We start from the raw sequence: 115,343 nt of genomic DNA, 5'->3' as shown, positions 1-115,343 counted from the left end.
CGGAGTGCATTCACTCGTGTGGGAGGAAGCGCAGATCGCCGGCGGTGTGGATCCGGATTTCCATCGACGCGATCTTGCCGACGCCATCGAGGCGGGTGCGTATCCGTCCTGGGATCTGGGCGTGCAGGTGTTCCCTGATACCGAAGACGAAATGTTCGAAGGCATAGATCTATTGGATCCCACCAAGATCGTGCCCGAAGAACTCGCGCCGGTTCAGGTCATCGGAACGATGACACTCGACGCCAATCCGACGAACTTCTTCGCCGAGACCGAGCAGGTTGCATTCCATCCGGGCCACTTGGTTCCGGGTGTCGACATCACCAACGATCGTCTCCTGCAGGCACGTTTGTTCTCGTACCTCGACACCCAGATCACGCGACTCGGTGGCCCCAATTTCGATCAGATCCCGATCAACCGGCCTCACGCGCCTGTCAACGACATGCTTCGCGACGGCTTTCATCAGGACGGTGTACATACCGGAGTTGCGCCGTACCATCCCAATTCGTTGGACGGTGGGTGCCCGTTCTTGGCCTCGGCGGAGAGTGCGGCCTATATCGAGGTGCCCGAAGAAGTTTCAGGGCGAAAGGTGAGGCAGGCGCCGGCATCGTTCGACGATCACTTCTCGCAAGCTCGACTCTTCTATCGCAGTCTCTCCCCTGTCGAGCAGGAGCACGTCGCGCAGGCGTATACCTTCGAATTGGGTAAGTGCTACGAGGAGAACATCAAGACCCGGAATCTGGGCATCTTGGCGAATATCGACGCGGGTCTCGTGTCGATCGTCGCAGGGGGGCTTGGCCTTCCGGTTCCCGAACCGACCGAGCCGTTGAGTGATCCGGAGCTCAGCCCTGCACTGTCCCAGGTTGGTGCGGAATGGCCGGTAGACGGAAGGATCATCGCACTACTGGTCGATGAGAACTCCGATCTCGAAACGGTTGTCGCCGTTCGAGACAAGATCTTCGACGCCGGCATGGTGCCGCTGATCCTCGGACCGCACGGCGGAACCATCGGGGACGGTGACGACGCGGTGACGGTGCAGCGAACGTACCTCACAGCTCGTTCGATCGAATTCGATGCAATCCTGCTGAGCGGCGACGTTTCTCGGATCGGCGAGGGCAAGTTGGATCCACGGGTGGAGACTCTGCTGAACGAAATGTATCGTCACAGCAAGGCAATTGGTGGTTGGGGAGAGAGCATGAGTGCGCTGGCTGCGGCCGGTATCGACGAGTCTGCATTGGGAGTCGTCGTCGATGCAGACGCGGAAGGAGCGCTCGCCTCGCTGGCTCAGCTTCTGAAGACGCACCGCGTGTGGGGGCGTTTCGAGGTGCCGCCTACATCCTGAGTGCCGACGTACGTTCGAACCTGCGGTGTGGCCGAATTGCCAGTTCGGCCACACCGTCGGAGTGAAGACGAGTGAAGGGACGAAACAGTGGCTCGCAAGGACTCACAACCTCAACTCAAGGATCAAGAACTCTACGAAGAGCTACGCGAGAAGGGCGATTCCAAGGAGAAGGCGGCCCGAATCTCCAATGCGGCCGCCAATCGAGGGCGGTCGAATGTCGCCAAGTCCGGCGGACAATCCTCGCCGTACGAGGAGTGGACAGTCGACGAGCTGAAGAAACGTGCCAAGGAACTCGATCTGCACGGCTATTCGAAGCTGAACAAGGGTGAGCTGATCGAGCAACTCCGCACTCACTGAGCTGTGTTTTGCTCGAGTCGTATTCTGCTTGTGCAGAATACGACTCGAGCGGTCGGTTCAGTGCCCTTCTTGATCGAAGAGTTCCTGACCTTCCAGTCGTTTGACCCGTCGGTGTTCCATCAAGATGGCCAGTGTTCCGACGATGAAGGACACCACGCACACGACGCCGGCAATGACTGCCCAACCACGAAATCCGTAACCTGCTGCCACCAAGGTCAATCCGAGTGTTGCCAGACCCAGCCCGATCAGCAGGTATCCGGGATAGTTGCGACCGTCGCTGATTGCCTCCCCTACGTGCGATCGATTTGTGTGTTCGTCATCTACCGGTGAACTTTCGCTCGCGTTTGTCACGGCACACTCCATCCTGAGCTCATGAAGACTTGCGATTCTTCGCTCGTCGTCGGTCCACAGGGCAACTACCCGATCGGTGACTGGATGAAACGGTTGGAGTAGTGCCGAAAGGGGTAGAAGGTCGTACGCTCGAAGTATCGGAAGTGGATGAAAACCGGTGCGAGGAAGGCCTATGAACGCGAAGCCGACTCCCGACATATTCTCGGTAGGTACACCGACTCTCGGTGTCGAAGAGGAGTTCTTGCTCTGCGATCCGCAGACTGGACATCCCGCTCTGCGCAACTCCGAGGTTGCTGCCGCCGGGCGGGAACTCGGTATCTCGCTGCAACTCGAACTCACGCGCTGTCAGGTGGAGACGTCCACGTCGATCGGAAACCATATTCGTGATCTTCGTGATCAACTCTGTGAGTCGCGTGCCGTCACCGCCGACGCCGCTGCCCGTGTGGGTTGTCAACTCATCGCAGTCGGGACGCCGTTCTACGATCCGCCGGTAGACGAGATCACTCAAACGTCGCGATACCAGCGAATGGCCGGTCAATTCGGAGCGATCACCGAAGGTGTGATGTGTGGTTGCCACACTCATGTCGGTGTGGAAGATCGAGAACGATCGGTCCAGATCATCAACCATCTGCGCCCATGGTTACCGACCTTGTTGGCACTGACGGCGAACTCTCCGATCAGCGCCGGTCGCGATACCGGTTATGCGAGTTGGCGTTACGTTCTGTTCGGCCGATGGCCCAGTTCGGGTCCGCCGCCCTACTTCGAGTCCGTGGCGCACTACGAAGATGCTGTTGCAGCAATGCTGGAGACAGGGGTCATTCTCGATCCACACATGGTCTATTGGGATGTGCGCATGTCGGATCACCTTCCCACCGTGGAGATTCGGATCAGCGACGTGCCCGCCACCGTGGAGGAGACGATGACTCTGGCCACACTGGTGCAGGCACTCGTCGGTACCGCATCCGCCGCGATCACGAAAGGTGAAGCAGCGCCTGCTGTCGATCACGAGCTACTCCGCGCGGCTTGCTGGCGGGCGGCGCGTGACGGACTCGACGGGAGGTCGCTGGACGTGGAATCCGTGCGCTTGCTGACTGCACACCAGGCGGTTCGGCAATTGGTGGATCACGTCGAACCTGCGTTGACTGCATTCGGAGAATTCGAGCAGGTCACGGCCTCCTTGGACAAGGTGTTCAGCAACGGAAACGGGGCGATCGTGCAGCGCCGTCAACTCACGCGTCGGTCACGTGTAGCTGATGTGATCGACGAGTGCGCTCGACGCACTTTCGAAGGGTGCAGTTCGCAAGGGGGCAGTGAGCTGTAAGGCACGGTTGGAATGGGCATTCAAGAACTTTCAATGTCTTGTCGAAGTCACCGATCGGACTGCAGGAGGAGGAACATATGAATGGCGATCCACGACCCGAGCTTCCGTCGGACAAGGATCTCGACGATATGTGCAGGCAATTGGCTGCGGCAGTAGAGGAACACGGTCTGTCGGTGGCGACGGCGGAATCGTTGACTGCCGGGAACATCGCCGCACATCTGGGAAAGGCGCCGGACGCCGGATCGTGGTTTTGTGGTGGGATCGTCGCGTACACCCGCGAGGTGAAACATTCCGTACTTCATGTTCCGGACGGGCCAGTGGTCTGCGAAGAGGCAGCCAGGGTCATGGCGCACAGCACCGCCACACTGATGGGTGCGTCGCTGGCGCTGGCCGTCACCGGTGAAGCCGGTCCTGATACCCAGGAGAACGTTCGACCCGGAACTGTGTGGTTCGGAGTCGTCGACCATGGGACCGCCGAAACGGAGAAGCAGGTATTCTCGGGCGACCCCGAAGCTGTCCTCGGTGCAACTGTCGAGCACGCGATCCAACTACTTCTGCGTCACGCATCCGGTCGCCTCACACCGAGTTCGAGAGTTGTGAACTAGTCGAGTTTTCAACTCTTCGAACGGTTCTTCTTCTGACGACCTGTGTGTTTCGCAGGCGCCTGCGCGGTTGGAACCAGATGACCGTCGGCCGTGTATTTTTCGACTACGAGGTTCTTGCTGACTCCTCGGTTCGCATCCACTGCGCAAGTGATTGCTTCCTTGTCGGAATTGAAAGGTTCCTCGGTCGAAGAGCCGTCGGGCATCGTGATTTTGTACCGATCCATACATCGACTATTGCGGGTTGATCCGTCTCCGACAACCCGAGTTCACGGAAATATCGGTCTGGGAATCAGGCGGATCAGCGGGTCCAATACTCTTCGGGACGTTGACCCGGACGGAATCCGTAGTGCGCGAGCATCGCGGTCGCTTCCGGAAAATTGGCTGCCAGAGCTTCGGGCACATGTGCATCGCTGCCGAATGTCACCGCTTTACCTCCCTCTTCGCCCCACCATTGGGGTATCCAGGGCAACAGCCGACGGGTGTTCATCTCGAGGATCCGGTCGCTGTCGGCGATGGCGCGCATCGCATTTCGGAAGCCCTCTTCGAATCGACGGGGATCGAAAGGTCCGGCACTTTCGATCGGCCATGCACGAACCGCGTAGTCGATATGGGCGAACACCTCGAAGGTCCGAGAGCCAGCCACCATACGCGGGATCTCATCGAGGTATGCCCACATGACTTCGTCGGCGCTCCACTTTCGAAACAGAGTGTTCGGTTCACTCCGATCGTCGCCGACTTCGAGCGTGTGCAAGGAACCCAATACCCGGTCGATGACACCGAGATCAAGGAGGTGCGACGCCTGCGCTTCGTGCAGGTGCGGTTGTCCGAACTCGACGCCGGTGAGTATCCGCAATTCAGGAAAACGGTGTCGGCATCGTTCGATGCTGTCGAGATAGCCGTCGACGTCGAGGATCGGTGCGCGGACATAGCCGTCGGTGCTCAGCAGGTGATGTTGATGGGGCATCAGATCTGCGGCGGTTGTGCGCCACCGAGCATCGAAGTCGAGATGCTCGGTGAACACCAACGCCGGCAATCCGATTGCTTCGGCACGCGCGCAAGTCTGTTGCATTCGTCCGGATGCGTGCGACAGCGGTCCACCGGTGTCCCACGACCACTCGCTGTGAACATGACTGTCCGCGGGTAGTTGCATGTTCAGTTCGTACCAGCTCGGGAGATATCAGTTCAAACCTTTTTGGTCTGGCCGAGGAATCGAACTCCTCGCGGCAACGTGGGCAGGGAGTTGAGGCATACCCAGAAGGGCTTGTTGCTACCTTCGTGCGCCGTCGCACAGCACGCTCGTCGACATGTCTTGCTAGTTGACTCGAGAGGTTGTTCGCGAGTTTGTTGCAAGGGGAACAGTTATCGCAGTAAAAACCCTAGGGTTCGTCGGGACGGATCGCGCGTCGCATTTGGACTTCAGAGAGTGCAAACCGAGAAGGACGGAATCCTGTCGGTGGGGTCATCTAAGATGCAATCCAAATACCGATGCTCACGTCGGGAGACGGAATAGATTTGGGTGGCAGTCGGAATTAGGAATGCGTCGTTTGTTGGCGGTTGGTTAGTCATAGTGATTGTCCGTCAGTGCAGAACACCGGTTCCCGCATTGCGTCAGCCATTCGAACCGAATCCAAGCGAACTGCAATTCGGAGTTCCGGATGCCTTTCCGATAGAGCGAACAGCCTGCGAAAGGGCCAGGAATGGTTGATGCTGGAGTGGCGCTGCAACACGCAGTGGAACGAGCCGTCGCTAGTGGCAATCGTGAATTGGAAGAACTCGACGCCTTGATCAGCTCTCTGGTCAAACAGTTTGCACTGCCTGCCGGAGCACATTCCGCGGCCACATCGGGAGCAGGTCTCAGCCCTGAGCTTGCCGAAATCGCAGACGGGTTCGAGCGCAGCCTTCGCACTCACTTGGCTGACCAGCGCCGCATGTTATCGACGTTCAACATTGCATTTTTCGGCAGAACCGGAGCTGGAAAGAGCACGTTGCTCTCAGCGTTCGGTGGGCTCGATGGTGGCTATGTCTCGCCTGGTGAAAGCGATTGGACCACCGACGTCACAGAGATCGCATGGAATAGCTGCCGGTTATGGGATACGCCCGGGATAAATGGATGGGGGCGCACTCAGTCGAGGGTTGATCTCGAGGAAACCGCAAGGCGAGCCGTCGAGATTGCAGACGTGGTTCTCTTGTGCTTCGACAGCCAGAGCCAGCAAGATTCGGAGTTCACGAAAGTCTCTCAGTGGGTGCGTGCGTACGGAAAGCCAGCCGTGGCGGTATTGAACGTTCGCAACCTCCGCTGGCGACACCCCGCCAAGGTAGCGAGCCAATCTGCGCGCCAATCGCTGTCTCGCGCAGTTCGAGAGCATGTCGATTCGATCGCAACAGAGTTGGCCAAGATTGATCTTCCATTCGCCCCGATCGTTGCAGTTCAAAGCCGCCGGGCATTGTTCGGTCGCGCGAGTACTCCGTTCAAAGGCCCTGCGGGACGGAATTTTCTGTCGGATCGTGAGCAATTTGGCGTGGAATACCTCACCCACTGGTCGAACTTCGGGGTGCTGGAAGAACTACTCGCTGCGTCGATAGTCGAGGGTGGTGCCGAGCTACGGCAAACCTCGCTGCGTGAGGGCTGCCGTGGTGTGCTTGACCTGACGGCCGACAGGCTCGAGCGAATGATTGCGGGCATAGAACCAAGAGTTGCTGCCGCGGAGCGCCAGATCGACCAACTCCTGGACGTCTTGGGGTATATAGACGGCGATGAGCGAGCAAAGTATCTCGGCCGTGATGATGGTCTGGATCTCCTGTCCGCTTTGGAAGACACGCGTGGACAGACGTTCACAGCAACTCCCGAAGGCACGCTCGATCGACATATGAGCCACCTGATCAAATCGCACCTGTCGGGACTTCGTGAAGCTTCTATCGTGAAATCAGACGAACTGGCAGCCACTGTTTTCGAGAGTGGCAACTCAATCGACGACGAATTGTTCAGTAATACAGTTTTCGCGATGAACGATATCCAAGCGGCAGTTGTGACGGTTTGGAACTCGAAGGCAGCATTCCTGATGAGGGAACTGAAGCTGGCGAGCGTCGACGAGGCGCCCGACATCACCGAATCGTCGACCGATTCGGCGACCTTGGATGGGCATGCAGGCCGTATGAAGTCGAACCTGGCCAGGTCCATGAAGATCGCCGGGATGGCCGCCGGTGGTGCGGCGGGTGCCATCTTCGTTCCAGCCGTCGCGAACGTCTGGAATCCTGTTGGTTGGGCGGGCGCGGCCGTTGCAGTCGGGTTGGGTGGCGCATCCCAAGCCGGTCGCTACATCGGCGAACGGGTCGCCGCAAGCACTGAAAAGCAGGGCGCTTTGGCAAGATTCGATTTCGGGCGGCAATCCAGATCTGCAGTTCATCGGACTTACGACCGGATCGAGCAGGAACTGCGCGAGCATGGACGAGATGTGTCTTGGCAAGCGGCAGAGCCCGTTCTGTCAGAACTGATGGGCGAAGCACTTGCGTTGCGAAAGGATCGGAAGGACGCAGCTCATCTGGCAGCTCGCCTCCGTCAGGCATCGGAGTCGCTTCCGCTGGCGACAGATGCAAAATCGGTTTTGGAACGTGCTCAAGCACGCGTCCTGGCCGACCATTCGGCGCTGCGGCCGGGCGAGGGTGGGGCGTCCGGAGCAGATGCGAGGGGCTCCGTATCCGGACGTAAAATCTGGTTGGGTGAAGATTGGTTCGAGTCCGGATCCCTGGACAAGAATGCGGTTGAGACGGAACGACTTCCGGTCTTCGTAGAACGGGACAACGTGGATCTGTCGAACCTGAAGCAGGCACTTTTGAAAGCATGGGATCTACCCGCTGATTCGTCTGTCGCCGAACTGATCCGAGAGATCGAGGACGCGACCGTCCTTGATGCGCAGATGTCAGGTGCTTCGCACAGCCAGGTAGCAATCAAGCCAGCCATCGTCGTGCTGGGTGACTACAGTTCGGGGAAGTCCAGTCTGATCAAACGTTTGTTGGTGGAGATGAGCGGTCAGGTTCCTGCGAACCTCCGTGTGCGGGGTGGTGCGGCGACAAGCGCGGTTGAGCGTTACGACCTCGGACATATCCAGTTGCTCGATACGCCAGGGTTTCAGAGTGGCAATCGCGAACACGACGCCTTGGCGTTGAAATCTGCCGGCGAGGCTGCGCTTGTACTCGTCGTTTTGCACGTCAACTTGCTCATCGGCGACATGACCCTTCTCCGAGGGATTGTCGAAGGGACACACGAGACTGTTGCCAAAGGTACTCGAACGATCTACCTGATCAATCGATCTGATGAGTTGGGCGTCGATCCCACCGCCGCACCGGAGGACTTCCTTCTGTTGAAGGATCGCAAGAAGGCGGAACTCATTGCGGCGTTGGGTTCATGTGGGATCGAGGTGAACGCGAACCAGGTTCACGTTCTCTCCGGTGATCCGTTCGGAGAGATCGGCGCACGTACGGACGTCAGCCGTGAAGATTACGCGCAGCACCGCGATTGGGACGGTGTCGAACCCCTCGTGCGGATGCTCGACTCGTACTCGAGAAAATCGGGGAGTGCCGGTGTGAGCGGAGCACAGCTCGATACAGCAGTGAATATGCTGCTGCAGGGGCGCAATCGAATTGAGCAGAAGGTTGCGGAGTTGCGGGGTGAGGAGACGGCCCGAACCTCGCTGGAACAGTCAATTCGAAACTGCCAGCAGGATTCCGAGTTACTGGAGAAGTCGCTTCGGCAAGATGCGCAGCGAGTCGTCGAGCCCTATGCGAATAGGTACACGGCTTACGCGGTTGGACAGGATCGTGGGGGTGTCGAGGACATTCCCGCCGCCTTGAACGGGTTGTGGGCGAATAGCGACCTCGACTCGGATATCGATCAGTTCATGATCAAAGCTCATCAAGAAATCGAGACTTGGTTCCGTACGCACGCGTCGACAATCGGGCGTGAAATGGATGCGCTGGCCTTTACGACGGTGAGGCACCGTGCCGAGGATCCCGAATCAGAATTTGTTGGTGTGGATGCGGGGAACATAGCTGCGGGTGCGGCCAAGGGAGGCTCTGCATTCGTGAGAGCGATTGCGAATCGCGACACGGTCTACGCCATCGGCAAGGGCATCGGGGTGAAGTTCAAGCCTTGGGGAGCTGTGAAAGCCGCCGGCAGGGTCGCAAAGGTTGCCCCGATCCTGGCCGCAGCCGGAGTGGCTGCCGATGCACACGCGATGGTCAAGGGTGAACTCTCAACGAATGCTCGTGAGGAGCAAAGGCGTGAGGCGGCGGGGGTCATCGAGGAGGCCGCAGCGGATCTCGTGCATCAATTACTGAACGGCATAGATGAGAACGGGCCGACACCGGTCCTTCGTGTCTCCGCAGCCTCTTTGTCCGAATATGCGAAGTTGCTCGAGAGTCAGCGACTAGTCGCAGCCGATGAAGAACGCGCGCTGATGGATACGCTCTCGAAGGTCGAACGGTTACTGTCTCAGGTTGAAAATCTGCGCGAATGCGAACGGAGCGGTGAATGAACGACATCGATGTGCTGAAGGTCAACGAATGGCTGGCCAGCCTGCCCGGTGGTTCCCTCGCAGAGAACTATGCCGAACAATGGCAGCAATTCGACTCGATCGATGCGCCTGTGTTTACGATCTTCGGATCGTACGACACTGGCAAGAGCTCGCTTATCCGACGTCTGTTGGTGGATAGTGAAGTGAGGGTGCCGGATTGGCTGACGATCAGTGCCCGGCACGAGACATTCGACGTCAATGGTGTCGAGCTGACAGGCGTCGTTCTGCGGGACACGCCGGGTCTGGCAATTGGGGCGAAAGATGCTCGGGGCGTGATGAACACGCAACGTGCAACCGAGGCAATTGGTTTAACCGATATAGCAATCATCACCGTCACAACGCAATTGGCAACCGGTGAACATCAGGTGCTTCGTGAGATCGTCGGGAGCGGATGGACGTCCGATAGCCTTTGGTTCTCCATCTCCAGGTTCGATGAAGCGGGGATCGATCCGGATGATGATCTCGAGGGGTACAGGCAACTGGCGGCTCGAAAGGCAGTGGAACTATCCGAATCATTGGAGTTGTCGGCCGAGTACCCCATTTTCGTTGTCGCCCAAGATTTTGCTCAGATGGCAGGATCGGCGAGGGAAGTCGATGCCGAGGTTTGGGACGACTCACGTCCGTGGGACGGTATGGATGCTCTCTCCGCGGCGATCAAGAGAGTCGCGGCATCTGACTTTGTTGCGCTGAGAGCGTCGACTGAGCGACGGTACTGGCGCCAAACAGTCGCCAGAATTGTCGCTGAGTTGAGAACTCAGCTGGATGCTTGTGCCCCGCTTGCTGCTCAGGCCGACGCCACAGCAGGTCGTCGTCGTCAATCGCTTGTCGCACTCGAAAGTGTCGACTCCGCGGCCAGAGACGACCTACGCGGTGCGTTGGGGGAAGCTACCCGAAGGGTCGTAGAAAGTGGAGTACTGGACCAATCGGAAGTGGTTGCGATCCTGCGGCCCACTCTTGTCGATTGGTTCGGTAAGCACCAACGTGAATTGGATCGATTGCGTCAGGATGTAGGGAAATCGGCGGAGCGCCAGCGAAATCAGCCGTCTTGGGGAAAGCTTGAAGGGCTTGTGGCGAAGATCGCCGATAACAATGAACCCGCTGCTGCGGTCCAACTCACCGCATTTGCCCCCCACGTCAGCATGGTCGGAGCGTTGTTGATCAAGCGATTGCGCGACTTCGAGCGTGGCCCGAAGGGAGCATCTTCCGGAAAAGGCGCAAATCGGGGCTCGGCCAGTCGAAGCTCTGAGCAGAATGCGTGGTCGTTGAGCGACGGCGCCGACATTGCCGCCTTCCTGTTACCGATAGTTGTTCAAATCGCCGCTTGGGTTGACGAAGTTCGCATGAGTCGGGCAGTGGCTTCACAGGAGCAGAAGTCGCGGGACGAGCAGCGGGGTAAGTTGACTGCCGCGGTGAGCGCAATCGCGCTCGATTCGTGGAGTGAAGCTATTTCCGAAGTTCGGAACGAAATCGACGATGCCGGTGTGCATGCAGAACTATCTGAAGGACTTCATGATTCGATCGCGAAATTGCAGATCGCAATATCCGAGGGCGAGGGTTTGTTGTAGGCGAGTCCACCTCGAGACGAGCAGCTGGCGGGCACGGCAATCGTGGCGTGTAGACGCTCGGCCAGCGCTTTTGTCCGGTGAAATCGTCGTCGGCACGCTCTTTCGGGGCTTACCAAGAAGGGACTGCCGCACCACGTGCGAAAATGGTTGCCGCGAAACGTGTTCGACCATCGTTGCGGCAATCTCTTCGGTGGATTCTAGGTCGAGTTACATGTTGGGTAGGACCACTACAAAGAACCAACCGCTCAGGGCAAGACCGATGACGCCGGTGCAGAGGCCGACTATTGCATCCCATGGCAGCTGGCGGGCATTCGAGAGCAGATGCCCACCAGACTTCTTCGGGTGACGTCGGAGCGCGAAGATTCCCGTTGTAATCGCGCCGACTCCCAGCAGGATGCCGAAGCCGAAAGCCCAGAACAGGAGTACCGACAGCGCGCCGAGCATCTCCGACCGCTCACTCCAGCGTGCGATGCGCTGTGTTTCGGTGGGCGGAGGCCACTTGTGTGAAGGCGACAGAGCTGCTCCGAAACGACGGGTGTGGTGACGAATTGACTGGTCGCTGAGAAACATTGTCCACCACGCCTGGAGTTGAGTCGATGTGCCGCTGGTATGTACTCGTCTACCCCGTCTTCGTGGATATATGCCGCTGATTTCGAGGCTAGGTGCTTGCCGCTTCTTCCCAGGAGTTTCCGTTCCACACGATGGAGATGGGGTATTCGTTGTTGACCCCGTTTTCCCAGTAGTCGATGACGCCGTGGCGCTCCGATTCGAGTTCGATCCAGCCGATGCTGAATCCCCCTCGAAGTACGCGTTGAGCCCGGCGGTCGATCTTGTCCAGTGAACTGCAGAGTCCTCGCACGCGGGAGTCGATCCAGCCCGCAGAGGGATCAAGAACGGTGATCTCGACGATGCTCGCGTCGCTCAGCGGAATCTCGATGAGAAGCTCGCCGGAATCTCGTACCTCTCGGGTCGAAAGATTCTCGTAGGCGTGCAACAGCTCTCGCGGTTCGAACAACGAAGGGTTGCCGTCGGACCGTCGAGACCAACCGAAACGCTGCACGGACACATTGTCTCCCACGAATTGCAGGAATGTCATTCGATGTGAATGAGGCCGTCCAGGGCGTCCAGTACCCGGTCCAGTCCGAACTCCCACGCCGCCTCGGGGCTGTACGGGGAGTTCTTGGCCTCGCCGGCCGCCCCTCCGACTCGCTGCGCCAGCGGGAAGTCGTCGCCGAGATAAGCAGCCAGACGCTGGTTCCAGGACGACCACACCTCGGCCATGTCGGCTGCTCGAGGGTCAGGGCGCCGCGCTTGCGCCGAGGATCGTGCGAAGTCGGCGACAAATGTCAGGGCGGAGTCCCGGTCGATGTCGGTCAGTCCCGTGCCGTCGAAGGCGTGAAGTTCGTGGTCGTACTTCGCGATAGTTCCCGGACCCAACGCGGAGCGCTGATCGGAGATGTCCAGGAGCCACCAATGCTCCGTATAGAGGACAAGTTCTTCCTCGGCGACCCGACGCACACGTTGGCGCCAGGTCATGTTCCCGTACGGCAGGAGTGGGCTGTGTCCGTGTACGGCGTCGACCATGAGCACCAGCAGATCGTCGCGGGATCCGACGTGGGTGTACACCGCCATGCCCGAGATTCCGAGTTCGGCGGCCAATCGGCGGACCGTCACGGCGTCGAGGCCGTCGGTATTCGCGACGGAGATCGCGACGTCGACCGCCTGTGAGGTGGTGACCTTCGCTCGCGGGCCGCGGGTGCCACCCTTCGGCGCGAGGGGGTGATCGCGCCAGAGCAGGTCGATCAGTTCGCGTGCCATCAGTCGTCTCCAGAAATCGGGAATACCTCAACGGTGGTATACCTTATACGGTGCATACTGTATGCACTGCATAAGGTTTATCGATCATGGGAGGCCCACGATGAAAATCACCAGCACTGCTCTGTCCTTGAACGTCGCCGACACCGACGCATCGGCAGACTTCGCGAAAACCCATTTCGGTTTCACCGAGGCCATGGCCGATGACGGCTTCGTTTCCCTGAATCATCCGGATGCCGGGGTCAACGTGGTCTTCCTGCGCACCGGGCTCGGGACGTTCAAGCCCGACTTCGTCGCAGGTCCGGCCGGTCAAGGCTTGCTCATTGCATTCGTGGTCGACGATGTCGACGCCGAGTTCGCCCGCATCGCTGCTGAAGGTGCCTCCGTCGTCACCGAACCGGAGACGGAACCGTGGGGTGAGCGTTACTGCCAGTTCGTCGACGCCAACGGAATCGTGTGGCAACTCGTTCAGTGGGTGTGAAGAACCCGAGCGCTCGGCTCCGCGGCGCGCGGCACAGAACGTAACCAGAGGGCGCGTTCGACGGACTGGGCTTGGAAGCGCTGCGGTGAGATCCCGTGCGCAGTGCGAAACGCTCGGCTGAATGCGGGCAGGTGCGCGTAACCCAGGTTCCTCGACACCGTGCCGGGTGCAACCCCGAGTTGGAGTTGGGTGCGTGCCTGGGTCATCCGTGAAAGCGATCGCCACTGCGGATACGTGGTGCCGGTTTCGATACGGAACTCCCGGCGCAGCCTGGCTGCGTCAGTACCGAACTCTTGCGCCCACTCGTCCAGAGTGCGAGGGTCGGCCGGGCGGGCGGCGGTCGTCGCTGCCAGTCGTGTGGCAATCGAAGCGGCGGGCGAGGTGTTCGAAACCGGTTGTGCAAGAGGGCCGGTGGCGATGATGTCGAATGCCATGGCGCTGTCGTGGCCGCGCGGGCGCAAGGGCGTGTAGGCGGCGACGAAAGTGTGCAGCAATGCCAACTCGTCAGCGGGGGAGAACTGCACGGTCTCGAGGGCGTCGGCAGATACGGTCGACCCGTTCGAGGAACGGAAGCCGAGCGGCAGAAGCAGTGAACCAGTCGGAACCGTGACGGTATTGAGGACGCCTGCAGGAAGAATCATGGCCTCTCCGGTGCGCAGTTCCCAGCTGCGGTCCGCGACGTCCACCCGGGCTTGGCCTCGGTAGACCCACACGGCGACGTGGGCGCCGTTGACGCGCGGCCACGTCGCATTGGCCGGTATCGGCGGCGCTGTTTCCCCGGGCTGCCTGGTCTCTGCGAGCATGCGGACCAATGCTTGATCGTTGTCGGTGTCCACGCTGCGATCGGTTGGACCGGAGAGGGCCCGGCGGCGATAGTCGCTCGGGCTCTCTCCCATCTGGGACCGGAACGCACGCGTGAATCCGCTGCCCGTTTCGAAGCCGACTTCGTTTGCAATCCAACCGATCTCGCGGTCCTGCTTCAGGTACTCCAACGACGCGGCGATCCGAGCTCGAAGCCGCCAGCGCGTGAAGGTGAGGCCGGTTTCTTCCACGAAGTATCGCTGGAGCGTTCGAATGCTGATCCCGGCACGCTTCGCGAATTGTGCCTCGGTGTCGTCGGTGCCAGGTGTTCGCAACAGGGCGTGCGCGATCTCGAACGCTTCCCGTGATTGCGGCAATTGCGGCAGCGAGGTGGCCCCGTCGTCGGCCCGGGTAATCATTTCGAACAAGGACGACGGGTGTGCAGCGTCGCCGCGCAGATAGCCCAGGTTGTGAACGAACTCGTGGATCAGTCTGTCTTCCCATCCGGGCGGAACGCGCAGACGCGTCACGGTAGCCGGCCCGGCGCTGACGCCGTTCGAGGGCGGAAGCAGGATGGGAAACGCGACGGAATCCGAGTCCGTCTCCATCGAATATCGCACGCCCGCCGGGATCCACAACAACTCGCCCGCCGGCACCTCGTAGACGGTCGATCCGGTCCTGACGCGTCCACTACCTGCGAGAACCCAGAACAACAGCGGTGAGCGGCCGATGCTTGGCTCGGTGCGGCAGGCGCGGATCGGCCCCAAGTCGATTGCGTCCGACCTTCCCGATAGTGGTAACACGTTGGCGCTCCTGGACAACCCTTGCGACTTAAGTATGGCTAACTTTACCTCTGCCGACTGTGTTCGCAGCGGCGCACTCTCGTATCTTCAGAAAGCCACATACTCATGCGCAGATCTCTACGCCCGGCGGCGGCAGTACTCGCCGCGGTCGTCGCCCTCGCTCTTGCCGGCTGCTCGAATTCGTCAGGTAGTGACACCGGAACCGAGGGCACCCAGGGAACCTCCGGGGCCACCGAGGGCTGGCCGCGCACCGTCGATCACGGCGGCCGTAGTACCGAGATCACTGCAAAGCCGACTCGGATCGTGTCCACCTCGCCGTCGTTGACCGGCACGCTGCTTGCGATCGGAGCGCCGGTGGTCGCGAGTGCGGCGACAACGCCGTCGGGAATGACCGATGACCAGGGGTTTTTCTCCCAGTGGTCGGGCGTGGCGGCTGATCGTGGCGTCGCGGTGCTCTACCGAAATCTCGAGCTGGACCTCGACGCGATCGAGACCTTCGAGCCCGATCTGATCATCGGCTCCGCCAACGGCGGCGACTCGACACTCGATGCCTACTCACAGCTGAGCGACATCGCACCCACTGTTCTTCTCGACTACGGCGCCAGCTCCTGGGAGGAGCTCGCTGATCAGCTCGGGACTGTCACCGGACTCGAGAGCGAGGCCGCCAAAACCGTCGACGAATACGACAGCTGGGTCACCACCCAAGCCGCGAAGATCAAACTTCCCGAGCAGCCGGTGACGGCACTGGTCTACATGGGTGCCGACGGTGTCTGGACGTTCCGAGCCGACAGCCCGCAGGGCAATCTGCTGGCCTCGCTCGGCTTCACCTATGCCGAGCCCGCCGAGCAGTTTGTCGCTCCGGACAAGCGGGGTGCCTCCGGCGTCGCGATCGTCAGCTCCGAAAACATGTCTGCCGCACTAGACGGGGCGCAGACGCTGTTTGCCGTCTCGATGGGGCCCAAGGACGTGGAGAAGCAACTCGCGGCCGACCCGCTCCTTGCGAATCAACCTGCGGTCAAGGGTGATCGGGTATACGCGATGGGAACGGCAGCCTTCCGTCTCGACTACTTCAGTGCAAAGCAGACGGTCGAGTCGCTGGTGTCCACGTTCGGTGGATGACCGCGTGGGTGTTTCTGTGCAGTCCCGGACCGAAGCGCCACCGCGGTCCGGGACGGCCGCGCGTGCGGGGTTGTTGGTCCTCGTCTCCATCGTTGTAATCGTGCTGGCATCCGTCGGCGGACTCGTCATCGGCTCACGCAACATCCCCGTCTCCACTGTCCTCGATGCAGTTCTTTCCTACGACGCCGGTAACAACGAGCACCTGATTGTGATCGAATCACGTTTGCCTCGAACAATTCTCGGGCTTGTGGTCGGGGCCGCGCTCGGACTGGCCGGCGCGCTGATGCAGTCGATCACCCGCAACCCTCTGGCCGATCCGGGACTACTCGGTGTGAACGCCGGAGCATCAGCAGCAGTCGTGATTGCGATTGCCTATCTGGGGGTGACTTCGGTCGGCGGCTATCTGTGGTTCGCGCTTGCCGGCGCGGCCGTTGCCTCGGTAGGTGTGTACATGTTGGGGTCGGCGCATCGCAGCGCCGCGACCCCAGCGCGCATGGCGCTTGCCGGTGCCGCTGTTGCGACGGCGATCACGGCTCTCACCAGCATGGTTCTCATCAGTAACGAGGCCGCATTCAATCAATTCCGATTTTGGGCAGTGGGTTCGTTGCAAGGCCGCGGCGGAGACGTGATCGTCACTGTTCTGCCCTTCGTCATCGTCGGTATCATGTTGTCGTTGTTGCTGATTCGTCCACTCAACGCAATCGCGCTCGGCGAGGATGTCGCCAAAGGGCTCGGTGCCAGCACCGGACCCGCACGGGTCGGATCCGCTGTCGCAGTCATCCTGCTGGCAGGGGCCGCCACTGCGGCGGCTGGACCGCTCGGATTCGTGGGCCTGGCTGCGCCGCACATCGTGCGCGGTGTCGTCGGGCCGGATCTGCGATTTCTTCTGCCGTGCGTGCTCGTTGTCGCCCCGGCATTTCTGCTCTTGGCCGACGTTCTCGGTCGCGTTGCCACAGCGCCGGGAGATCTGCAGACGGGGATCGCCGTGGCGGTGCTCGGTGGCCCCTTGTTTGTTGCGCTCGTGCGCTCGCGGCGGGTGGCGTCGCTGTGAACGCGATTGCAGCACAGCCGGTTCCACCGCTGTTCCGCGGTTGGGTGGTTCGAATCGGGTCGTACTCGTGGCGGATAGTTCCGCGAGTGCTGTTCGTAGCCGTGGCAATCAGTGCGGCATTGGCGGCGCTCTCGTTTGCCACGCTGATGTATGGAACCCTGGATCTGTCCTTGGGTGAAGTATGGCGTGCCCTGCACGGCGAAGGCGCCCCAGCGGCGGTTCGGTCCGTCCAGAATCGCAGGCTGCCGCGGCTGATCACGGCGATCGGCGTGGGCGGAAGCCTCGGTGTGGCCGGCGCGGTTTTCCAGACGCTTTCGCGCAATGTTCTCGGCTCGCCGGACATCATCGGTTTCACCACCGGCGCTGCGACTGCAGCCGTGGTTCAGATCGTCTTCTTCGGAGGCGGGGTACTGCAGACCGCGGGCGCCGCTGTTCTCGGCGGCATGCTGACGGCGCTTCTGGTGTACGCGCTGGCACGCAAAGACGGCGTCAGCGGCGGTCTTCGACTTGTCCTGGTCGGTATCGGCGTGGGCGCGATGCTGAGCGCCGTGATGTCGTTCCTGGTGGTGCGTGCGGATATCGACGACGCCACCGTTGTGCAGCAGTGGACGGCCGGCTCGCTGACCGGGCGCGGTTGGCCACACGCGGTCAGTGTTGCGATCGCCGTCGGTGTTCTCGTTCCTGCTCTCGTCGTGGTGTCCCGGCGCGTCACCATGATGGAGATGGGCGACGACGCTGCGTCCTCGCTCGGGATCTCCGTGGAGCGATACCGATTTGCCGGCATTCTGCTTGCGGTCGCGCTCACCGGCGCGGCGACCGCGGCCACCGGCCCCATCGCATTTGTGGCGCTCGCCGCTCCCCAGATCGCACGACGGTTGGCACGGCGCAGCGGTGTTCTTGTCGCGACTTCCTTCCTGCTCGGCGCAGTTCTGCTGGCGGGCGCCGACTTGATCGCGCAAGCGGTCGAGGTCGGTCTCCGCACTCCGGTCGGTCTCGTCACCAGTCTGCTCGGTGGTGCCTATCTGATCTGGCTGCTCGCTCGTCAGGCCTGAAAAAACTCACTACGAAAGAGATTCATGACTACTGCCACCCCAACATCGCGGCTGCGTGCCGAGAAGATCGAACTACGGTACGCCGATCGAACCATCGTGGACGAGTTGAGTCTCGAGATCCCCGATGGAGGGTTCACCGTCGTCGTCGGACCGAACGGGTGTGGCAAGTCGACATTGTTGCGTGCGCTCGGCAGAATGCTCGCACCTCGATCGGGTCGTGTTGTGCTCGACGGTAACGATATTCGGTCCTATCGAACCAAAGAAGTCGCCCGGCGAATCGCCCTGTTGCCACAGTCCCCGCTCTCTCCTGGAGCGATCAGTGTCGCAGACCTCGTATCCCGCGGCCGATATCCGTATCAGAGCATGCTGCGCCAGTGGTCACCCGAAGACGAGCATGTTGTCTCCGAGGCCCTGAATGAAGTCGGAATGCGATATACAGCAGACCAATTGGTGGACGAGCTGAGTGGGGGACAACGTCAGCGGGTATGGATCGCCATGACGCTTGCGCAGCGCACCCCCGGTGTTGTTGCTCGACGAACCGACCACCTTTCTCGACATCGCACACCAGATCGAGGTTCTCGACCTCTGTTCCCAACTCCACCAGTCCGGTCGAACATTGGTCGCGGTCCTGCACGACCTGAACCTCGCGGCCAGATATGCCACGCACGTAGTTGCCATGCGGTCCGGAAAAATTGTCATGCAGGGCAGTGCCTCGGACGTCTTCACCCCTGAGTTACTGCGCGAAGTCTTCGACCTCGAGGCGCTGGTTCTCGAAGACCCGGAAACCGGACGGCCACTTGTTGTTCCGCGTGATCGAAGACCTGTCAGTCAGCTACCCGTCCACAACTGAACCACCGATCAGGAGATATCAATGACTACCGCATCTCGACCTGAAGAAACTGAAACGTCTGCGTCGGCAAAGGCGCCACGCGGAGAAGACCACGACCGCGGTCTCAACGACGTGGTTGCCGTCGTCGAACGCGTCGAACGGCCGACCGAGAGCATCTTGCGCATCGCCGTCCAGTTGACTTCGTCGGCGGACGACCCGAATTGGTTGCGGCCCAACGTCGCATTTCGCATCCAGCTCGGTCCGCAGTACGGCGACGTCTCTCGCGTCTACACGGTGCGCACCTGCAACGCGCCGAGCAGTTCGATGACCTTCGACGTAGTGCTGCACGGCCACACCAGCCCGATGATGAGGTGGGCCGCCGACCTGCGTGTGGGTGACACGTTCTCACTCACCGGTCCTCGCCCGCACTTCCTCGTTCCCGAGATCGCCGGGCGCCGCGTCGCACTGTTCGCCGACGACACCGCGATACCTGCCCTCTATTCGATTCTGCTTCAGTGGCCCGAGGGACTGACCGGCGTCGGCTGGGTCGCCACCGGTGACGCCGAGGCTTTCGCGGAACTACCCGTGATCCCCGGCCTCGAGCTGCACCATGTCGAAGATGGCCTCGCCGAGTACGCCGTCGAACTCGAAAACCCAGGAGACTACGCGGTGTGGGGTGCCGGGGAACGGGACGAGATGCGAGCCATTCGAGCGCATTTCCGCAAGACAGTCGGCCTGGCGAAGGACGATGTAGTTGTCTTCGGGTACTGGAAGCGAGGGGTCAGCACTACCGAGATAGATCAGAACCGACTTCGGAACTACACGAGCATCCTCGAAAACGGCGGCACGCTCGCAGACATCGACGATCTGGCAATCGGTATCTGATGCGACTGTTGGATTCGTCAGCCCACCGCGTGTTCTTCCGGCGCCAGGGAATTGCCCGGTGCGATGTTCGAGCAGTTGTTCGGCAACTGATTTCCGTTGAAACGGTCGTTGAGCCAGGTGATGGCGCCGGGGAGCCACAGCGCGCCACCCGGAACGTGACTGATGGTGTCGTACTGGTCGTACTGGATGGACAAACCTGCGTCGCAATAGCGAGTGGCGAGTGAGCGGACGTCCCCGGCAACCATGACTCCGTCGCCAGGGCCGACGCCCGGTCCACCTGGCTGGGTGCCCTCGAGGGCTCCGTTTGCGGCTTGAGCGATGAACATCGGGATGGTGGGTATCGGCGCGTTGCCCATGTTGATCTTGTTGGCCACGTCGACGTACTCGGGCACCGAGTTGGGGTTCGCATACTCTGGTTTGGCAAGGTCCTGCCAGGTCACCCCCGGGTACTGCAGGATGACGTTCCCGATCGAGGCATCCTCGATCCGAGGTAGGAGTTCGCGTCCGCGATCGCCGAGATACGGGTCGAAATCTATGTCGTAGGCACGGGCAAGTCCGACGACCGCCATCCCGACAACGCCTGCCCAACCGATGCTTCCGTTTGCGTACCGGAGGTTGTTTGCCGGGTTGACCAACAGACCACCCTGGGCGGCGCCGATCAGGTCCTCGTTGATGTCCGGGGCGTAGTCCGGCGCGAGGATGGACGCCCAGTTGGTGGCGATTGCTCCGCCCGAGTATCCCATCAGACCGATCTCGGCTGAGTCGGAAATACCTGTCTCGGATGTGTTGCGAGCGGCACGGAGGGAGTCGAGAGTCATCATTCCGTATTCGGGTCCTGCCGCGAAGTCCGCGTTCGGGCCCTCGGTGTCGGGAATGACGACGGTGTAGCCCAGCGCCAGTAGAGGACCGAACATGACGGCTTCGCCGGAAGCGAGAGTCCCGCCGAAGGCGACATTGCGCCCGCTGACGGTAAGGCTGCCGATCGGGGTGTCCCCCGCGATTGCTCGTGACGGTCCGTCTTCCGGGTTCAGCGAATCGTAGGCAGACTGGAACGAGACAACTTTGTCCGGCTGGGCATTGGGTGGTCGAAGAATCGATGTGACATTCGCAGACGGCCGGCCGAGAGCGTCGGTCGACCGGTACAACACCTGTACGGCTTGCAACGGGGTAGGAATGTTGACGACGTGATAGGGCAAGGTTCTCGTTTTGAGCACGGCCCCAGGCTGATACGACGACAGCGGTGCCGAACCGTCGTACTGATAGAAGGAATCCGCCGACGGTTGCGCGGCGACAGTAGGTGCTGTGATGCCTGTGAGTGCAATGGCTGTCAGCGCCACCGCTCCCTGAAAGAGAATCTTTGATGCCACGATCGACCCTTCGGTTTCGTATGTCTCTCGGCACTTGACGGGCTGGTGTGATGACGACCACACGCTATCTTACTTTTGAGTAATAAACGAGAGGCTTGCGCTGGTTGTTTGAATCATGCATGGACGCAATGTGATTGAGATCTTTGAAGTGGCCTTGATAATTCTGCTCAGGATGCCATGTGTACGATACGACTAGTAGCTGTCGCGACGAGCTGCTGCCTTGGGCTGTTCCGGGTCGTCCGATTCCGGGAAATGTTCTGTGCTGCACGGTCTTGAAGGACGAAGGAGTGGACATGGGTAAGCGCGCTCCCGATGACGGCGTGTTTCGAGACTCGGCCGGCGCCCAGGCTGGACTGCTCACTCCTCCGAGCGGTGCACGTAGCGAGGCGGCCCACGAGAAGGCCCTTCGGTCAGCGGAAGCGCTTCTGAAATCCGGGGGAATGAAGGCGGCGACCATCGATGCGATCTCCGAGCAATCGGGCGTCAGCAAAGTCACGCTGTATCGGCACTGGCCGTCGCGGCAGGCGATCGCCGCTGAAGCGTTCGGTGTGCTCATGGCCCGGCACTTGACGTTTCCGGAGACCAACAGTGCGCAAGACGATTTGAACGATTACCTCGAGGACATCGGAAGGTTCTACCGAGGTCCACTCGGGTCGATCTTTGCCGAACTTGTCGGCGCGTGTGCCAACGACCCGACGACGGCTGCATACTTCCGTACCTTCTTCCTCGACGAACGTCGTCGCGGCTTCGCCGAACTGATTCGACGATGTGTTGAGTCCGGATACTTCCGCGACGACATCGAGATCGAGGAAGCGATCGATCTCTTCTTCGGTCCCTTGATCTACCGGATGTTGGTGGGGCACGCGAGTATCGACGACAACACGGTGCGCTCGATCATCGATCATGCAGTTCGTGGACTCCGGAACGGTGTCTAAAGGGGATATTCGCTGAAATCCTTTGTGCTGGAGAGGGTACTGCCCTCTCCAGCGTTGCGCGATGTGTGTCAACTCGGCACTGTCAGCTGAGCATTTTCAGCACGTTCTGGTACTCACCGTTGATCTCGGCATGACGAAGTGGCTTGGCCGCTTCGACCACAATCTCTGTGGCGTTGTCGTCAGCTTTCAGTAGAGCAATGGTTTCTTCGATGTAATCATCAAGGGGTAGAGCCGATTCCGAGTTCTCCTGGTTCATCAGTGTGGTGCGGACGCCCGGTGGGATGAGTTCGATGCACTGGATCGAAGTATCGGCGAGTTGAACGCGCATGCTCTCGGTGAAGAGATGAACGGCAGCTTTCGTGGCGTTGTACGTGGGCGTGATGGGAAGTGGGACGAAGCCGACGGCGGATGACACAGTGACGATGGTGGCGGTCGGCTTCGTCAACAGATGCGGAATGAACTGGCCGACCAGTCGAATAGTCCCGAGTAGGTTCGTCGTGATCGTTCGTTCGGCGACGTCGAGGAAGTCCGGGTTCTTCAGGTCCTCCGGGTACATGATTCCCGACATCGTCACAAGGACGTTCAGATCGGGAAAGTCCTCCGTTACGGATTCATACGCCGTTCGAATGGATTTCGGGTCGTCCACATCGATGACGACCGTGCCGATGCCCGAGTACTTGTCCGAGATCTCTTGCAGCAGAGCGGATCGCCGCCCACCGATGATTACTTTGTTCCCCTCGTTCTGCAGGCCCACTGCAAGTGCGAGTCCGATACCGGAGGTTCCGCCGGCAATGAAGATGGTATTTCCCGAGATATTCAATGTGTGTTTCCTTGGTTTGTCGTGGGCGTCGACGTGGCGACAGTGATGGATTTGAGTTGGGTGTATTCGTTGAGCGTCTCGAGGCAGAACTCTCGCCCGAGACCGCTTTCCTTGAATCCGCCGAAGGGGACGCCGCCTCCCAGATTGAAGTACTGATTGATCCAGACGCAGCCCGCATCGAGACGGTCCGCGGTTTCCATGGCGTTCTTCAGGTTCGAGGTATAGATCCCAGCAGCGAGCCCGTATGGAGTGTCGTTCGCTTCTGTGATCACTTGCTCGTAATTGTTCCATTTGAGGACGCACAAAACAGGTCCGAAGATTTCGTCCTGCGCAATTCGCATCGAGTTCGTGACCTCCAGAATTGTCGGTTCGACGAAGTTTCCGGCTTCGAATCCCGGCACTACCGTTCGTTTGCCGCCGGTAAGTAGTTGTGCGCCTTCTTCGATTCCGGAATCGATCATCGAGATCACACGATCGGCATGTTCTTGGTGAATCAGGCCACTCAGTTCGGTGTCTTCACTCAGAGGTGGCCCGACTCGCAACGATCGGAATGCGGCGACGAGTTTTTCCACGAAGGCGTCGTAGATATCCTCGTGGATGAACAGACGTGTTCCGGCTAAGCAGGATTGACCGTTGCACATCAGGACGCCGGAGGTCGCGTCTGCGACTACCGCATCGACGTCGTCGATGTCAGGAAAGACGATGCTCGGACTCTTGCCGCCGAGTTCGAGAGTGGTCGAGATCAGTCGGGATGCTGCGGCGTGTGCCACCAGCCGGCCGACTTCGGTGCTCCCGGTGAAAGCGAGTTTGCTGACTTTCGGATGACCGATCAGGGCTGCGCCGGCCTCTTCGCCGAGGCCGGGTACAACATTGAGAACGCCTTTCGGGAACACTTCGGCGGCGATCCTCGCCAGTTCCATGACTGAAACACAGGCATTTTCATCAGGTTTGAGTACGACGGTGTTTCCGGCAGCGAGAGCGGGAGCAATCTTGAATGCCGTCATCACAACGGGATCGTTCCAGGGAATGATCTGTCCGCACACGCCCAAGGGTACCCGTTTCGCAACCAGATACCCTGAGGCCAATTCGCGGCCGAAACCGTGGTGCGCCAACGAAACTGACGCAAAGTATCGTAGGTGCGACACTGCGGCCCGATAGTCTTCTCGCATCTCCCTGATGTGTCGCCCGGTGTCCATGCACTCGAGTTGGGCAAGCTCTTCAGTTCGTTCCTCCACCAGTGCGGCAAACTGCAAGATTTGTGCGGACCGTTCTTCGGTCGTCAGGCCTGCCCACGCCGGAAATGCCCGTCCGGCGGCTTCGACCGCATCATTGATTTCTTCTGCCCCGCATCGGGACAGTGTGGCGAGTAGAGCGCCGGAAGCGGCGTCACGGGCCTCGAAGGTGGATGTGCCGATGGCTCGGAACGCTCCATCGATATACGCACCGTATTCACGAACTGCTTGACCTTCCATGGAACCTCCTAGATCGGTCAATTGGTGACATTGAAAGTGTACTGTACGTTTCGTACACTTGTCGAAGGTTGCCGTGCCGCGCATGGATCGCGTTAGCGGAAAGACCAGCTAGAACATTGTTCTGGTCACATCGTCAAGGCGTGGCTCCAGCAATTTCAGCCGCCTGCTTCATAGCCTGTGAGACGTACCCCGTGCCGATTCTGACGCCGCCCAGCCACTTGGTGAGGCGCGCCGCCTCGGCATCGAGAGAACGTCGCGCAGACGCTGACACGGTCTCGAGCAATCGGACGTGAACCACACCGGTTTCATCTTGGATCCAGCACCCCACGACGCGACCGTCGACCCAAGCGGTGGTGCCGGCATTACCGCGGGTGTCGAAGAGTTGGTTGCGGTGCGGGCCGAGGTAGAAGTCACGGTTCTTCCACCCCATGATCGTCGGGTCGAGCACCGGTAGGAGTGCCACCCAAGGACCTGGATCAGGCACCGTGGCGACGTCATCCGGTAGCAACCAGCCGGTGTCGCCTCCGTCGAGTGAGACTGCAACGGCGTCGAGTTCGGCGAGGGCGGCCCGGACGACCGTCTTCGTCGAGCCCAGCCACCAGACGATGTCGTCTTCCGTGCCCGGTCCGAAGGTGTAGAGCCAACGGCGGACTATTTCTCGATAGCCGTCTGCAGATTCGAGATCGACGGGGGCGTCGTCGAGCCAGTGTCGAGTGAGAGTCCACAGTGGGCGTGAGACGGGGAAGCGGGCGGTGTTGGTGCCGCGCATGATGTCTGCGGTCGCCCCGAGATGCGTGAGAACCCTGGGTGCCGACCAGATTTCATCTGCCGAACCCTCGACCTTGACGTCTATCATCGGCACGGCCTGACGAATCTCTACCGCTGAAAGCCCTTCAGGCCTATCGGTGAGCAACTTCAGCACTTCCGTCCGTGCGCGATCGAGCCAGTCGTTGCCGTCGACGGCGAGTCCGGCCTTGACGACATCCTTGGCCATTCGTGCCCGCTCGGTGTTCGCGACGCGGGCGGACGCACTCGACCACGCGGCCGGCAGCAAGTCGCGGGGAAAGGTGAAGAGTGTGCGGCGCATTGCCAATTGCTTCACGAGACTGCGTTGGTCGTACAGGGCGCGGTCGACGTCGGCGGCGTCCACGGACCGAACCCTCGCCCGGCAAGACAGATAGACCGTCGCTGACTCGGTGGCGTGCAGTACCGTCATCGCCCGCGTGGCAGCTTCCGGCGAATCGACGTGAAACATTGGCTCCAGCGCATGACGTACTCCTATGCGAGCACGGCGTTCGTCGTCGGAGACATGGCGCATCAGGCCATCGTGCCACAGTCCAGGTGCGTCGTATCAGCTAGTTGCACGAGGGTTCGGTTGCGCCAGTAGTCGTCGTGTCGGAGATGTGTGATTGCACCCGGGGTGGTCGCGAAGGTCGCAAATCCTGCGGCTTCGACGGGAATCTGTAGCCAGGCGGAGACGACGAATGTGTGTGCAAAGCCGTGGGTTACGACGATGTGATCGTGATCGAGATCGTCCATCAGTTCGCACATGCACTCGTGAACCCTTGATGCGATGTCGCGGCGGGTCTCGGCACCGGCAACGGGGCCACGGTGATCGAGGCGGTTGTTGTCAGGGGCCGGGACCTGCCGCTGGGCCAGCCACGAGTTCGGGCGTCCTTCGGCTTCGCCAAAGCTGATTTCGCGCAATCGTGAATCCGTTGTCGCCGGAGCATCGAGTGTCCGGGCGATGATCGTGGATGTCTCGGTGCACCGTTCGAGGTCGGACGAGGTGATGCGGACCGCGCGCGAAGTTCCGGTGCGTCGTCGTTTCAGTGCTTCGGCGATCAAACCTGCATCGCGCCGACCAGCGGGGGTGAGAACCGAATTGTGCCAACCGCCGACTACGTCCTGCGCTGTGTGTTCGGCATGAGGATGAGTGACGACGTAAAGATCCTGCATGAGACCCCTTTTGCTTACCCGACTTTTTCCGGCAACAGTATTCCAGGATTGAGGATTCCACGGGGATCCCAGGACGATTTGATCAACTGCATTGCGGCGATGTCGGTTTCAGTGCGCCCCAGCGATATCCACGGCGACTTCGCGCGGCCTATCCCGTGCTCGGCGCTGATGCTTCCATGGTGGGCGGCGACGAGTCGGAACACCATATCGGTCAGTTCGTGTGCGACCCTCGGCTCGGCATCCAGAAGGTTCACATGAATGTTTCCGTCGGCGAAGTGCCCGAACAGGATTGGCCGCACGAGGGGGAATCGTTGTGCCAGGCTTTCTCGGAGGTTGTCGATGAACATTCCCATCACGGACAAGGGGACGGAGATGTCGAGCTTGACTACCGGCGTCGTCGACGACGCGCTGATGCTTTCGGTATGGCTTTCCCGCAGAGTCCACAGTTTTCGAGCCGGCCCAGGCTCGACCGTCGCGTCCTCGATGAGGTCGGCAGAGTCGGAGAGTACTTCGAGGAGCGACTCTTCCGTCTCGCGCGGTGATGACACCTCGATGAGTGTGTACATCGGTGAAGGGGTGCCGAACGGGCGACGGGCATCGGTGTGTGCGCAGACGAGGGAGATGCCGTCGTCGGTCATGATCTCGGCGGCTTCGACGGTCAATCCGCTCTGACGCACGCGATTACACAAATGAAGCGCTTGATCGACGTCGCGTACACCCGCGAGCACGACCTGGGTGTCGGTCGCCGGGGTGACCAGCTTCATCAGGACCTTGGTGATGACTGCGAGCGTTCCCTCACTTCCGGCGAGAAGTCCTGGAATGTCGTATCCGACATTGTCTTTGACGAGTGGAGTCCATCTACTCAGTACCGAACCGTCCGCGAGCACGGCTTCGATACCGAGTATCTGTGCGCGCGTATTTCCATGTCGGACCATGCGCGTCCCACCGGCGTTGGTTGCGACTATGCCGCCGAGTGTCGCGGATTCCTTTGATGCCAAATCGATTCCGAAGCGGAGACCGTGTGCCGATGCCGCCAGGTCGGCGCGAGCAACGGTCACGCCGGCGCCGGCTGCGATTGTCCGACCGATGGGGTCGACGGCTTCGATCGTTTCCAGACGCCTGGTACTCAGCACCACGGACCCAGCCGAGGCGATCCCACCACCGACCAGTCCGGTGTTGCCGCCTTGCGGTGTGATGGGAACCCCCGCGTCGAAGCATGCTCGAAGAACCGCAGACACTTCGGAAGTGTTGCCGGGGCGGATGACCGCGATCGCGTCGCCGATCCAACGTCCCGTCCAGTCACGTGTGTAGCCCTCGATCAGTTCGGGATCGGTAAGGACATGCGTGTGGCCGACGATCTCTGCGAGGGCGTCGAGAAGCCTCGCGTCTGTTGCAGGTTCAGTGAGTGCTCGGGGATTCATGTGCAACCTTGTGATCGTTCGGGTGACAATTTTCGGGAGACAGACGGTGGATCAACGTGAACTCGATCCTCCGACCTCAGGTGATGCCGTGTCCAAGACCAAGTAGTGACACCACCATCTGTTTTTCTTATAATCGCCGTATGAACCTGCAGCGTGCCCGTTATCTGATCGCTCTGTCGGATCATGGGAGCTTCACTCGAGCCGCTGCGAACGTCCACGTCGCGCAATCGGCCCTCAGTCAACAGATCAAGGTTCTCGAGCGCGAACTCGGAGTTCCGCTGGTGGATCGTCGGGGTCCGCAGTTCACCTTCACGGAAGCCGGCAAGGTGGCGGTACGAGAGGCGCGCTTTTTGATCGGGTGTGCGGACCGGGCTGTCGAACGAATTCGGTTGGCCGCGCGCGGTGTGGACGGAGAACTGCGCATCGCGTACACCCGTTCGTGGGCGGGCGGCGCAGTCGCGGATCTGGTCAGCACCTATCGAAGGCTCTACCCGGGCGTCGAAGTTGTCGTTCATCGTGGCACTTCGGCGCAGACTGTCGACCTCGTCCGAACCGGAGCCGTCGACATCGCGGTTGTTCGCCCGCCGCTCGATGAAGACGATCGAGAACTTCCCCTGATCGTCCTCGATACCGAACCTATCCTGGTCGCTGTTCCCGTGGATCATCCGTTCGGAGATCGAGCGACGCTCGAACTCGGAGATCTGGTGGACGTCCCCGTTGTGTTCTGGCCGGAGGCCAACGCCCCGGGGATGTATTTGCGTACGCTCGAACAACTTTGGCCAAACGGGGCGCCCAGCATCGTTCGATTCGAGGCCGACGACGAGCAGGTGCTGCATGCCGTCTCGGACGGGGTGGGTATTGCGCCGATCCCCCAGGGCAGAGCGCGGATGCTCCGCATTCCGGGTGTCCATCTATGTGAGATCGCCGGTGAGCAACCAACTCTCGACGTGGCAGTGACCTACCGGCCGGATAATCCGAATCCGGCGCTTGCGCCGTTTGTTGCGCTCGCTGAACGCGAAAGATCGTCAACCACTGCGTAGTACCTGTGATGCGCGGTGGGTCCTATCCGCCATCGAGGACCAGCATCATGGCCGTTGCGCGTGCTCGGTTCTCGATGGAATCGACGTGGAATCCGACGTGCTGGGACAGTTTCGCCAATCGGTGCGCGACGCTGCTGTGGTGAAGATGCATGGAATCTGCTGCGGCCCTCAAGGTTCCGGACTGCAGGTATGACCTCAAGGTTTCGAGTAGTTCTAACCCCTGTTTGGTATCGCCGATCTCTTCGGCACGAACCAGATCCGGTATTCGCGAGTGATCGATGTGTGGTCCCGGCGCCAAGAGGTTGAGGGCGCCGAGATCGTCGGCGTTCACGATCGGTGTTGTTGCCGACGCCTGTGTACGAGCGAATCGTGCAGTGCTCAGTATTGTGCTCACTTCGGAAGCGGGAGCAGTCAAAGATATTCCGGCGCGAATGAATGACGACAGCGCGGCCTCGGACAGCTCGGGTGTCGCCGCGAACGAACCCGTCACGAGATTCAGATACTCGCCGTCAGCGTCTATCCCAGTGGCTTTGCCAGGTTTGTAATCTGGCGAAATGACAAGGTGTGCAGCACCTTCGGCCGTGCCTGAGACTGCCTTGGTTGCCATTACACGGACTGGGGTATGGGGTTCGATACCGAGACCGGCGCAGGAGGTGAGCACCGCGAGTTCATCCATCGGGAACAACAGATTTCGAGTGTGCTCGGCTTCGGTAGGCAGGCGTCGCGGTTGCAGAATTATCGCTGCGGTCAGGGCCATCCGGTCGACGAGCATTTCGTCGAGTGGCAAGCTGGCCCCGGGTCGTTCGATCCATACCGTTCCGAGAACCTCGTCGTCTACGGCAATGTTTCTGGTCATGCTCGGTGGGAGCTGAGGATCGGGTGACCATCGGCCGCGCGGATCGCAACGGCGCAAATTCTTCTTGCTTCTGCCGCGCTCGACGATCTCGATACCCACGACGCAGTCCGCCAACTGCGCGCTCGCACGAAGCAAAGACGCGGTGTCGGAGCCGTGCCGCACGAGGGCGTCGAAGTAATCGATGACACGTACCAGGCCTGCCGAGTCTGCATCGAGCTCGGCAAGCCGGTACATCAGTCCTTGCATCTCGCAACGCTACGAGACCGGCGAGAGCGAACGCAACCCTCTCCTGAGCGCAGTGAGGGCTTCGGCGGCACCTCTTTCGCTGACCGCGGCGGTCGCGACCAGTGCCGACCCGTGAAAGGTTCCGGGGAAGGAGTGCAATTCGACGCTGACTCCCGCTTGCAGCAGCCGAAGGGCGTATTCGATTCCTTCGTCGCGGAGCGGGTCGAGTTCCATGGTGGACAGGTAGGTCGGCGGCAGGCCGGTGAGGTCGGTAGCCCGGGACGGCGCAGCGTACATGGACACGTCAGGATCTTCGGGACCGGAATACGACCCGCCGAGATAGTACTTCCACGACAGGATGGCGTTAGGGCGGTGCCACAAGGGGGTGTCGACGAAGTTCGTCATCGAGACCGTCGCCAGGCGGTCGTCGAGTTCAGGGATTTCGAGGAATTGGAAGGCCACGGGCACAACGCCCTCGTCACGGGCTTTGAGGACAGTGCCTGCGGCCAGTCCACCGCCTGCGCTCTGCCCTCCCACTGCGATGCGGCGTGGATCGACCCCCAGCTCCTCGGCATGGGCGTGGATGTAGAGGAGTGCGGCGTAGCAGTCGTCGACGGGGCCGGGGAAGGGGGTTTCGGGGGCGAGGCGGTACTCCACGTTCGCAACGGCGAATCCGAGTTCCCGCGCCACCTCGACGCAAAATGGATCGCTGGATTCTGCGGTGCCGATTGCGAATCCGCCGCCATGGATCCAGAGCAGAACGGGGACAGGGCCGGCAGTGTTGTCCGGGGTGAAGAAACGAATCGTGACCTCCGGATCGCCGTCCAGGCCGGGTGCCGACAGTTCACGAAGCGTGACTCCGTCGAATGACAGGTCGGCCAACATGGTGCCGACCAGAGCGTCGTAGGTGGCCCGTGCGTTGGGGAGGTCAGCGAAGTCCACCTTCGGGAGCATGGTGAGTGCCGCGGCGAGTTCGGGGTCGAGAGTCGGGAATGTTGTCATGCACCCATCATCGAGCCTGATTGTGGCCTACGTCACCAGCGGATTGTAGGAAATCGGAGAGTCTCCCTCCGACACCCGTCGGATCTCCCTAGGATGACGCCGGTGGACAGGGTACATCTCGGGGTGGGTTCGAGCGATTCGAATAGTGGGGCACGGATTGGTGGACGACCTCCGCAGGTTTTCGCTGGTCAGGCGATTCTGCGGTCGCACGAGTACCTTCTGACGCTCGAGGCACACACGGCGCCGTGGCTCGGCGTGCGAGAGCTTTCGATCTTCATCCGTCGAGGTTTCTCCATCGGCGACGACGACCTCGAATACCCGGACATCGGGGTTAGGGCAGTCCTGCACTTGCCGTCGTCACGAAGTGCGGAATCGGCGGGCAGCCATGCGGGCCTTGGCAGCGCGGCGTTGATCAGGATTCCCTCGGACGACGAGGTGATGCCGTTGGTGTTGATAGCTCCGCAACCGGTGCTCATTCAGAACGAACCGTCCTACGCCGATGCCGTCGAGGCAGATGGACACAGCTTCCTGTTCCAGATCAACGAAGAGGGGTGGCCGGTGGTTGCTGAGTCCCACCCCGATTTCGTAGAGGAGTACCTATTCGGTTACGGGTCGGTGTATTTCTACGGGAGCTCTGACGCGACCGGGCTCGTTCGCGAAGTTGTGCCGGGATTTCTCGACTTCTGACCGGCCCGACGGCCCGTCCGCCGATACCGTGGGCAGCGTATCGCGACCGGCGGTTATGTCCTCGGAAAAATTGTTTCGGAAGTTTGTCGATCGGTGAGTGCGCCGTTCGACGTGTAAGCAGAGGGACCGAACAGAGCGGTCCACGAACGAAGGAGATTCTCATGAAGTACATGCTGATCATGCGTTCCACCGATGAGGCTATCGAAGCATCCAAGGACATGGACTTCGACGAGATCATCGCGGCGATGGGGCAGTACAACGAGTCCCTGATCAAGGCAGGTGTCTTGCTGGCCGGTGAGGGACTGGCGATGGAGGAGGGATTCATCGTCGATTTCGAGTCCGATCCTCCGCTGGTCTCCGACGGCCCGTACGGGGAGACGAAGGAGTTGTTCTCGGGATTCTGGATCATTCAGACGTCGACCAAAGACGAAGCCTTGGAATGGGCGAAGCGCTGCCCGCTCGGGCCGGGAAGCAAGCTCGAGGTACGCCGCGTGAGCGAGATGTCGGACTTCGATCAGGACAACGAGTACATCCAGAAAGAGGCAGGCTGGCGTGAAGAGCTCGGTACCGATCGTCCGGTCGCAGGCTGACCATGACCGACGAGGCGGTGCGAGAAGAAACGAGAAAGGCTGTCGACGCGGTCTGGCGTATCGAATCCGCGAAGATTGTCGCCACGTTGACTCGCACCGTCGGAGATCTTGATCTCGCCGAGGATCTGGCCGCGCAGGCTCTGCTCGAAGCCGTCGAGCAGTGGCCCGCGACGGGGGTTCCGAGAAACCCCGCTGCCTGGCTGACATCTGTGGCGACACGACGAGCGATCGACGGGTGGCGACGACGTGAGAGGTTGGACGAGCGCTACGCCCACTTTGCGCGTGAACTCGAGAACGACGCTTCACATTTCGACGACGTCAGCTGGGATCCGGACCGCATCGACGACGATGTCCTTCGCCTGATGTTCATCGCCTGCCATCCCGTGTTGAATCGAAAAGCGCAGGTGGCGTTGACGCTTCGGGTGGTGGGCGGTTTGACCACGGAAGAGATTGCGAAAGCGTTCCTCACGCCGACGGCGACGGTGCAGCAGCGGATAGTCCGCGCGAAGAAGGCGCTGACTGCCTCGAAAGCGGTTTTCGAAGTTCCAGGGCGAGAAGAGTTTTCGCGCAGATTGAGCGCCGTCCTCGGAGTGCTGTACCTGGTGTTCAACGAAGGCTATGCAGCCAGTTCCGGGGACGAGTGGATGCGGGCGGAGCTCAGTGCTGAGGCTCTGCGGCTCGCGCGAATACTCGCCGAATTGGTCCCCAGGGAGTCCGAGGTACACGGCCTTGTCGCATTGATGGAGCTGACAGCCTCGAGATTCGGCGCTCGGACAACCTCGACCGGTGAGCCCATCCTGCTGGCGGACCAGGACCGGACGAGGTGGGACCGTCTACAGATCTCGCGTGGGCTTGCGGCGCTGGAACGAGCTGACGCCGTCGGGCGTGGACGAGGCCCGTACGGCCTGCAGGCGGCGATTGCCGAATGTCATGCGCGAGCAGCAACTTTCGAAGACACCGATTGGAAGAAGATAGTCATCCTCTACGAGGCTCTGGCGCAACTGGCGCCATCGCCCGTGGTCGACCTCAATCATGCGGCGGCGGTATCCATGGCATACGGTCCTGGCCCTGCGCTCGAATTCGTCGACAAGCTTGTCGCTTCAGGTGAACTGGCCGACTACCACCTGCTTCCCAGCGTTCGGGGGGAGTTGCTCAGTCAGCTCGGCCGATCCGAGGAGGCTAGAACCGAACTCCTCGAAGCGGCTCGTCTGGCCGGGAACGAGCGTGAGCGCGCTGTGCTGGTCGCGAAAGCAGATGCGCTGCTGCCGGATCGGTAGTCACGCGATTGTTAGTCACGCGATTGATAGTCAGGGCTGTCGGATTATCATTCGGCACCATGGGCGGCATCCCGACTCCGTAGGGATCGAGCATGTCCGATACACGTCGACCCCACCGTTCATGCGCGGACTGACGGGTCATTCCGGCAGCGCGGCCGATGGTTGACCATGTTGCGCCGAATCTACGCAGGCTCATGACGCTTGCCGTCGAATCGATACCCGCGGCGAGCTGAATCCGGAAACAGGCCAACTGCCACGCCATCTGACGCTGCGCCGGGATGTCGGTGTCCTGTTCTGCCTCCCACTCAGGGCTACCAGGTAAAGGATCTGTTCCGACAATCTTGTCTGCCTGAGTGCCGGCCTCGGTGATCGCGGCGTTGACCGTGGTGATCGCGGCGGTCTCGATCTTCGCGGTCAGGGCGCGTTCGATCAGGTCTTCCATGAGAAGTTCTCCTTTCGTCAGGACTAGCCTGACAGGCGCTGTTGAATTCTGTCAAGAGTCCCCTGACGGACTTTGAGTTTAATTAATGCACGATCTATTTGTGTACTATCTAAATGGTCTCCGGTTCTGTTGACCGTCGTCGAAGGGGTTGCTGGTGAAAATCGTGGTTTTGTCGTTCCTGGTGGCGTTGACTTTGATGACGGTCGGGATCATCGCCGCGCGCAAACGCAGCACTCGACCTGCCGTGACCGGGGCAGTTACTGCGGCGTCAACGGTTCTCGCTGCCGCCTGGACACTTTTTGCCGTGGCCTTCGTATTGGCCTGATCGTGCTGCAGTGCCGATGCGCCGGTAGTGGTGGTGAAGGAACTTCGCAGCAGGTCAGATGCGTTTTGTGTGCGGCGCGATGCCGCATACTCTGGCAGACGTGGCAATCGCTGAAACAGACAGAAACTACGGCGGAAGGTCGGTCGCGGCTCGCAAGGCCGAACGCCGTTCCCTCTTTTTGAATGCTGCTCTCAGTGTGTTTGCAGACCAGGGGTATGCCGGAAGTTCGGTGGCGGATATCTGCGCGTCCGCGAGTCTGGCCAGAAGGCAGTTCTACGACGAGTTCGGTAGTCGCGAGGATCTACTCCTCGCGCTGTACGACCAGATCCAACTCGACGCCAGAATTGCAATGGTCGACGCACTCGATGCAGAGCCTTCGGTCAATCTCCGTGACAAGGCAGCGACGGCCATGGCCGCCTTCGTCGAGTCGGTCGGAAGTGACCCACGACGCGCACACGTTGCCTTCATCGACGTCGTAGGTGTCAGTCCCCGGGTGGAAAAGCATCGTGTGGACCAACGTTCGGTCTGGGCAACATTTTTCGAGTCGATCATCAAAGGGATCGTGGGCGAAGATTACGAACCGCCGGGTGGTTACCGGTGGGCGTCCACCGCCTTCATCGGCGCGCTTACCGCGCTGGTGCACCAGTGGAGCACTGCAGAGCCTCGTCCTCCCGTGTCGGTACTGGTCGATCTGATGACGGTGCTCTTGAATGCGTTGATCGACGACGCGCCCCTTCGCACCGACGAATAGGTCACGAACACCAGGGGATTGTAATCCGGCCCACAACGCTCTACTCTCGTCCTCAATGTGTTAGACACTCGCATCTAACTTGTGTGCTCGTGATGAGAACTGCGGCAACACAAGGCAATCTGTGCTTTTCCGGGGAGGAATTGGTATGGGACGACGCTGGACAACTGACCGACAATGCGGGGGCCTCGCAATTGCCGTGATTGCAGTAATCGGGCAGATCGGACTTTCGGCACCTGCCTCAGCGGCACCGGACGAAGGTGTTCCCGCCCAAATTCAGGTCCAGCCTGCCCTGCCGCCTGCGGTTGCACCGCCTTTGCCTGAACTGGACCAGGCCTTCTATGAACCGCCTGTCGAGGTCGTCGAATCCAAGCAACCGGGTGAGATCATCGCCGCTCGTGCGGTGAATCTCGGTACTCTCAACCTGATTCCGACCAACGTGGATGCGTGGCAGATCTCGTATCGATCCAATAATGCTGCGGGCGAGGCAATTCCTGCTGTCACCACAGTGATCAAGCCGCGTGGCGACACTCGCGATGGAGGCCCGCGCCCGCTGCTGTCCTTTCAGATGGCAGAGGATTCACTCGGAAACTACTGCGCACCTTCGTATGTCATGCAGCAAGGCGCGTTGCCGTGGCTGGTGACGGGCGCTGCGACCGGTGGGGCTCAATTCCTCGAAGTGCAGGCGGCACTGGCGCAGGGTTGGGCATTGTCGGTGCCCGATCATCAGGGACCCAATTCTTCCTTCGCCTCCGGCCCCGTCGCGGCCCGGATCACGCTCGACGGTATTCGTGCTGCTGAGAACTTCGAACCCATGGAGCTGCAAGGGCGGTCAACTCGCGTAGGGCTGCTCGGCTACTCGGGTGGATCGATTCCTACCGGTCACGCAGCTGAAATACGGCAGGCGTACGCGCCGGAACTGAATATCGTCGGAGTCGCCGAAGGTGGTGTTGCCGCGGATCTCGGCGCTTTGCTCGACAATGCCAACAACGCTCTCGGGGCCGGGATCGTCGCTGCCGGTGTAATCGGAGTGAGCCGAGAAGATCCTGAACTTGCAGGTTTCATCGATCAGCACATAAACCCTGCCGGCCGAGCGCTTTTCGCTGCCAAGGACAACCTGTGCATGCTCTGGACGTCGGCTGCAGTGCCCTTCCTCAACATCAAGGGCTTCCTCGATGTCCCGGGAGATCCGGTCCAACACCCCACGGTGAGAGCTGCGCTCTCCCGAGCTGCCATGGGTAAGTCGGTTCCTGACGTGCCGATGTACATTTATCAGTCGAATCCCGACTGGTTGGTGCCTGTTGGCCCGGTGAACAAACTTGTCGATACCTATTGCCAAGATCCTTCTGCGAGTGTCGTTTACACCAGAGACCACTTCAGTGAGCACGTCAGCATGGAAGTCGTCGCATTGCCGAGTGCTCTACTGTGGCTTCGTGATCGGTTCGCTGGTGTGCCTGCTCAGCAGGGATGCAGCACCTTCGACGCTGGATCCATGGCGCTTGATCAGAGGACCTGGCCAGTCTGGGTGGATGCGGTTGGTGAACTCGTCGCAGGACTGTTCGGCAAGCCGATCGGGACCTGACGGGTGACGTGATTCTGCGGTGGTGAGGAATTCTCACAAGGGCAGCGTGTTGCACTGACTGGACGTTATTTCATTGATCGGGCCTTGAAGATGGTGTCTTGTCACCAATGGGTTCCTTTTACCGACGAAAGGTTGCGCGATGACAAAGCTGTTGTTTGCGGTCACTTCTGCAGATCACTGGACGCTGAAGGACGGAACACCCCACCCGACCGGGTACTGGGCGGAAGAACTGGTCGAGGCGCATCGCGTTTTCGTCGACGCCGGCTACGAGATCGTGATCGCGACGCCTGGCGGTAAAGCTCCCGTTGTGGACGAGGGAAGCCTGGCGCCCGAGGTGAACGGCGGGCAAGAAGGCGCCGACCGTATGCGCAAGTACATCGCCGATCTGCAGCCGGTGCTCGATTCGCCGGAGATTTTGGAGAACGCCGATGCTGCCGATTACGACGTGGTCTTTGTACCGGGTGGACATGGACCGATGGAGGATCTTGCGGTGTCGGCATCCTTCGGTGAGCTTCTCGTGAACTTCTTGGACGCGGACAAGGTGGTCTCGGCGGTCTGTCACGCGCCGGCGGCACTCCTGCCGGCCCAGAGACCCGATGGAAGCTGGCTGTTCGACGGCTATCAGCTGACCGCGTTCACCAACGAAGAGGAGACGCAGGCTGGTCTGGCGGACAAGGCTCCGTGGCTGCTCGAAACTCGCCTACGCGAATTGGGCGGCAAATTCTCGAAGGCCGAGGCGTGGTCGCCTTATGTCGTGGTGGACCGCAAGCTCTACACCGGTCAGAATCCGGCGTCGTCACGGCCTCTCGCCGAGCGGATTGTCGCCGACTTGGGCTGAGCATGTTTTTTGGCGCCGCATCGAGGTCTCCTCGATGCGGCGCTGGTCCGTGTTCTGTTGTCGCCAAAGAGGTTTGACCTCTCAGGTTTGAAGGTGGTGTTCGCCGGCCTGGGTTGCTGTCCGGGGTCGATCGAGGGTGGCGGGATGAACCACGGTTTGTTGTCGACACCGATCCGAATCGCCCACTTCCCGACGAACCCTGATTTCCGGTGCATCAACCGGTGGTGCGAACGGCACAGCAGGACCAGGTTGTTCATCACCGTCGGGCCGCCGTTGGCCCAGTGCCGGATATGGTGCGCATCGGTCCACGCCGGTACACATGTGCAACCCGGGAACGCACAGCCTCTGTCTCGGGCAATCAACGCAGTCCGTTGTTCGGCGGTGACCAACCTCTTCCCTGGTTTCGCATCGAGCGGCGCCCCGTGACCGTCGAGCAGAACGGTCGACAGGAAACAGTCGCAGCCGAGAAGCCTGCTCTGCGACACCGACAGTGGTCCGAGCCAGGGCATGTGCCCGACATCAAGATCAGACGGAGACTCTTCACCATCGGAGGGCGCGGCGGCGCAATCCCGATGCTCAGCGAGATCACGCGCGTTGATGTGCACGTTCACGTGCGGGCGCTGGCCACCATCGGTTCCGGTCTTGGCACAGTCCAGATAGCGGCGGATCAGTTCGCTGAACCCGTCCGCCGTGCGTTTCGCCGCCGACCTAGAATCCGGGGTTCCATCCGGTGCCGGGGTCGGCATCGTCAGATTCGACAACGCCGACAACAGCATTTCGCCGGTGAGGGCGTCGAAATCCCCGCGCACCACCACTCGACCATTCAATGTCGACGCGATCCGCAGCTCATTCCGGTCGACGTCTTCGGCGGGTGGAATCTCATCGGACTCGAACAACCGCTCCAAGGTCGCGATCACGTTCCGCACCTTCGTGGTCGTCGCTTCCACCCCCGACGCAGCAGCCAACAACAGATCGATGCACTTCGGTAGTGCTTCCTCCGGCATGCCTTTCGGTGGTGATTCGCAGAACGCCACGATCAACACGGCATGATCGAACGAGCAATCCCCATCATCGAAGCCTGCCGCCACCGCCGGACACGGCCGCAAAGCTGCACCCAGGGCGGCGATCTTCTTCCCGTCCCGAACCTGCAGCATCGTGTTGGCCGCCAACCACGAACCGACCCCGCGGCTGGCGATCACCTGATCATCCGGGCGCATCGAGAGTTCGTCGACCACTGCCACCCGCACAGCCTCGAGACGAAGAATCTCCGCGCTCGCCGACACCGCAGCCGCACGTAACTCAGCAGCCGACAACTGCCACAGACGTCCACGTAACCCCACCGCAGAACCCGAAACCACGTCCGACAACAAGACACTCATTGAATCCCCCGATCCCCTCCCCAAATCATACTCGAACACGCGTTCGAGTCAATAGGGAATTAGGCGAGGGCGCGAAGGAGTGGAGTGGGGTCCGCGACGACGAACAGATGGCCGCCTCCGTTGATCTCTTCGAAGCGAGAGTCGGGAATCAACGAGTGTGCCCAGCGGGCTACTTCGATGGGTACGTTTCCGTCGTCGGTTCCGTGTAGGAAAACCGTTGGTACCGAGATCGATTGGAAGAGTCCAGGCACCTCGTGGCGATACCGAGCCAAGTCGACAACCCCTGCGGATCCACCCTGTGCGATCCCTTCGGATGAATCCAACTGGAGAGCGGGGCGATGTACCTCGTCGGTCATGACTGCCTGATCGGCGGCCGGCCAGATCGAGACTGAGTCGCTGCGTAGCTTGGAGAACACTCCGGTTCCTGCGAGCATTGCGCCGGCCACGCGGGGAGCCCAGTTGGCGGCAAAGTACAACGCAGATACCAGTTTTATTCTGCGTCGCAAAGTATCTCGCGGTGCCCCGGGGATCATGGCGCACGCCAGCACCAGTTTCGAGACTCGTTCGGGAACGGCTGCAGCGACTGCGAGCGCGTAACCGCCGCCTCCGGAGAAACCCATCAGTGTGGCCGAGCCCAACTCGAGGTGATCGACCAGGGTGACGAAGTCGTCGTCCCAGGAATGAAATCCCTTGTCCGTGTACGGATCCGTGCGTCCGAAGCCGGGTCGGTCGGGGACTATCAGCCGTATGCCTGCCGTCGAAGACGCGTTGTGGAGTGAGAGCCCTTCGTATCGGCTGCCAGGTGATCCGTGGGCCACGACTACCGGGTGGCCAGTCGGATCGCCGTACTCGCAGAATGCGATACGACGCCCCGACGCGTCGCGAATTTCGGTTGTGGTCACGCCGCTCGTCATGATGTGGTTCCTTGCTGCGCGATCGACGCCACACCGTCCAGGATGAGGGCGACTCCGAACTCGAACCTTCGGGTGGGATCGTGATGAAGTGCGAACACCGATGCCTCGCGTCGATCGGCAGGTGCGCTGTCGAAAGCGCCGCGTCCCAATTGAATTGCGACGTGTCCGGTGACGAAATCATGCAGCGCGCCGTATGCGTACGTGGCCTGCTCGTCCTCGAGGCCTGCCAAGGAAAGGGTGCTCACGACTCGGTGGGCGGTATCGTCGGCCCCGGGTGCTTCCAGTGATGCCTGCCGATGGGCTTCCAGGACCAGGGGATGGCGCATCAGGAGGTCGTGGAGGCCGTAGGCGAACGTGCGGGCAACCCCGCGCCAGTCGGTCGGCCAGTCGATCGACGAGACGGCTTCGCCTACGAGAGTCGAGATCAGATCTCGCCTCAAGGCGTCGATGCCGCCGGTTGTGCGGTGGACGGACATCGGCGATATGCCGAGTCGTTCGGCGAGCACTCGAAATGACACCGCATCCAGGCCGTCCGTATCGGCGATCTCTGCCGCGGCATCAAGAATCTGTCTGTGACTCAATGCTTTTGGTCGACCAGCCCTTGCAGAGCTGGTGGATTCGGATACCATGCTGACAACAATAGCGATACGCGTATCGAAATTACAAGTGTCCATCGACCTCCAAGGAGCGCTGCCCGATGACCGATCTCCATCAACTGTCCGCCGTCGAACTTGCCGGTGTTATCGCCGCCAAACAGGTCTCGATTCCCGAAGTCACCAGGTACTTCGTCGACCGTGCGACCACTTCCGATGACGTCGGCGCCTTCACGACGATCGCCGGGGAGCACGCAGTCGCCCTCGCCGAACAAGCGCAGCGCAGGTTGGACGAGCGGGACGCCGGGCCCCTTCCGCGCCTGTTCGGCGTTCCGACGGCAATCAAAGACCTCGACGCAACGCGCGGCATTCGCACGACCTTCGGATCGGCGCTCTTTCGCGACTTCGTGCCGGACGCTGACGACGAGATCGTCGAGGCGATCCGAGAAGGTGGGTTGATCGACATCGGTAAGACGACGGTGCCCGAGTTCGGGGCAGCCTGTTACACCGAGCCGGAAGTCGCTCCGCCTGCTCGCAGTCCGTTCGATCGCACGCGGAGTGCCGCCGGCAGCAGTGGCGGCGCTGCTGCCGCCGTCGGCGCTGGTCTGGTGCCGTTTGCACAGGGAAGTGACACCGCCGGTTCGTTGCGTTCGCCGGCAAGTACGTGCGGAGTCGTCGGCCTCAAGCCGAGCCGCGGTTTGATCACGATGGGCGTGGCGGGGCATGACAACTTCGGATTTGCGAGCAAGGGGCCGATCGCCCGGACAGTTCGCGATACCGCTGCGCTGCTGGACGTTCTGGCGACGCGACCCGGCGCCGGAACTATCCACCCGCCTCGGCCGAAGTCGTTCGAAGAGTTCGTCGTACAGGCCGGGGGAGTTCGGGCTCGCCCCTTGACCGTCGCTCTTGCTCACGGATCGGTCTCCGGCGGAGCCGTGGATGCGCAGCTCTCGGCTGCTGTATCGAAGGTTGGGTCTGTGCTGGAGGGTCTGGGCCACAACGTGTTCGAGCGACCGCAGGCTCGCGATGACATTTTCATCGATGCTTTCGTCAAGATGTTCTCGTCTTTGGCGGGAACCAAGCCGATCCCGGAGGAGTACGAACACCTTCTGCGTCCGATAGTGCAACACTTGCGAGTTCAAGCAAACGAGGTGCGTTCGGGTGAGCTGGCCGCGGCAATCGGAATTGTTCAGGCCTGGGCGCGACGATGGAGTCTCGACTACGCCGACGCCGACCTTGTCGTCACTCCGACTGTGACGAAGCCGCCGCTTGCGATCGGGGAGTTGCGCAACGACGAAGACCCCGCGACCGAACTGATCGACATGGTCGCTTTCACCGGAAACACCGTCGTCGCCAATGCAACCGGTTTCCCGTCGATCAGTCTGCCACTCGGTTGGACGGAAGACGGCGTTCCACTCGGCGTGATGATCTCGGCGAAATGGGGTTGCGACGCGGAATTACTCTCTGCCGCTGCAATGCTCGAGGCCGAGATGCCGTGGAAGGATCGGTACCGATTCGACCGCGCAACCGTGCTCTAGTTCGGGAGCGGTACCCGGTCGCTCGCCGATGCGAACCCCAACCACGTGTGGCGGTTACCCCACCAGCACCACCCGACTTTCGGGGCGTTGCGGTTGTCTTTGCCGTCGCGACCGGTTCCGTTGCTGATCCACACGGCGGGAGTTCTGGTGTCGAAGGATCCGTCAGGTTTGCGCAGTCGGGAGCCGATGGTCATGAAACACTTTCCGCGTTCGAGAATGTCGGGGCGCTGCAACAGCCAGTGGATGCCTTCGGTAAGCGTCAGCGGCGTACGGTGTGCGTCGACGATTGCGGGCAATGCTTCGTCCGGGCTCCAGTTGGCCAGGTGATCCCCGCGGTCGACTCCACTGAGCAGATGTAATGAGCTTTCGGGCAGCGTTGCCTGCTCGGTGGGGGCGAACAAATCGACGTCCGCCATGTCGACGACTATGAATCCGCGCTTGTTCTCGAGCTCGAGCAGCGGAGTCAGAACTGAAGCCGGAGCCAGTTTTTCGTGCACGGTGAGTAGTCCGACATCACCGTGCCCGGTTGCGGCCTCCCTGACATCGCCGGCAGAAAGTCCGGCCATCTCGTGAACACCGAGTTCGATCAATCGCTCGGCCTGCTGATCGATGGGCGGGAGGTCGAAATGCATATCTGCGATCCTACCGATCGTGAGCAGAGCGATCGGAGGGTTCGGCCGCGAGGGAAGTCGGCCACGCAACGCCCAACGCGCGCATGATGAACGGGACGGTGGTCGCTACGACGGCGTCCACTCGGTCGCCGGCCATGAGCATCGGGCGTCGGCTTTCCACGCAGGCGAGGATGAGTTGCGCGGATGCGGCAGCATCGGAATCGACAAAGACACCGGCGTCGACACCTTCCTGGACGACCTGTTCGACCAGAACCGACAGCGGGACAATATGTTCGAGGAAACTTTCGCGATCCTGCGCCGACAACAATTCGACCAACGCGATTCCTGTGAATCGTTGCAGTGAGAACTCGACGAGTGTCAGTTTGACGAGGATTTCGAGTCGGTCCACAGGATTCTCGCGGTCCGCGAGTTCACGCTCGGCCAGGAGTAGGAATCTGTCCATCTCGCGTGTGGACCAGGCGAGCAGCAACGCGGATTTGTCGGGGAAGTAGTTGTACACCGCTGTCCGCGAGACGCCGGCCGCCTGGGCCACGGTCTGCAGCTTCACGTTTTGCCAACCCTGCTCGTGAAGTTCGCGAATGAATGCGTCCAACATGGCTTCTCGGGTGGCGATTTTGTGCTCTGCGGTCGTCGCACCACCGGTCAACTTCGGCATGGTCGATCCTCCTGGGTCTGATTGACGGTCACGGGGAGGTCGAACAGGTCCGCAACAAGGCGCGGATCACCTTGCCACATCGAGACGGGTGCGAGCATCATCTGCTGCGCGATCGAGCGTACGGATCGGCAGACCTCTTGTTCTTCGGCGAGTGTGAGCGTCGTGCGTTTGCGCAATCGCTCCATCTCCGCGGTAGTGAGATCAGTGATCCATTCCTCAGCTGCAAGCGAGAGGGGTGAATCCGGTGTCACGACCGATCCAACTCGGCAATGGAGAACCGCGAAGTCATCACGGACAGCGTGATGACGGCGACGACCGAGACGGCGTGTGCCGCCGCCAGCCAGAGCGACTCGGGTGCATGTTTGTGAAGGGTGGGCGCCATCAGCATGGCCATGAGGAGGGCGAGACTCGACAACATCGCGGGACCGTTGGGGCGGCCGACAAGCAGGCTGACCAGAAGAACGAGCGCGACGACGCTGCCCGCCACATCTACAGGTGGGTACGTGGCCGGAACGATTCCGCTGACAGTGTCGGTGAAGTTCAGTCCGATCGACACCAATTGCGCGAGACCTGTCGCGCCGGCCAACCAGGCCGTCCAACGCAGTCCGTGGAGTCCGGCTTTCCGAATGCCGGTCAGGGTTCCTTCGGCGGATTCCCACGCTTCGGGCGTCGGTGTTGTCACGGCTACTCCTTTTTATGACGAGGTGTCGTCATAAAATAGCAGTGCGCGATCGCGAGATTCTTGCCGGTAGGTGACTGGCCTGCTTCGAAGGGATAGCGTCGAAGTACCGGTCGAAATGACAATCGCGGGGAGGTGGCTCGATGACGACCTCTGCCCACACGGATCGGCCCTCGTCGAAACAGAGTTGGTTGGCGCGCGCAGCCTTCGCGGCCCTGGTTCTTGCAGTCGCGGTGCTCCTGATCTTCGCCGGACTGAAAACCTTGACCATGCTGATCCTGGGAATCGGTGGGGTGGTCGTGTGCGTCGTGGCCGTGTACTGGTTTCTGACGACCCGCGGATTCCTCCGCTGGCTCTCGTTGGCCGTGGCGGTTCTGACGCCGATCGTGGTGCTCACCTTCCTGGTCCGAGAACGACTCCTGTGGGTGGTGCTGCTCGCGATCGGGTTGTTCGTCGTAGCCGGTATCTGCGCTCGCACCGCCTTGGCGGGGGAGGAGAAGGAATTGCCGGTTGTCGAGCGACCGGCACCGCCGCCCGTCAAGCCGTTCTTCGTGATGAACCCGAACTCCGGTGGTGGCAAGGTCGAGAAGTTCGACTTGAAACGCAAGGCCGAGGAACGGGGGGCCACGGTCGCACTGCTCGAGGGGCCCGAGAAGATCGACGTGACGGCCTTGGCCAGGCAGGCGGTCGCGGACGGCGCCGACCTACTCGGTGTGGCCGGTGGCGACGGAACACAGGCACTGGTTGCTGCTGTCGCGGCCGAAAACGACCTGCCCTTCCTCGTCGTCAGCGCGGGAACGCGCAACCACTTCGCCGCGGATCTGGGGCTCGATCTCGAGGATCCATCTCGGTGCCTCGACGCGCTCGTCGACGGCGTCGAGGTCACGGTGGATCTGGGAAATGTCGGCGGTCGAACTTTCGTCAACAACGCATCGTTCGGGGCGTACGCCGAGGTAGTCCAGAGTCCGGAGTACCGCGATGCCAAGACCAGCACCTTCTTGCAGATGCTCCCGGATCTCCTCGCCGGACGTGCCGGAGCGGTGCTGACCGCGCGCTCCCCGAGCGTGTCCGCGGTGGGTCCACAGGCTGTGCTGGTCAGCAACGGCCCGTACGAGATGAACGACCTGGCGGGGCTCGGTCATCGGCCGCGATTGGACAGGGGCACTCTCGGAATCGTCGCGATCTCCGTCAGCAGTGCCCGTCAGGCCATCGGGTTGCTCCATAGGGCGCATCAACACGGTCTGGCTCAGGGCACCGGATTCGAGGTGATCGTCGACGCCGACACCGACGAGATTCCGGTCGGCGTCGACGGCGAGGCGCTGGTGATGCCAACTCCGGTCAGGTGCACGGTCAGTCCGCAGGCGCTGAGGGTCAGAGTCCCCCGAGATCGACCGGGTATCCGTCGCCCCCGGCACGCCTGGGATCTGGTCCGGTTGCGAGAGTTGGCGAAGTTCAGGAGATCCGGCGCATGACCTGACCGACGGCCAGGACTCCCTGCGGATCATGCGTGTCCGCCAAAGCGCTCAGCCAGTGAGCGGTGTCCTCGTCGTAGGTGCGGGCGATCTTCTCCGGGTCGACGCTCGGCGCGAAGTTGGGCAGTGCATGCCCGTTCGTCCATGGCGCCATCGTTCGTCCGAGAGTCTCGGCGTGCGGGACTACCGCGTCGACCATCGGTGGGGCAAGAACTCCGACGGTGAACAGCGAGAAGGCAGCGTCCCGATGGCAGAAGGCGCTGCGGTGCTCAGGTTCCCGTGCGAGGGCGCCCCCGAGGAGACGTAATTCGACGACGGTTTGGGGTGAACCGGATCCGGGGCCGGCAGCGGCGAGCAGTGCGTCGACGGCCTCGTGTGACAGCTCGTTGGTCAATGCCGTGGATTCGTGCGTCGGCATCGGGTCGACGGGATCGGCGTGCACTGCCCCGAGGGCGGCATAAGGCAGCACACCGACTGCGTCGATCAAGGGTGTTGCGATTGAACGGATTCGGTCGATCAGTGACTTGGCATCGGATTCCTCGGCAAGACTTGCGAATCTGACCGCGACGGTGAGCCTGCCGGCCAGCGGTGGCGGAACCTGTGGAAGGGGTGGAAGTTGCAGAAAGGCAAGAGAGGTCGAGCTGTGCTCAGGCAGGTCGGCGCCCCAGTCCAGCCAGGCGTGCGCGACCGCGCTTGCATCTGCGCCGTCGAAATAGAGTGCACCGCCGTAGAAGTGGGTGACCGGTAGTAGGTCGATCTCGATGGCTGTGACAATGCCCAGTGTGGCCTTGCCGCCGCGTAGCCCCCAGAACAATTCGGCATGTTCGTCGGGGGTGACATGAATGAGTTCGCCACTGCCGGTGACGATGTCGAACGAACGAACGTGATCCGACGAGAGCCCGTACGTGCGCACCATCGGGCCGATGCCGGCGCCGGTGAGGAAGCCGGCGACTCCGACCGTGGGTGAAGAACCTGCCAGTGGCGCCAAGCCGTGGGGTGCGGCAGCGTCGATGACGTCCTGCCAGATCAAGCCCGCGCCGATTCGGGCAGTGCGGTTTTCGGGGTCGACGACGCACTCCGTGAGCCTGCCGGTGTGGACGAGGAGAACGTCACTGCCGAGAGGGACCGCGCCGTGGCCGGTGCGCTGAACACCGACGCGCAGACCCAACTTCGCCGCAAATCGCACCGTTGCGACAATGTCTTGCGCGCTCTCGACTGCCACCACAGCGCCAGGCGCGACGGGAACCGCTGCATTCCACGGAATCGCCAACTCGTATCCCGTTTCGCCAGGCAGGGAAACGGAGCCGGTCACCTCTGCGCGCAGTGATTCGACCGCGGCGTCGAGCGTGGGGGTCTGAAGGTTCATGGTCTTCCTTTCCTCATCCGTCTTTCGGTCAAGGGAAGGATGTCCGAACAGGCTTGGGTGGTTCTTGACGTATGTATCCCGAGCGGATCCAAGTTTTATCCAAGCGCATTCTCGCAGTTCAGGGCCATGTCGATCGCGCTCGTTCAGCTACGCCCCGCATGCCGAGTGTCTCCGATTCGGCCGCCACTTCCGTCAGCTCCCGTTCACGTTCGGCGGACGGCTCTCGGAGCTGCGCCCGAAGCAGTCGACAGCGCAGCAGTGTTGGTGCTCCGCCGGAGCCAGTTGCGATCTTCTCGGCCTGATCCAGGAGAGTCGATGCCTGCTCGACGTGACCGAGAAGCGCGTGCAGACGCGCGGAGGCTTCGGCAACCGAGCCCAGTTCACCGACATGGCCTACCGTTGCGATGCAGCCGGTGTGTGGCGAGAGAAGGCCGATGAAGGTGTCGGCGTATTCGACCAGTTCCAGATCTGCCACGACGCGTGCAAGTAGTGTCTGGTGTCCCAATGTCGTCCACGTCTGTGGCCCGCGATTGATCAGCCACTTCTTGATGCCTTCGGAAGTGGCGTCGCGCTCGCCTCGGGCGGCGTCGATGGCGATGTTCCACGAATCAGGTTCCACGACACCGGGATCAGATTCTGCCAACGCACCTCGCTCCCACTCCAGAGTGTTGAACGCCAGATCTGCGCTGCCAGCCGTGTACAACTCCGTTTGCAGATGGATCTGCCTGGCCGTCTCGTACTGCCGGCGGGCTTGCGCGAAGTCTCCGTACCATTCGGCGAGAGTTGCTTCCATCCAACGTAATTGGACCCGAACCACCGGGAGTCTCAGTAGCTCGCAGCCGATGATCCCCTGCCTGACGTGTTTGACGGCAGCATCGACATTGGCCAGATTCATCTCCGTCATGCTCGCGACGGCGTGTGCGACGACGCTGTCGACACGCGATTGTTGGTGCGGCAGTTCGAAAAGCTCGCGCAGTAGGCGCATGGACTCCGCGCTGTGCACCGCGACTCCGGAGAAAAGCAGAATCCGTCCGAGCAGCGCGTCCGCGATCACATCCGAATCGTCGAGTTCGCGGGCGATGTCGAGAGCACGGGCGCTCCATCGATTCGGGATCTCGGCTTCGGGGTGGTAGCAACTTCCCACCGCCAGCGCAGCAAGAACCCGTGCGTGAGCTGACCTGTCGTTCTCGACCAAGGGCTCGACCGCCGCGAGCCGTTCGAGCAGTGGTCCCGGATCGGTACCGTAGGAAACCCACGGCCACGCACCGGCGGCCCGAAGTAATGCGCCTGCCAATCGTCCGACGGCGGAGGTTCGCCCCTCCCGAACAGCCTCGAGGAGACCGGCATTGACGACGTCGAGAACTGTCTGCCCTCGACCTGCGCGGGCGAGGGCCTCGACTCTGGCCACCAGCAGGTCGTCCCGATCGTCAGCGGATTGCTGGGACACCGGAAGTAAGTCGAACGCGCGGACAGCTGCCTCCCACCACTCGGCCGCGGTCTCCGAACTCCACCGATCGGTCGCATCCTGAGCTGCAGCCGTGCATGCCTCCAGAACGACGAGTGGATCGACCAGGGGAAGTGCCGACATCAGATGTTGCGCGCGGCGGCTCAGCCGGTCCGGATCGGAGGAATTTTCGAGCACTTCGGCAACTCGGGCATGTATCCGCTGGCGACGAAGCGTGGGTATCGCTTCGAGGACTTCGTCTCGGAGAAGGCCGTGAGCAAAGACGTAACCGCCGTTTGCCGAGTCCGCGACGATGATTCGATCATCAGCAGCCGCGTCGAGATGGTCGGCGAGAGTGTCGACATCGAGACGGGTGGCTGCGGCCAGTGTGTACACCTCGATGGCGTCGCCGATAACTGCGGCAACCCGAAGAGCGTGCAACACTGCCGGTTCCACTGCAGCAAGCCGTCGACCGAGGACAGATCGAACGGCGACGGGGATGCCGTCGCCCAGTCGCTCGTTCCGGGGAAGCCTGGCGTACTCCGAGACGAACAGCGGGTTGCCGCCGGTTCGTTCCGCCAGGGTTCGCGCCTCCGCGTCGTCGAGCGTGTCCCCGGAGACGCACCTTGCGAGTGTTGCAACCTCGCCCTGCGCGAGCGCCGGCACAATCATGGTTCGGTTTCCTTCGCCGTGGAGTACGGCTTCTTCGAACTTGCGCACTGCCGACCCGACTTCCGAGTCTCGGAGCGTCGACACGAACCAGACTCTGGCACTGGTCATTGCGCCGACCAGGTAGGTCAGGCAACGAAGGGACGTGGGATCGGCCCATTGAATGTCGTCGATGACGACGGTCAACAGTGCATCTTTCGCCGCAGCTTCGATGGTGGTGCGAACCCGTTCGTAGACGGCAAATCTCGCTTCGTCCGGATCGATGTCCGTCGGCGGCGTCAGTACGAAATCGGCGTCGGCTCCGAGTTCCCGAACCAGTCGGCGGATCGGCCACCACGGCGGCGTTCCGTCGTCCTCCGGGCAACGTGCCCAGACGGTGGCTCCTCGAATGGACGTTGTTCTCGACGAACACTCCTCGGCGAATCGTGTCTTGCCGATGCCGGCGGGGCCGGTCAAGATCAACCAGCGAGGTGAGCCACGGCGAACGTCGTCGAGCATCTTGTCGGCGACAATCGTCTGAGCGTCGCGCCCGACGAACAAGCGTGAGGAATCCGTCTCGGGCATCGCTGCTACGGCTGGGGGAGAAGCCGGGACCGACACTTGTTCGGCCCCCGTCCATCCCGGAGTGCGCGGCCAGGCGGCCAGGCCGGGTTCGTGGCGCAGGATCGCGCCTTGCAATGCTGTCAGCTCCCCGCCGGGCTCCAGTCCCAGCTCGGCGTCGAGCCGAGACGCGTGTAATCGAAACTGTTCCAACGCTTCCGGTGACCTGCCCGCCCGATGCAGGGCAACCATTCGCAGCCAGCAGGTCCGGTCGCGGAACGGGTACTCGCTACAGAGTTGAGCAGCTTCGACCAGCGCGGGTGCCAGGCGCCCGAGAGCCAGAAGCGCCGTTATCCGGGTCTCCCGGCACTCGGTCCGCACTTCCTCGAAGGCTGCGGCTTCCACCTCCACCCAGTGCGCGTCGTTCAGGTCGTCCAGAAGCTGCCCCCGGACCGAGGCGAGGGCACGGTCAGCGGTCGTCAAAGCCTCCTGCCACCGTTCGTTCTCAGCGTGTTGTCGCGCCGTTTCGGCGTCGTCGAGAAACACCGACAGATCGACGTCTGCCGGAGCGACCTCGAGGACATAGCCCGGCGATTGACGCACTATCGGTGACGCCGTACCGGTTTCGACGCGTAGCGCTCGGCGCAGGTTGGAGATATACGCCTGGATGCTTGCCATCGCACTCGCCGGTGCGTCGTCGTGCCAGAGAGCATCGATCAGCCGGTCGGTGGAGACGACGCGACCACGGTTGAGCAGTAGAACGGCAAGGACCGTTCGTTGTTTTCGAGGGCCCAGATCGATCACGTCGCTCGTCGCCGGACCCCGTGCGACCTCCAACGGCCCGAGCAGTCGATAGATCATCCGTTTCCCCTCGTACCTGCGGACGCAGGACGGTTCGATTCTAAGGAGCGAAATTCATACATGCAGGACAAAACGGTCAACTAGTTCTCGTCAACATCTGCTCGGATTCCTCGGAGAGAGTCTGGTTGACGCTGGTAGTGCGCAGCGTCGCCGCACAGACCAACGCACCGAGAGCTGCGATGAAGGCTGCGACAAACAGTGCCAACCGAAGTCCACCGACAAAGTCGTCCGGTGGTCCGCCGGGCAGCATCGACTGCGCCGGAAGGAAGGCGCCGAGCACGGCAACCCCGACTGCGATGCCGGTCTGCCGGAACGCGTCGTTGATCCCTGCGGCCAATCCGGAATGGTTCGAAGTGCTTTCGCCCAGAACCAACCCACTCATGACGGGGTTGAACACCCCGGCCCCCACGCACGCGACAACAAATCCGGGAAGTATCGCGTACGGCGAACTGGTCACGTCGACGACGGTCATCATGACCAGCCCCACCGAGACGAGTAGAAGCGAGCACGTCAACGAGACCGAGACGGGGATGCGCCCGTCCAATTTCGCGGTGGCGCCCGCGACGACGAACATCGCTATCGTCGCCGGTAGATACACCAGGCCGGCGTCCACGGGAGACAGATGCAGCACGTTCTGCAGGTAGATGGTCGTGTAGACGAACACCGCGAACAGGGAGGCGGAGATCGAGAACGCTGCGATCTGCGCTCCGGCGAAGGCCCGATTGGCGAGCAGATGTGGGGGCAGCATGGGCTCGGTGGTACGAAGCTCGTGCAGGGAGAAACCGATCATGGCGGCCGCGGCGATCACCGCGGCGATCATCGGCTGCGGCTCGAACCACCCATCCTCGTTACCGCGTAACAAACCGAACACCAGAGCTGCCAGGCCGGTGGACACCAGAATCTGCCCGGGCACGTCCGCGCGGCGAGGCCGAGGATCGCGTGACTCGGGAACCCACCGCACCGTCATCGCCAGTGTGATCAACCCGATCGGAACGTTGATCAAAAAGATTGCGCGCCAATCCAACAACTCGGTGAGCAACCCGCCCACCAGTGGGCCGACGGCAAACGCGCCCCCGATCGTGGCGCCGTATGCAGCCAGAGCAGTCGCGCGCTGGGGACCCTTCTCGAACACGTCCGCCAGCAAGGCAAGTGAGCAGGCGAAGAGTACGGCACCGCCGATACCCTGAGCGGCCCGCGCGAGGTCGAGCACCCAGATGTTCGGCGCCAGAGCGCAGAACAGAGATGCCGTGGTGAACCACAGAATGCCGATGACGAAAACATGGCGTCGACCCCGTCGGTCTGCCCACGATCCGGCGCTGAGAACGACCGTCGCCAATGCCAGCGTGTACGCGTCGATCACCCATTGCAGGGCGCTGACTCCGGTATCGAGATCGGATGCGATCGACGGCAGGGCGGTGTTGACGACGGCGATGTCGAGCATGAGCATTGCGGTGCTCACGCATACTGCCAGCAGAGTGGCTCGTCTTACTGCGGTGTTCTTCGGGGTGATCGGTGCGGTCATGGCCCGTCCTGATGGTCGAAGGGGTGTGGACTCGGAACACCCTGCGCCCCGACGCTTGGGACATATCGGGCGAAATGCTTGGAACCCGCATGGTTGATAACTGCCGTGTTACTCGGAATCCGTCACCACCTGCTCGGTCGAATACGCACTCTCCCAACGGTTAATCTCTGGTCATGGAGACCAGCCAGTGGGTGCGACGGGTGTTGGTGGTGGAAGACCAACCACTGATGCGTGCGCTCGTCGGTGACACGCTCACACACGCCGGGTTCGTGGTCCATACGGCCGGATCGGCGGTCGAAGCGCTCACGGAGTTCGACGGATTCGATCCTGACCTCTTGGTCACGGACATCGACCTTGGCGTGCGGCCGAACGGCGTCGATCTCGCGAACATCGTCACCGTGAAGGCTCCGCATTGCGCGATCGTGTTCCTGACGAACTACCCCAACGCATCGACAGCGCCAGGTTCTGCGGGTGTGCCGCCGAAATCGCTGTTCGTGGACAAGGCGGCTGTCCAGTCGGCGGATCAGTTGATCGGCGTAGTGGAGGCCGCGTTGACGGAAACCGAGCCACCGGCGCTCGGGAGTGATCCGGACTCCGCCTTGTCGAGCCTCACCAGATCACAGCTCGATCTTCTGCGTTACATCTCGCTCGGGTGGTCGAACAGCGCAATCGCAGCGCATCGTGGGTCCTCGATCCGAGGTGTGGAGAAGCTCATCGCGCGCACTCTCGAGAGCCTGGGATTGACGCACGATTCGTCCACCAATCCGCGAGTGCTTGCTGCGAGTATCTTCATCCGCCATTTCGGTGTGCCCGAAGTGACCGACTCGGTGTGAACCCGCGCGAGTGGTGGCTTCGACTCGGTGATCGGAACATCGTCACCAAGTGGTCCTGGATTCTGACGCTGCCGTTCGCGGTGACCGTGATGGCCAACTACTACCTGTGTACCGGGGTGCGCGAAGTAGGCGTGATGGCAGTCGGCGCCTTCGCGACCCACTGCGTTGTCGGGGTGATGCTGCTGATGGCGAGGGCTGTTCTTGCAGCACACCGATCGCAGCTCGCAGCCCTGGCCCTGTTCGCAGTGATCGGCGCGATCCGCCCGTTCGTCCTCGACGCGATCACCCGCGCGCTCGAACTCCCCGTCGACCCCAGACCGATGCTCGTCCGGGTGGCACTCAACGTCGCGTGCAGCGTTGTCTTCTTGTCGTTGACCGCCGTACTGGTAAGCGCTCTCCGTGACCGCCTCGCGCTGCAACGGAGTTTGAAGGTTGCCGGGGCCGCCGTCCAACTCCAACAGACCCGGGATCGATTCCGCCTCGGCCAAACCCGTGCGCAGTGTCGGCGAGAGCTCGAGCGCAGTATCGAGACGGTCATGCACGCGGTTGCTGAAACGGAACTCGAGGGAGTGCGAGGAGCAGCTCTCTTGAAGCGAATCTCCGACGACGTGGTTCGCCCGATGAGTCATCGACTGTTCCGGGAGATTCCCCCGATCGAATCACCGACGCCGACTGTGCGGCTGACGGCGAGAGATCGACTGATCGGCGTCGTACGCAGCGTTGAACCGGCGCCACTGTACGTACCGGTGTTCGCGTACACGGCACTGGTGACCGTCTACCTGCTCACGACTTACGGCGTGACGTTCACGGCGGTCCAGCTCGGCGTCGATTTCTGGCTCTTCGTCGGTGGCAATGCGTGCGCTCGCCGAGTTGTCAGCAGCGGAGACGGCCCTCTGAGACGGATCGCGACTCTTTCTGCGGTGTACTGCTCGAGTGCGCTGATCAGCAGTACCGCGACGTGGCTGCTCCTGACGGTGTTCGGCCGTACCCCGACTTTCTATTTCTCGTCGATGGCCGTCTACCCGTTGGTTGCGCTGTCCGTCTGCCTGATCAGGGCTGCGGATACGCAGCGTCAGGACGAGGAGCGTCAACTCCGCAGTGCCCTGAGCCGGCAAGCGCTCGATGCAGCTCGTATCCATGCCGAGCTCATGCACACCCGACGTGGACTGGCCAGGTTGTTGCACTCGTCGGTGCAGGGCGAACTCGTAGCGGCCGCATGGTCTTCGGGCGCCGTTGCCGGTCGCCCAGTCGATGTTGCGGCAACCATTGCCCACATTCTCGACGGCTTGGAAAGCGACCTGTCTGCGTCATCCGATCAGCCGGCTGACTCCGATGCCCGAAAGCGTATCGATGATCTTGTCACGGTGTGGCGCTACGCAATTCCGGTCGTCAGTCACGTCGACGACGAAGTCTGGGCGGTGATCGGTTCCGGCTCCGCTCGGCTCGACAGCGTGGTGGAGATCCTGTCGGAGGGACTGACCAACGCCGTGAAACACGGTGCAGGAGGGCCCGTCTTCCTCGAGGTGACACTCGCCGATGCTCGGGCGGTAGTAGTGCGGATCAGTTCGCCGGGTCGGCTGCCGGTGGCACGGGACTCAGGGATCGGGCTTGAATCGCTCGCCGGTACGGTAACGTCCCTCGAACTTGTCGAAGAGGAAGACCGGGTGGTCCTCACAGCCGTGCTTCTGTGACACCGTGAGTGGCGATGTCGTGGAGGCCGAACGTTTCGCCAATGGCCGGATTGGCCGCTTGTACGGTCGCAGAAATGGAATCGATTACTGCGCAGCTCATCCCACTCGCCACCGGCGTCGTCATCAGCCCGATTCCTCTGGTTGCGATCATCGCGATCCTACTGTCCACTCGGGCGAAGGCAAATGCATTCGCGTACACCGCGAGCATCGTGCTGGCCGCGACAGCGATCACAGCAGCGACGGCACTTTCGACCACCGGAGTGGAATCGAAGTCCAGCGGCAGCGCGCATACCGTCCAGACGGTGTTCGCCGTCGTGTTCACTGTCGGTTTTCTGGCGCTCGCATACTCGAGTTGGCGTAGCCGTCCGAAAGACGATGCCGAGCCGGCGATGCCGTCGTGGCTGGCGCAGATCGACTCGATGCAACCGGCCAAAGCCGCGGTCCTGGGACTGTTGTTGACCGTACCCAACGCGAAGAACCTGCCGCTCGAACTCAAGGCAGGTTCGATCATCGGTGGCGGGCACCTCGGCTGGGTATCAGTGATCGCGTACTCCGTCCTGTTCGCGGTAGGGGCGTCCATCGCTTTGATCGTGCTGTCAGCATTGGCTGCCGTGCCCTCGGCGAAGGTGACCGATGCACTGAGCGCCACCAAAAGCACTCTGATCCGCCACAATGCGGCAATCATGACCGTTTTGTTCCTGATGCTGGCAGCATTGGAACTCTCGCACGTTGTCGAAGCCCTGTCGAAGTAGCAACTTGTTTTCGAGGAGAAATCGAATGACGATCACACCCAGCGAAGCGCCGGTAGTCGAGACAACGTACGGGCCGGTTCGAGGATCGACGGAAGGCTCGGTGTCGAGTTGGAAGGGGATTCGTTACGCGGCACCTCCGGTCGGTCCGCTGCGATTTCGCGCGCCGGTTCCGCCGAAGCCATGGACCGAGGTCCAGGACGCAACAGAATTCGGGCCGTGTGAGCCGCAAAGTCGACTCGCGATGATCCCGCTCGGTGAGAACGTTCCGATGGACGAAGACTGCCTGTTCCTCAACGTGTGGGCACCGGGCCCCGTCGGTTCTGATGCGCCGGGTAAACCGGTGATGGTCTGGATTCACGGCGGAGCGTATTTCCGCGGAGCGTCCAGCCAACCACTTTTCGACGCAACCACATTGGCTGAGAACGGCGACGTTGTCGTCGTCTCGATCAACTACCGCATCGGTGTGTTCGGCTTCGTCGATTTCTCGTCCTTCAATTCGAGTGAACATACCTTCGAGCCCAATGTCGCTCTCCGCGACATGATTGCAGCGCTGCAATGGGTTCAAGGCAACATCGCGGCTTTCGGTGGCGATCCCGACAAAGTGACGTTGTTCGGCGAGTCGGCAGGTGGCGGCGCGGTGACGACGCTGATGACCGTCCCGTCCGCTCGCGGCCTGTTTCATCGCGCTATTGCCGAAAGTTCGCCCGCCACTTCGGTGTACGGTAGTGAACGTGGTGAGATCGTCGCGAAGCTGTTTCTCGAGATCTTCAGCGGCGGAAGCGATCTGGGTCTGTTGCGGTCCACGTCTGCCGAAGACTTGATCGGGCCGTCAGACGAACTGTTTGCTCGCGTCCCCCAGGAGACGCCTGGCACTTTGGCGTTCGCGCCGATCGTCGACGGTGATCTGCTCCCTGACTACCCGGTGCGCGCGTTCCGTCACGGCAATGCACACCCGATTCCGCTGATCATCGGAACCAACAAGGACGAATCTTCGCTCTTCCGGATGATGAAGTCGCCGTTGATGCCGATCGATCCCGTCGTGATCACGTCGATGTTCGCGGAGATCGCCGACGAGCATCCAGGACTCGAGCTACCGGATCATTCTCAAATCGAAGGCGCGTATTCGGGACTGTCCAAGCTGGGCGCCGGTCTCGGTTTGACCCGTGATTTCGGATTCCGGCTGCCTACGTTGTGGATCGCCGAGGCGCACAGCAAGGTTGCGCCGACGTGGTTGTATCGCTTCGACTACGCGCCGCCGATGCTCAAGGCGCTGAAGATCGGTGCGACCCACGGCACCGAACTTGCCTACGTCTTCGGCAACATCAACCACGGGGCACGAGACATTACCTACAAGTTGGGTGGCTTGAGCGCGGCGCGTCATGTCTCTGAGCGCATGCAGGCGAGGTGGTTGGACTTTGCCAGAGCTGCAGGCGATTACGACGCCGGGGACGATCGCGAACTGGGTGCGGACCCGGGGTGGCCCACTTACGACACCGACACACGCTCGACACTGTTGATCGACAAACGCGATGCGGTCGTCGCTGATCTCGACCGCGAGATCCGGGAGGCGTGGGGTGAGACGGTGATTGCATTCACCTGACGGTTCAGCCCTGCTCCAATTCGGCCAGGTAGTGCGAGACGGGTCCCACGGCGAGCATTCCGCTTCCGGCGCCGGCTATTTCGGCGGCGGCAGGTAGGAGCGCCGCTCGCGCACGCTCCTTGACTCGACGGTCGCCGACTGCAGTCGCCGCTGCGGCAGTCAAGCACCACAGTGCCTCGGAGAGTAGGTCTTCGGGCGGGTCCGGCAATGCCTCGACGGCCTTCGCTGCTTCGTTCGTCTGCCCCTGTGCGATGAGCAGGTGTGGCCGGGCCCAGGGTTCGTACGGGCCCCACTGCGTGGTCGGGTCGAAAATCGCCGGCAGTCCCCGCCATACGCGGAGGGCGAGAATTGCGAGAGGGAGTATGCCGTCCGCGAGACCCGGCATGCCGGCATCGGAAAGATTGACCGCCGCAGCTTCGTACAGCTTCTCGCAGTGCGCGGCCTCCGCGCCGGCAGCGGCAGTACGCATAGCGCGAAACCAGGTGGTGAACACCGCTGCCAATGGGCGTTCGTGACGTCCGGCCAATCGATCAACCGTCTCGGCATGTAGCTCGGCTGCATCGAATTGCCCAAGGGCGCTGAGGGCTTGCATGCGGATCAGATGGCCGAGGATCTCGAAGGTAGCCAGGCCGTGTCGAATGGCGAGGTCGACCAGTTCACGGCCGATGTCGTCGCGCTCGGAGGCCAGACCGGTAGTCCAGAACGTCTGCATGAACAATCCGTTCAGAGCGAAGGCCAGGAGCCCTGGATCGTCGAGAGCGCGACCGATCTGTACTGCGGCACGGGCACATTCGAGACCGTGATGACCGGGCAGTCCGCGCGATTCGAGTGCGATTGTCGCCAACAGTCTCGCCCGAGCGGGTTCGTTGCCGGCCGGAAGTCGATCGAGAGTGCGCTGAGCGGCCTCGACGATCTGCGTAGCCTGCCGATGATCGTCGGATCGCGTCCAGATCCCGGGCACGTCGTAATTGCCGATGATCCGCGCGGTGAGTTCGACATCGTCCAATTGTTCAGCGGCGCCGATGATTGTCAGTCGTTGGTTTCGGGCAGTCTCGAGTCCGCTTCCGCCCGCAACTGCCAAACTTCGGAGGAGGCCGACGGTTGACTCCAATCTCGATTTCGATCCTGCCGCTACGGTCCGGTCGTACGCTGCCGAAACCTGACTGAAGATCTGTTCTGCCCCTACAGGATCCAGGCGGGTTTCCCGGCGGAGAATGTCGGACTCGAGGTCGTTCAGTCGTGGACCAGGGTCGATGCCCAACTCTTCGGCGAGTAACTTCCGTGCGCGACGTAGGACTGCCAGAGCATCGCCTTGACGATCGGACCGGTACAGCGCCAGAGCGAGTAGTCGCCAACCCTCCTCACGCCAAGGGTGTTCCGTCACGTGGGCATCCAGATCGGGAATCGCTTCGGCAGCTCGCCCGAGATCGAGCTGCGCGGATGCCAAGCGTTCGACGGCAGCCAGACGCAGTTCCTCCAAGCGTGATCGCTCCGTTCGGGCCCAAGGCTCGTCGGCGAACTCCGCGTAGGCCGGCCCTCTCCACAGCTGCAGCGCGGTTCGGAGCAGTTCGAGTGATTTTGCCGGCGTCGAATCCGCGGCTTCACGCACCAGTCTTTCGAATTCCCAAGCGTCGACCGCGTCGGGTGCTGCATGAAAGGCGTAACCGGGCCCTTCGGTGACAATGACTTTCGGCTTCTTTCGCGGCGCGCGATCCGGTTCGAGCGCACGCCTCAAAGCGGAAACGAACGTACGTATTGCGCTGGTAGCGCCGGACGGAGGATCGACCCAGAGGTCGTCGACAATCACGTCCACGGGAACAACACGTCCGCGGGCGACGACGAGACGAGCGAGGACCGCTCGGTGTCGTGGACCCTTCAGATCGATCTGGTGTGAAGACTCGTTCCACGCGACCACGGGTCCGAGCACTCCGAAAGCCGGGGCTTCAAATGTGTGGTCTCGCATTTCCCCACGCTATCGCGCTCATCGAACGCTCATCGACTGCGGCGAAGCTGATTGCCATCACCCCGACCTGCCATCACCCCGACTAACGAGAGCGACCGATGACTATCACCATTCCAGGCTTCGACTACCAGCAGATTTCCACAGCAGACGGAGTGCGGCTCAACGTCGCGGTCGGCGGAAGCGGAACACCACTCGTCCTCCTGCACGGCTTCCCTCAGACTCACCTCATGTGGCGTCACGTAGCCACTGCCTTGGCGTCGGATCACACCGTCATCTGCCCGGATCTACGCGGATACGGAGCCAGCGACAAACCGGTCGAGGAAAACCCGGACACCTACTCCAAACGAACAATGGCTGCCGACATCGTCGAGGTGGCCAGGAAATTGGGACACGAGAAGTTTGCCCTCGTCGGCCACGATCGTGGCGCACTGGTTGCCGTCAGAGCGGGGCTGGATCATCCGGATGTGATCACGCAACTCGGCTCGCTGGACGTGCTCCCCACCCTGGATATGTGGGACATCCTGCATGGATCGAATGCTGCTGTGGCGTTCCATCTCTATCTCATGGCTCAGCCACCTGGTCTTCCCGAGCAGATGATCAGCGCCAGCGCCGATGCGTTCTTCGAGTACTTTCTCGACGTGTGGACGCAGAACCGCGAAGCGATTCCGGTAGACGTGCGGGCGGAATACCTGCGCGCCTCACGGGAGGCGGTGCCGTCGATCGTTGCCGATTACCGGGCGTCGGCAGGCATCGACATCGAACACGATCAGTCCGATCGGGAGGCGGGCAACCAACTGCACATGCCGGTCACGGTCATTCAGCAGGACTGGGGCTCGATGCTCGGCTACGACGCCGAGGCCCTGTGGAAAGCGTGGGCGCCCGATCTCGAGCACCGCACGCTGTCCGCAGGTCACTTCATGGCAGAAGAGGCGCCTGCCGAAGTGGTCGAGGCGATCCGGACCCTACTCGAGAGGTAGTTTTGACGCTTCTCGGCTGTCGAGGTACTGGCGAGCGCATCACGTGCGTCGCGAATGGACGAGGGGGATCGATGGGTTTCTCGCTGCACTTCATGCGGGTGACGAAGGACGTGCAACTCGATGTTGATCGGGCGGCGGTCGCCGCTTTCCTCGATCAGCACGGGCTGCGCGTGGTCGAGAGCCCGTACGGAGGCGAGATCGTCGACCGTGACGACAGGGCATTGACGATCGACGGGGCCTTCTCCGACCTTCATCTCGACTCGCTCGAGCAGAGCGATCCACTCAGTGGTGGAATCTTCCACGCGACGCTGTCGCCTGCCGAGTGCGCGTTCGTCTACGACCTCTGCGCGGCCGCTGGGTTCCTGATCGTCAACCCTCAGGGTGACCCGACGTTTCTCGTTCCCCAGCGCAATCACGAGCCCGACGACGTTTCCGAGTTGGAGGACGTCGTCTGGGTCGACAGCGCCGAGGAACTGGCGCGGGCGCTCACCGGTGGTTTCCAAGCGTTCCGCGAGTTTCGGGACCGCGTGACAGGACGAGCCGCCGGTGCCGAATGATCGGGGCCCCGTCGGGTCGACGAAGGTCGGGTTCTACCGCTTGACCCCGGCCGCCAAGTCGTCGACGAGAACCTTGGCGGTCAAGGCGTATCCCGCGGCCTTGTAGTAGTCGAAGGGAATCACTCGACCAGCCTGCGCGGCGGGCAGACGCTGCCACGTCGGCGAGGTGTACACGCTGCCGGAGGCGCTGCGATCCAAGGCGAAGATGACGTCGGCTTCTTCGAGACGGTTGAACTGCTCCGATCCGAGCATCACGCGAAGGTCGGGGCCTTCACGGAGCACCTCGAATCCCAGGTCCTCGGCGACGGCGGTGCGGAAATCGTTCTGGAACCACGCGATCTGATCCTCCGCGGCGGCGACGAAGGCAACCTTCTTGCCGGCCATCAGCGGTTCGACGGTCGGGCGGACCTGAGCTACATGGGCGTCGTACTCGGCGAGTACTTCTTCGGCGCGATCGCTGCGCCCGATGCCGGTGAGGAAGTCCGACATGACCTTCCGCCATTCCGGGGTGAAGTCCTTGCCGACGGGCAGGACCGGTGCGATCTGCTGCATCCGGTCGTTGCCGTACGACCCGGTGTCCCACCAGCCTGCGCTGAGGACGAGAAGGTCTGCGCCGAGGGTCGAGATGTATTCGAAGTTGGGATCGGAAGCACCTTCGGCGAAGATCTCGACACCCGTGGCATCCGGGACCTCACGGCGCAGGTGTTCGGCGGCGCCGGTCGGGTAGGCGGTCACCGGGTATCCGGCGAGGATCGACAATTCGAGGCCGTCCCGTGGATCGAGGGCAACGACGTTCTGCGGGTCCGTCGGAATGATCAGCTTCTCGTCGCCGCGCGTGAACTCGAAGGTCTCCGCGTTGTCGGGCGTCGAACTTTCCGTGCTGCTGCAGGCGGCGAGTAACGCGGCCGCAGCGACGCCCGCGCCGACGCCGAAGAAACCGCGTCGCGTCAGGTTGTCCACGATCGCCCAGTAGTCGCGATCGGTCGTGGAGGGAGAAAGGAGTCGAGTCATGCTTGTTAGGTTAGCCTTAGGGGCTGTCTTCGGGAATGCTGAAACAGCTCCCGCGAACGCCAAGAAATACGGCGAACACGCCAGCACAGAGAGTGTTGTCCGCGTCACCGGCAGGTCTGATTCACAACCCACTTTCGACCTCTGACGTGCATGACGTCACAACCGGCCGCCTCCTCGATCGCGATTTGGCCCTGATCGCGCCGACTATGCTGAGTTGACCAGCAGTACGATTTCGGAGGTTGCAATGCAGATCACCAGCGTCGGCCACGCAGGATTTCACATCCAGACCGAGGCCGGATCCATCCTGTGTGATCCATGGGTGACCCCGACGTATTTTGCGTCCTGGGTGCCGTTCCCCGACAACACAGAGTTGGACTGGGACGCGCTGGGCAACTGCGACTACCTTTACGTCTCGCACCTGCACAAGGACCACTTCGATCCGAAGAATCTGATCGCGCACGTCAACAAGGACGCCACAGTCCTGCTCCCCGATTACCCGGTGCCGGACCTCAAGCGTGAACTCGAGAAGCTCGGCTTCCACAAGTTCTTCGAGACGGAAGACTCCGTCAAGCACACCGTCAGCGGTCCCAAGGGCGATCTCGACATCATGATCATCGCTCTGCGCGCTCCCGCGGACGGTCCGATCGGTGACTCGGGCCTCGTCGTCTCGGACGGGGAAACCACCTGTTTCAACATGAACGACGCCAGGCCCGTCGATCTGGACCCGCTGACCGACGCCTTCGGGAAGGTCGACATCCATCTGCTGCAGTACTCGGGCGCGATCTGGTACCCGATGGTCTACGACATCCCGAAGGGCACCAAGCGCAACTTCGGCAAGCAGAAGCGTCAGCGCGGCATGGACCGCTGCCGCAACTACATCTCCCAGGTCGACGCTGCCTGGGTTGTTCCGTCGGCCGGCCCGCCGGTCTTCCTCGACGACGACCTGCGTTACCTCAACGACGATCACGGCGACGAGGGAAACATCTTCCCCGACCAGATCACGTTCCTCGAGCAGATGCGCATCAACGGCAACGATCGTGGTCTGCTGATGATCCCCGGCTCGGCCGTCGAACTTCGCGGAAGCGAGAAGGTCGCGCTGACGCATCCCATCCCGGACGCAGACGTCGACAAGATCTTCTCCAACAAGGCCGAGTACATCGAGAAGATGGCGCAGAAGATGGCACCGGTCATCGCCGCGCAGAAGGCCACGTGGGCTCCGGCCGAAGGCGAGCCGCTGCTCGACGGTCTCAAGGCCAAGTTCGAGCCGATCATGGCTCAGTCCGATCTGATCTGCGACGGAATCGGCTACCCCGTCGGACTCGTGATGGGAGAGGAGACGGTCGTCCTCGACTTCCCGAAGCGGATCGTTCGTGAGCCCATCGACGGAGAAGGTAAGTACCGCTACGGCTTCCGCATCGCTCCCGAACTGGTTCGCACCGTTCTGCGTGACGACGAGCCCGACTGGGTCAACACCATCTTCCTGTCGACACGCTTCACGGCGTGGCGCATCGGTGGGTACAACGAATTTCTCTACACGTTCTTCAAGTGCCTCACCGACGAGCGCATCGCATACGCCGACGGCTGGTTCGCCGAGGCCCACGACGACAGCGCGTCTATCGAGTTGGGCGGGTACGAGATTCAGCGTCGTTGCCCCCACCTCAAGGCGGACCTGTCGAAGTTCGGTGTCGTCGACGGCACCAACCTCACCTGCGATCTGCACGGCTGGCAGTGGGATCTCGAGACCGGCCGCTGCAAGACGTCCAAGGGCCACGAGCTGCGCACCAGCAAGCTGAGCTGAACCGAGCTCGTCGGGTGACGGGATACAGCAGGTCGCTGATCGGCCTGGCGACAGCGCTCGCCGGGTTGGCCGGTTACGTCGACGCGCTCGGATTCATCACGCTCGGTGGGCCTTTCGTTTCGTTCATGAGCGGCAACATGACGCAGGCGAGCGTCGCATTTGCCGACGGGGTGTGGTCGACCGCGAGAGTTGCCGGCGGAATCATCGTGCTCTTCCTCCTGGGAATCGCGCTGGGAACCGTCGTCACCCACTTCACGGAGCGCTATTCGGTCCGGGCTCGCAAGGTCACGGTGCTCGCGGTTGTAGCCGGGCTGCTGTCCATCGGTTCGGTGATGAGCAGCCTCGACGTCACCCCCGGCGCGATCTCGGCGATGGCCTTGGCGATGGGAGCCGTCAACTCGGTGTTCCAGCGCGACGGCGAGGTGACGATCGGTGTCACGTACATGACCGGTGCGCTGGTCAAGATGGGCCAGCGTCTGACCGGAGCCTTTCTGGGTGGCCCGAAGTGGGCGTGGCTGCAGCACTTCGGGATGTGCGCGGGGTTGATCGCGGGCGCGGTGGTCGGTGCGCTCGTTCATCGGTGGATCGGTCTTCACGCTCTGTGGCCCGCATCGGCGTTCACGGTTGTTCTGATCGCCGTTGCCTGGCAGGTCTCGCCCCCGTCTCCGGCAAAGGTGTAGAAAGAGCCAGACACAAATCCGGGGGTACAGGGGGAAGCAGTGGATGCTCTGATCATCGTGGTGCTCGGACTGCTCGGAATCGTCGCGGCCTCGACGCTCGGAGCGCGGATCGGAGTCGCAGCACCGTTGATTCTGGTGATGGCCGGGATCGTTGTCAGCCTCTTACCATTTGTCCCAGCAGTGGACATCGACCCGGAATGGATTCTGGCAGGCGTGCTTCCGCCACTGCTGTACTCCGCCTCGGTCTCGATGCCGTCGATGGAGTTTCGGCGTGAGTTCGGTGCCATCGGTGGGCTTTCCGTTCTGCTCGTGGTCGTGAGTGCGCTTGTTCTCGGTGTGTTCTTCTCCTGGGTGATACCAGGACTCGGTATCTGGTGGGGCATTGCACTCGGTGCGATCGTGAGCCCGACGGATGCCGTCGCGACGTCCATCGTCAAGAAACTCCCGGTCTCGCCGCGGGTGGTGTCGATCCTCGAAGGCGAAAGCCTGCTCAACGACGCCACCGCTCTGGTTCTGTTGCGTACTGCCATCGCCGGGGCCGCCGCATCGGTGTCGCTGTGGAGTGTGTTGGGCAAGTTCGCTTTTGCCGTCGTCGTGGCCGCGGTCATCGGAGTTGTCGTCGGCAAGGTCAACCTGATGGTTCGCGCCCGTGTCACCGATTCGACGGTCAACACGGTCATCTCGTTCACGGTGCCGTTTCTGGCGGCGATCCCCGCCGAAGAGTTGGGTGCGTCAGGGTTGGTTGCTGCAGTCGTGGCCGGGCTCGTCACCGGCTACGACGCTCCTCGGAAGCTGTCACCGCGACACCGGTTGTCCGACTCCCAGAACTGGCGCACAGTCGAATTGGTCCTCGAAGGTGCGATCTTCCTGGTGATGGGCCTCGAACTCTCGTCGATAGTCGACGATGTCCGGGTCGACCACGAGGGCATATCCACGGCGGTCTTCGTGGCGGCGGGTGCACTGTTCCTCACGATCTTGGTGCGGGCTCTGTACGTGGCCCCGCTCCTGCGAGCGCTCCAAGCGCGGGCGAATTTTCGTGAACGCATGAAACCCAGACTCTCCGACATCGCGAATCGCCTCGACAATCCCGAGGATTACCCGCCAGACGAACGACGCAGCAGGCGCCGGGCACCTTCGGCGAATCAGATGGAAAGGTTCAAGGTTCGGGTTCGGCGGACGGTTGCCGATATCGACTACTACCTCGCTGCGCCGTTGGGATGGCGTGAAGGCACGATCGTCATCTGGGCCGGCATGCGCGGGGCGGTCACTCTGGCTGCAGCGCAGACTCTGCCGGAAGACACCCCGAGTCGATCGCTCCTGATCTTGGTTGCGTTCCTGGTGGCAGCAGGCTCGTTGATCCTTCAGGGTGGGACGTTGAAGCGCGTCGTAGTGGCGACCGGTCCGGCAGCGCAGGACCTCACCGAATCCGAACTAGACGAGCATCGCAGGTTGCTCGACCTCCTCGAAGATGCTGCTGCGAGTGTCGTTCCGCCAGAGGGTCGGTCGAAGAAGAGGATCCGCCTCGACGTGATCGAAGCGCAGCGTCAGGCACTGCTCGACGCACGTGACGATGGCGTGTTCGACGCACGGATGCTCGGATCGGCACTTGCCGCGCTGGATGCCGATCAGATCAGTCTCGAACTCAGGGGCGGCCCGGACGGTTGATCACGTGCACAGGCGCTTTCGAGCAGACGTCATCATTGCCCGCGTGATCACGCCGTGCAGTACCTGAACGGGGGCGAAGTAGATTCGACCCGCGCGGTTCTTCAGCTCCACGGCGGTGACGACGTGCAGGAGGCCGGCGTCGTTGTCGGCCTGAACCGAGGCGACGAATCGTAGGTGTTTCTCGTCCGCTTCGATGAGGGCCTCGCCGTCGGCGATCTTGTCGACGGCAAAGGTGTCGGGGCGTCCCTTGGCGATGCCGAGCAGTCCGACTATCCGCTCCCTGAGCCAGAACATCGCGAGGACGGGTGCGGGGACATTCCTGACGTCGAAGACTGCCTGCGCCCACTCCTCGGATGTATGGGTCGGAACAGCCGGGATGGTGATCGTGGTGGCTTCTGCCCAGTCCGGTGCAGGCATTGCCTTGAAAGCGAGTGTCATTTCGTCCTCCGTACGGTGCCGTATGGAACTTACCCATACGGTACCGTACGGAGGTGACGAATGCCCGCGCCCGACTCTCTCGTGACCAGTGGATCGATGCAGCTTTCCAGGCTCTGACAAGCCATGGGCCTGATGCAGTTGCAGTGGAAAAGGTGGCGCGCACGCTCGGATCGACCAAGGGTTCCTTTTATTGGCACTTCGCCAACCGCGACGAATTGCTGCAAGCTGCGCTCGGCCGGTGGGAAGTTTTGGCAACCGAGAGACTGATCTCCTCCGTCGAGTCCTCTGGTGAACCGGCGGAGGTGAGGTTGCGTCGTCTGGTGGATTCGGTCACGACCGGATTGGCCGGTCGCCGTGCGGAGTTGGAACTGCTTGCCGGGATCGGCCATCCTTTGGTTTCGGCGGCGGTTCGACGTGTCACCGAGCGTCGAGTTACCTACATCGTGACGTTGTTGGTCGATCTGGGGATGGACAGGCAGAAAGCGGAACATCGTGGCGTACTTGCCTATTCGATGTACCTGGGGCAGATGCAATTGGTACACAGTGCGCCCGATGTGGTTCCTGGCAGCGGTGCGGACGCTCAGGCGCTCGCCGACGAGTTCGTGAATATGGTTCTGGCCAGGTAAGTCCGCCGTCGAACGCAGCGTGATCTGCGCATCACCCTGCGCTTTCAGGTGAGGGACCACACATTGCGCGTAACCCATAGTTACAGATACTTTGAGGTCAGCTGAAGTGGGGTGCCGGATATGTCGACATTTCCCGGAGGCGCAAAACCGTTTCACGACAGGAAGAAAGGTGACTCACCATGAGCGTTGTGCTTATTTCGTTGCTGGTCGCCGCTGGACTCACCGTGCTGGCCACCAGTGACGGTGCCGGTCTGGACTTCGGGAGTCGGCAGCTGAACCGCCAGTTGAAGACCCGCACGCACCGGTAACCCCGGAAATCGGCCGGCTCCACGCGATACTTCGCGGAGCCGGCCGATTGCGTTGCTCCGGTCAGTTCACTCCGAGATCTACCAGCCAGGCCCGGGTGCTGCGGGCGACGATGCCCAAGGCAACGGCAGAACCCGTCGCGGAGTCGAACGCGACGCTGTCGGCAGATTCGAGTCCCGTGTAGAGCTGGGAAACCCCGGCTGCTGCGCCCCCTCCGATGATCGGCGCAATCGACGCACCGAAGGCATCGGGCGTCACGGCTTCGAAAGTTACCGCGCGCGAGAAGTGTTCGGCGAATGCCTCGGCCAGTTCGATGCCGGTGATCGCCGGAATCTGTCCGATGTCGACCGCGTCCGGTGCTACGTCGAGAGTCAGGGCCGCAACGGCTGCATCAGCGACGTCGAGATGTGAACTCCATGCGACCGCGAGATCGGCACGCAGTGGGTAACGCAGGACCCCTTCGTCTTTCACCCCCGACAGCACGGTGGGCAGAAGAAGATTCTCGAGGAACAAACGCGGGGTCAGGACGGTCACCGCGATACCTTCGGCGCGGAGTCCGTCGACGAGCTCGGAGAGAACGGGTGTGTTGGGACCGGCAAGCGGCGAAGTAGCGTCGCGGGTCACCGTGCCGCTGGTAGAGATCACGAACCGCGAAGGACCTGTCACTCTTGCTGCTGCCAGAACGTTGTGGGCGTAACCAGCTAGCGTCTCGGTGTCACCGGCGAGTGGCAGGTGGAAGAACACCCCGTCTACCCCGCGATAAGCGTCGGCGAGAGAGTCGACTGACGCATTGTCCGCGACGACGGTGTTCGCACCCTCGAACGTCTGGTCGGGGTTGCGGGTGATTGCTCGGACTTCGGCACCTGTCGATCCGGCGAGAGCCGCGACCAATCCCGCGAGAACGGGAGAACCCTGTGCGCCGGTGGCGCCATGCACTGTGTAAGTCATGACGCCTATAGTTCAGATTGGGAACCAGTTACTTCAAGTGAACTAATGGGGAATCGATGAGTGAATCAGGTCACGAGCTTCCGGAGTGCGGCGTCGCGCGCTTTCTGCTGGTTCTGGACGGACCGTGGGCAACGCTGATCGTTCGTGAGCTCACGCACGGCCCGATGCGCTTCACGGAACTACGACGCGCATTGCCCGGCATCAGTCCCAGGACACTGTCCGCCAGACTCAAGCGATTCGAGGAGTTCGATCTGGTGACCCGGACTGCCTACGCCGAGGTGCCGCCGCGAGTGGAGTACGAACTCACCGCGACGGGGATGGAACTGCGCTCCGTGCTCGAAGCGATGGTCGAGTGGGCGGATCTGGCACTCCCCGTTTCGTGACCCTGCCCTCAGTGCGGGCCCGAAAGTCCAACCCGCAGAGCGCCGCAGGCCTCGAACATCGCATCTTGACCGGTATGGCCGACACCGGTGGTGTTGACGAAGGCATGGATCAATCCACTGTGACGCCTGAGTGCAACCGGGACTCCGGCCTCTCGCAGCCGGTCCGCGTATTCCTCACCCTCGTCGCGTAGTGGGTCGAAACCGGCGACGGCAACGTACGCGGGCGGTAGGCCGGCCAGGTCCGGAGTGAGCAGCGGTGAGACTCGCGGGTCGAGAGCCGAAGCGCCGCCCGACAGGTAATGGGCTGCATACCAGTCGAGTTGGGCGTCGGTGAGAAAGAAGTCGGTGCCGAACATCTTGTGCGAAGGGCGCTTCGACGAAAGGTCCACCCAGGGGAAGAAGAGCAGTTGGAATACTGGTTTGACGTCGTCTTCGGTCGTGGACTGCGCGACGACGGCAGCCAAGTTCCCACCCGCGCTGTCTCCGCCTACCGCAATGGATTTCGGATCTGCACCCAGATCTGTGGCATGCTCGACGCAGTACCGGAATGCGGCGACGGCGTCATCGACCCCGGCGGGGAACGGGAACTCCGGTGCTAACCGGTAGTCCACCGACAACACACTGACCTCGCCGTGGCGGGCCAGGAAGCGGCACACACTGTCGCCGCTCTCGAGGCTGCCGAGGACGAACCCGCCGCCGTGGAAGTACACCAAAAGTGGAGCGGGCGTTGAGACTCCGGCCGGGCGATACAGCCGAGCCGGAATCGCGTGATCCCCGGCCGGGATCTCGAGGTCACGTACCGTCTCGATGTCGATGGGCGTACCGCCGAACAGTCGCGATTCGGCGTCGATCTGAGCCCGTCCCTCTTCGACCGGAAGATGCTCGAAGCTCGTACCTTCGACCGCTGAGAGCAATCTCAGCGCAAGCTGGATCTCGGGGTGCAGAGTCTGCCCGTCGATCTCCTTCGGCTTGCCACCGAGAATGCGCTGCGCGCCGGTCGGTAAGGCGCCGACGACATCGAGCACCACCCGCGCAACACGATCTTGGACAGACATCTTCTCCGTGGACATACTCGCCTTCCGTCGGCCGATCACCCGTCGCTTGTACGTTACGAAAGAACCGGACAAATATCCAGGAATCTCGGCGCTCGCGGTCAGCTTGCCGGCGTCACCGTGACTGTGACGGGGCCCGCGTCGTCCGCGGTTTCCACTGTGAGAAGCCGGCTTTGGGGGTTCCAGTTCACGATGTCGGCGCCCGCGACGTCGACGCCGCCGGGAAAGCCGCTCTCGGGTAGATAGATCTCGGTCGGTGCCGTTACCGCGGGGTCCGGGGTGAACGTCAGCTGAAGGCGGTCAACGGTCGAGGACCATTCGGTGGGTGTGCCCGCGACGGCACGCGGATACGGCTTGTTCAGGGTGTCGACGAGGAGTGTCTGCGATCCGTCCGGCAGGTACGGGCCCCAAGGACCTGGATCACTGGACCAGTAGGAGACACCCGCGCCGAGGTCTCGGGCGGTCGTGTAGACGCGGTCGATGTAGTCGGTTGCGCCGGGCAGTGTTGTGTCGAGCCCGAATTCGCCGAGAATGATCGGAACGCCGCCGAGTACGTTGCCTGCGATGTGTTCGACGCTGTCGCGCCAGGTGTCGATGGTCGCGTCGGTGAGTGTGCGTGAGAGGCCGGAGTATCCGTCACCGAGGTCGAGGGGCAGCGGGTACAGGTGTGGGCAGTAGGCGATTCGCTGTTCGCCGGCTCGTGGGTCGTTGATCTTCGTGAGCCCGCTGGGGACACCTTGGTTGACGCCGACGGCCTGCGGGGCCACACACACCCAGCTGTCCTGATCAACTTCCCTGATGGCGTTGGTGGTTCGCTGATACAAGGCAGCGAGGGGCCCACCTTCGAAGGCGGGGCCTTGGAGGGAACCGCCCCACGGCTCGTTCATCAGGTCGTATGCCACGACGGTGTCATTGCCTGCAAAACGTTCGGCCACCGCCTGCCAGGCGTTCGCGTAGTGCTCGACCAGTTCGGGATGTTGGCCGGTGGTGTTCCAGAAGTTGTCGAATGCACGCATCACACCGGGTTGGACGTAGTACAGCTCCCAGCGGTCTTGAGGTGTGACCGGAAGGCCGTCCATGTAGGTCGCCCAGGCCGGCGCGCCGTTGCCGATGTTGCCGGCGCCGTTGCCGCTGTTGCCCTCTGGTGTGATCGCGCCGGAGTAGACGTCCTGATGCATGTCGAGCATGACCTTGTAGCCGCGCTCGGCGTACCAGCTGACCCGGTCCTCGACGCGGTCCAGATATTCCTGGTCGTACTGTCCCGGCTCTGGCTCCACCGAACGCCAGGAGATCAGGAAACGCACGAAATTTGTTCCCATGTCGGCATGTTCGCGCTCGAGATCGGCTTCGGTGAACTTCGGCATGCCGTCGGGTGCGCTCTTTGCGCTCGACGCCGTGTTGAACCCTCGCAGGATCAAGGAGCGCCCGGCGTCGTCGGTCAGGTACGACGGTGGCACCGACGTGCCATCGGCGCTCCCCGACGTGGGCAGGCTGCCCTGAGCCGCGGCAATTCCGCCGCCCAGTATCAGTGAGCCCGCGACTATCAGTGCTGAGAGCGGGATACGACGCACGGAAACTCCTTCTGGGTGTGTGGATGGATTGACTTGTCCGAATGGGGATTCGGCCCTGGGCTTGAACGCTCGGTGTCGATTCACGTCGGTTGGCTTACGCTGGTCCGCCCGTTTTCGATGTGTCCGACGAGCACGCGCTTGAATTCAGGATCTTCGTCGACCGTCACGGTGGCCTGATACCAGCCGTCCACCGACGCCACCGCCCACCGGCCGCGTGCGCCGGCAGCGAGCTTCCGTCGGTCTCCGTCGACGTCGACGGAGAGTGCACGACTTCCGGAATTGTTCGCGGTCAGTACAAGCGCGCGCGTCCCTGCGTCGATGGTTGTCGAGACGTCGAGCGAGGCTGCCGCACTGTCTGTAGCTCCACTGAACTCGCGCCTGAAACCATTGGGACCCAACAGGGTCAGGCTGTAGACGCGATCACTGAGCGCAACGGTGTCATCGACCTCGCCCAGGAGGTCGTAATGCCGTGGCTCGTCGAACTCACCTGCGTACGGGTACAAGGCCAGGTGAGTTGATGCGGCACCGGCATTGACCAGATGGACCGTCAACGAGCCGGTTTCCGGGTTCACCGTCGTGTAGGCGTCGGGCTGATAGGGAAGGGCCCGTGCTGGTCGAGTGCCGCTTTCCTGCAGGGGCATTCTCTGTTCGGTGGGAGGTGTTGGCGTCCATCGCGGTTCCAGCGGCGGTGTGGGTTGCGGGCGCGCCAACGTCGGCCGGCTACGCGGGTTGGCGAAGTCGAACGCCGACGTCAGGTCGCCACTCACCGTGCGTCGCCACGGGTCGATTTCCGTTTGCGTGATTCCGAACCGCGTCTCCAGGAACTGCGTGACGGACGTGTGGTCGAATACTTGTGAACAAACGAAACCGCCAACAGTCCACGGCGAGATAATCGTCATCGGCACCCGCGGGCCGAGACCGAGCGGCTGATTGCCGACCCATTCGGCTTCGACCGAGCGCGGCGGTCGAGGTGGCGGTACATGGTCGAAGTACCCGTCGTTCTCGTCGAAGTTGACGATCACGGCCGTCTTCGCCCACAGATCCGGATCGGACGCGATGGCGTCGAGTACTTGATAGAGCAGTGTTGCGCTCGCCGCAGGTGACGAACCCGATGGATGCTCCGAATCCACCTCGGACGGAACGAGATAACTGACTTGCGGCAGTCGGCCCGACTCGACGTCCTTCCTGAACTCGGCGGCCAGTGTGCCGGGCCGGGATCGGTACAGTGCGCGATCGTAGAGTTGGCGATCAGCAGGCGACAGTTGGTCTGCGGCATTCGCGAGGGCCAGTACCGCTGCGTCCTGGACCGGCGCCGGCATCGACGGCAGGGCGAGATAGAACCCGGCCAAGGTCTGGATTTCGTAGGGGAGCAGGCTTGGCCGACCAAGCAGCCCTGCCGCCACTTTCTTGAAGGCAGTGAAGTATTCGAGGTTGTTGTCTCCGAAGTTGTCCCACTCCTGGTAGGTCTTCCAGGAAATGCCGGCGGACTGCAACCGCTCGGGAACCGTCGTCCATCCGTAGCCGGCGTGCCAGGGGTTGTAGGCCGCATTGGTTACAGCTCGTCCCCCGGGACCGGGTGGATCCGAAGGCAGGACCGACTCGGTCGGATTAGGCGAAAGTGGCTCGTATCCGGTGTATCCAGAGACCCAATAGTTCCGGTTGGGGCTCGTCGATGTCGGTACGGAGCAGTGGTAGGCGTCGCAGATCGTGAACGCGTCCGCCAGTTCGTAATGGAACGGGATGTCTTGCCGGTCGTAGTACGCCATTGTCGTACTGGTTTTTGCCGCGATCCAACCGTCGTGCCAGCCGTCGGCGAGTGCGGCATGTCCGCCCGCCCAGCTGTGGTCGAGTCCGGTCACGTTCTGGGTGTCCATGCGTTGTGCCGCAGCGGAATCGCGGATGGGGAAGGGGAGCACAGGACCGGTAGGACCGGGTTGTTCGAAGACGCTGTTGCCGCTGCGTAGACGCAACGCATTCGGATCACCGAAGCCGCGAACACCCCTCAGCGCGCCGTAGTAGTGGTCGAAAGATCGGTTCTCCTGCATGACGAGGACTACATGCTCGATCGAATCGAGCCCGCCGGAGTTTGCGGGTGTCGCCAGTACACGTTGAAGCGACGGCGGCAGAAGGGAAGTAGCGGCGACTGCAGTTGCACCGACCCCGGCGGCGAGAAACGACCGTCGAGAAAGAGAATTCCTGGACACTTGTGCTCCATCGATAAATCAATCAGTTCTATGACCACGGCCGCAACAGGCTGCTGCCGCTGCTCCGAATCGGTGCAGCGGCAACAGTGTCGAGAAGAATTCGATCAGGAACCGAAGAGACCGCCCAGTGAACCGAGGCTGCCCGAACCGCCGTTCCCGCCGTCGTCAGGCGCAGCAGAAACCTTGACGACGGATTCGTCCGACGCGGACTGTGTGAATCCACTTCGCCCGGCGTATGCCGCCTTGATCCGATGATCGCCCGTCGATGCGAAAGTGTGCGTCAGTCGCGCCACTCCATCGACTCCGACGACAACGGGCTGTCCGATGGGTTGGTCGCCGTCGTAGAACTGAACCGAGCCCCCGCCGGGGTTGGGGGTGACAGTCGCGGACAGTTCTGCCGCGACATTCTGCTTGGTCGTCGCGGGAGCTGCCAGTGAGGTCGAGGTGGTGACATCGGACGGTGCGGGATCAGACACGGTGACCGTTTGAGCGGATGCCATCGACGGCATGAATCCTGTTGCGCCGGAGTAGTAGGCCGAGACGGCATGAGATCCAGCCGAGGTGAAGGCATGTTCCAGAGTGGCTGTGCCGTCAGCGCCCACCGGGATCGGAGCGCCGATATCTGCAGCGCCGTCCTTGAACTGGAGAGTGCCACCGGCGGGTGTCGGCGTGACCTGCGCCCTCAGCGACACCGATATGCCCGTCTTCGCATCGGTAGGAACGTTCACGGCAGTGTCGGTCTGCTTGACGACAGGTGCGGCAGTCACCGTGACCATTGCCTCGGTCGAGTTGGAACTCTGGAATCCGTTGACGCCCTGGAACGTTGCGGAGACCCGCGCGGTTCCGGCGGTGAAGAAGGTATGCGGTAGCCGGGCAGTGCCGTCGGCACCGGGCGTGACCGGTGTACCGACGTCGGCGCCGTCCACCCTGAACTGCACGTTTCCGTTGACCGGAGCCGGATCCACCTTTGCGACAAGCTCGGTCGGTGTGCTGGCTTGGATCGAGCCGGGCATCTGGATCGTGGTGGTTGTCGGTTGGCTGACGTAGATGGTGGTCAGGGCCTGCCCACCGGCGTTGAGGCCGGAGTTCCTGTTGTCCCGCGGGGAGCAGTTGTAGCGCTCCCAGTAGTTGACTGTGAAGACATCCTTTTCGCGCTGGACGAATGTGAGCGCATTTCGGTCGTCGTCGTAGTTGGCGGAACCGGGATCGGAAACCCTCAGCGAAGGCTTGATCTCGGTACCGGCCGCACCAGCTTTGACCGTGACGTCGACTGCGGGGAGTCGGAACTTGGTGTTGGCACCGACGATGATGCCGTCACTCGATCGAACTGCGGAGGACGGACCGTTTCCGGTGGTCCGATTCGATCCGGAGATACGCAGGTGCGTACCGGATGCCGATGGATTACCGCCGTCGTCGATCCGTGTGACTGTCGGAGTGGCACTGTCGGATCCGAGGCCGTACGCACTGTCCGCCACAAGCTGGGAACTCACGAATTCGACGCCGGACGGGATGTCGAAGTCGTACTTGATCCGGGCCCAATGTACGACTCCACGGCTGGCATGACCGCCGCTGTTTGCCTTCATCTCGTTCGGCTGCACGCGGTAGGTGACGGTCTCACCTGGTGCCGCGGTGGTCGGCGCGGTGATGGTGACTCCCGAGCCGAGTGTCTCGTTGAACGTGATCGGGCTTGCCACACCGTCCATCTCGCGCACATGGCATGCAGTTGTGAAGGCCACGCTCTTGGTCTCGGGGGCAGCCGAGGCGATCCCGCCGCCGACGATGGAGAACAAGCCGCCGGCCAGTACCGAGACGGTTGCAATCGCAGAGCCGCGTAGGAGTTTCGAGTTCATCGTCGAATCCTGGTTTCTGTTCACAGTTTTCACGACCCGAATCCGGGGGTACCAAGGCTGCCGAGGCTACCGGTGCCAGGCTCGGGCTCGGACGGTTCGACGACGTTGATCGTCACGGCGCCCGACATCGACTCCATGAAACCGGCCGATCCCGTGTAGTACGCCGTGATGTTGTGGTCGCCCGCTGTTGTCATCGTGCGGTTGGCCTTCGCGACGCCGTTGACGACGGCCACCGGAGCGCCGAGGTCGACCCCTCCGTCGCGGAACTGCACTGTTCCTCCCGACGGCCACGGAGTGACCGTTGCCGTCAACTCCACGGAGTCACCGACGACAGCTTTACCGGGTGCGTCGATTCGCGTCTGTGTCTGAGCGAGGCTGGAGTCGACGTTGATCACGGCGAGCGGCCGGCCGCCGGCGTTCAATCCGGCCGAACGATTGTCGCGTGGTGAGCAATTGGTGGTCAGCCAGTATTTGACGCCGCCGAGCAGGGTCTCCTGCTGCAGGAAGGTCAGGTAGTTGGCGGCACTGTCGTAGGAACCCGAGTTGGAGTCGGACACGCGCAGCATGGGCTTGATCTGGGTGCCGACAGCCCCTGACGTGACGGTGACGTCGACTGCCGGGAGCTGGAACGTCTTTCCTCCTCCGACCTCGATTCCGCCGCCGCCGTTGTCGTCGGTGTTGGGTCCGTTGCCCGCCGTGATGTTGTTGCCGGAGATACGAAGATGCGTCCCATTCGGATCGGGTGAACCGGCATCGTTCACCCGCGTGATCGTCGGGGCGACCCCACCCAGATTCGAGCTGGTGCCGGCCACGATCTGCGCCCCCACGAAGGAGGTGCCTGCGGGGATGTCGAAATCGAACTTGAGACGCGTCCAGTTCACGACGGACCTGAGGTCGTAACCGTCCTTGGGGACCGTCATCGGCTTGGGCGCGAGGCGGTATGTGAAGGTGGAGTTCGGCGGGACCACGGCCGGCGCACTGATCGTGACGCCGGAATCACGCGTCTCGTTGTGCGTGATCGGTCCGGGGAACTGCCACCCGTGGCACGATGCCGTGAACGGAAGGTCCACATCAGCGGCGGACGAGACTCCGGTTCCGCCGATCACGAGGGCAACGCATCCGGTCAACGACGCGGCCACCCCCACTCCTCGGCGCATCAACGTCGACACCATTCACATTCTCCTTGAGTAGCGCTCGACAAGATCGAGCTCTCGGCTTGAAGCCGGGTCCGAGAACCGGCCTCGAGCTGACAGAGAATCGAATACGTCTCGTCGTTTGCTCACCACCAGCTCAAACCCTGGAGAGGAGTAGAACACAGAGCGAGCCGCAGAATATGCGATTCGGACAAATTGTTGGACAAACGTCCAACCGGTGAAATTTCTCCACTTCTCCGACCGCTCTGCACTGCTTTAACGTGGCGTGAAGTGGGCCCGGTAAACGGTCAGGCGATCGCGTGGCGCATCAGGTCTGCCGTCTCCTTGTTGAATGCGACCAGTGTGACCGTCTCGACCTCGGTCTTCGCCGCGCGAATCGCTGAAACGGCCTGTCGGACGGCATCTTCCTTCGGCCAGCCGTAGACCCCTGCCGAGATCAACGGAAAGGCGACGGTACGGGCGCCGATCGAGTCGGCCACGGCGAGGCTGCGGGTGTACGCCGACCGAAGCAGACCGGAACGGTCCTCGGAGCGCGAATACCTCGGGCCGACGGTGTGAATCACGGCCTTGGCGTGCAGCTTTCCGGCGGTGGTGGCTACGGCCGCACCCACCGGCAGGCCGTCGGGAAGGCTGGTGTTGCGCAATACCTCGCAAGCCTTCAGGATCTCCGGTCCCCCGGCACGGTGGATCGCGCCGTCGACACCGCCGCCGCCGAGGAGCCTGGAGTTGGCCGCATTGACGATGGCGTCGACGGTCAGCGTCGTGATGTCACCTTCGACGACTGTAATAGCGGGCATGGATCCTCCTGTGTATCCGACGGCTGTGTGTCCGACGGACGCGTTTCCGACTGCCGTGTTCCAGAGTTCACGCTTCGGGCGAGCCCACGGCATAGCCGAGCGTACGTCGTAGGGGTCACGTCCGATCAACATCGAGTATCGCGCTGCAACCGACGGCGTGCGACTGTGCGCCTGAACGCAATGGAGGAGTACGCGCTTTCCCTCGGCCCGCAACGCCTGGACGGTGCGCGCTGCGTCGTCGAGAACGAACTCGAGGTTGGCGTTGGAATCGTGACCGTCGTCGACCAACCAGAACTCGACGTGATCAGGGGCGACCTGTCGTGTTCCCATGCGGCACAGGCTGACCACGGCGTCGTAGTCTGCAGTGGACACCGCATCGACGCCGCCGAGCATGACGCCGTCGTCGTGCGGGTGCGTCGTCAGGTGGTGGGTTCCGCGAAACCTCGAGTAGTCGAGTTCTGCCGTCGACGGCCATCCGTTCTTGTCGTCGGTACCGCCGCGAGCAGTCTTTATTGCCAGGCGAATCAGATCGGAGGAACGGTATCCCGGCCAGCCATGCATGATTCGGCGCCAACGGGCGGGAACCGCCGACGCTCCCCAGCGGGCGCCGAGGAGGCCACCCGCGATGGCCGCCGTCGTGTCGGTGTCCCCGCCGGCTCTTACTGCCGCTTCCAATGCGTACTGGAGGTGGCGAGCATCGCCATTGTCCGTGGAAGTGATTGCCCACCAAGCAGTCTGAAGTGCATGCACCACCCAACCGTTCTTGGAGAAGTCCTGCGGGTTCCCGGTTTCGGCCTGATCGAGCAGCGGGCCCCAGTATTCGGCGACGTCCTGATCGGCAACGGAGAGGAAGCCTCGAACACCGTCGAAGTTGCCGGCGACAACGGCATGGCGGATGGCATGGGTCCACAACTCGCACGCCTGTCCGGCACGCGGGTCGTCGTGCGTGAGTGAACTGATCCGGTGCGCTGCCGACCTGGCACCTTCTGCATCGTCCAAGTAGGAGAGGGCGACGGGAGCAGTCCGCATGAGCGAGCCGTTGCCGGCTTTGCGGCCGCTGATCGCCCGCGCACGATCCGCCATCGCCGCTGCGCTTTCTGAGCGGACGGACAACACTGCTCGCGTCTGGTTGCCGATGTCCGCGGGCTTCGAGTCGTACCACCGGATGAACTGTGCTGCAATGGCATCGAGACCGTCAGCGCTTCCGATGTCGATTCCGGTAGCGGCCACCTCGGCGATCGCAACTGCCATCGAGGTGTCGTCGGTCCATTCTCCCGGCGCCCAGTCGAACGGGCCGCCACCGATCATGTCGATCGTGACCTCGGCCTTCGGGTAGGTGAATTCGTAGCCGGCGCCGAGTGCGTCTCCTGCTGCGGTGCCGAGCAGAACGCCGGCCGCTCGATCGGACTGCTGTGCGGTGAGTTTCATAGCCACCTCTTCGGTTCGCGATGATCGTTTGATCAACTTTGCGCTAACCATAGATCATGTTTGAGATAACATGCAAGGGTGAATAAATGGACAGACACGAGCGGCAAGGGATTGACGGACTATCCGCGTCCGTCTGTGGCAGTGGACGTCGCGGTGCTGACGTACAGCGGTGGATCTCTGAAAGTTCTGGTGGTTCGGCACCGTCTCGGTGCGCTGGCGCTACCGGGAACATTTCTGCACGAACGCGAATTGCTCACGGCCGCAGCCGATCGTGCCCTGTCGGTCAAGGCAGAGTTGGCCCAGACGAGCTTCCACCAGTTGGCGATCTTCGACCGACCGGACCGCGACGACCGTGGATGGGTTTTGTCGGTCGCACACACGGCTTGCCTACCGGAATCGGCACTGCCCGATTCGGCGCTTCTCGTCGATGTGTACGACGACGAGGCAGTGAGCGGACTCGCATTCGATCACGCCGACATGGTGCGACTCGCGGTCACGGACCTACGCACGAGGTATGCGTCGTACGTGGATCCGGACGGATTGTCGGGCGGGACGTTCACCGTCGCCGAACTTCGGGGACTCTACGAGGTGATCTTCGATCGTCCGTTCCAGAAGGACAGCTTCCGCCGGCAGGTGTTCGACGCGCTCGAAAGTACCGGCGAGATGAGCAGACCAGGTAACGGCCGACCCGCCGAGACGTACCGGAGGCGGGGTGAGGGCGCACTGACTGCGCAGGCAATGGCATTTTTGACCGGATGAAGTGAAACGAATTCTTGCAGTTCTGCTGACCTGACGCGCTGAGCTGGGTAATGTCCGATTGATGGGTGCAGTTTCGAATGAAGCCGAGTCCAAGATTCCGACTGTCGTGTGGGGTACCGGCAACGTCGGGCGTGCATCGATTCGCGCTGTGACAGCCAATCCGGCCCTCGAACTTGTCGGCGTCATCGTTGCGAACCCCGAGAAGGTCGGGCGAGACGCCGGTGACCTCGCCGATCTGGGAGTGCACCTGGGCGTCGCGGCTACCGACGACGCCGATGCCGTGCTCGCAGCGTCTCCCGGCGCGGTGGTCTACGCGGCGTCCGGCGACATTCGGCCCGACGACGCGGTTGCCGACATCACGCGGGCACTGGCCGCCGGAGCTGTGGTGGTCACGCCGTCCGTATATGCGCTGTACGACCCGAAATCTGCGCCTCCCGAACTCCGTGATCCCGTCGAAGCTGCTGCCAAGGCGGGCGGCGGGGCTCTGTTCGTCTCCGGTATCGACCCAGGCTGGGGCAACGACATCCTGCCGATTCTCGTCAGCGGGCTCGCGGGGACAATCGACCAGATCCGGTGTCAGGAAATCTTCGACTACACGACCTACGAACAGCCGGATTCTGTCCGCTACCTGATCGGGATGGGTCAGCCGATGGACTACGAACCTCCCATGGTCGCGCCGACCGTACCCACCATGGTCTGGGGCGGGCAGATTCGGCTCATCGCGCGGGCACTCGGGGTGGAACTCGACGAGATCCGCGAGACCTTGCTGCGCCGCCCGCTCGAGGAAACCGTGTCGACCGAACATATGGGGGAGTTCGCGGTCGGCACCCAAGGCGCACTGCGATTCGAGGTTCAGGGAATCGTCGGCGGGGAACCCCTGATCGTGATCGAACACGTCACGCGTATTCATCCGTCCTGTGCCCGCGACTGGCCGCTCCCGCCCGACGGCGGCGACGGCGCGCACAAGGTGATCGTCGAAGGACGACCACGAATCGAGATCAACGTCGAAGCCACCGATGAAGGTGGAAACCGCGCGGCCGGTGGAAATGCCACGGCCGTAGGACGTCTCGTCAACGCAATTCCCTGGCTACGTCAGGCTGAACCCGGTCTTTACGACGCGCTGGACGTTCCGCTCACACCCGGCGTCGGCAAGCTCGGTGCCCGAAACTCGGAGGTACTCACATGAATATCGACATACCCGAAGGCAAGAATCCGATCGGCTACGTGTGGGGAGAGATGGTCCCCGGCATCGGACCCGCGGCCGCCGGGTTCTCCCAAAAGGTCTACACGGACGGCACTCTCGGACTCCGCGAGTTCGAGGCGGCCAGGCTTCGGATCGCTCAGATCAACGGGTGCATCTTCTGTCAGGACTGGCGCACCGAGCGTGACGGCGAGACTGTGGAGTCGACGTTCGATCAGTCTGTCACCGACTGGCGCACCACCGATGCCTTCGACGACAGGACGCGCCTCGCTGCCGAATACGCCGAGAGATACGCCCTCGACCACCACGGGCTCGACGACGAGTTCTGGGAACGTATGACCGCTCACTACTCCCAGCGAGAAATCGTCGAGTTGAGCATGTGCCTCGGATCGTGGTTGGCCTTCGGCCGGCTCAACCACGTCCTCGGCCTCGATACTCAATGTGTGTTGCCCGGCAACTGAACTAGTTGCCCAGCGTCGTCAGATCCGGGTAGTTCGAGACCTCCCAGCCGCCGTCGACGACCAGACTGGTTCCGGTGATGTACGAGGCGTCGTCACTGGCGAGATAGAGGCAGGGGCCCGCGATCTCGTCGGGAGTTGCCGCTCGGGACATGGGGATTCGGCTGAGAAACATGTCGCGGGCGGGTTCGTAGTTCATGACCGGCGCGACCAGTGGCGTGTCGACCAGGCCGGGCAGAACTGCGTTGACCCGGATTCCCGACGCAGCCAGTTCGATCGCGGCATTCTTGCTGAACATCTCGACTCCGGCTTTGCCTGTCGCGTATGCACTCCCGTAGGGGCTCGGCACGTGCGCGTTCAATGAGGACACGTTGACTATCGCACCACCGCGACCGCGCTCTCGGATATGCCGCGCTTCATGTTTGGTGCAGAGGAAGACGCCCTTCTGAACCAGGTCGATCGTGAAATCCCAGTCGGCCTCCTCGAGGTCGACGATCTGCCCCACCCTCGACGCACCGGCAACGTTGAAAGCCAGATCGATACCGCCGAATTCCGCCGCCGCCGCGGCAAGGGCCTCGGCAACATCGGATTCCTTGGTGACGTCAGTGGGAACGGCGAGGAAAGCCCCGCCCTGCTGGGAGGCTATCTCTTTCAAACCCTCTGCAGCGATGTCGATTCCAGCTACCTGTGCGCCTTCGTCGATAAGCCTTAGTGCGATGGCTGCACCGATACCTGATGCTGCTCCAGTGACGACTGCTGTTTTACCGGCAAATCTGGACGTGTTAATGGGCACCTGCTTTCAAGAACTTTCCGGTTCGGCGGTTGCCGAGAACGGGTGCTGCTTCTCCGTCGCCGAAGACGTACTCGCCGCCGACGAACACTGCGGTGACGGTCTGGTCGTTGCGATTGACCATGCGGGAGAGGTTGTCGTACTCCACAACCGGGCTTTCCGCATAAGTGTCGAGCGAATCGTCGAGATGAGCGGGATCGATCACAACCAGGTCGGCGCGATCACCTAATCGAAGGTGCCCGGCATCGACGTCGTACCACTCGGCGAGTTCACCGGTGAGACGATGCACCGCTGCCTCGACGGTCATGAACGGACGGCCGACCTTTTGGGCATCGTAGACACGTCGTAGTAGGCGTAAGCCGAAGTTGTAGAACGCCATGTTGCGCAAATGCGCTCCGGCGTCGGAGAACCCGAGTTGGACACCATTGTCCTGGGCGAACTTGTCCAGAACCTCCGGCCGGTGGTTCGAGATGGTTGTGCGCCAACGCACTTTCGTGCCGTGTTCGAGGACCAGATCCAGGAATGCATCGACAGGGTGGAGGCCGCCACGTTCGACGCCGACCTGCCCGAAGCTCTTGCCGACCAGGGATTCGTCGGGGCAGGACACGATCTCGGCGTCGAAGAAATCGCGATGCCAAACTTTGACACCGAACTTCTGGTCGTAGTCCTTGCGGAATTGTCGACGGTAATCCTCGCTCTGCATGAGGACGTTGCGTTCCATCTCGTCGGTCAGATGCAGTGCTGCAGCGCCGGATCCGAACTCCTCGAAGACAACCAGGTCGATGCCGTCGGCATATACCTCGAAGGGAACTGGCAGGTGCTGCCAGCGCAGGTCGCCGCCGAGTCGATTGACCAAGTGTGCCAGTGGGCCGAGTATCACCACGGCCAACTTGTTGGACTTGATGTCGGCCGCCGAAAGCATGCTCGTCTTGAGTCGCTTACGCCAGATACCCGCGCTGGAGAACGCCATCGCTCCGGTACTCATCGGGTTGGAGAGGTCAGGTCCGGCCTGAAATACCCGTCCCCGACGGCGCAGGATCGCATTGAGTCGGCGTCGTTCTTTCGTGGTTGCATACGTCGACGGCAGCGTGCGTGAGCGGCAGGTCTCGCCGTCGAGTTTGTCGAACAACAATTGCTGACTGGACATCCCGACGAATCCTGCGTCGAGAGCTTCGGTCAACTGTGCTTCCCATCGACGCGAGTTCGGCGTCTGTGGGATGGATGTCCTTCCTGGTAGCACGATCCAGTCCCATCTCGGCGGCCCGCATATCGGAGTGTCCGATGAAGGCTGCAACGTTGGGACCTAGCGGAAGCGCCTCTAGTGCAGCAACATACTCGCTCGCAGAGTTCCAGGTCTTGGCACGGTTGAGTGCGTCGACGACGTGCTTACGCGGAATTGCCTCTACTCTGCCGAAGAGATCACCCGCGTCGGAGGGGCTGGCGTGAATGGTGGACAGGGAACACGATCCGACAAAGATCGACGTGACCCCGTGTCTGAGCGATTCGCTCAGTGCCGGGCCTTCGAGGATCTCGACGTCGTAGTGGGTGTGGATGTCCACGATGCCCGGGATCACCCACTTGCGTCTCGCGTCGATGACACGGGGACAGTCGGTTTCGTCGAGTGGATCGAGGGAGATGGCAGTAACCAACCCATCGCGGATACCCAGATTGCGGACAGCTGGTTTGGCCCCGGTGCCGTCGAACCACAGACCGTTGTTGATCACGGCGTCGTAGGTCATGAGAGAACCACCTTTGCACGTATCGTTTTTCCGGTTGCATTGCGGGGCAGAGGAGTTGTGCTCAGTTTCCACTTCACCGGCACCTTGAAGTAAGCCAGTCGTTCGGCGACGTAGTCGCGTAGTTCTTCTTCGCCGGCGGCTCCCTCACTCCGCAAAACGACGACGGCTGCAACTTCTTGGCCGAGGTCTGCCGAATCAATGCCGATCACAGCGCATTCGAGTACGGCGGGATGCTCGTCGATGGTCTGCTCGATTTCGAGAGGGTAGACGTTCTCGCCGCCGCGCAGGATCAGATCGGACCTGCGACCCGTCAGACGGAGCCGGCCGTCCTCGAACACTCCGAAGTCGCCGGTTCGGAGCCATCGATCAGGACCGATAGCGGCTGCAGTCGCGGTCTCGTCGTTCCAGTACCCCAACATCACATAGGCGCTGCGCGCACAGATCTCACCTTCCTCGCCGTCGGGGACTGCAACACCGAAGGGGTCGCGCACCTCCACGCTCACCCCGATGATCGGCCGGCCGAGAGTTCCGGGGAACGCGGCAAGTTCCGGTGGTGTGGCAACTGAAATGCCGGTGGAGGATTCGGTGAGCCCGTAGCTGTCGACCAAGGTGTGCTGCGCAAAAGGCAGTCGTGCGCGCAGTCGGTCCTGCAAGGCCGGAGATGACGGCGCAGACGCGAGCGCAAAGGCGCTCAGTGAGGTCAGGTCGTACTTCTCGAGACTGCCGTACTCGAGGAGACGGGTTGCCATGGTGGGGACCACCGCCCAGTTTGTGACCTTCTTGCGTTCGACGAGGGAAAGGACTTCGTCGACGTCGAAGGCGCCCTGATGGATGACCACCGCTCCGCCCGTCGCGAGTCGTGGGATCGCCAGGTTATGCAGGCTTGCAATGTGAAACAGCGGCGCGGTCAGCAGATACCGCAAGTCACTCGGTCGGCCGTCGCTGGGTTTGCCGGTGAACGCCGCAGCGAGGCGATCGCTGTAGCGGTGGTAGTCGATGACGGCCAACACGTTTCGGTGACTGTGAACAGCCCCCTTGGGGCGGCCGCTGGTTCCGCTCGTGTACAGGATGACGGCCGGATCGTCCTCGTTGACGGAAGTACGGGGCAGTGTCGATCCCGAATACTTCTCCATCAAGGTAGGTAGATCTTCTTCCATCGTGAGTACGGGAACATCGGTGTTCAGTTCGGAAAGAATCTGCGCGCGTTTGGCGTCGGCGATCACCACTGTGGGGGTGGTGTGATCGATGCCGTACGCCACCTCGCGGGCCACCCACCACGAGTTGAATCCGACGGCGATGGCACCGAGGGACTGAGCCGCCCAGAAGGTCATCACCCATTCCGGCGTATTGGCAGCAAGTATGCCGACCCGATCACCCTTGCGGACGCCGTACCGCTCGCGCAGCGCCGTCGCCAATGCTGCTACGGCCTCGCCGTGCTCGAGGTAGCTGAAGCGTCGGTCCTTGGTCACCAGATAGTCGCGTGATCCGTAGTCGAAGGATGCAGCGAGCACGTCGCCGAGTGCCTTGTCGCGGTTCTTCATGACGGGCATCGAACTGCCCAGTACATCCTCGACTTGCATCTCGAAAGGACCACCGGGGCCGGTCAGCCCGGCCATGACGGACGCGATGAATGCTTGTGTATCAGCGGAAGTAGTCACGTGAAGTGCCTTTCGAAGATTAGGGTACGAGCACTGCGCGTCCGGTGACCTTGCCGTGTTCGAGACGGTCGAGTGCGTCGCGGGCATCAGCGAGGTCGAAGCGGGCTACTTCTACCGTTACCAGACCGGCCTGTGCCAGGGCGATGGAATCGACGAGGTCGTTTCTGGTGCCGCCGTACGACTTCCGGATCGATGCGCCCCACGGCCAGCCTGGTCCGCCGGCAGCTTCGGCAGTGATTCCGGGGTTTCCGCCTCCGAGACCTACCATGCGATACGCGCCGTTCGGCGCAACCGCTTGAACGGACATCTGTGCAGTTGCGTCGATACCGACGAAGTCGAAGATGACTTCTGCGCCTCTGGCCGATGTGAGGTCGAGGATGTGCTGCGCGGTGTCCGGTCCCGATTCGAGCGTGATGTCGGCGCCGCAACGTTTGGCGAGATCGAGTTGATCCTGTTCGACATCGACGGCGATGATGCGCACGGCACTGATCGCGCGAAGTATCTGTACTGCAACGTGACCGAGTCCGCCGACGCCGATCACGACGGCGGTGGCACCGGGCTGGAGATGTTCGCGGGCACCGCGAATGGCGTGGTAGCTCGTCAGCGCTGCATCGGCGAGTGGTGCGGCCTGCAGGAAGTCGAGGTCGCCGATGGGTACGAAGGAGTGAGCCGGGATCTTGACGTACTCGGCCATCCCGCCCTCAGGGCCGAGTCCGGGGCAGGGCGGCATCGCGGTGCGTCCAGCGGCGAGGCACATATTCTCGTTGCCGCTCATGCATTCTCGGCACTGTCCACATGACCAACAGAGGTAGACGACGCCACGCTCTCCGACGGAACGGCCGTCGACGCCACTCCCGACGGCTTCGATCGTTCCGGCAATTTCGTGGCCGATTGTCAGCGGTTCTTCGCGCATCTTGTACGGAAAGTGCAGGAGATGGAGATCGGAGTGGCAGATTCCCGCTGCGCCCACCCGAATCAGTAGTTCCGACGGGCCGATCTCCGGGACCGGCACGTCGTTGATTTCCAGGAGCCCGGGCCCCATGAGCTGGGCTGCCTTCATGAGCTGACCTCGCTGACCTCGGAGTTGTATGCGGCGCTCAGGTACGCGTTGCTGCGGTCGGATCCGATCAGACCCGGTGCCATCTTGTTCATGACGTAGGCGAAGGTCATCCGTCGGTCCAGATCGTTGACCAGCATCGAGCCGCCGATACCTGCCCACCAGCAGGTGCGTCCGTCGGGAATCAGTGGCGCGGTAACCGGATGTGGCAGTCCGTAGCCGATGCCGAACTTGAGTGGTGTCATGATCCCGAGATCGATACCGTCGGCTTGGATCTCGAAGATCAGGTCGATGGTGCTCTGCGAGAGCAGCTTCCGGCCGTCGAGCACACCACCGTTCGAGATCAGGGATTGGACCCGAGCGATAGAACGTGCGTTGCCGTGGCCGTTGACTGCGCCGATCTCGGCTTCCCGCCAGGGTGCGGTGTTGACCTCGGGGTAGTCGAGCAGTGGGCAGGTCAGGGTCTTGATGAAGATGCTGTCCTGGTCGAGCGTGGACAGGTCGAACTCCAACGCGGGCGGCGGAACCATGGTGGCGATTCGACCGAAATGCTCTGCGGACGTGCCGATATGGAAGTCGGCTCCCAGTGGACCGGAAAGCTCTTCGGCAAAGAACCTGCCGAGAGTTCGCCCGTCGATGCGACGAATGACCTCACCGACGAGATGGCCGTAGTTGATCGCGTGATAGCCCGACGCCGTACCCGGGGTCCACCAAGGCTTCTGGGTAGCGAGGCGAGCGGTGGACGCCTCGAGGTCGTAGATGTCCGTCAGTTCGATCGGGCGCTCCCAACCGGAGACGCCAGACGTATGCGACAGGAGGTGGCGAACTTCGATGTCTTCCTTACCGTTTGCCGCAAATTCGGGCCAGTAGTGAGCAACTTTCTGGTACACGTCCAATTGGCCGCGTTCGACCAGCAGGAGCGCACACAGGGCCGTCATGGTCTTGGTGATGGAGAACGTGTTGACGATGGTGTCGCTGCCCCAAGGAGTGGTACGGGATTCGTCGGCGTACCCGCCCCAGAGATCGACCACGGATTCTCCGTCGACGGTGATGGCAACGGAGCCGCCGAGTTCTTCACCGGATTCGAGTTGAGCCTCGAAAGCCGCTCGGACGGCGTCGAACTCGTTGTCGCAGTGACCGTTCACCAGACTCATGCGCGATCCGCCTTCTCGAGTTCGTGTGCTGCTGCACGCGCGGCAACAGGTAGCTTGTTTCCGGAGGCCGCAGCACGCTTGGTGCCCTTGGCGATTTCCTTGTTCATGTTGCGGACGTAGGGATCGAACTCGAGCTGGATGGTGTGCCGCGGCGACTTGTAATAGGGGGCGAGGAAGTACGCCTCGTCGGCTTTGGTGATCTCCTGCATCTCGTTCGCGGACGGCAGTTGGTATTTACCGGTGAGGTAGGCCGCGACGAGCTTGCTCTGCTGCTCGGCGAAGTTGACGAGCGTCGGCATGGGCTGCGCGAGTCCCATGAAGAAGAGGTTGTCGATTCCGGGCTTCATCATTCGTTTGAACAGTGGGAATCGGTTGTCCTTGTCCGGCAGCAGATTCGGATCACTGAAGAAGGGGAAGCTGATGTTGTAGCCGGTGGCGCAGATGACCACGTCGACGTCCTCGGCGGTGCCGTCCGCGAAGTGAACCTGCTTTCCGTCGAGTTTGGTGATGGCAGGCTTGAAGGTTATGTCGCCTGACCCGGCGCGTCCGAGGAACTCGCCGCTGGCCGACGGGTGGGCCTCGAAGGGGCGGTGGTCCGGCTTCGGCAGACCGTAGCCTTCCATCGTTCCCAGATTCTTGCCGAGGAATCGACGACTCAGGAACAGTCGTAGACCACGCGGCATCCAGGGCGGGGTGATCAGTTTGTCGCCGGGTACACCGCCGAGATATTTCGGCAGTACCCAGACTCCACGGCGAGCCGACACGATGAGCTTGTCGGCGAGGTATCTCTGGCCCAGTTCGGAGGCAATATCCAAGCCGGAGTTGCCCATTCCGACCACGACTACCTTTTTGCCGCGCATGTCGACCGGGTCGAACGGGTCGTTGTAGCTGTGGCTGTGCATGAGGACCCCGTCGAACTCACCTGGGTAGTCCGGGATGTTGGGATCCCAATGATGTCCGTTGCAGACCATCAGGACGTCGTAGGTGCGAACTTCGCCGTCCGAGCGCGTGATGGTCCACAGCCCGTCTGTATCACGTTCTGCTGCAACAACACTGGTGTTGAAGATGATCGACTCACGCAGTCCGAAGTGCTCGACGTAGTCCTTGAAGTACTGGAAGAGTTCGGAGTGGTGCGGGAAGTCGGGAAGGTCAGCGGAGACCGGGAAGTCCTCGAATGCCAAGCGCCACTTCGACGTGTCGATATGCAGGCTCTGGTAGCAGGCCGACATCCCGTTGGGATTCTTGTAGTACCAGTTTCCGCCGACCTCGTCGGACGCTTCGTAGCAGTCGAAGGGTATTCCGAATTCCTTCATTCGCTTGGCCGTCGTGATTCCGGTAGGCCCGGCGCCGATGATGCACACGCTCGGCAAGGGGGAGGGGCTCATTCGCCATCGCTTTCTGTTCTGTCTCGGGCGTGCGAGAAGAAGAATCGAAGCCCGAGAAGTGACTTGAGTCATAGTGCGCCATTCGCTGACGGTGTGTCAATGAATGACGCAATGTTTTTTGGTGACGGCGAGTCGGTGATTTGCCAGGAGGTTGAAATGCGAGCAAGGTGGGCGACGTGAGCACGACTACGGACGGCCCGAAGAACAGGCGGGGAACACTTCGCGACGAGCAGAAACGCGCGACGCGGGCCAAACTCGTGGACGCCGCACGCACTCTGTTCGAGGAACGGGGATACGCGGCTGTCACGGTCGACGACATCGCCTCGGTCGTCGGATGCAGTCGAGCCACGTTCTACGTGCATTTCGCCAGCAAGGTGGAGATGCTCAAAACGATCGGCGCGGCCGGGATGGCGGCGAGTGCGTTCGCTTTCTACATCGATCTCGATCGGGTTCTCGACACGAACTCTCGCGTGGAATTCACGGCTTGGCTGGAGCGTGCCTTCGACTGGTTCGACGAGAACAAACGCCTGCTGCCGGCCTGGGACGAGGCCGTGGCACTCGAACCGGAGTTCCGCGAGACAGCGCGAGACGGTATGACCCAACTACCGAATGCCATGCCCAAGTACCTGGGCCGTTGGCCGGAGGAACAGCACGACGAGGCACGGTTGCGCGTCGAACTGCTCGTGAGTCAGTTGGAGCGATTCTTCACACGCTGGGCCGTGCAGGGGACAATCGATGTGACGCGGATTCAGGCCGCCGAAGTTCTGACCGACATCTGGTTCCGGGCTCTGTCTCCGGAATCGAAGGGCGTCGGCGAGCGGTAGAGGCTAGCTCGGATCGATCTCCACACTGATCGCGCCGGTGAGCAGTTCTCTGGCTCGTTCGATGGGGATCGAGCCGCTCAGCCAGCGCTCACTCAAACCCTCGACCAGGGCGGTGAGTCGCTCGGCGGCGTCGGCCGGGCTTGCCTTCGGGTCAGCGAGTCCGGCGTCCTGCGCTTGGCGGATCAAAGATTCGACGTCGTCTGCCCACTCTTGCGTCGTGGTGCGTAGCGGTTCGCGCAGTTCGTCGGCGAAGACTGCGCTTGCTCGGAGTTCACCCCAGGCGATGCTGTTCTCTCGAATCTTCGGGGCATTCTGAAACTCCAGCTGGAGCATCTGCTCGAGCTGCGCACGAGGGTCTGTCTCCGTGAAGGCGCTTTCGGTGTACAGCGCGGCGCGATCGTTGATGTGATCGAGGGCCCGGCGCAGCACACCTGCACGGTTCTGGAAGTGGTAGTAGATGAGTGCCGTCGACACTCCGGCCTCGGCAGCGAGCGTCTCCACCCTCAGCCCGCGTACGCCGTGTTGGGCAATGACGCGGACTGCTGCTTCCAAGATTTGCGTTTGGCGGTTCGACACGAGTCCGAATTCTACGAGGGTGGTCGGGACAGGTTTCTAGTCCGCGGGTTCCTGCTGGGTGGTGCAGTGAATGCCGCCACCACCCGCGGCGATGGCGTCGATGTTGATCTGCACGACACGGCGGTCGGGGAAGAGGCGCTCCAATTCACTTCTGGCGGCCTGGTCGGCCTCGGGGTCACCGAACTCGGGTGCGATGACCGCGCCGTTGCATACGTAGAAGTTGATATATCCGGCTGCGAAATCGTCCGATTCGAAGTCGGGCCTGATCGCGACCGGCGCCTCGAGGACCACCACTTCCAGCTTCCGTCCCTGTGCGTCGGTCGCGTTCTGGAGAATCTCGAGGTGACGTGCGGTCACGTCGTGGTCGAACGACTCCGGGTCTGTGTCGAGGCCTGCGACCACGACACCTGGGCGTGCGAAACGGGCGTAGAAGTCCGTGTGGCCGTCCGTGATGTCCTTGCCGGCGATTCCCGGTAGCCAGATGATCTTGTCGAGACCGAGCAGGGGGCCGAGTTCGGCTTCGACGTCCGACTTCGACCATCCCGGGTTGCGGTTGTTGTTGAGTACACAGCTTTCGGTGATGATGGCTGTGCCTTCGCCGTCGACCTCGATGCCGCCGCCTTCGAGGATCAGGTCGGTAGGCAATGATTCGACTCCCGCACGGGCGGCAACGAAGGCTGCGACCTGGCCGTCCTGATCAAAATCCTGCTTCTCGCCCCAACCGTTGAAGTTGAAATCGATACCCGCTTTGGTCCCGTTGCCTTTCACGAATACGGGGCCGGTGTCGCGCATCCAGAGATCGTCGAGAGGCGCGGCGATCAGTTCGACCGATGGGCCGACGAGGGAGCGAGCCAAGTCCAGTTCCTCGGAACGAACAAGCATCGAGACGGGCTCGAACTGCGCGATGGTCTGCGCGATCGTCGCGAGGTTGCGCTGGACTTCGGGCAGGAGGGCTGCTCCCCAGATCGCTTCGCTGGCACCGAACGCCATCCAGGTGCGCTTGTGCGGATCCCCCTCTTCCGGCATCACCCACTCGCGAAGATCGTCGTCTCCATTGCTCCCGCCCGAGGCTGAGTCGGAATCGCCGCAGCCTGCCAAAAAGAGGCCACTGAGCGCAGCGGCGCCTGCCTGAATGAACCGACGTCTTTGCATTGCGGTGACTCCTTGTGCTGTGTGCGTGCGCGCCCGGTCCGCGTCCTGCTTGCATGGAGCGTAAACCTTGACTGAAAATTTAGTCAAGAAAGTAGTGCCAGTTCGAGACCGTTTCGGCGGGCGACACGACGGATCGAAGGACTCATCTGTCGGAAGGTCACGAGTCGATGAGTCCTTCGACCGTTCCCCGCCATCCGCGGCGCTGGTAGTCCCGGGGCGACATGCCGTGGGCACCGATGAAGACCTTGGTGAATCCGGACGCGTGCGCGTAGCCGAGTCGACGGGCGGTCTCTCCGGCCGAGAAGCCCTCCTCGAGATAAGCGCGGGCGAGGGTCATCCGCAACTGACCGCGCCAGCGCGGGAAGCTCTGGCCGGTGGCCGCTACGAAGCGTTTGTGGAGCAGGCCCTCGTCGACGCCGAGTCGAGCGCTCCACTCCGGCAGCGTGCGCGAATCGGTGGGGTCCGCGCGGAGTGCGGTAAGGATCGTTTCGACAGGATCGGTTCGGCCGCCGGGTGTCCGCGTCGCCGCGCTGTTTCGGATCAGCCTCGAGATCCTCGCTGGGTCATGGATTTCGGGGCGCAGAAGGGTGTAATTCGCAACGACCGTGTGCAACAGATACGCCTCCGCTTCGCGCGCGAAGTGCAGCACTCGTGGCGGCGGTGCAGTGACGGGAGAGTCGCCAGGCTGGGATCCGAGCGGAAGTAGAAGCGAACCCTCCGCGATCTCGACGCTGTTGCGTACTCCCGCGGGAAGCCACATCGCGTCGCCCCGCCTCAGATTCCAGGTTCGGTCGCCGAAAGTGACCCGGGCGGAGCCTCGGTAGATCCAGACGACGACGTGAAAGTTGTTGACCCTGGCCCACGTTCCGCTTGCGGGAATCGTCGGCGGTATCGGCGCCGAGCCTGAGTGGGCGCCTTCCTCGGACAAGAGTGCGACGCTCTGTGCCAAGGTCTCGTTCTCATGGATCGGCGCTGAGCCTTGGTTTGCACGTGTGTAGTCACTGGGTGTCACACCGGTGTGTTCACGGAAGGCACGGGTGAATCCCGCGGGCGTCGCGAATCCGACCTGCCCACCCGTCCATCCGATTTCGCGGCCGGAGTTCAGGTATGCGATTGCTGCCGCGATCCGGGCCGAGGTGCGCCAACGCGCGAAAGGCAACCCCGTCTCCTCCGTGAATCGGCGCTGCAGGGTGCGGACGCCGATCTTGAGTTGCCGGGCGAACTGGGAAAGCTCCGTGTCGTCGGCTGGCGTCCGTAGAAGCGTGCGAGCGATCTCGAGGGTCTCGGCCGAGCGTGGCAAATTCGGTGGGGCGTACGACACCGAAGCGTCGGCGTCGTTGGAATGGGCCCCCGCGACAAGCTCGAGTAGTCCGGCCCCCACAGTCGCCCCACCGCGCAGAAATCCCAAGTTGTGCGCGAACTGGTGGACGAGCCAGTCCTGCCAGGCTGCCGGGATCTCGAAATCGATGATCCGGTTCAACGTGGGCGGCAGGTCGGCAGCGGGCATCGGAATGGGAAACGCGACCGCTCCCGGGTCGACTCGGATGCTGTAGGCGATTCCCGCGGGCACCCAGGTTGCCGCCCCAGCGGTCACGCTGCGGGTGCGGTCGCCAATCTGTAGTTCCGCGTGTCCGGTGTGTACCCAGAAGAGCAGTGGCTCACGTGCATTCGCGATCAAGGAGAGTCGGGACGCGGGGATCTCGGGGACTTCGCCCGCGGAGAACACCAACCGTGGTCCCACGTATGCCCTCCCGATTCAGATGCTTTCTCACGCAGCCACCGATGAGTGTAAGAAGTCGGCACGCACGGATAACCGTAGCCGATTAGGGGAGGCTAGCTTTATTCAATGGCCCTTCCGCCGTGATCGAGCGTGGGTCGAACCCCCCGTCTGTGCGCTTCCGAGGAGTCTTTCCGTGCCCCGAAACACCCGTCCGACAACGGCGTACTCAGTCACCTTGCGTGAACTCGAGGTACGTCGGGTGACAGACGTGACGCCGGGCATGCGGAGAGTGACGCTCACCGGAGCGCAGCTCGACACCTTCACAAACGCCGACGGCTTTGCCGAGCCCGCCTTCGTCAGCACCGGCTTCGACGACGACCTCCGATTGTTGTTCGCCTATCCTGGCGAAACCGATCCGGTCTTGCCGGTGATAGTCGACGGCACTGTGACTTTCGCAGCGGGACGCCGTCCACTTGCCCGCGCGTACACCGTGCGCCGTTACGATCCGCGAACAAGGGAACTTGACGTCGATTTCGTCGTTCACGGCGGTGGAGTTGCTACCACCTGGGCGCGCGACGCCGGCCCTGGCGACCGAATGCACATCGCGGGTCCCTCTGTATCGCAGGGACTCCCGGAAGATTGCGAGTATCTGCTCGTCGTCGGTGACGAGACGGCGCTACCTGCGATCGCACGTCTGCTCGAGGAATTGCCTGCCGATGCCAGGGGGCATGTGTTCGTCGAAATTGCGGACTCGGCTCACATTCAATCGGTGCGCGAGTTGCCCGGGGTGAGTGTCACGTGGTTGCCACGCGAGGGGGCGGAGCCCGGCACTACTTCTTTGTTGCTCGACGCGGTCAGTGCTGTCGAATGGCCTGACGGACGCGTATTCGCTTGGCTTGCAGGCGAACAGGCGACGATTCGCTCGCTTCGGCGTCATTTGATTCGTGATCGAGGAATTGCGAAGACCGACATCGATTTCACCGGCTACTGGAAACGCAGCGACACAGTGCGCACAGATTCCTGACCCGGCTCCATCGCTCGGTAAGACCGAAGCGCTCGATAACACCGAAAGGCAGAAATGACAGTCCTGCGCACCAGACGATCACGGATCATCGGACTGATCGGGGCCGCGCTCGCCGCAGCGCTCCTTGTGTCCGGGTGCTCGGCCTCGGCCGAAGACTCGAAAACGGCGTCCACTCCCGGTTCGGAGGGGAAAGCCCTTCCCACTGCGGAAGGAACGACTACTTACCCGCTGACCCTGGAATCGCCATACGGTACAAGTATTCTCGAGAAGCGCCCGGAGCGGGTTGCCGCAATCGTCCCCAATGCCGTCGACACGGAAATGCTCCTCGCGCTCGGCGTCAAACCCGTCCTCTCCTCGTCGATGGTCAAGGAGTCGGCTTCCCAGTCGTACTTGCTGCCTTACGGCGCAGAGGATCTCGACACCTTCGAGTTCGCGATGGGCGGCACACTTCCCGTCGAAGCGATCGCCGCGAGCGAACCTGACCTCATCGTCGCCGTCGGCTGGGCCGACGGCCTGGGTGGTTTGTCGATGGGCGATTACTACGAACGTTTGTCCTCCATCGCACCGGTGGTGACGAGCCCCGACACGAAGTCGCGGATGCTCGTGCCGTGGAAGGAATCGATCCGCGTACTCGGCGAGACACTCGACCTCTCGAAGGCAGCCGAAAAGATCGTGACCGACCATGATCAATACTTTGCGAAGGTGCGTCAGGAGAACCCTGAACTCACTGGCTTGACTGCAACCTGGGCGATCTTCTACGGAACCGGCAACGGGTTGCAGTACCTTTCAGCGCCCGGCTCGGCGCCGGCAACTTTCTTGGGCGAGCTCGGTTTTGCCGAGAACCCGCGTGCACAGGAGTTCGTCACCCAAAGCACTGTCGGCGAGGAACTTCTCGAGAACATCGATGCGGACTTCCTGCTGATCGGCCGCAGTGCCGCCGGCAGCGAGGAGGATTTCGACAAGCTGACCGGCGGGAAGCTCTTCCAAGCGCTGGGAGCGGTGTCCTCCGGTCGTTGGGTCGCCCTGCCTCCTCGCACCGCCGACGGCGGCGACGTTCTGTGGGCAATCACGAGCGGTGGCCCGATCGGAACGATGTGGGCGTCTGAACATATCGTGCCGCTCATCAGCGCGAAGCTGTAGGCACGCAACTGCAGAACGGAAAGCACTCACCCGTCGCCACACGATTGTGTGGCGACGGGTCGTTCGTACAGCAGGTGTCCCGGGTTTGAGGGTTGCCTATGGGACGAAGAAGGTTGCGAAACCCGGGGTGACAGGTCCGGCGGCAGGCAATATGGCGACGGCAACTTGCCCGGCTCCAGTCTGCAGGGTTGCCTCTCCCGGGGTTCCTTGGTTGTCGCCAGAAAGCCGACCGGAGCCGGAGGCTCCTGTCGAGAGGTTCATCCAGCGCACTTCCGTCGAAAGCATGCAACCCCACCGCTCGTCTTTGGCGCCGGTGATCGTCACCGTGCCAGGTTGTTCGCCGACTACCGCCACACAGTGGACAGGGGGTGCGTCGAAGCTGCCGTTTGGGTTCCCGAACGGCGCCGGGTTGATCTGGAACGGAACGGTGACCGCAGCGGAGGCAACGGCTGCGGGCGCGAGAACCGAAACGGCCACTATGGATACGCAGGCAGATAGTCGGCGTACGAGATTCGTCACGGTAACCTCCGGTAATCGAAGACGGTGTGGTGCCCATGCTCTACCCGGAGCGCAATTACCGCAAGGGGATCCAGTTTTCGAGCCAGCGGCGGTTCGTGAATCGCTGAGTGCGTGACCGTTTGTAGAATCGTTGTCCTGCAACGCGTATCGGTATACGAAGCCTGTATTGGGCGGTGAATAGCCCAATCATGCTGGGCTCCACCGAAAGTACTAACTTTCCAGCCATCGGCCAGCCGGCTTGCGGTGTAGCTCGACAAAGCTGGTGTTGTTCGCAAGGCGGGCTGAACGATTTCTCAGGGAAGGCAATGGATATGGATGATGCGCTCGTTCCGCTCGAAGATGCACTCCTGCAGCTATTCTCGCATCTTTCGCCGTTTCACGCTGGCGTGAGGGGTCTGCGGCGTGGGCAGCCAAGTCGCGTTTGGGGGTCGAGCCTCGAACTGTCGAATGATTGCGACAGCAGTGGATTTCGTTGGATAGAAGTGCGGAGACCAATCCTGTGGTGGTGGCTGCGGGTCTCGAAATCACGTTTCATCTACCAAACAAATGCTTGATCGCTAAAGTGTGTGCGACATCGAAAGCCCGACAAAGCTCGATTTCGAAGGAGTTCGTATGGTTGCACCTCAGGCTTATGTCGTCGATGCGCTCCGCACTCCGGTGGGTAAACGGCACGGCTCGCTCGCAGGAGAGCACCCAGCGGACATGGGGGCCCACGTGATCACATCGATTCTCGACCGCACTCGACTGGACCCGATAGCCGTCGACGATGTGATCTTCGGTTGTGTCGACGCTATCGGGCCGCAATCGGGCAACATTGCCCGCACCGCCTGGCTTTCAGCAGGCCTACCCTTGGACATCCCAGGAACGACAGTCGACAGACAATGCGGATCTTCACAGCAAGCCGTCCACTTCGCAGCGCAAGCGGTCATGAGCGGGACCCAAGATGTGGTGCTTGTCGGCGGTGTGCAGAACATGTCCGCGATTCCTATCTCGGCGGCGATGCGTGCCGGCAACGAGTACGGATTCGACACGCCCTTCAGTAAGTCCCGGGGGTGGGCAGCACGATTCGGTGAGGCCGAAATCTCACAGTTCGTCGGCGCCGACCTGATTGCCAAGAAATGGGGTATCAGCCGTGAAGACATGGAGGAGTGGGCACTGCAATCGCATCAGCGTGCCCGTGCTGCCATCACAGACGGCCGATTCGAGCGTGAGACAGTGTCATTGGGCCAATGCGTCGTTGACGAATGCCCACGAGAGACATCCATGGAGCAGATGGCTGCACTGCCCGCATTGAGGGATGGCTCGTTGCTGACGGTTGCTGTGGCTTCGCAGATCTGTGACGGCGCATCAGCGGCCCTGATTGTCTCCGAGAAGGCGCTCGAGGTTCATGGATTGAAGCCACGTGCGCGCATTCATCATATGAGCGTGCGCGGCGACGATCCGATGCTGCAGCTCTCGGCGCCGATACCCGCGACGAAGTATGCACTGGCGAAATCCGGCATGGCGATCGGCCAGATGGATACCGTAGAAATGAACGAGGCATTCGCTTCGGTAGTTCTGAGCTGGTTGATCGAGACGGGTGCAGATCCCTCCCGGGTCAATCCCAACGGTGGTGGAATCGCATTGGGCCACCCTCTTGGGGCCACTGGCACCAAGTTGTTCGCCACGATGTTGCACGAGTTGGACCGCATTGATGGACGGTACGGACTCCAAACCATGTGTGAGGGTGGTGGGACCGCGAACGTCACCATCATCGAGCGGCTGAGCTGAGCTCGCGAAATTGGGCGGCATGGAAGACCTTCTGTTGTAGCGCTTTGTCGGGTGCAACGCGCCCAACAGGGGTGCCGTGGCGCGGTGTGCGACGATCCGAGTGTGGGAGAACAGGCGGATCGTCTTGCTCGTGGTGAGTGGTATCTCGATGATGACGAGCTGCGGGAACGGCGGCTTGAGTGTTGGCGTCGACTCGACTCGTTCAATGGGGCTGCGGCGGACGACGACGCTGTCCGCTCACGGGCTCTCGCCAGCCTTTTTGGTGAGGTAGGTGACGGAGCTTTGGTGGTGCCGCGGTTCCAATGCAGCTACGGACACAACATTCGGCTCGGAGCCAACGCATTCGTCAACGCGAACGGGTTCTTCATGGATGATGCGCTGATCACGATCGGCGCGGACGTGAGGATCGGGCCTGGAGCCCAGCTGATGACAGCGTTGCACCCTGTCGATGATCATCGACGGCGCCGCGAGGGATGGGAGCGGGCTGCTCCGATCGTCATCGGTGAGAACACGTGGCTCGGCGCCTCAGTCACTGTCGGTGCAGGAGTTTCGATCGGTCACAACGCCGTGATCGGCGCGGGAAGTGTGGTCTTGCATGACATTCCTGATCACGTCGTTGCTGCTGGATCGCCGGCAAGGGTTATCCGTCGGACACCTGCCGAAGTTGAGGGACTGCAACGCGAGCACTAGGGCATGCGATGTCAGAGGGTGATCGTGCGGGTGGGCTCCCAGATGGCGGGGTCGCGGTGGGTGACGACGAAGACGGTGGCCGCCAATTCCCGCACGGCGCCGGCGATACGGCGCTCGGTGGCCTCGTCGAGGGCCGAGGTGGCTTCGTCGAGAACCAGGACGGGAGCGTCTTTGAGGAAGGCGCGAGCGATCGCCACCCGCTGACGTTCGCCACCGGAGAGAGCGGCACCCTGGTGTCCGATGTCCTGATGAATGCCGAGCGTCGAGCGGTCGAGAACGGCGCCGAGGGCAGCGCGCCTTGCGGCGTCCTCGATCTCGGTTTCGGTAGCGCCCGGTCTTCCAAGTCCGATGTTCTCCCCGAGGGTGCCCGAGAACACGAGTGGGTCCTGCGGCACGTAGCCGATATGTGCCGCCAGAGCGTCGTAGGGCAAGTCGCGCAATGAAACTCCGCCCAGAGTGACGCTGCCTTGGTCAGGATCGTCGAAGCGCATGAGCAGCCCGAGAAGTGTGCTTTTCCCCGTACCCGAGCGTCCTGCGACGAGAACTCGGTCACCCGCGGGGATCTTCGCGGTGATGCCGCGCAGAACCGGAGCGTGGTCTACCCCGGCGACCTCGATGTCAGTTCCAACAGGGCGCGCGGCGTCCCGGGGTGCGGGCTCGGCCAGTGCGGGAGCCGAAGTCGCTGTGCGGTAGTCGCGAACCGTTGCGCGCAGCTCGTTGACTCCGATTCCGGCCAGGGCGAGTTCGTCGAGCGGCGCAGCGGCGCGGGCGGTGAGGATGACAAGCGCGAGAGCGGCTGCGGGATCGTCGAATCCGGTGGCGGCGAGGAAAATCACTGCACCTGCCAGCGGCACAATGGTGGCGATCGCCGAGATGAATGTCGCTGGTGCCGCGGCGAGATTTGTCCGTGCAAGCGCGGCTTCCTGATCACGCCAGCTTCGCTCGATTCGTTCGACGGAACGTGTGGGACCGGCTGCTGTGCGCAGTAATTCGAGGTGGTCGGTGAGCTCGAGTGTCGACTGAGTTGCTGCGAGCTCGGCTTCGTGTCGGCGCTCGTCCGCTCGGCTGAGCGCACGTTGGGCCAGCGTCTGAGCGACGAGCGACACGGCGAGCAGTCCACCGACGAGCAGCATGACGCCTGGCCCCGCGACGACCGCGATCCCAGGAAGCAGGAGCAGCGGGATCAGCGGTGCAACCAGGAAGGTCTGAAGTTGGTGCGCGGGAACACTCATCAGCGACGGGATTCCGCGCCCGGCGACGGTGGCGAGCAGTGCCCGGTTGTCGTCGGTGAACCAGGACAGTTTCGCACGGGCGAAGGCGTCGCCGAGAGCGTCGTAGAGATCGCCGACGAGTCGGGCCCCGGTGAAGTAACCGCCCCGTGAGACCAGGACGGTCACGAAGAGAGCGATGGTGGCCGTGGCCAGGACGAGGACCGGCGACCGGTGATCAGCGATCGAGAGCGCGAGGGTGGTGTACGCGATCGCTTCGAGGACAGCGACGGACACCCAACCGAGTCCGATGGTGATCAAGCGTCGTCGGGCTGCATTGGCGCTGTTCATTATTCGGCTCCAGTCAGGGCTGCATTGTGCGAGGCGGCGTCATTCACGTTTCGACCGCCGAGGTCGAGTCGATCGTCGGCATCGTCTGCAAGAGCGGGGTCGTGGGTGACGATCACGACCGTCTTTCCTTCGAAGTGCGCGAGATGCCGCAATTCTTTCAGCAGTTCTGCCGCTGTCCGATCGTCGAGTGCACTGGTCGGCTCGTCGAGTAGCAGTACTGCTGCGGGCGAGAGGAACACCCGAGCGATCCCGACGCGCTGACGTTCTCCTCCGGAGAGTGAAGTGGCGTGGGCGTCGAGGCTGACGTCGATCTGTGCCCGGCGTAGTGCGGCGGTGTATTCCGCGTCCGTTGCATCGGGGGCGGCCAGCGCGATGTTCTCGCGCACCGTGGCAGGTAACACGTCTGCGCCCTGGGGTGTGAGCAGAACGGACTGTGGCCGCAGGTTCTCGTCGATCGCGGTGATGCTACGACCTGCGTAGCGGACGGTACCCAGTTCCGGGATCTCGAAGCCGGCCAATGCTTTCAGGAGCGTCGTCTTGCCTGCTCCACTCGGTCCCGTGATCGCAGTGATCGTGGCTGGGCGGAATGCATGCGTGACGTCGTCGACGACTCTGCGGTCCGCGATCGTGACAGTCAGGTTGACGATCTCCAGTCGATCGGAGGGACTCGAGGCCGGAACGGTTGGCGCTTCACCGGCAGGGAGGGTGGGTTCGTCCAGGGCAGCGGCGAGCCGGCCCGCAGCAGAGCGTCCAGCAGCGACGTAGTCGAGGCCGTGCCCGAGCCGCAGGGCCGGTGTCACGATTGCGAGGCTGAAGAGAATGGTGGCGGCCAACGTCGTTGCATCCCAGTGAAATCCGACGGCATAGGCGATCGCGAACGTCGCTGTCGCCTGCATGAGGGCAACGGCGACGGCCGCAGGGGTAGCCACGAGTCGAACGCGCTCCTGCATTCCGCGAGTGAACCGTGCCGTCGATGCTGCATAGACGGCGGCAGCACCGGTCTGCGCACCGTAGATCCGACAGACGCGGATGCCGCGGGCATAGTCGTCCACGGAGGTCACGATGTCGCCCATGACATCCGCGCTTTCAGCGCTGTGGCGCGCGGCCATTCGGGGGATCACGATCAGGTAGAACAGCGCGGCCACGATGCCGGGGACCAGAGCGAGAAGCGCCACGGGGCCGGCTGAGATGACCAGCACCGTGATCGTGACCGCGGGGACCACGATCAGCGTCGCGAATTCGGCCGGTAGGTGCGCAGTCATATGGTGCAGCGCCGAGATGTCTTCCGAGACGAGCCTTCTCAGTGCGTCGCCGCTGTAGCGGGACAGCGCACTTGCCGGCAGACGAACGAGGTGGGCTGCGAGCTGGCGTCGGAGCCTGGCCTCGTAGAGCGACTCGGCGTGGTGCGAGAGCCACGACGACGTGGCCGCGAGCGTTACGCCGACGAACCAGAGCGCACATGCCCATCCAGCCCAGCTCATCGACGGTTCACCGATGAGCTGCACGACGCACCAGAGCGCACCGAGCATCGCGATTCCCGACGCCGCCGCCGAGACCACCCCGGCTGCCAATGCAGGCAGCGCCGGGCGCAAGGCCGGGACCAGCGACGGTTCGACGAGAGGGCGGGGCATGGATAACTCCTTGAATCAGCGTCAGGGTGCAGGCACGACAAATGACCGAGACCTAAGGTTAGGGGTCGATGGCTCCATGTGGTTATCGCCGTACGCCGATTTCTTACACTCGCACAGCATCTGTCGGTGTCAGGATGCGGCCGAGATGGAACTCATGACGTCTTCCCACACGCCCATGACTGCGGGTTCGGTTGGACCCGTTTGGGTGAAGACTGCCACGCATTTGCGGCGGAAGTCGTACATCTCGATCGAGCTGGTCAGGCCGTGAACGCCGTGGGTGCGGGTCAGCCAGCACTCCGAGACACCATTCAGGTCGATCATCGTCCGGCAGGTGTCGGACGCCAAAGTCAGCGTCCCCCCGAACATGGCTGCGGCGTCGAGGTCACCACGGTGGATCTGCAGGCATCCGTTCCCGGCGACGACGGTCGTGACGGGAAGTTGGTGGTAGGACAGGTGCTCCATCCCGGCAGCCATGAGGTGAGGATCGACTCGCCGATAACCGAGGGCGCCCAGAGCGACCAGGCCGCTACGACGTTCGCTGCCGTCGTCCGCGAGGATGAAGTCGAGCTGTGTCAGCTGATCGGCCTGGGCCCAGAATGCGGGCGTATTCGATGTCTGGATGGGAGGGCTTGTTTCCCTCGCAGTGCTCGGCGCAGTTCGCATCGCTTCGAAGGCGAGACGATCCGAGGCCGGGGTCAAATACGTGGTGTGTGAACTTGATCCGTGGATGTCGAACATGCGGAGCGTCGGCGGCAGGTGCTGCTCTGCTTCAGTGGTCACCACCGAGCCGAGGGAGGCAACGTTCAAACGCAGAGAGACGAGCCCGGGCGCGCAGACCAACGGATCGCCGGGAAATGTCGGAACGGAGTACTTGCCCGAGTCGTTGACAGCCACCGGGCCTGCGACGGTGATTGCTACGGCGTCGTCCAAGAGCGGCAACATTTCGCCGACTACGTCAGGTGCCGTGTCGATCAGTCCACCACGGAACCCTGGACGCGCAAGCAGCGCGTCCAGGTCCGACATGCGTGCCAAAGCTGCGCAACGGCATTCGCCACGGTGCGGGCACATCTCAGTAGACATCCCTTAGGTACCGCTTCGATCGTTTGAGGTTGTTGACGTAATCCTCAGCGGCGTCCGCATCCAACCCACCGTGCTCGGCGACGACCTCGTGCAGCGCGTCGTCGACGTCCTTTGCCATCCGCGTGGCGTCGCCGCAGACGTACACGTGGGCGCCCTTTTCGAGCCAGGTGAACAACTCCCGGCCCTGCTCGCGCATGCGAGTCTGAACGTAGATCTTCTCGGACTGATCGCGCGAGAAGGCCAGATCGAGACGAGTCAGGACACCGTCACGGGTCAGCCCGTTCAACTCGTCCTCGTAGATGAAGTCGCTCGACTGATGCTGATCGCCGAAGAAGAGCCAATTCTGCCCCGACGCGTTGCGCGCGCGACGCTCGTGCAGGAAAGCGCGGAAGGGTGCGATGCCGGTTCCGGGGCCGATCATCACGACGGGAACAGCGTCATCGGCGGGTAGGCGGAACGAATTATTCTTGGAGACAAAAACTCCGACCCGATCGCCCTCGCCGACGCGGTCCGCCAGGTACGTCGAGCAGACGCCGCCGCGGTCCCGCTCGCCCGAGCGGTAGCGCACACTCGCTACCGTCAGATGGACGGTGCCGTCGTGGGCCAGCGGGCTGGAGGAGATCGAATAGACCCGATGTTGCAGCGGGCGAAGAAGTGTAAGCAGATCCTCGGGATTCAGGCGAATGCTGTTGTCCAACTGGAGGAGATCGAGAACGTCCTTGCCCCACAGCCACGCATCGAGCGCTTCCCGATCTTCCGTGTCGAGAATGTGCTGCAGTTCGGCGTCGCCGCTGCGTCGGGCGATGTCTTCGATCAAATCGCGCGAGGGAATGGAGATCTCGTAGTCGCTGGTCAACACCTGGTCCAACGGTGCGGACGAGCCGTCTTTCGCGGTAACCACGTAATCGCCGCTGACACCGAGCTGATGGATGATCGCCTCGACGAGGGCGGGGTCGTTGATCGGGCGGATGCCCAATCCATCTCCGGCCTCGTAGTCCAGACCGTCCTCGCCGAGCGCAAAGGTGAAGTGGCGGACTTCCTTGGCTGAGTCCTCGCCGGACAACAGCCGGTTGGCGAGGACGGTTGCAGGATAGGGGTTCTTGCGAGTCCACTGGGACTTGGTCTTCGTCGGAGCGGGCGCAACCGGCGAGGCAGCGGCCCCCGCATCACCGTCGACACCGGCCACCGCAGCGACGGCCCGAACGATCCACTCGGCCGCCGGATCCTCGTAGTCGACGTCGCAATCGGTGCGGTCGACAACCCGGGTCCCGCCGAGCGCTTCGAAGCGGGCGTCGATGTTCTTTCCCGACTGGCAGTACCCGTCGTAGCTGGTGTCGCCGAGCGCGAGCACGCCGAAGTAGAGACCGTCCAATCTGGGTGCGCTCTCGGATTCGACTGCATCCCAGAACAGCTGCGCGTTGTCGGGCATCTCGCCCTCGCCGTAGGTGGAGGTGATGACGAGCGCCCGGCGCATGGCGGAAAGTGCATTGATATCCACGGTGTCCAGACTCGCGACAAGTGGTTCGAGACCGTGGGCACGAGCAGCTGCGGCCGCGTCTTCGGCCACGGACTCCGCGTTGCCGGTCTGGCTTCCGTAGAGGATGTGCACTGCTGCGCCGGCAGTTCTCTCCACTGTCGCTGTTGCAGCACCGGTTTGACCGGGCATGACAGTTCGTGAGTGTAGACCGGCCAGGAATCCGGAAAGCCACGCGCGTTGGTCGCCGTTGAACGGTGCGTATTCGGGGATGTACGGGATTTCCATTTTGAAGCTCACCTACTTTCGGGGAGGAGGTCAGGACACCAGGTCGGGGATCGTGCGCGATGCGAACAGTTCGTCGAAGTTCGGCAGTGATCCGAGCTTGTCCCGATTCTTGTTGTCTTGAAACAGAATCCACCCGTACGTCGCCGGGCTGTCCATGGCCAACACGTTGCGTAGGCTCAGCGCCTGCTTGTAGTCGTCGACCCGCTTGGCTGCAATCAGCGCAGCCAACTGTTCGTCGTCGTAGTCGGCCAGAATCTCTTTCGAGTACTTGACCAAGTGCTGGACGAGGGCGAAGTCCTCGGTCAGCACCAGGTTTCGGGCCGCTTTCTGCACTGCTGGATCGTCGGGTCCGGACGCACCCGGCGTGCGGGCGGTGGCGAGTTGTTGCGCGAAGTGAAGCACGGTGTACTCACTGAGCAGCGCATACATCGTCGCCGTATCGGTCTCGCCGTAGGCAGGGACTGCTCCGTTCAGTGCGGGGCGCCCGTCGCGCACTGCGAGTTTGAAGGTGCGGACCTGACGTGCTGCGATGGCGGACGCCAATTCTTCGAGGAGCTCTTTGTGCGACTTCGCAGCCAGGATTGCATCACTGTCCTGGTAGAGCATCAGTGCCTTGGGCATCGCGTAGACGAACGAGTGCTGTTCGACTTCCCAGTTCTCGAGCAGTCGGGTGCCGAGCGCGGATCCCGTTGCCTCCACATGCAGTTCGAGCAGGAGTTGTACTGCGTGGTTGTGGACGGCGGCAAGAGGGTCGGTCGCGGCGGTGATCGAACCCAGCAGTACGGAATCGGTACTTGCTCGCAGTGCCAATTCGCCACGAGGGTCGTACTGGTAGAAGAAGCCACCACTCATGCCGTTGCCGACACCCTTGCCGAACTCGCCGAGATTCACGACAGCACCGTTGGTCATGTACTCGCCGGCGAAGTCTCCGACACCTTCTACGACAGCACTGGCGCCGGAGTTGCGAACTGCGAAGCGATCGCCTGCTTCACCTTCGACGAACACTCGTCCACCGGTGGCGCCGAAGAGCGCGAAGTTGCCGATCAACACGTTTCCACCGGCGTCACTGGAGCCGCCGCCTGGGCTGCGCACGGCAATCACGCCGCCGCTCATGCTCTTTCCTACGCCGTCGTTACATGTCCCGGTGTGTTCCAGGTGCATGCCGTCGTTGCAGAATGCGCCGAACGACAGGCCCGCAGATCCGGTCGTCAGGACGCGCACGCTGCCCGGCGCCAGGTAGCGTCGCCCACGCTCGTCGGTCAGTACTCCCGGAGCGAGAAGGCCGGCCGCTCCGTAGTTGAGTTCGCGTTCGAGGTCGATCGCCAACTGACCACCGACGCTCTTGTTCCGGTTACCCAGGTGCAGTGCACCTTCGGCGAATTCAGGTCCGGACACGGCGACCGAGGCCTCGCCACGGTTGAAGAACACCGTGCGAACCTCGTCCATGATCTTCTCGTCGAGCGCGTACTCACGTTCGAGGTACACAGGATTGTCGATGGTGATGTTCGGAGCGGTCTCGAACACCGCGTCCAGCTTCAGATTGCCGACAATAGACGGGTGATCGAGCAGATGCAGGAGATCCGTTCGACCCCGCGCTTCCTGAAGGGATCGCATTCCCAGATTCGCGAGCAGTTCCCGAGTTTCGTGAGCGATGTTGAGAAGGTACTGCGCCATCGCGCGGGGATCGCCGTCGAACAGTTCCGGGTTGGTGGTCAGACCGGCGGGGCACTTGATGTTGCAGTTCTTGGCCATGACGCAGCCCATCATCATCAGCGCCGACGTACCGAACTCGAAGCTGTCTGCGCCGAGGAGGGCGGAAGTGATGATGTCGCTGCCGGTCTGATGCGCGCCCGAGCATCGCAGAACGACTTTCTGGCGAAGCCCGTTGGCACACAGAGCTTGATGGACCTCTGCGATACCGACCTCGGCCGCACGGCCCGCGTACTTGAGGCTGGTCACCGAAGCGGCGCCGGTGCCACCGGTATTTCCGGCGACGTTGATGACGTCGGCGCCGGCCTTGGCGACACCGACGGCGATGGTGCCGATTCCTTCCGAGGACACCAACTTCACGATCACCCGAATGCGAGCTGCCTTGCAGTCGTGGATGAGCTGAGCGAGGTCCTCGATGGAGTACGTGTCGTGGTGAGGCGGCGGCGAAACCAGTTCGACGCCGGGCGTTCCGCCGCGGGCGGCAGCGATGTCGACGGTGACCTTGGCGGCCGGAAGCTGCCCGCCCTCACCGGGTTTTGCGCCTTGGCCGAGTTTGATCTCGATCTCTTCGAGCATCGGATCGGCGAGGTAGCCCGCCCAGATTCCGAAGCGTCCGGATGCAAACTGCTTGATGCGCGATGCACGAATCGTGTTGTAGCGCGAAAGGTGTTCGCCGCCTTCGCCGCTGTTGGACATCGCACCGACCATGTTCGTGCCGTGCGCGACGGCTTCGTGCGCCGGAGCGTTCAGTGCGCCATGGCTCATGGCACCCGACGCCAACTTCGGGGTGATGTCGCTTGCACTCTGTACCTCGGAGAGAGGTACACCTGCCGGTGCGACCCTCAGCTTGGAAAGGAACTCTGCCGCAATACCGGTTGCATTCAGCACCAGATCCGGGTCGGTGGCCTCGATGGTGACGTCGTCGGCAAAGGCGACGGAAAGAGCATCGCCGAGTGCTACCACCCGAGCGGTGTCGTCGGCCAGTGGACCGTCCAGGCTAAGTGTGTACCGGCCGTCCGCGGCAGATTCACACCGGATTCCACGCATCACGATCGTCTTATTGCCGCGCACCGAGAATCGGCTGATCTGATCGGTGAACTCGGCTGTCGTCACCGCAAATGTGACATCACCGGGCACGGAGATGACATCGCGCAACGCGGCGGGACGACGCGATCGTTCCGCAGCCATGACAGTGGAAAAGTCCCGGTACCCGGCGGTGATGTCGAAGTCGTCGATCTGCTCGGTGGTCAACCGGTCGAAGCTCGTCGCCCGGTAGGCCCCCGCATCGAGGCGGAAGGCGTCGTCGAGCCGTCCGAGCGGCAGTAGACGTAGAGCCTCGAATTGTTCTGTTCCGGAGGGACTGTCGAACGCGATCTTCTCTTCGGTGAGTTCGACGTACTTACGGACCGCGGTGGTACCGAACGAATGCCCTGCGCCGTCTGCACGCTCCTTGAACAGGCCGAGCAGTGGCAGATCCTTCTCGCCCCCGACTTCGCTCGCACGCTCGTGCCACTGCTTCGAGGTCACCGCGACGGTGTCGAAACCGACGCCACCCACCGGTGACTTCATGTTGGGGAACCACTGGCGCAGAACAGGGTCGGAAGTGTCGAGGAAGTTGGGTTCGAAGAATTCTCCACCGATGTAGCTCTCGACGGTGCACAGACCGACGCGTCCCATCGTCTTCATCAGGGACTTCTCGGCGGCCTTCGCGAAGCGTCGGAACGCGGCGTCCGGGTCAGCGGCGAACTTCTCCTCGGCTCGCAACTGAACGGACAGCGGGTAGACGGCGGAAGCGCCGAAACCGAGTGCGGCCGCAACGTGGTGTGAGGACTCGATCTGGCCGCTCTCCACGATGAGAGAGACGCGCAATCGCAGGCCCGCGTCGATGAGGCGTTGGTTCAATGCTCCGACGACCATGATCGCGGGAAGTGTTGCGCGCTCGTGAGATACGTGGCGGTCGGTCAGGACTGCGATTCCGCCCTGTTCGGCCGCGAAGGCTACAACAGCATCGCCGAGCGCGGTCATCGCGTCGACCATTGCCTGCGCGTCACCCTCGGCGGGGTAGAGCATTTCGAAGCGGCGGTGCGGAGTGTGGTTCTGTTCGCGGATCTTGAGCATGTCCAGGTGCCCGAGGATCGGCGAGGCGATGACGATCTGCTTGCCCTGTCCGGGGGACATCTTCGCACCCAATGCGACCCGGAGGGTCATACCGTCCGCTTCACGGATGCTGTCGAGCGGAGGGTTGGTGACCTGGGCGAATCGCTGTGAAAAGTAACGTGCCACACCGCCTTCGCGGTCGCTGAATGCGTTGATGGCGTTGCCGTAACCCATGGCGGAGACCTTTTCGGCTCCGTGTGTGAGCATCGGATCCATCAGGAATTTGAAACTTTCCTGATCCAGGGAGTACGCCATGTAGCGCTGATGAACCTCGAAGGTGCCGTTGTAGCGGGTCGGGGAGCTGACCTTCTCCGCTGGCACGGTGGGAATGTCTTCGATCAGGATTCGCGATTGCTCCAGCAACGACTGGTAGTCGCGCTGAGCGGCAATCTTTTCCAGAGCTTCGCGGGCAGTGTAGGTATGGCGGTCTCGATGATCGAAGTACAACATTCCGCCGGCCTCGACGCGGCCACGGTGAATCACCGTCTCAGGCGCGAACGCGATCTGTCCGGCTTCGGAGAATGCGCACACGTAGTCGTGCGTCTCGATCGTGCGTAGTGGACGCAGACCGAGGCGATCCAGGCGCGCACCGATGATGGTGCCGTCGCCGAACACCAGCGCTGCCGGTCCGTCGTTCTTCTCCTCGTACAGCGAGAAGTACTCGAACATCGCACGCACTGCGGGGGAGAGGGTGGTGTCGTTTTCCCAGGCAGGCGGCATCATCGAGACCACAGCCGTCACCAGGTCGACACTGTCCTCGATGACGCGTGCTTCCAGGGTCTGATCGAGTCGGCAACTGTCGGACTGGCCGGGCGGACGGACGATCGCACGTCGTTTTGCACTGGCGACAGCAGCTTCGGAGAGCCGATTCTTCTTGTCCGTGTTCAGTTCTCCGTTGTGAGCCATGAACCGGAACGGCTGCGCCATCGTGGGATGCGGGTCCGTGTTGGTCGAGAACCGCGTATGGAAGTACATCGTGTGCACGGCGTGATCGGGGTCGACCAGGTCGCGGAAGTACGGGATCACTTCGTCGGAGTTCAAGCGACCCTTGAGAACCTGAGTTCGCGCGCTGAGCGAGAGTGGGTACAACCCGCGTAGTGCAGGGGTGTTGTACGCGATGGCTTCGATGGCGAGCAGAGCTTCGTGCACGAGGCGATCGACTGCCGCAGGCTCGGGACGCGGAGTGGGGACCTCGAAAATCCACTGCCTGATCGGAAGCTGATGCGCGATGGCTGCCGGCCGAATCGCCGAGTCGTCGACCGGCACGTTGCGCACAGCGAGGGTGGTGAAGCCTCGGTCCAGAAGTTCGCGTTCCACCAGAGCGGCTGCACGAGCATGCTGAGCATCGTCGTCCGGAAGGAAGAAGTTGCCGACGCAGAAGCGACCGGCGCGGAGATCTGAGCGCCCGGTGACCTTGCGGAAGAACTGGAGGGAGAGGTCAACCGAGACACCGCCGCCGTCGCCGACGCCCTCGGAAGACATACCGCCGCGGTGCGGTACCGAGCAGAGTGCTTCTCGCCCCTTGATCAGGACATCGTGGGTCTGCACGCCGTCCTTGCGCGTGATGAACCCGACCCCGCAACTGCTCTTGTCATCTGAGGGGTCGTACAAACCGACGATGGACGTGCTCACTGCAGCAACCTTCTCCCTGTCCTGGTTGCCCGGAGATTGTTCGACCGGGCAGATACGACGGCATGTATTCCGTCAGGGCAGGGCGTCGCTGCTTCGATGAAGCGGCACCCGAATGGGATCAGACTACTGAGTAGAGGCTTACCTTAGTCAAGTCTACTTGGTGTGACTTGGATCTGAGCAGGTCAGAGGGTTGCTTTGTAGGCAAGTGCGTAGGCGATCTTGCCCGGCTTGTCGTCTGTGTACGGCTTGGACAGCTTTGCGAACTCGCCCTTGGACTCGGCTTTGCCGTCGTTCCAGGCCGACAGGACGCCAAGATCGGTGGCAGTGAATCCGCTGTCGACGACGGCATCGCCCGTCAACGCTGTCTGTGCTTTGGTCACCGACTTCACGGTGCCCAGGTAGCTGGAGAGATCATCGCGATTCCAGTTGGTGAGGTCGACGGGCGCGGTGTCGCGGACCCAGGCGCCCCAGTAGAACTCCTGGAACGGAATCGTGCCTGCGGCGAATCCGATGTCGCGGGAGAAGTACATCAAGCTGCGGTACTTGTCGTCGGCGAAGTTGGCCAGGCCGACGCTCTTCGGCAGAGCCTGGACCGGTACCTGGTTTCCGTCGACGTCACGCGACCAGACCCACTTGTTCTTCTCCATCTCGGTCCAGAAGGCACCTTCACTCAAGCCGCTGAGGTTGCCGAGAACCCGCAGTCGCACGTGAAGGTCGGGACCGCCGTCGGCCGTCTCGATGAAGGACGTGAGGGTGTGGTGACCGTCGGTCAGATAGAGATCGCCGCGGGGACCGACGACCACGGTCTTCATGGGCGCGATGCTCTCCGCGGTTTCCTGACCCACCGGGAGCTGGCAGGTGAAGGACGACGGGTCCTTCAGTGTCGACGCCGCAGTAGCGGTCGCGGCCTGGATCTGGCCGTTCGCCTCACACCAGTCGTCGAACTTCTTGTTGATCGTGTCTTTTCCGAGCGTGTATCGCCCGAGCTTGTAGTACACCTCGTCGTAGCCGAGGGACGGTTGTGTCGCGTGAACGTCGCCGATGCGCACGTCCAGGAGATCACCTTCCTTGGCGCACAGGTACTCCGATCCGCCGGCGGAGCCTGAGAACGAACCGGTGGAGATTCCGCCACACGCGAGGGGAGCGGCGACAGCGGGAGTGCTGACCAATGTTCCGGCGCCGAGCAGTGCCAGTGTTGTGAGTGCCGAGATGGCGGAACGACGCATGTGGGGATCTCTCCTGATGATGGGTTCGCACGTGAAGAAGCTTGCGTCACAATCGCTCAGGGTGGTTTCGGACTTACTGACAACAGACGTCCGCGCGGTGGCTACCACGTGAATTCACGTCGTAACCACCGCGCGGTGAGCCTGTTGGTTGATCAGCCCTGCAGTTGATCAGCCCTGCAGTTGATCAGCCCTGCAGTTGATCAGCCCTTGTAGTTGTAGAAGCCCTCGCCGACAGCAACGCCGAGCTTGCCCTCGTCGATGTAGTTCTTCTTGATGTAGTCGGCGAATTCGCGCTGCTTCTCGCCGCCCTGGGAGGAGATGTTGTAGACGGTGGTCAACCCGACGACGTCCATGATCTGGAAGGGGCCGAACGGGGCTCCGGTACCGATACGCCACGTCTTGTCGACCATGTCGGGATCGGCGATGCCGTCGATCAGCAGGTCGGATGCTGCGTTGAGGAGCGGGACCAGGAGCGAGTTGAGTACATAGCCCGCCTTCTCCTTCTTGAGTTCGATCGGCACCATGCCGATGTTCTTCGCGAACTCGACGACCTCGCGGTACACGGCGGGGTCGGTGGACTCGGTGCCCATGACCTCGGCAGTGTTGTTGACCCACACGTGATTTGCGAAGTGCAGTGCGAGGAACTTCTCGGGGCGGCCGGTGAACTCCTTGAGATCGCTCGGCAGCAGCGTCGAGGAGTTGGTAGCGAACACCGTGTGCTCAGGAGCAACCGTGGCAAGCTTCTCGTAGGTGTCGCGCTTGATGGCGATGTCCTCGGGAATTGCCTCGATGACCAGGTCGGCCTTGGCGACGGCTTCGCCTAGATCGTACGAGTACGTAATACGTTGCAGCGCTTCGTCAGCCTTGCCTTCCTTGGCACCCTCGACGTTCTCGGCCTTGTAGGCCGCGGCCAACGAGTCGAACCGAGCCTTGGCCTTTTCGATGACCTCGGCGTTGATGTCGTACGCGACGACGTCGAAGCCGTGATAGGCGGTCTGATAGGCGATCTGTGAGCCGAGAACTCCGGTACCCAGAACGGTGATCTGCTTCAGTTCAGTCATTTTCGATCCTCAATCCTATTCGGTGGGTAGTCCGGCAAGCGTCAATCGGACCTGTGCGGCAACGATGTTCGTGAGTTCGTCAGCCGTGATCCGGTCCAATGCCGCGCGGGCTATTTCGAAGTGCAGCACGTTGGAAATCGTTCGCGCTGCAGTGGTGGTTCGGGTGGTGTGGTTGGGGTGTGCCTCGTGCAAGATTTGCGCAATCCGCGTTTGCAGGCGCTGCGAGAGTTCCAGGCCTTCGGCCCGGAAACACTCGCTGGGCTCACCGAACAACGCCTCGCGTTGGTAGATGCCGGTGTTCTCGTCGTTTCGGCGACTTGCGATCAGCAGGGGTGAAACCAGCTCGAGCACACGATCTTCTGTGCCGGTCGACTTGGCTTCACGCTCTTCTCCCAATTCGATCTGCTTGCGGTATTCCGCGTTGTACACCATGAGCAGCAACTCGGCTTTGCTTGCGGCGTAACGAAAGAGAGTGCCGCCGGCTACATCGGCGCGGTCGGCAATTTCTTGAGTTGTGACTGCGCTGTAGCCCTTTTCCGCGAACAGTTCGGCAGCGGCGTCGAAGATGCGTGTCTGCTTCTCGAGTTTGTTGCGTTCGCGACGGCCCAGCTCTTGGTCCGGCTTCGTCATCCCGCTCACCTCGTTCCATTTCGGATCACGCTCATAAATGAGTCTACTCCGAAATATCGGTAGGGTGGAGTCTCCTCCGTCACATCACCGCAGTCCGCTGACCCAACCGGCGAACACGTCTGAGAACACGTCCGCTTCGCACGCATGCGCCGATTCGGGATAGGCGCACTCTGGGTATCCGGCGACGACAGCGGCAAGTTCGACGTTGCAACACTGCGCCAAGAGGCCACGCAGGAGATCCGCAACCGACCAACCCGCGACGGATACCGCAGGGATTCCCTCTTCCTCGTACACCTTCACCAGATCGGCGTGCCTCCAGGACAATTCCTCGGCCACCAGTGCATCAGGGTTGAAAGACATGGCGCGGTCGAGTGATCCGCGCAGAAGTGAGTGCGGATCGTCCTCGCCGCGAAGGCTGGTCGCGAGGTCCGCCGGCGCCTTCTGCATGACGAACATCCAAGGTTTGCCGTCGGGAAAGACTCCACCGAAGCCTGCCACGTTGAACGGTAGGTGGCTACTGAGAAAATCGGTCTCCACGTCGACGTGTTGATCGTCGCCCAGATGAATGAAGTGGCCGGAGGCAATCTCCTCGCCCATTGCCGGCTCAGCCCATGTGTTGTTCCACAGATCGGTCATCCGACTGCCTTCGGGAAAATCGAGAACCTCGAAGAGAAAACCCATGTCTCTACAACTCCCCGTCGAAGTGGGTGGTTACTCCACCGGTCAGTCGAGAAACCGTCTGCGCCGAGGTCGCGAGGACGACTCGGCTTGTCTCGAAGGTCATCTCGTCGCGTTCGGTGTCCTCCGATTCGGGATCCTCGGCGAGTGAGAAGTCGAGCTCCACCTCTCGATCGGTGCTGGAACAGACCGAGATCATCAGCCCGAGTCGTTCGTCGGTGAACGCCGGAAGCGATTTCTCGGGATGGAAGTCTGCGGCCGCGTGAAAGAAGAACGCCGCCAGCCGTTCGACGAATCCGTCGTCCGTATGTCGGCTGAGATACTGATTGAAGCGGTCGGGGCTGAGCAGTCCGACGTCGAAAACGAGTGTGGGCACGTCGGATTCGAAGACAGTGGCGGGAACCGCATGACTGCGAAGGAAGACTGCGGCGCCGCCGTATCCCGGCAACCTGAACCCATCACGCATCTGGTGTACTCCCGTCGCAGTGGTGTCCTGTCCACGCTAGGCCATTGCTCGGCCGCGTGCTGCCTACTCGAGTAGGCAGCTTGATGGAAGAATCACCGCCTATGACTGCTGTCCTGTACCCGCCCGTCGAACCGTACGAGTCCGGTCTGTTGGAAGTGGCGGATGGTCAGAGTCTGTACTGGGAGACAGTCGGCAATCCTGCGGGCATTCCGGTTCTCTACCTCCACGGCGGTCCCGGTTCGGGATGCACTGTCGGCGCCAGGCGTTTCTTCGATCCCGAAGCCTTTCGCGCAGTTCTGTTCGATCAGCGAGGCTGTGGGCGCAGTCTTCCGCTTGCGAGCAGTCCGGACGTCGATCTGACCGTGAACACCACGGCGCACATTGTGGAAGACATCGAGCGTCTTCGTGAGCATCTCGGTATCGAGCGATGGATCGTCACGGGACTTTCCTGGGGCGTGAGTTTGGGTCTGGTGTACGCCCAGGCGTTTCCCGAGCGGGTGATCGCAATGGCCTTGGGCGCGATCACCGGCGGGACGAGGGTCGAAATCGAGTGGATCACCCGTGCCATGGGCCGGGTATTTCCGCGTGAATGGGAAGAGTTCGTGGCGCCGTTGCCGGTGGACGAGCGTGACGGAAACCTCCCCGCGGCGTACGCGCGACTGCTTGCCGATCCGGATCCTGTTGTGCGCGAGAATGCCGCGTTGCAGTGGTGCCGTTGGGAAGACGTGCACGTGTCGCTGATGCCGGGGTGGACTCCGAGTGTTCGATACCAGAATCCGGACTTCCGCCGGGTGATGACCAGGCTGGTTACGCATTACTGGGGTAACGACTGCTTCCTGGCGCCGAATCAGATATTGGACGGAATGGACCGTCTCGCTGAGATTCCCGCGATTCTCGTGCACGGACGGTATGACATTTCCGGGCCACTCGACACTGCCTGGGCGATCCACCGGCGTTGGCCGGGTAGTGAGTTGGTGGTACTCGACGGCGCCGGGCATGGCGGCAGCGGATTCAACGAGGCAATCGTGGAAGCGCTGAATTCACTGGCTCATTCGGCCTGATCGAGTGCCCCGGCGCGGGCCGCAGCGAGCGCGCCGGCAGCAGCACGATCGGCAACCGACTGGTCGACGGGTAGATCGGCGACCAGCAGGCGATAGTAGATGGGTGCGGCGACGGCCGCCAGAAGATCAGCGGCCGAGACCTTCTCGGAGATCTCCCCGCGCTCGACTGCTCGGCGAACGACGATGTCTGCCAGTTCGTAACGTGCGGAATAGAACTCGCGCTTGAGTCTCGCGACCTCGGGCGTGCGGACCGCATCGGAGAACAGTGCAGCCACCAACGCGCCGCCTGACTCGCTGGTCACCAGTGCGACTATCGATCTGGCCATCTCGCGCAGATCGGATTCGATGGAACCGGTATCCGGGATGGGAACGGTGGTTGCCGATACCTCGACGGCCGCGTCGGCCACCAGTTGGGACAGCGTGCTCCATCGCCGGTAGATCGTGGTCTTGTGGACTCCGGAGCGGGTGGCTATGTCCTCGATGGTCATCGCGGCGAATCCGCGTTCGGACAATTCGGCCGCCGTGGCTGCCAGGACGGCCTCGCGCACCCTGGCACTACGCCCTCCGGGCCGTTGTGGTGTCGAAGTCATGAGTCAACCTTATCGCAACAAGGTGTTGTGTTAGCTGGAGGCGCGTGGTTCACTGAGATAATGCAACTGATCGTTGCATTAGAGATGAATTGAGGGGTGTTTTCCCATGTCATACGAATTTCCTGTCGATCACCGAGGCCTCTTCGAAGAGCGCACAGGACAGTTTCTGAGCTTCGGGCTCCCCGTCTCGGATCTCGAGGAACTGCGCGCGTCCATCCACTCGACCTGGGCCGACGCGCCGGGTGGTTGGTCGTACGAGTGGTCGGCGTTGGCAGCAAAGTACTCCGCCGACGGCAATCATTCACTCGCGGCGATGATTTACGGAATCGCCAAGTTCCCCGTCCTGGCCAACGATTCGCGGCGCCGGGCCCTGCAGAATCAGGTGGACGAATACGTCAAGGCAGCA

99 protein-coding genes and 4 pseudogenes (2 of these 103 running past the window's edge) are annotated in these 115,343 nt (G+C 62.0%); 46 read left to right on the top strand and 57 right to left on the bottom strand.

Annotated features, from left to right (window positions below; all coding sequences use genetic code 11):
- Positions 1-1,339: the 3' portion of a catalase gene (locus BH682_RS27950; protein WP_075834833.1), read on the top strand. Its footprint begins 830 nt before the window's first position; 1,339 of the gene's 2,169 nt are visible here — the last part of the coding sequence; the start codon falls outside the window, past its left edge; the stop codon is at positions 1,337-1,339.
- A gap of 87 nt (positions 1,340-1,426) precedes the next feature.
- Positions 1,427-1,696: a DUF7218 family protein gene (locus BH682_RS27945; protein WP_003943161.1), complete on the top strand. Its 270-nt coding sequence runs from the start codon at positions 1,427-1,429 to the stop codon at positions 1,694-1,696.
- Between the two features lie 57 nt (positions 1,697-1,753).
- Here the strand turns inward: BH682_RS27945 and BH682_RS27940 are convergent, their stop codons facing one another.
- A complete protein-coding gene (locus BH682_RS27940; RefSeq protein WP_007735689.1) occupies positions 1,754-2,059 on the bottom strand; it encodes a hypothetical protein in 306 nt (101 codons plus the stop codon).
- A 160-nt stretch (positions 2,060-2,219) separates the two neighbouring features.
- Here BH682_RS27940 and BH682_RS27935 point away from each other — a divergent pair, with 160 nt between their 5' ends.
- Both BH682_RS27935 and BH682_RS27930 read left to right on the top strand, forming a co-directional pair.
- Positions 2,220-3,368, top strand: coding sequence for a glutamate--cysteine ligase 2 (locus BH682_RS27935; protein ID WP_075834831.1), 1,149 nt, complete (start codon positions 2,220-2,222; stop codon positions 3,366-3,368).
- Between the two features lie 77 nt (positions 3,369-3,445).
- Positions 3,446-3,973, top strand: coding sequence for a CinA family protein (locus BH682_RS27930; RefSeq protein ID WP_064689086.1), 528 nt, complete (start codon positions 3,446-3,448; stop codon positions 3,971-3,973).
- Positions 3,974-4,271: 298 nt separating this feature from the next.
- On the opposite strand, the gene BH682_RS27920 is transcribed toward BH682_RS27930, so the two are convergent.
- On the bottom strand, positions 4,272-5,123 hold the full coding sequence (locus BH682_RS27920) for a PHP domain-containing protein (RefSeq protein WP_073512494.1): 852 nt from the start codon (positions 5,121-5,123) through the stop codon (positions 4,272-4,274).
- Between the two features lie 547 nt (positions 5,124-5,670).
- On the opposite strand from BH682_RS27920, the pseudogene BH682_RS37330 reads away from it, so the two are divergent.
- Positions 5,671-6,243, top strand: a pseudogene (locus BH682_RS37330) (GTPase); the annotation flags it as partial.
- A 330-nt stretch (positions 6,244-6,573) separates the two neighbouring features.
- On the opposite strand, the gene BH682_RS36810 reads toward BH682_RS37330, so the two are convergent.
- Complete coding sequence (locus BH682_RS36810; RefSeq protein WP_223304485.1) at positions 6,574-6,840, bottom strand: hypothetical protein; 267 nt, start codon at positions 6,838-6,840, stop codon at positions 6,574-6,576.
- A 135-nt stretch (positions 6,841-6,975) separates the two neighbouring features.
- Between BH682_RS36810 and BH682_RS27915 the strand changes: the two genes are divergently transcribed.
- Both BH682_RS27915 and BH682_RS27910 read left to right on the top strand, forming a co-directional pair.
- Positions 6,976-9,504, top strand: a complete 2,529-nt coding sequence (locus tag BH682_RS27915; protein WP_223304483.1) for a LeoA/HP0731 family dynamin-like GTPase — start codon at positions 6,976-6,978, stop codon at positions 9,502-9,504.
- Positions 9,501-11,108: a GTPase gene (locus BH682_RS27910; RefSeq protein WP_075834827.1), complete on the top strand. Its 1,608-nt coding sequence runs from the start codon at positions 9,501-9,503 to the stop codon at positions 11,106-11,108. The genes BH682_RS27915 and BH682_RS27910 overlap by 4 nt, the downstream gene beginning before the upstream one ends.
- A gap of 207 nt (positions 11,109-11,315) precedes the next feature.
- Here BH682_RS27910 and BH682_RS27905 read toward each other — a convergent pair whose 3' ends face one another.
- The 3 genes from BH682_RS27905 to BH682_RS27895 all read right to left on the bottom strand — a co-directional run bounded on the left by BH682_RS27905 (position 11,316) and on the right by BH682_RS27895 (position 12,926).
- Positions 11,316-11,678, bottom strand: coding sequence for a hypothetical protein (locus BH682_RS27905; protein ID WP_223304476.1), 363 nt, complete (start codon positions 11,676-11,678; stop codon positions 11,316-11,318).
- Between the two features lie 88 nt (positions 11,679-11,766).
- Positions 11,767-12,204: a hypothetical protein gene (locus BH682_RS27900; RefSeq protein ID WP_075834825.1), complete on the bottom strand. Its 438-nt coding sequence runs from the start codon at positions 12,202-12,204 to the stop codon at positions 11,767-11,769.
- Positions 12,201-12,926, bottom strand: a complete 726-nt coding sequence (locus tag BH682_RS27895) for a TetR/AcrR family transcriptional regulator (protein ID WP_075834823.1) — start codon at positions 12,924-12,926, stop codon at positions 12,201-12,203. Before BH682_RS27895 ends, BH682_RS27900 begins: the two co-directional genes overlap by 4 nt.
- Positions 12,927-13,026: 100 nt before the next feature.
- Between BH682_RS27895 and BH682_RS27890 the strand changes: the two genes are divergently transcribed.
- Positions 13,027-13,404: a VOC family protein gene (locus BH682_RS27890; protein WP_030537422.1), complete on the top strand. Its 378-nt coding sequence runs from the start codon at positions 13,027-13,029 to the stop codon at positions 13,402-13,404.
- Here the strand turns inward: BH682_RS27890 and BH682_RS27885 are convergent.
- Positions 13,392-15,008, bottom strand: a complete 1,617-nt coding sequence (locus BH682_RS27885) for an AraC family transcriptional regulator (RefSeq protein WP_064113552.1) — start codon at positions 15,006-15,008, stop codon at positions 13,392-13,394. The genes BH682_RS27890 and BH682_RS27885 overlap by 13 nt on opposite strands.
- Before the next feature lie 105 nt (positions 15,009-15,113).
- On the opposite strand from BH682_RS27885, the gene fepB reads away from it, so the two are divergent.
- The 5 genes and pseudogenes from fepB to BH682_RS27860 all read left to right on the top strand — a co-directional run bounded on the left by fepB (position 15,114) and on the right by BH682_RS27860 (position 19,944).
- On the top strand, positions 15,114-16,127 hold the full coding sequence (fepB, locus tag BH682_RS27880; RefSeq protein WP_075834821.1) for a Fe2+-enterobactin ABC transporter substrate-binding protein: 1,014 nt from the start codon (positions 15,114-15,116) through the stop codon (positions 16,125-16,127).
- Positions 16,128-16,131: 4 nt separating this feature from the next.
- Positions 16,132-17,178 (top strand): FecCD family ABC transporter permease, encoded by a 1,047-nt coding sequence (locus BH682_RS27875; RefSeq protein ID WP_223304475.1) that lies wholly within the window; start codon positions 16,132-16,134, stop codon positions 17,176-17,178.
- Positions 17,175-18,230 carry a FecCD family ABC transporter permease gene (locus tag BH682_RS27870; RefSeq protein ID WP_080726583.1) on the top strand — a complete coding sequence of 352 codons (1,056 nt, stop codon included), beginning with the start codon at positions 17,175-17,177 and terminating at the stop codon, positions 18,228-18,230. Before BH682_RS27875 ends, BH682_RS27870 begins: the two co-directional genes overlap by 4 nt.
- Positions 18,231-18,254: 24 nt before the next feature.
- Positions 18,255-19,080 (top strand): annotated as a pseudogene (locus tag BH682_RS27865) (ABC transporter ATP-binding protein).
- 21 nt (positions 19,081-19,101) lie between these two features.
- Positions 19,102-19,944 carry a siderophore-interacting protein gene (locus tag BH682_RS27860; RefSeq protein WP_042448187.1) on the top strand — a complete coding sequence of 281 codons (843 nt, stop codon included), beginning with the start codon at positions 19,102-19,104 and terminating at the stop codon, positions 19,942-19,944.
- A gap of 17 nt (positions 19,945-19,961) precedes the next feature.
- On the opposite strand, the gene BH682_RS27855 is transcribed toward BH682_RS27860, so the two are convergent.
- Positions 19,962-21,311, bottom strand: a complete 1,350-nt coding sequence (locus tag BH682_RS27855) for a lipase family protein (RefSeq protein WP_058038488.1) — start codon at positions 21,309-21,311, stop codon at positions 19,962-19,964.
- Positions 21,312-21,604: 293 nt separating this feature from the next.
- On the opposite strand from BH682_RS27855, the gene BH682_RS27850 reads away from it, so the two are divergent.
- Positions 21,605-22,246, top strand: a complete 642-nt coding sequence (locus BH682_RS27850; RefSeq protein ID WP_058226797.1) for a TetR/AcrR family transcriptional regulator — start codon at positions 21,605-21,607, stop codon at positions 22,244-22,246.
- Positions 22,247-22,328: 82 nt separating this feature from the next.
- Here BH682_RS27850 and BH682_RS27845 read toward each other — a convergent pair whose 3' ends face one another.
- From BH682_RS27845 to BH682_RS27825, 5 genes are all read right to left on the bottom strand, one after another.
- Positions 22,329-23,066, bottom strand: coding sequence for an SDR family oxidoreductase (locus BH682_RS27845; RefSeq protein WP_075834816.1), 738 nt, complete (start codon positions 23,064-23,066; stop codon positions 22,329-22,331).
- Positions 23,063-24,538 (bottom strand): aldehyde dehydrogenase family protein, encoded by a 1,476-nt coding sequence (locus BH682_RS27840; protein ID WP_075834814.1) that lies wholly within the window; start codon positions 24,536-24,538, stop codon positions 23,063-23,065. The genes BH682_RS27845 and BH682_RS27840 overlap by 4 nt, the downstream gene beginning before the upstream one ends.
- 133 nt (positions 24,539-24,671) lie before the next feature.
- Entirely contained in the window at positions 24,672-25,856 is a 1,185-nt protein-coding gene (locus BH682_RS27835; protein WP_075834812.1) for a winged helix DNA-binding domain-containing protein, read from the bottom strand.
- Positions 25,856-26,497: a histidine phosphatase family protein gene (locus BH682_RS27830; protein ID WP_050654967.1), complete on the bottom strand. Its 642-nt coding sequence runs from the start codon at positions 26,495-26,497 to the stop codon at positions 25,856-25,858. The genes BH682_RS27835 and BH682_RS27830 overlap by 1 nt, the downstream gene beginning before the upstream one ends.
- Positions 26,498-26,511: 14 nt before the next feature.
- Entirely contained in the window at positions 26,512-27,918 is a 1,407-nt protein-coding gene (locus tag BH682_RS27825; protein WP_075834809.1) for an FAD-binding oxidoreductase, read from the bottom strand.
- Between the two features lie 140 nt (positions 27,919-28,058).
- Between BH682_RS27825 and BH682_RS27820 the strand changes: the two genes are divergently transcribed.
- Positions 28,059-28,958, top strand: coding sequence for a LysR family transcriptional regulator (locus BH682_RS27820; protein ID WP_003943243.1), 900 nt, complete (start codon positions 28,059-28,061; stop codon positions 28,956-28,958).
- Positions 28,959-28,980: 22 nt separating this feature from the next.
- Here the strand turns inward: BH682_RS27820 and BH682_RS27815 are convergent, their stop codons facing one another.
- Positions 28,981-30,060, bottom strand: coding sequence for a helix-turn-helix domain-containing protein (locus tag BH682_RS27815; RefSeq protein WP_223304474.1), 1,080 nt, complete (start codon positions 30,058-30,060; stop codon positions 28,981-28,983).
- Positions 30,061-30,069: 9 nt separating this feature from the next.
- Positions 30,070-31,041 carry an alpha/beta hydrolase gene (locus BH682_RS27810; protein WP_075834806.1) on the bottom strand — a complete coding sequence of 324 codons (972 nt, stop codon included), beginning with the start codon at positions 31,039-31,041 and terminating at the stop codon, positions 30,070-30,072.
- Between the two features lie 93 nt (positions 31,042-31,134).
- Here BH682_RS27810 and BH682_RS27805 point away from each other — a divergent pair, with 93 nt between their 5' ends.
- From BH682_RS27805 to BH682_RS27795, 3 genes are all read left to right on the top strand, one after another.
- On the top strand, positions 31,135-31,728 hold the full coding sequence (locus tag BH682_RS27805) for a hypothetical protein (protein WP_030537406.1): 594 nt from the start codon (positions 31,135-31,137) through the stop codon (positions 31,726-31,728).
- Positions 31,729-31,889: 161 nt separating this feature from the next.
- The gene (locus tag BH682_RS27800) at positions 31,890-32,318 is read left to right on the top strand and encodes a YciI family protein (RefSeq protein WP_007735729.1); all 429 of its coding nucleotides are present in this window, start codon (positions 31,890-31,892) and stop codon (positions 32,316-32,318) included.
- 2 nt (positions 32,319-32,320) lie between these two features.
- The gene (locus BH682_RS27795; protein WP_070162343.1) at positions 32,321-33,595 is read left to right on the top strand and encodes an RNA polymerase sigma factor; all 1,275 of its coding nucleotides are present in this window, start codon (positions 32,321-32,323) and stop codon (positions 33,593-33,595) included.
- Here the strand turns inward: BH682_RS27795 and BH682_RS27790 are convergent.
- Positions 33,498-34,037, bottom strand: a complete 540-nt coding sequence (locus tag BH682_RS27790) for a hypothetical protein (RefSeq protein ID WP_411561114.1) — start codon at positions 34,035-34,037, stop codon at positions 33,498-33,500. The two genes, BH682_RS27795 and BH682_RS27790, sit on opposite strands and share 98 nt — an antisense overlap.
- A 154-nt stretch (positions 34,038-34,191) precedes the next feature.
- Here BH682_RS27790 and BH682_RS36450 point away from each other — a divergent pair, with 154 nt between their 5' ends.
- From BH682_RS36450 to BH682_RS27775, 4 genes are all read left to right on the top strand, one after another.
- A complete protein-coding gene (locus BH682_RS36450) occupies positions 34,192-34,362 on the top strand; it encodes a hypothetical protein (protein WP_167398225.1) in 171 nt (56 codons plus the stop codon).
- Positions 34,363-34,420: 58 nt separating this feature from the next.
- Positions 34,421-35,113, top strand: coding sequence for a TetR/AcrR family transcriptional regulator (locus tag BH682_RS27785; RefSeq protein WP_080712795.1), 693 nt, complete (start codon positions 34,421-34,423; stop codon positions 35,111-35,113).
- 145 nt (positions 35,114-35,258) lie between these two features.
- Positions 35,259-36,692, top strand: coding sequence for a lipase family protein (locus tag BH682_RS27780; RefSeq protein WP_143542533.1), 1,434 nt, complete (start codon positions 35,259-35,261; stop codon positions 36,690-36,692).
- Between the two features lie 139 nt (positions 36,693-36,831).
- Positions 36,832-37,530, top strand: coding sequence for a type 1 glutamine amidotransferase domain-containing protein (locus BH682_RS27775; RefSeq protein ID WP_030537402.1), 699 nt, complete (start codon positions 36,832-36,834; stop codon positions 37,528-37,530).
- A gap of 86 nt (positions 37,531-37,616) precedes the next feature.
- On the opposite strand, the pseudogene BH682_RS27770 reads toward BH682_RS27775, so the two are convergent.
- From BH682_RS27770 to BH682_RS27760, 3 genes and pseudogenes are all read right to left on the bottom strand, one after another.
- A pseudogene (locus BH682_RS27770) lies at positions 37,617-38,909 on the bottom strand (DUF222 domain-containing protein); the annotation flags it as partial.
- 59 nt (positions 38,910-38,968) lie between these two features.
- The gene (locus tag BH682_RS27765) at positions 38,969-39,823 is read right to left on the bottom strand and encodes an alpha/beta fold hydrolase (RefSeq protein WP_075834803.1); all 855 of its coding nucleotides are present in this window, start codon (positions 39,821-39,823) and stop codon (positions 38,969-38,971) included.
- Complete coding sequence (locus BH682_RS27760; protein ID WP_223304473.1) at positions 39,820-40,404, bottom strand: TetR/AcrR family transcriptional regulator; 585 nt, start codon at positions 40,402-40,404, stop codon at positions 39,820-39,822. The genes BH682_RS27765 and BH682_RS27760 overlap by 4 nt, the downstream gene beginning before the upstream one ends.
- A 116-nt stretch (positions 40,405-40,520) precedes the next feature.
- Between BH682_RS27760 and BH682_RS27755 the strand changes: the two genes are divergently transcribed.
- Positions 40,521-41,954, top strand: coding sequence for an amidase (locus BH682_RS27755; protein ID WP_075834798.1), 1,434 nt, complete (start codon positions 40,521-40,523; stop codon positions 41,952-41,954).
- Here the strand turns inward: BH682_RS27755 and BH682_RS27750 are convergent.
- From BH682_RS27750 to BH682_RS27735, 4 genes are read right to left on the bottom strand one after another with little or no spacing between them, the layout of a single operon-like run.
- A complete protein-coding gene (locus BH682_RS27750) occupies positions 41,951-42,586 on the bottom strand; it encodes a DUF5701 family protein (protein ID WP_047272329.1) in 636 nt (211 codons plus the stop codon). The two genes, BH682_RS27755 and BH682_RS27750, sit on opposite strands and share 4 nt — an antisense overlap.
- 10 nt (positions 42,587-42,596) lie before the next feature.
- Positions 42,597-43,241: a TetR/AcrR family transcriptional regulator gene (locus tag BH682_RS27745; protein WP_042451661.1), complete on the bottom strand. Its 645-nt coding sequence runs from the start codon at positions 43,239-43,241 to the stop codon at positions 42,597-42,599.
- Positions 43,229-43,492, bottom strand: a complete 264-nt coding sequence (locus tag BH682_RS27740) for a hypothetical protein (protein WP_007730221.1) — start codon at positions 43,490-43,492, stop codon at positions 43,229-43,231. The genes BH682_RS27745 and BH682_RS27740 overlap by 13 nt, the downstream gene beginning before the upstream one ends.
- Complete coding sequence (locus tag BH682_RS27735) at positions 43,489-43,923, bottom strand: hypothetical protein (RefSeq protein ID WP_075834796.1); 435 nt, start codon at positions 43,921-43,923, stop codon at positions 43,489-43,491. The genes BH682_RS27740 and BH682_RS27735 overlap by 4 nt, the downstream gene beginning before the upstream one ends.
- 140 nt (positions 43,924-44,063) lie before the next feature.
- Between BH682_RS27735 and BH682_RS27730 the strand changes: the two genes are divergently transcribed.
- A complete protein-coding gene (locus tag BH682_RS27730) occupies positions 44,064-45,392 on the top strand; it encodes a diacylglycerol/lipid kinase family protein (protein ID WP_075834794.1) in 1,329 nt (442 codons plus the stop codon).
- On the opposite strand, the gene BH682_RS27725 is transcribed toward BH682_RS27730, so the two are convergent.
- From BH682_RS27725 to BH682_RS27715, 3 genes are all read right to left on the bottom strand, one after another.
- Positions 45,373-46,758, bottom strand: a complete 1,386-nt coding sequence (locus tag BH682_RS27725; protein WP_042922891.1) for an FAD-binding oxidoreductase — start codon at positions 46,756-46,758, stop codon at positions 45,373-45,375. The genes BH682_RS27730 and BH682_RS27725 overlap by 20 nt on opposite strands.
- A 118-nt stretch (positions 46,759-46,876) precedes the next feature.
- On the bottom strand, positions 46,877-50,272 hold the full coding sequence (locus tag BH682_RS27720) for a BTAD domain-containing putative transcriptional regulator (protein WP_083954727.1): 3,396 nt from the start codon (positions 50,270-50,272) through the stop codon (positions 46,877-46,879).
- A 76-nt stretch (positions 50,273-50,348) separates the two neighbouring features.
- Positions 50,349-51,794, bottom strand: a complete 1,446-nt coding sequence (locus tag BH682_RS27715; RefSeq protein WP_083954726.1) for an MFS transporter — start codon at positions 51,792-51,794, stop codon at positions 50,349-50,351.
- Between the two features lie 173 nt (positions 51,795-51,967).
- On the opposite strand from BH682_RS27715, the gene BH682_RS27710 reads away from it, so the two are divergent.
- The 4 genes from BH682_RS27710 (at position 51,968) to BH682_RS27695 (ending at position 56,670) form a co-directional block, all read left to right on the top strand.
- Positions 51,968-52,627, top strand: a complete 660-nt coding sequence (locus BH682_RS27710) for a response regulator (protein ID WP_058038412.1) — start codon at positions 51,968-51,970, stop codon at positions 52,625-52,627.
- Positions 52,624-54,318 (top strand): two-component system, sensor protein, encoded by a 1,695-nt coding sequence (locus tag BH682_RS27705; RefSeq protein ID WP_075834792.1) that lies wholly within the window; start codon positions 52,624-52,626, stop codon positions 54,316-54,318. Before BH682_RS27710 ends, BH682_RS27705 begins: the two co-directional genes overlap by 4 nt.
- Positions 54,319-54,392: 74 nt before the next feature.
- Positions 54,393-55,070: a GAP family protein gene (locus tag BH682_RS27700; protein WP_064113576.1), complete on the top strand. Its 678-nt coding sequence runs from the start codon at positions 54,393-54,395 to the stop codon at positions 55,068-55,070.
- Positions 55,071-55,095: 25 nt separating this feature from the next.
- A complete protein-coding gene (locus tag BH682_RS27695) occupies positions 55,096-56,670 on the top strand; it encodes a carboxylesterase/lipase family protein (RefSeq protein ID WP_030536200.1) in 1,575 nt (524 codons plus the stop codon).
- Positions 56,671-56,674: 4 nt separating this feature from the next.
- On the opposite strand, the gene BH682_RS27690 is transcribed toward BH682_RS27695, so the two are convergent.
- Complete coding sequence (locus tag BH682_RS27690; protein WP_075834790.1) at positions 56,675-58,633, bottom strand: AfsR/SARP family transcriptional regulator; 1,959 nt, start codon at positions 58,631-58,633, stop codon at positions 56,675-56,677.
- Between the two features lie 98 nt (positions 58,634-58,731).
- On the opposite strand from BH682_RS27690, the gene BH682_RS27685 reads away from it, so the two are divergent.
- Positions 58,732-59,610: an alpha/beta fold hydrolase gene (locus tag BH682_RS27685; RefSeq protein WP_003942926.1), complete on the top strand. Its 879-nt coding sequence runs from the start codon at positions 58,732-58,734 to the stop codon at positions 59,608-59,610.
- A 71-nt stretch (positions 59,611-59,681) separates the two neighbouring features.
- Positions 59,682-60,167, top strand: a complete 486-nt coding sequence (locus tag BH682_RS27680) for a hypothetical protein (protein ID WP_042922885.1) — start codon at positions 59,682-59,684, stop codon at positions 60,165-60,167.
- A 33-nt stretch (positions 60,168-60,200) separates the two neighbouring features.
- On the opposite strand, the gene BH682_RS27675 is transcribed toward BH682_RS27680, so the two are convergent.
- On the bottom strand, positions 60,201-61,178 hold the full coding sequence (locus BH682_RS27675; RefSeq protein ID WP_075834789.1) for an ABC transporter substrate-binding protein: 978 nt from the start codon (positions 61,176-61,178) through the stop codon (positions 60,201-60,203).
- A 244-nt stretch (positions 61,179-61,422) separates the two neighbouring features.
- On the opposite strand from BH682_RS27675, the gene BH682_RS27670 reads away from it, so the two are divergent.
- The 3 genes from BH682_RS27670 to BH682_RS27660 are packed head-to-tail and all read left to right on the top strand — an operon-like array spanning position 61,423 to position 65,321.
- Positions 61,423-62,976, top strand: coding sequence for an MBL fold metallo-hydrolase (locus BH682_RS27670; protein WP_003942885.1), 1,554 nt, complete (start codon positions 61,423-61,425; stop codon positions 62,974-62,976).
- A 14-nt stretch (positions 62,977-62,990) separates the two neighbouring features.
- Complete coding sequence (locus BH682_RS27665) at positions 62,991-63,656, top strand: YoaK family protein (RefSeq protein WP_003943143.1); 666 nt, start codon at positions 62,991-62,993, stop codon at positions 63,654-63,656.
- A gap of 39 nt (positions 63,657-63,695) precedes the next feature.
- Positions 63,696-65,321: a cation:proton antiporter gene (locus BH682_RS27660; RefSeq protein ID WP_050654985.1), complete on the top strand. Its 1,626-nt coding sequence runs from the start codon at positions 63,696-63,698 to the stop codon at positions 65,319-65,321.
- Here the strand turns inward: BH682_RS27660 and BH682_RS27655 are convergent, their stop codons facing one another.
- Positions 65,322-65,759 carry a DUF2867 domain-containing protein gene (locus BH682_RS27655; protein ID WP_050654986.1) on the bottom strand — a complete coding sequence of 146 codons (438 nt, stop codon included), beginning with the start codon at positions 65,757-65,759 and terminating at the stop codon, positions 65,322-65,324.
- A gap of 53 nt (positions 65,760-65,812) precedes the next feature.
- On the opposite strand from BH682_RS27655, the gene BH682_RS27650 reads away from it, so the two are divergent.
- Together BH682_RS27650 and BH682_RS37120 are read left to right on the top strand one after the other, a co-directional pair.
- The gene (locus BH682_RS27650; protein ID WP_050654987.1) at positions 65,813-66,385 is read left to right on the top strand and encodes a TetR/AcrR family transcriptional regulator; all 573 of its coding nucleotides are present in this window, start codon (positions 65,813-65,815) and stop codon (positions 66,383-66,385) included.
- A 179-nt stretch (positions 66,386-66,564) separates the two neighbouring features.
- Positions 66,565-66,693 (top strand): hypothetical protein, encoded by a 129-nt coding sequence (locus tag BH682_RS37120; RefSeq protein WP_003943237.1) that lies wholly within the window; start codon positions 66,565-66,567, stop codon positions 66,691-66,693.
- 61 nt (positions 66,694-66,754) lie between these two features.
- On the opposite strand, the gene BH682_RS27645 is transcribed toward BH682_RS37120, so the two are convergent.
- Positions 66,755-67,639, bottom strand: a complete 885-nt coding sequence (locus BH682_RS27645) for an SDR family oxidoreductase (RefSeq protein ID WP_058038408.1) — start codon at positions 67,637-67,639, stop codon at positions 66,755-66,757.
- A 56-nt stretch (positions 67,640-67,695) separates the two neighbouring features.
- Between BH682_RS27645 and BH682_RS27640 the strand changes: the two genes are divergently transcribed.
- Positions 67,696-68,022: a winged helix-turn-helix transcriptional regulator gene (locus BH682_RS27640; RefSeq protein ID WP_007730275.1), complete on the top strand. Its 327-nt coding sequence runs from the start codon at positions 67,696-67,698 to the stop codon at positions 68,020-68,022.
- A gap of 8 nt (positions 68,023-68,030) precedes the next feature.
- On the opposite strand, the gene BH682_RS27635 is transcribed toward BH682_RS27640, so the two are convergent.
- The 6 genes from BH682_RS27635 to BH682_RS27610 form a co-directional block, all read right to left on the bottom strand.
- Positions 68,031-69,092, bottom strand: a complete 1,062-nt coding sequence (locus tag BH682_RS27635; protein WP_007730276.1) for an alpha/beta hydrolase — start codon at positions 69,090-69,092, stop codon at positions 68,031-68,033.
- A gap of 83 nt (positions 69,093-69,175) precedes the next feature.
- A complete protein-coding gene (locus tag BH682_RS27630; protein ID WP_075835521.1) occupies positions 69,176-70,645 on the bottom strand; it encodes a cellulase family glycosylhydrolase in 1,470 nt (489 codons plus the stop codon).
- Between the two features lie 80 nt (positions 70,646-70,725).
- Positions 70,726-72,849, bottom strand: a complete 2,124-nt coding sequence (locus BH682_RS27625) for a phosphocholine-specific phospholipase C (RefSeq protein WP_075834787.1) — start codon at positions 72,847-72,849, stop codon at positions 70,726-70,728.
- A 104-nt stretch (positions 72,850-72,953) separates the two neighbouring features.
- Positions 72,954-74,699, bottom strand: a complete 1,746-nt coding sequence (locus BH682_RS27620; protein WP_223304472.1) for an Ig-like domain-containing protein — start codon at positions 74,697-74,699, stop codon at positions 72,954-72,956.
- A gap of 29 nt (positions 74,700-74,728) precedes the next feature.
- A complete protein-coding gene (locus BH682_RS27615; RefSeq protein WP_075834782.1) occupies positions 74,729-75,871 on the bottom strand; it encodes an Ig-like domain-containing protein in 1,143 nt (380 codons plus the stop codon).
- Between the two features lie 269 nt (positions 75,872-76,140).
- The gene (locus tag BH682_RS27610; RefSeq protein WP_075834780.1) at positions 76,141-78,078 is read right to left on the bottom strand and encodes an O-acetyl-ADP-ribose deacetylase; all 1,938 of its coding nucleotides are present in this window, start codon (positions 78,076-78,078) and stop codon (positions 76,141-76,143) included.
- Between the two features lie 78 nt (positions 78,079-78,156).
- On the opposite strand from BH682_RS27610, the gene BH682_RS27605 reads away from it, so the two are divergent.
- The 3 genes from BH682_RS27605 (at position 78,157) to BH682_RS27595 (ending at position 80,499) form a co-directional block, all read left to right on the top strand.
- The gene (locus BH682_RS27605; protein ID WP_075834778.1) at positions 78,157-78,837 is read left to right on the top strand and encodes an NUDIX hydrolase; all 681 of its coding nucleotides are present in this window, start codon (positions 78,157-78,159) and stop codon (positions 78,835-78,837) included.
- Between the two features lie 61 nt (positions 78,838-78,898).
- Positions 78,899-80,023: an NAD(P)H-dependent amine dehydrogenase family protein gene (locus tag BH682_RS27600; RefSeq protein ID WP_007730283.1), complete on the top strand. Its 1,125-nt coding sequence runs from the start codon at positions 78,899-78,901 to the stop codon at positions 80,021-80,023.
- A complete protein-coding gene (locus BH682_RS27595) occupies positions 80,020-80,499 on the top strand; it encodes a carboxymuconolactone decarboxylase family protein (RefSeq protein ID WP_003943220.1) in 480 nt (159 codons plus the stop codon). Before BH682_RS27600 ends, BH682_RS27595 begins: the two co-directional genes overlap by 4 nt.
- A 1-nt stretch (position 80,500) precedes the next feature.
- Here BH682_RS27595 and BH682_RS27590 read toward each other — a convergent pair whose 3' ends face one another.
- The 6 genes and pseudogenes from BH682_RS27590 to BH682_RS27565 form a co-directional block, all read right to left on the bottom strand.
- Complete coding sequence (locus BH682_RS27590; protein ID WP_054781717.1) at positions 80,501-81,289, bottom strand: SDR family NAD(P)-dependent oxidoreductase; 789 nt, start codon at positions 81,287-81,289, stop codon at positions 80,501-80,503.
- Positions 81,279-83,025: pseudogene (locus BH682_RS27585) on the bottom strand (N-acyl-D-amino-acid deacylase family protein). Before BH682_RS27585 ends, BH682_RS27590 begins: the two are co-directional and overlap by 11 nt.
- Positions 83,022-84,683 (bottom strand): class I adenylate-forming enzyme family protein, encoded by a 1,662-nt coding sequence (locus tag BH682_RS27580; RefSeq protein ID WP_075834776.1) that lies wholly within the window; start codon positions 84,681-84,683, stop codon positions 83,022-83,024. Before BH682_RS27580 ends, BH682_RS27585 begins: the two are co-directional and overlap by 4 nt.
- Before the next feature lie 19 nt (positions 84,684-84,702).
- Positions 84,703-85,743 carry an NAD(P)-dependent alcohol dehydrogenase gene (locus BH682_RS27575; RefSeq protein ID WP_075834774.1) on the bottom strand — a complete coding sequence of 347 codons (1,041 nt, stop codon included), beginning with the start codon at positions 85,741-85,743 and terminating at the stop codon, positions 84,703-84,705.
- Positions 85,740-86,894, bottom strand: coding sequence for a serine hydrolase domain-containing protein (locus BH682_RS27570; protein WP_007730288.1), 1,155 nt, complete (start codon positions 86,892-86,894; stop codon positions 85,740-85,742). Before BH682_RS27570 ends, BH682_RS27575 begins: the two co-directional genes overlap by 4 nt.
- On the bottom strand, positions 86,891-88,279 hold the full coding sequence (locus BH682_RS27565) for a flavin-containing monooxygenase (RefSeq protein ID WP_007730290.1): 1,389 nt from the start codon (positions 88,277-88,279) through the stop codon (positions 86,891-86,893). Before BH682_RS27565 ends, BH682_RS27570 begins: the two co-directional genes overlap by 4 nt.
- Positions 88,280-88,446: 167 nt before the next feature.
- Here BH682_RS27565 and BH682_RS27560 point away from each other — a divergent pair, with 167 nt between their 5' ends.
- A complete protein-coding gene (locus BH682_RS27560; RefSeq protein WP_075834771.1) occupies positions 88,447-89,103 on the top strand; it encodes a TetR/AcrR family transcriptional regulator in 657 nt (218 codons plus the stop codon).
- Positions 89,104-89,106: 3 nt separating this feature from the next.
- Here BH682_RS27560 and BH682_RS27555 read toward each other — a convergent pair whose 3' ends face one another.
- The 3 genes from BH682_RS27555 to BH682_RS27545 all read right to left on the bottom strand — a co-directional run bounded on the left by BH682_RS27555 (position 89,107) and on the right by BH682_RS27545 (position 92,572).
- Complete coding sequence (locus BH682_RS27555) at positions 89,107-89,679, bottom strand: TetR/AcrR family transcriptional regulator (protein WP_063315487.1); 573 nt, start codon at positions 89,677-89,679, stop codon at positions 89,107-89,109.
- Positions 89,680-89,715: 36 nt separating this feature from the next.
- Complete coding sequence (locus BH682_RS27550; RefSeq protein WP_037130621.1) at positions 89,716-90,831, bottom strand: agmatine deiminase family protein; 1,116 nt, start codon at positions 90,829-90,831, stop codon at positions 89,716-89,718.
- A gap of 157 nt (positions 90,832-90,988) precedes the next feature.
- Positions 90,989-92,572 (bottom strand): helix-turn-helix transcriptional regulator, encoded by a 1,584-nt coding sequence (locus BH682_RS27545; RefSeq protein WP_030536181.1) that lies wholly within the window; start codon positions 92,570-92,572, stop codon positions 90,989-90,991.
- A 172-nt stretch (positions 92,573-92,744) separates the two neighbouring features.
- On the opposite strand from BH682_RS27545, the gene BH682_RS27540 reads away from it, so the two are divergent.
- Together BH682_RS27540 and BH682_RS27535 are read left to right on the top strand one after the other, a co-directional pair.
- Positions 92,745-93,575, top strand: a complete 831-nt coding sequence (locus tag BH682_RS27540) for a siderophore-interacting protein (RefSeq protein WP_007730297.1) — start codon at positions 92,745-92,747, stop codon at positions 93,573-93,575.
- Positions 93,576-93,629: 54 nt separating this feature from the next.
- Positions 93,630-94,715 (top strand): ABC transporter substrate-binding protein, encoded by a 1,086-nt coding sequence (locus tag BH682_RS27535; RefSeq protein ID WP_075834769.1) that lies wholly within the window; start codon positions 93,630-93,632, stop codon positions 94,713-94,715.
- 96 nt (positions 94,716-94,811) lie between these two features.
- On the opposite strand, the gene BH682_RS27530 is transcribed toward BH682_RS27535, so the two are convergent.
- Entirely contained in the window at positions 94,812-95,192 is a 381-nt protein-coding gene (locus BH682_RS27530; protein WP_050655001.1) for a hypothetical protein, read from the bottom strand.
- Positions 95,193-95,846: 654 nt separating this feature from the next.
- Between BH682_RS27530 and BH682_RS27525 the strand changes: the two genes are divergently transcribed.
- Positions 95,847-97,004: an acetyl-CoA C-acetyltransferase gene (locus tag BH682_RS27525; protein ID WP_075835519.1), complete on the top strand. Its 1,158-nt coding sequence runs from the start codon at positions 95,847-95,849 to the stop codon at positions 97,002-97,004.
- 102 nt (positions 97,005-97,106) lie between these two features.
- Positions 97,107-97,694 (top strand): sugar O-acetyltransferase, encoded by a 588-nt coding sequence (locus BH682_RS27520; RefSeq protein ID WP_042451691.1) that lies wholly within the window; start codon positions 97,107-97,109, stop codon positions 97,692-97,694.
- 11 nt (positions 97,695-97,705) lie between these two features.
- Here the strand turns inward: BH682_RS27520 and BH682_RS27515 are convergent, their stop codons facing one another.
- From BH682_RS27515 to BH682_RS27470, 10 genes are all read right to left on the bottom strand, one after another.
- Positions 97,706-99,253 carry an ATP-binding cassette domain-containing protein gene (locus BH682_RS27515; RefSeq protein WP_075834766.1) on the bottom strand — a complete coding sequence of 516 codons (1,548 nt, stop codon included), beginning with the start codon at positions 99,251-99,253 and terminating at the stop codon, positions 97,706-97,708.
- Complete coding sequence (locus tag BH682_RS27510; RefSeq protein WP_075834763.1) at positions 99,253-100,884, bottom strand: ATP-binding cassette domain-containing protein; 1,632 nt, start codon at positions 100,882-100,884, stop codon at positions 99,253-99,255. Before BH682_RS27510 ends, BH682_RS27515 begins: the two co-directional genes overlap by 1 nt.
- Positions 100,885-101,013: 129 nt before the next feature.
- Entirely contained in the window at positions 101,014-101,907 is an 894-nt protein-coding gene (locus tag BH682_RS27505) for a hypothetical protein (RefSeq protein WP_065352795.1), read from the bottom strand.
- Positions 101,908-101,953: 46 nt separating this feature from the next.
- On the bottom strand, positions 101,954-103,726 hold the full coding sequence (locus BH682_RS27500; protein WP_075834761.1) for a sulfite reductase subunit alpha: 1,773 nt from the start codon (positions 103,724-103,726) through the stop codon (positions 101,954-101,956).
- A 30-nt stretch (positions 103,727-103,756) separates the two neighbouring features.
- The gene (locus tag BH682_RS27495) at positions 103,757-109,225 is read right to left on the bottom strand and encodes a glutamate synthase-related protein (protein ID WP_075834759.1); all 5,469 of its coding nucleotides are present in this window, start codon (positions 109,223-109,225) and stop codon (positions 103,757-103,759) included.
- A gap of 182 nt (positions 109,226-109,407) precedes the next feature.
- A complete protein-coding gene (locus tag BH682_RS27490; protein WP_003942919.1) occupies positions 109,408-110,451 on the bottom strand; it encodes a ParB/Srx family N-terminal domain-containing protein in 1,044 nt (347 codons plus the stop codon).
- A gap of 200 nt (positions 110,452-110,651) precedes the next feature.
- Positions 110,652-111,512, bottom strand: coding sequence for a 3-hydroxyacyl-CoA dehydrogenase (locus BH682_RS27485; protein ID WP_030536170.1), 861 nt, complete (start codon positions 111,510-111,512; stop codon positions 110,652-110,654).
- 15 nt (positions 111,513-111,527) lie between these two features.
- Positions 111,528-112,142 (bottom strand): TetR/AcrR family transcriptional regulator, encoded by a 615-nt coding sequence (locus BH682_RS27480; protein ID WP_075834757.1) that lies wholly within the window; start codon positions 112,140-112,142, stop codon positions 111,528-111,530.
- An 84-nt stretch (positions 112,143-112,226) separates the two neighbouring features.
- Complete coding sequence (locus BH682_RS27475; RefSeq protein ID WP_075834754.1) at positions 112,227-112,823, bottom strand: hypothetical protein; 597 nt, start codon at positions 112,821-112,823, stop codon at positions 112,227-112,229.
- A 4-nt stretch (positions 112,824-112,827) separates the two neighbouring features.
- Positions 112,828-113,286 (bottom strand): hypothetical protein, encoded by a 459-nt coding sequence (locus tag BH682_RS27470; protein ID WP_003942982.1) that lies wholly within the window; start codon positions 113,284-113,286, stop codon positions 112,828-112,830.
- A 101-nt stretch (positions 113,287-113,387) separates the two neighbouring features.
- On the opposite strand from BH682_RS27470, the gene pip reads away from it, so the two are divergent.
- Complete coding sequence (gene pip / locus BH682_RS27465) at positions 113,388-114,347, top strand: prolyl aminopeptidase (RefSeq protein WP_058226832.1); 960 nt, start codon at positions 113,388-113,390, stop codon at positions 114,345-114,347.
- Here the strand turns inward: pip and BH682_RS27460 are convergent.
- Entirely contained in the window at positions 114,335-114,937 is a 603-nt protein-coding gene (locus BH682_RS27460; protein WP_050655008.1) for a TetR/AcrR family transcriptional regulator, read from the bottom strand. The two genes, pip and BH682_RS27460, sit on opposite strands and share 13 nt — an antisense overlap.
- A 106-nt stretch (positions 114,938-115,043) precedes the next feature.
- Between BH682_RS27460 and BH682_RS27455 the strand changes: the two genes are divergently transcribed.
- Positions 115,044-115,343, top strand: the beginning of a protein-coding gene (locus tag BH682_RS27455) for an alpha/beta fold hydrolase (RefSeq protein WP_064075056.1). The gene runs 780 nt beyond the window's last position; only the first 300 of its 1,080 coding nucleotides appear in the window; the start codon lies at positions 115,044-115,046; its stop codon lies beyond the right edge, outside the window.

It is taken from the genome of Rhodococcus sp. YL-1 (genome assembly GCF_001942025.1).
GTDB classification, from domain to species: domain Bacteria; phylum Actinomycetota; class Actinomycetes; order Mycobacteriales; family Mycobacteriaceae; genus Rhodococcus_F; species Rhodococcus_F qingshengii.
Note: the sequence above shows the minus strand (reverse complement) of the source record. Positions and strands in the feature narration are given on the sequence as shown.

Coding starts and splice junctions, on each gene's coding strand:
- BH682_RS27940 (WP_007735689.1), bottom strand. CDS start 2,059: ATGGAGTGTGCCGTGACAAACGCGAGCGAAAGTTCACCGGTAGATGAC.
- BH682_RS27935 (WP_075834831.1), top strand. CDS start 2,220: ATGAACGCGAAGCCGACTCCCGACATATTCTCGGTAGGTACACCGACT.
- BH682_RS27930 (WP_064689086.1), top strand. CDS start 3,446: ATGAATGGCGATCCACGACCCGAGCTTCCGTCGGACAAGGATCTCGAC.
- BH682_RS27920 (WP_073512494.1), bottom strand. CDS start 5,123: ATGCAACTACCCGCGGACAGTCATGTTCACAGCGAGTGGTCGTGGGAC.
- BH682_RS36810 (WP_223304485.1), bottom strand. CDS start 6,840: ATGTCGATCGAGCGTGCCTTCGGGAGTTGCTGTGAACGTCTGTCCACG.
- BH682_RS27915 (WP_223304483.1), top strand. CDS start 6,976: ATGAACGATATCCAAGCGGCAGTTGTGACGGTTTGGAACTCGAAGGCA.
- BH682_RS27910 (WP_075834827.1), top strand. CDS start 9,501: ATGAACGACATCGATGTGCTGAAGGTCAACGAATGGCTGGCCAGCCTG.
- BH682_RS27905 (WP_223304476.1), bottom strand. CDS start 11,678: ATGTTTCTCAGCGACCAGTCAATTCGTCACCACACCCGTCGTTTCGGA.
- BH682_RS27900 (WP_075834825.1), bottom strand. CDS start 12,204: ATGACATTCCTGCAATTCGTGGGAGACAATGTGTCCGTGCAGCGTTTC.
- BH682_RS27895 (WP_075834823.1), bottom strand. CDS start 12,926: ATGGCACGCGAACTGATCGACCTGCTCTGGCGCGATCACCCCCTCGCG.
- BH682_RS27890 (WP_030537422.1), top strand. CDS start 13,027: ATGAAAATCACCAGCACTGCTCTGTCCTTGAACGTCGCCGACACCGAC.
- fepB (WP_075834821.1), top strand. CDS start 15,114: ATGCGCAGATCTCTACGCCCGGCGGCGGCAGTACTCGCCGCGGTCGTC.
- BH682_RS27860 (WP_042448187.1), top strand. CDS start 19,102: ATGACTACCGCATCTCGACCTGAAGAAACTGAAACGTCTGCGTCGGCA.
- BH682_RS27850 (WP_058226797.1), top strand. CDS start 21,605: ATGGGTAAGCGCGCTCCCGATGACGGCGTGTTTCGAGACTCGGCCGGC.
- BH682_RS27840 (WP_075834814.1), bottom strand. CDS start 24,538: ATGGAAGGTCAAGCAGTTCGTGAATACGGTGCGTATATCGATGGAGCG.
- BH682_RS27835 (WP_075834812.1), bottom strand. CDS start 25,856: ATGCGCCATGTCTCCGACGACGAACGCCGTGCTCGCATAGGAGTACGT.
- BH682_RS27830 (WP_050654967.1), bottom strand. CDS start 26,497: ATGCAGGATCTTTACGTCGTCACTCATCCTCATGCCGAACACACAGCG.
- BH682_RS27825 (WP_075834809.1), bottom strand. CDS start 27,918: ATGAATCCCCGAGCACTCACTGAACCTGCAACAGACGCGAGGCTTCTC.
- BH682_RS27820 (WP_003943243.1), top strand. CDS start 28,059: ATGAACCTGCAGCGTGCCCGTTATCTGATCGCTCTGTCGGATCATGGG.
- BH682_RS27815 (WP_223304474.1), bottom strand. CDS start 30,060: ATGCAAGGACTGATGTACCGGCTTGCCGAGCTCGATGCAGACTCGGCA.
- BH682_RS27810 (WP_075834806.1), bottom strand. CDS start 31,041: ATGACAACATTCCCGACTCTCGACCCCGAACTCGCCGCGGCACTCACC.
- BH682_RS27805 (WP_030537406.1), top strand. CDS start 31,135: ATGACGCCGGTGGACAGGGTACATCTCGGGGTGGGTTCGAGCGATTCG.
- BH682_RS27800 (WP_007735729.1), top strand. CDS start 31,890: ATGAAGTACATGCTGATCATGCGTTCCACCGATGAGGCTATCGAAGCA.
- BH682_RS27795 (WP_070162343.1), top strand. CDS start 32,321: ATGACCGACGAGGCGGTGCGAGAAGAAACGAGAAAGGCTGTCGACGCG.
- BH682_RS27790 (WP_411561114.1), bottom strand. CDS start 34,037: ATGGAAGACCTGATCGAACGCGCCCTGACCGCGAAGATCGAGACCGCC.
- BH682_RS27785 (WP_080712795.1), top strand. CDS start 34,421: ATGCGTTTTGTGTGCGGCGCGATGCCGCATACTCTGGCAGACGTGGCA.
- BH682_RS27780 (WP_143542533.1), top strand. CDS start 35,259: ATGGGACGACGCTGGACAACTGACCGACAATGCGGGGGCCTCGCAATT.
- BH682_RS27775 (WP_030537402.1), top strand. CDS start 36,832: ATGACAAAGCTGTTGTTTGCGGTCACTTCTGCAGATCACTGGACGCTG.
- BH682_RS27765 (WP_075834803.1), bottom strand. CDS start 39,823: ATGACGAGCGGCGTGACCACAACCGAAATTCGCGACGCGTCGGGGCGT.
- BH682_RS27755 (WP_075834798.1), top strand. CDS start 40,521: ATGACCGATCTCCATCAACTGTCCGCCGTCGAACTTGCCGGTGTTATC.
- BH682_RS27750 (WP_047272329.1), bottom strand. CDS start 42,586: ATGCATTTCGACCTCCCGCCCATCGATCAGCAGGCCGAGCGATTGATC.
- BH682_RS27745 (WP_042451661.1), bottom strand. CDS start 43,241: ATGCCGAAGTTGACCGGTGGTGCGACGACCGCAGAGCACAAAATCGCC.
- BH682_RS27730 (WP_075834794.1), top strand. CDS start 44,064: ATGACGACCTCTGCCCACACGGATCGGCCCTCGTCGAAACAGAGTTGG.
- BH682_RS27725 (WP_042922891.1), bottom strand. CDS start 46,758: ATGAACCTTCAGACCCCCACGCTCGACGCCGCGGTCGAATCACTGCGC.
- BH682_RS27720 (WP_083954727.1), bottom strand. CDS start 50,272: ATGATCTATCGACTGCTCGGGCCGTTGGAGGTCGCACGGGGTCCGGCG.
- BH682_RS27715 (WP_083954726.1), bottom strand. CDS start 51,794: ATGACCGCACCGATCACCCCGAAGAACACCGCAGTAAGACGAGCCACT.
- BH682_RS27710 (WP_058038412.1), top strand. CDS start 51,968: ATGGAGACCAGCCAGTGGGTGCGACGGGTGTTGGTGGTGGAAGACCAA.
- BH682_RS27700 (WP_064113576.1), top strand. CDS start 54,393: ATGGAATCGATTACTGCGCAGCTCATCCCACTCGCCACCGGCGTCGTC.
- BH682_RS27695 (WP_030536200.1), top strand. CDS start 55,096: ATGACGATCACACCCAGCGAAGCGCCGGTAGTCGAGACAACGTACGGG.
- BH682_RS27690 (WP_075834790.1), bottom strand. CDS start 58,633: ATGCGAGACCACACATTTGAAGCCCCGGCTTTCGGAGTGCTCGGACCC.
- BH682_RS27685 (WP_003942926.1), top strand. CDS start 58,732: ATGACTATCACCATTCCAGGCTTCGACTACCAGCAGATTTCCACAGCA.
- BH682_RS27680 (WP_042922885.1), top strand. CDS start 59,682: ATGGGTTTCTCGCTGCACTTCATGCGGGTGACGAAGGACGTGCAACTC.
- BH682_RS27675 (WP_075834789.1), bottom strand. CDS start 61,178: ATGACTCGACTCCTTTCTCCCTCCACGACCGATCGCGACTACTGGGCG.
- BH682_RS27670 (WP_003942885.1), top strand. CDS start 61,423: ATGCAGATCACCAGCGTCGGCCACGCAGGATTTCACATCCAGACCGAG.
- BH682_RS27655 (WP_050654986.1), bottom strand. CDS start 65,759: ATGACACTCGCTTTCAAGGCAATGCCTGCACCGGACTGGGCAGAAGCC.
- BH682_RS37120 (WP_003943237.1), top strand. CDS start 66,565: ATGAGCGTTGTGCTTATTTCGTTGCTGGTCGCCGCTGGACTCACCGTG.
- BH682_RS27645 (WP_058038408.1), bottom strand. CDS start 67,639: ATGACTTACACAGTGCATGGCGCCACCGGCGCACAGGGTTCTCCCGTT.
- BH682_RS27640 (WP_007730275.1), top strand. CDS start 67,696: ATGAGTGAATCAGGTCACGAGCTTCCGGAGTGCGGCGTCGCGCGCTTT.
- BH682_RS27635 (WP_007730276.1), bottom strand. CDS start 69,092: ATGTCCACGGAGAAGATGTCTGTCCAAGATCGTGTTGCGCGGGTGGTG.
- BH682_RS27620 (WP_223304472.1), bottom strand. CDS start 74,699: ATGAACTCGAAACTCCTACGCGGCTCTGCGATTGCAACCGTCTCGGTA.
- BH682_RS27615 (WP_075834782.1), bottom strand. CDS start 75,871: ATGGTGTCGACGTTGATGCGCCGAGGAGTGGGGGTGGCCGCGTCGTTG.
- BH682_RS27610 (WP_075834780.1), bottom strand. CDS start 78,078: ATGAAACTCACCGCACAGCAGTCCGATCGAGCGGCCGGCGTTCTGCTC.
- BH682_RS27600 (WP_007730283.1), top strand. CDS start 78,899: ATGGGTGCAGTTTCGAATGAAGCCGAGTCCAAGATTCCGACTGTCGTG.
- BH682_RS27595 (WP_003943220.1), top strand. CDS start 80,020: ATGAATATCGACATACCCGAAGGCAAGAATCCGATCGGCTACGTGTGG.
- BH682_RS27575 (WP_075834774.1), bottom strand. CDS start 85,743: ATGAAGGCAGCCCAGCTCATGGGGCCCGGGCTCCTGGAAATCAACGAC.
- BH682_RS27570 (WP_007730288.1), bottom strand. CDS start 86,894: ATGAGTCTGGTGAACGGTCACTGCGACAACGAGTTCGACGCCGTCCGA.
- BH682_RS27565 (WP_007730290.1), bottom strand. CDS start 88,279: ATGAGCCCCTCCCCCTTGCCGAGCGTGTGCATCATCGGCGCCGGGCCT.
- BH682_RS27550 (WP_037130621.1), bottom strand. CDS start 90,831: ATGCAAAGACGTCGGTTCATTCAGGCAGGCGCCGCTGCGCTCAGTGGC.
- BH682_RS27535 (WP_075834769.1), top strand. CDS start 93,630: ATGACAGTCCTGCGCACCAGACGATCACGGATCATCGGACTGATCGGG.
- BH682_RS27525 (WP_075835519.1), top strand. CDS start 95,847: ATGGTTGCACCTCAGGCTTATGTCGTCGATGCGCTCCGCACTCCGGTG.
- BH682_RS27515 (WP_075834766.1), bottom strand. CDS start 99,253: ATGAACAGCGCCAATGCAGCCCGACGACGCTTGATCACCATCGGACTC.
- BH682_RS27510 (WP_075834763.1), bottom strand. CDS start 100,884: ATGCCCCGCCCTCTCGTCGAACCGTCGCTGGTCCCGGCCTTGCGCCCG.
- BH682_RS27505 (WP_065352795.1), bottom strand. CDS start 101,907: ATGTCGGACCTGGACGCGCTGCTTGCGCGTCCAGGGTTCCGTGGTGGA.
- BH682_RS27500 (WP_075834761.1), bottom strand. CDS start 103,726: ATGGAAATCCCGTACATCCCCGAATACGCACCGTTCAACGGCGACCAA.
- BH682_RS27490 (WP_003942919.1), bottom strand. CDS start 110,451: ATGCGTCGTTCCGCCATCTCGGCACTCACAACACTGGCACTGCTCGGC.
- BH682_RS27485 (WP_030536170.1), bottom strand. CDS start 111,512: ATGACTGAACTGAAGCAGATCACCGTTCTGGGTACCGGAGTTCTCGGC.
- BH682_RS27480 (WP_075834757.1), bottom strand. CDS start 112,142: ATGACGAAGCCGGACCAAGAGCTGGGCCGTCGCGAACGCAACAAACTC.
- BH682_RS27475 (WP_075834754.1), bottom strand. CDS start 112,823: ATGGGTTTTCTCTTCGAGGTTCTCGATTTTCCCGAAGGCAGTCGGATG.
- BH682_RS27470 (WP_003942982.1), bottom strand. CDS start 113,286: ATGCGTGATGGGTTCAGGTTGCCGGGATACGGCGGCGCCGCAGTCTTC.
- pip (WP_058226832.1), top strand. CDS start 113,388: ATGACTGCTGTCCTGTACCCGCCCGTCGAACCGTACGAGTCCGGTCTG.
- BH682_RS27460 (WP_050655008.1), bottom strand. CDS start 114,937: ATGACTTCGACACCACAACGGCCCGGAGGGCGTAGTGCCAGGGTGCGC.